Annotated in this window: 99 protein-coding genes, 3 rRNA genes and 4 pseudogenes (2 of these 106 only partly in view); 73 read left to right on the top strand and 33 right to left on the bottom strand. The window is 67.5% G+C overall.

What is annotated here, in order from left to right; translation table 11 throughout:
- The 5 genes from ACQCSZ_RS12325 to ACQCSZ_RS12305 form a co-directional block, all read left to right on the top strand.
- A protein-coding gene (locus ACQCSZ_RS12325) for a ribonuclease J (protein WP_427008225.1) crosses the window boundary here: on the top strand, positions 1-1,087 show its 3' portion. The gene continues 605 nt to the left of window position 1, outside the view; 1,087 of the gene's 1,692 nt are visible here — the last part of the coding sequence; the start codon falls outside the window, past its left edge; it ends in the stop codon at positions 1,085-1,087.
- A 206-nt stretch (positions 1,088-1,293) separates the two neighbouring features.
- Positions 1,294-4,251: a DNA translocase FtsK gene (locus ACQCSZ_RS12320; RefSeq protein ID WP_427008224.1), complete on the top strand. Its 2,958-nt coding sequence runs from the start codon at positions 1,294-1,296 to the stop codon at positions 4,249-4,251.
- A 9-nt stretch (positions 4,252-4,260) separates the two neighbouring features.
- Positions 4,261-4,902, top strand: coding sequence for a CDP-diacylglycerol--glycerol-3-phosphate 3-phosphatidyltransferase (gene pgsA, locus ACQCSZ_RS12315; RefSeq protein ID WP_427008223.1), 642 nt, complete (start codon positions 4,261-4,263; stop codon positions 4,900-4,902).
- Positions 4,899-5,402 carry a CinA family protein gene (locus tag ACQCSZ_RS12310; protein ID WP_427008222.1) on the top strand — a complete coding sequence of 168 codons (504 nt, stop codon included), beginning with the start codon at positions 4,899-4,901 and terminating at the stop codon, positions 5,400-5,402. The genes pgsA and ACQCSZ_RS12310 overlap by 4 nt, the downstream gene beginning before the upstream one ends.
- Positions 5,403-5,553: 151 nt before the next feature.
- The gene (locus ACQCSZ_RS12305; protein WP_211879069.1) at positions 5,554-6,006 is read left to right on the top strand and encodes a helix-turn-helix domain-containing protein; all 453 of its coding nucleotides are present in this window, start codon (positions 5,554-5,556) and stop codon (positions 6,004-6,006) included.
- A gap of 117 nt (positions 6,007-6,123) precedes the next feature.
- Here the strand turns inward: ACQCSZ_RS12305 and ACQCSZ_RS12300 are convergent, their stop codons facing one another.
- A complete protein-coding gene (locus tag ACQCSZ_RS12300; RefSeq protein WP_427008221.1) occupies positions 6,124-6,630 on the bottom strand; it encodes a MarR family winged helix-turn-helix transcriptional regulator in 507 nt (168 codons plus the stop codon).
- Positions 6,631-6,671: 41 nt separating this feature from the next.
- Between ACQCSZ_RS12300 and ACQCSZ_RS12295 the strand changes: the two genes are divergently transcribed.
- The 6 genes from ACQCSZ_RS12295 (at position 6,672) to dapF (ending at position 12,488) form a co-directional block, all read left to right on the top strand.
- Entirely contained in the window at positions 6,672-6,890 is a 219-nt protein-coding gene (locus ACQCSZ_RS12295) for a DUF3046 domain-containing protein (protein WP_211879067.1), read from the top strand.
- Positions 6,891-7,140: 250 nt separating this feature from the next.
- Positions 7,141-8,193, top strand: coding sequence for a recombinase RecA (gene recA, locus ACQCSZ_RS12290; RefSeq protein WP_427008220.1), 1,053 nt, complete (start codon positions 7,141-7,143; stop codon positions 8,191-8,193).
- 193 nt (positions 8,194-8,386) lie between these two features.
- Entirely contained in the window at positions 8,387-8,869 is a 483-nt protein-coding gene (locus ACQCSZ_RS12285; protein WP_427008325.1) for a regulatory protein RecX, read from the top strand.
- 110 nt (positions 8,870-8,979) lie between these two features.
- Positions 8,980-10,536 (top strand): tRNA (N6-isopentenyl adenosine(37)-C2)-methylthiotransferase MiaB, encoded by a 1,557-nt coding sequence (gene miaB / locus ACQCSZ_RS12280; RefSeq protein WP_427008219.1) that lies wholly within the window; start codon positions 8,980-8,982, stop codon positions 10,534-10,536.
- A gap of 85 nt (positions 10,537-10,621) precedes the next feature.
- Positions 10,622-11,566, top strand: a complete 945-nt coding sequence (gene miaA / locus ACQCSZ_RS12275; RefSeq protein WP_427008324.1) for a tRNA (adenosine(37)-N6)-dimethylallyltransferase MiaA — start codon at positions 10,622-10,624, stop codon at positions 11,564-11,566.
- Positions 11,532-12,488 carry a diaminopimelate epimerase gene (gene dapF, locus ACQCSZ_RS12270; RefSeq protein ID WP_427008218.1) on the top strand — a complete coding sequence of 319 codons (957 nt, stop codon included), beginning with the start codon at positions 11,532-11,534 and terminating at the stop codon, positions 12,486-12,488. The genes miaA and dapF overlap by 35 nt, the downstream gene beginning before the upstream one ends.
- On the opposite strand, the gene ACQCSZ_RS12265 is transcribed toward dapF, so the two are convergent.
- On the bottom strand, positions 12,469-13,083 hold the full coding sequence (locus tag ACQCSZ_RS12265) for a class I SAM-dependent methyltransferase (RefSeq protein WP_427008217.1): 615 nt from the start codon (positions 13,081-13,083) through the stop codon (positions 12,469-12,471). The genes dapF and ACQCSZ_RS12265 overlap by 20 nt on opposite strands.
- Before the next feature lie 449 nt (positions 13,084-13,532).
- On the opposite strand from ACQCSZ_RS12265, the gene hflX reads away from it, so the two are divergent.
- Both hflX and ACQCSZ_RS12255 read left to right on the top strand, forming a co-directional pair.
- Positions 13,533-15,119 carry a GTPase HflX gene (gene hflX, locus ACQCSZ_RS12260; protein WP_427008216.1) on the top strand — a complete coding sequence of 529 codons (1,587 nt, stop codon included), beginning with the start codon at positions 13,533-13,535 and terminating at the stop codon, positions 15,117-15,119.
- Entirely contained in the window at positions 15,112-17,241 is a 2,130-nt protein-coding gene (locus tag ACQCSZ_RS12255; protein ID WP_427008215.1) for an ATP-dependent DNA helicase, read from the top strand. Before hflX ends, ACQCSZ_RS12255 begins: the two co-directional genes overlap by 8 nt.
- Before the next feature lie 53 nt (positions 17,242-17,294).
- On the opposite strand, the gene lexA is transcribed toward ACQCSZ_RS12255, so the two are convergent.
- Entirely contained in the window at positions 17,295-18,044 is a 750-nt protein-coding gene (gene lexA / locus ACQCSZ_RS12250) for a transcriptional repressor LexA (protein WP_427008214.1), read from the bottom strand.
- A gap of 178 nt (positions 18,045-18,222) precedes the next feature.
- Positions 18,223-18,432 carry a hypothetical protein gene (locus ACQCSZ_RS12245; RefSeq protein ID WP_427008213.1) on the bottom strand — a complete coding sequence of 70 codons (210 nt, stop codon included), beginning with the start codon at positions 18,430-18,432 and terminating at the stop codon, positions 18,223-18,225.
- Between ACQCSZ_RS12245 and ACQCSZ_RS12240 the strand changes: the two genes are divergently transcribed.
- From ACQCSZ_RS12240 to ACQCSZ_RS12205, 8 genes are all read left to right on the top strand, one after another.
- Positions 18,431-18,859: a LysM peptidoglycan-binding domain-containing protein gene (locus ACQCSZ_RS12240; protein WP_427008212.1), complete on the top strand. Its 429-nt coding sequence runs from the start codon at positions 18,431-18,433 to the stop codon at positions 18,857-18,859. The genes ACQCSZ_RS12245 and ACQCSZ_RS12240 overlap by 2 nt on opposite strands.
- 89 nt (positions 18,860-18,948) lie before the next feature.
- Positions 18,949-20,067 (top strand): histidinol-phosphate transaminase, encoded by a 1,119-nt coding sequence (locus tag ACQCSZ_RS12235; protein WP_427008211.1) that lies wholly within the window; start codon positions 18,949-18,951, stop codon positions 20,065-20,067.
- A 69-nt stretch (positions 20,068-20,136) separates the two neighbouring features.
- Positions 20,137-20,763: an imidazoleglycerol-phosphate dehydratase HisB gene (gene hisB, locus ACQCSZ_RS12230; protein ID WP_211879055.1), complete on the top strand. Its 627-nt coding sequence runs from the start codon at positions 20,137-20,139 to the stop codon at positions 20,761-20,763.
- Positions 20,760-21,578, top strand: coding sequence for an imidazole glycerol phosphate synthase subunit HisH (gene hisH / locus ACQCSZ_RS12225; protein ID WP_427008210.1), 819 nt, complete (start codon positions 20,760-20,762; stop codon positions 21,576-21,578). Before hisB ends, hisH begins: the two co-directional genes overlap by 4 nt.
- The gene (locus ACQCSZ_RS12220; RefSeq protein WP_211879054.1) at positions 21,579-21,737 is read left to right on the top strand and encodes a hypothetical protein; all 159 of its coding nucleotides are present in this window, start codon (positions 21,579-21,581) and stop codon (positions 21,735-21,737) included.
- 54 nt (positions 21,738-21,791) lie between these two features.
- Entirely contained in the window at positions 21,792-22,538 is a 747-nt protein-coding gene (priA, locus tag ACQCSZ_RS12215) for a bifunctional 1-(5-phosphoribosyl)-5-((5-phosphoribosylamino)methylideneamino)imidazole-4-carboxamide isomerase/phosphoribosylanthranilate isomerase PriA (RefSeq protein ID WP_211879053.1), read from the top strand.
- Between the two features lie 13 nt (positions 22,539-22,551).
- Positions 22,552-23,481 carry an SseB family protein gene (locus ACQCSZ_RS12210; RefSeq protein ID WP_427008209.1) on the top strand — a complete coding sequence of 310 codons (930 nt, stop codon included), beginning with the start codon at positions 22,552-22,554 and terminating at the stop codon, positions 23,479-23,481.
- 70 nt (positions 23,482-23,551) lie between these two features.
- Complete coding sequence (locus tag ACQCSZ_RS12205; RefSeq protein ID WP_427008208.1) at positions 23,552-24,862, top strand: MFS transporter; 1,311 nt, start codon at positions 23,552-23,554, stop codon at positions 24,860-24,862.
- A gap of 98 nt (positions 24,863-24,960) precedes the next feature.
- Here the strand turns inward: ACQCSZ_RS12205 and ACQCSZ_RS12200 are convergent, their stop codons facing one another.
- Positions 24,961-25,347 (bottom strand): DUF1844 domain-containing protein, encoded by a 387-nt coding sequence (locus ACQCSZ_RS12200; protein WP_211879047.1) that lies wholly within the window; start codon positions 25,345-25,347, stop codon positions 24,961-24,963.
- A 270-nt stretch (positions 25,348-25,617) separates the two neighbouring features.
- On the opposite strand from ACQCSZ_RS12200, the gene infC reads away from it, so the two are divergent.
- The 4 genes from infC to ACQCSZ_RS12180 all read left to right on the top strand — a co-directional run bounded on the left by infC (position 25,618) and on the right by ACQCSZ_RS12180 (position 28,736).
- A complete protein-coding gene (gene infC / locus ACQCSZ_RS12195; RefSeq protein ID WP_427008207.1) occupies positions 25,618-26,874 on the top strand; it encodes a translation initiation factor IF-3 in 1,257 nt (418 codons plus the stop codon).
- 116 nt (positions 26,875-26,990) lie between these two features.
- Positions 26,991-27,185 carry a 50S ribosomal protein L35 gene (gene rpmI, locus ACQCSZ_RS12190; protein WP_009358635.1) on the top strand — a complete coding sequence of 65 codons (195 nt, stop codon included), beginning with the start codon at positions 26,991-26,993 and terminating at the stop codon, positions 27,183-27,185.
- 119 nt (positions 27,186-27,304) lie between these two features.
- Positions 27,305-27,760 carry a 50S ribosomal protein L20 gene (gene rplT, locus ACQCSZ_RS12185; protein WP_427008206.1) on the top strand — a complete coding sequence of 152 codons (456 nt, stop codon included), beginning with the start codon at positions 27,305-27,307 and terminating at the stop codon, positions 27,758-27,760.
- A 64-nt stretch (positions 27,761-27,824) separates the two neighbouring features.
- On the top strand, positions 27,825-28,736 hold the full coding sequence (locus tag ACQCSZ_RS12180; protein ID WP_427008205.1) for a TrmH family RNA methyltransferase: 912 nt from the start codon (positions 27,825-27,827) through the stop codon (positions 28,734-28,736).
- A 126-nt stretch (positions 28,737-28,862) separates the two neighbouring features.
- On the opposite strand, the gene ACQCSZ_RS12175 is transcribed toward ACQCSZ_RS12180, so the two are convergent.
- A complete protein-coding gene (locus ACQCSZ_RS12175) occupies positions 28,863-29,129 on the bottom strand; it encodes a GlsB/YeaQ/YmgE family stress response membrane protein (protein ID WP_211879039.1) in 267 nt (88 codons plus the stop codon).
- A 238-nt stretch (positions 29,130-29,367) separates the two neighbouring features.
- Between ACQCSZ_RS12175 and ACQCSZ_RS12170 the strand changes: the two genes are divergently transcribed.
- A complete protein-coding gene (locus ACQCSZ_RS12170) occupies positions 29,368-30,288 on the top strand; it encodes a cation diffusion facilitator family transporter (protein ID WP_427008204.1) in 921 nt (306 codons plus the stop codon).
- A gap of 44 nt (positions 30,289-30,332) precedes the next feature.
- Here ACQCSZ_RS12170 and ACQCSZ_RS12165 read toward each other — a convergent pair whose 3' ends face one another.
- Positions 30,333-31,541, bottom strand: coding sequence for an MFS transporter (locus ACQCSZ_RS12165; protein WP_427008203.1), 1,209 nt, complete (start codon positions 31,539-31,541; stop codon positions 30,333-30,335).
- A 168-nt stretch (positions 31,542-31,709) separates the two neighbouring features.
- On the opposite strand from ACQCSZ_RS12165, the gene ACQCSZ_RS12160 reads away from it, so the two are divergent.
- The 5 genes from ACQCSZ_RS12160 to ACQCSZ_RS12140 all read left to right on the top strand — a co-directional run bounded on the left by ACQCSZ_RS12160 (position 31,710) and on the right by ACQCSZ_RS12140 (position 36,945).
- The gene (locus ACQCSZ_RS12160; protein WP_427008202.1) at positions 31,710-32,201 is read left to right on the top strand and encodes a (deoxy)nucleoside triphosphate pyrophosphohydrolase; all 492 of its coding nucleotides are present in this window, start codon (positions 31,710-31,712) and stop codon (positions 32,199-32,201) included.
- 121 nt (positions 32,202-32,322) lie between these two features.
- Positions 32,323-33,885: an HNH endonuclease gene (locus tag ACQCSZ_RS12155; RefSeq protein WP_427008201.1), complete on the top strand. Its 1,563-nt coding sequence runs from the start codon at positions 32,323-32,325 to the stop codon at positions 33,883-33,885.
- A gap of 146 nt (positions 33,886-34,031) precedes the next feature.
- Positions 34,032-35,204: a Re/Si-specific NAD(P)(+) transhydrogenase subunit alpha gene (locus ACQCSZ_RS12150; protein WP_427008200.1), complete on the top strand. Its 1,173-nt coding sequence runs from the start codon at positions 34,032-34,034 to the stop codon at positions 35,202-35,204.
- Positions 35,204-35,575: an NAD(P) transhydrogenase subunit alpha gene (locus ACQCSZ_RS12145; RefSeq protein WP_427008199.1), complete on the top strand. Its 372-nt coding sequence runs from the start codon at positions 35,204-35,206 to the stop codon at positions 35,573-35,575. The genes ACQCSZ_RS12150 and ACQCSZ_RS12145 overlap by 1 nt, the downstream gene beginning before the upstream one ends.
- The gene (locus tag ACQCSZ_RS12140) at positions 35,572-36,945 is read left to right on the top strand and encodes an NAD(P)(+) transhydrogenase (Re/Si-specific) subunit beta (RefSeq protein WP_427008198.1); all 1,374 of its coding nucleotides are present in this window, start codon (positions 35,572-35,574) and stop codon (positions 36,943-36,945) included. The genes ACQCSZ_RS12145 and ACQCSZ_RS12140 overlap by 4 nt, the downstream gene beginning before the upstream one ends.
- Before the next feature lie 74 nt (positions 36,946-37,019).
- Here the strand turns inward: ACQCSZ_RS12140 and ACQCSZ_RS12135 are convergent, their stop codons facing one another.
- The 3 genes and pseudogenes from ACQCSZ_RS12135 to ACQCSZ_RS12125 form a co-directional block, all read right to left on the bottom strand.
- The gene (locus ACQCSZ_RS12135; RefSeq protein WP_427008197.1) at positions 37,020-38,231 is read right to left on the bottom strand and encodes an Rv2578c family radical SAM protein; all 1,212 of its coding nucleotides are present in this window, start codon (positions 38,229-38,231) and stop codon (positions 37,020-37,022) included.
- A 105-nt stretch (positions 38,232-38,336) separates the two neighbouring features.
- Positions 38,337-38,975: an SIMPL domain-containing protein gene (locus ACQCSZ_RS12130; RefSeq protein WP_427008323.1), complete on the bottom strand. Its 639-nt coding sequence runs from the start codon at positions 38,973-38,975 to the stop codon at positions 38,337-38,339.
- Between the two features lie 123 nt (positions 38,976-39,098).
- Positions 39,099-39,491, bottom strand: a pseudogene (locus tag ACQCSZ_RS12125) (hypothetical protein); the annotation flags it as partial.
- A 267-nt stretch (positions 39,492-39,758) separates the two neighbouring features.
- Here ACQCSZ_RS12125 and pheS point away from each other — a divergent pair.
- Genes pheS through ACQCSZ_RS12110 form a run of 3 tightly spaced genes read left to right on the top strand, consistent with a single transcriptional unit; the run spans position 39,759 to position 44,137 of the window.
- Positions 39,759-40,820: a phenylalanine--tRNA ligase subunit alpha gene (pheS, locus tag ACQCSZ_RS12120; RefSeq protein WP_211879022.1), complete on the top strand. Its 1,062-nt coding sequence runs from the start codon at positions 39,759-39,761 to the stop codon at positions 40,818-40,820.
- Positions 40,821-40,822: 2 nt separating this feature from the next.
- The gene (gene pheT, locus ACQCSZ_RS12115; protein ID WP_427008196.1) at positions 40,823-43,366 is read left to right on the top strand and encodes a phenylalanine--tRNA ligase subunit beta; all 2,544 of its coding nucleotides are present in this window, start codon (positions 40,823-40,825) and stop codon (positions 43,364-43,366) included.
- A gap of 27 nt (positions 43,367-43,393) precedes the next feature.
- Positions 43,394-44,137: a 4'-phosphopantetheinyl transferase family protein gene (locus tag ACQCSZ_RS12110; RefSeq protein WP_427008195.1), complete on the top strand. Its 744-nt coding sequence runs from the start codon at positions 43,394-43,396 to the stop codon at positions 44,135-44,137.
- 29 nt (positions 44,138-44,166) lie between these two features.
- Here the strand turns inward: ACQCSZ_RS12110 and ACQCSZ_RS12105 are convergent, their stop codons facing one another.
- From ACQCSZ_RS12105 to ACQCSZ_RS12090, 4 genes are all read right to left on the bottom strand, one after another.
- Positions 44,167-45,531 (bottom strand): M1 family metallopeptidase, encoded by a 1,365-nt coding sequence (locus tag ACQCSZ_RS12105; RefSeq protein WP_427008194.1) that lies wholly within the window; start codon positions 45,529-45,531, stop codon positions 44,167-44,169.
- Positions 45,532-45,550: 19 nt separating this feature from the next.
- Positions 45,551-49,504 carry a Pls/PosA family non-ribosomal peptide synthetase gene (locus ACQCSZ_RS12100; protein ID WP_427008193.1) on the bottom strand — a complete coding sequence of 1,318 codons (3,954 nt, stop codon included), beginning with the start codon at positions 49,502-49,504 and terminating at the stop codon, positions 45,551-45,553.
- 131 nt (positions 49,505-49,635) lie between these two features.
- Positions 49,636-50,601: a quinone oxidoreductase family protein gene (locus tag ACQCSZ_RS12095; RefSeq protein ID WP_427008192.1), complete on the bottom strand. Its 966-nt coding sequence runs from the start codon at positions 50,599-50,601 to the stop codon at positions 49,636-49,638.
- 85 nt (positions 50,602-50,686) lie between these two features.
- Positions 50,687-51,775, bottom strand: coding sequence for a fatty acid desaturase family protein (locus ACQCSZ_RS12090; protein WP_427008191.1), 1,089 nt, complete (start codon positions 51,773-51,775; stop codon positions 50,687-50,689).
- Positions 51,776-51,997: 222 nt separating this feature from the next.
- Here ACQCSZ_RS12090 and argC point away from each other — a divergent pair, with 222 nt between their 5' ends.
- Genes argC through argH form a run of 8 tightly spaced genes read left to right on the top strand, consistent with a single transcriptional unit; the run spans position 51,998 to position 60,678 of the window.
- Positions 51,998-53,041, top strand: a complete 1,044-nt coding sequence (gene argC, locus ACQCSZ_RS12085; protein ID WP_427008190.1) for an N-acetyl-gamma-glutamyl-phosphate reductase — start codon at positions 51,998-52,000, stop codon at positions 53,039-53,041.
- Positions 53,038-54,204 carry a bifunctional glutamate N-acetyltransferase/amino-acid acetyltransferase ArgJ gene (argJ, locus tag ACQCSZ_RS12080; RefSeq protein WP_427008189.1) on the top strand — a complete coding sequence of 389 codons (1,167 nt, stop codon included), beginning with the start codon at positions 53,038-53,040 and terminating at the stop codon, positions 54,202-54,204. Before argC ends, argJ begins: the two co-directional genes overlap by 4 nt.
- A 45-nt stretch (positions 54,205-54,249) precedes the next feature.
- Complete coding sequence (gene argB, locus ACQCSZ_RS12075) at positions 54,250-55,209, top strand: acetylglutamate kinase (protein WP_427008188.1); 960 nt, start codon at positions 54,250-54,252, stop codon at positions 55,207-55,209.
- Positions 55,210-55,214: 5 nt separating this feature from the next.
- Positions 55,215-56,480: an acetylornithine transaminase gene (locus ACQCSZ_RS12070; RefSeq protein ID WP_427008322.1), complete on the top strand. Its 1,266-nt coding sequence runs from the start codon at positions 55,215-55,217 to the stop codon at positions 56,478-56,480.
- The gene (argF, locus tag ACQCSZ_RS12065; protein ID WP_427008187.1) at positions 56,477-57,454 is read left to right on the top strand and encodes an ornithine carbamoyltransferase; all 978 of its coding nucleotides are present in this window, start codon (positions 56,477-56,479) and stop codon (positions 57,452-57,454) included. The genes ACQCSZ_RS12070 and argF overlap by 4 nt, the downstream gene beginning before the upstream one ends.
- Positions 57,454-57,984 (top strand): arginine repressor, encoded by a 531-nt coding sequence (locus tag ACQCSZ_RS12060; protein WP_427008186.1) that lies wholly within the window; start codon positions 57,454-57,456, stop codon positions 57,982-57,984. Before argF ends, ACQCSZ_RS12060 begins: the two co-directional genes overlap by 1 nt.
- 45 nt (positions 57,985-58,029) lie before the next feature.
- Positions 58,030-59,235, top strand: a complete 1,206-nt coding sequence (locus tag ACQCSZ_RS12055) for an argininosuccinate synthase (RefSeq protein WP_427008185.1) — start codon at positions 58,030-58,032, stop codon at positions 59,233-59,235.
- 6 nt (positions 59,236-59,241) lie between these two features.
- Positions 59,242-60,678 carry an argininosuccinate lyase gene (gene argH / locus ACQCSZ_RS12050; protein WP_427008184.1) on the top strand — a complete coding sequence of 479 codons (1,437 nt, stop codon included), beginning with the start codon at positions 59,242-59,244 and terminating at the stop codon, positions 60,676-60,678.
- A 565-nt stretch (positions 60,679-61,243) separates the two neighbouring features.
- Here argH and ACQCSZ_RS12045 read toward each other — a convergent pair.
- From ACQCSZ_RS12045 to ACQCSZ_RS12020, 6 genes are all read right to left on the bottom strand, one after another.
- The gene (locus tag ACQCSZ_RS12045) at positions 61,244-61,807 is read right to left on the bottom strand and encodes a potassium transporter TrkG (RefSeq protein WP_427008183.1); all 564 of its coding nucleotides are present in this window, start codon (positions 61,805-61,807) and stop codon (positions 61,244-61,246) included.
- Complete coding sequence (locus ACQCSZ_RS12040; RefSeq protein ID WP_427008182.1) at positions 61,804-62,673, bottom strand: potassium transporter TrkG; 870 nt, start codon at positions 62,671-62,673, stop codon at positions 61,804-61,806. Before ACQCSZ_RS12040 ends, ACQCSZ_RS12045 begins: the two co-directional genes overlap by 4 nt.
- A complete protein-coding gene (locus ACQCSZ_RS12035; RefSeq protein WP_427008181.1) occupies positions 62,670-63,722 on the bottom strand; it encodes a hypothetical protein in 1,053 nt (350 codons plus the stop codon). Before ACQCSZ_RS12035 ends, ACQCSZ_RS12040 begins: the two co-directional genes overlap by 4 nt.
- Before the next feature lie 397 nt (positions 63,723-64,119).
- Entirely contained in the window at positions 64,120-64,296 is a 177-nt protein-coding gene (locus ACQCSZ_RS12030) for a hypothetical protein (protein WP_427008180.1), read from the bottom strand.
- Positions 64,297-64,321: 25 nt separating this feature from the next.
- Positions 64,322-65,608 carry an ArsB/NhaD family transporter gene (locus ACQCSZ_RS12025; RefSeq protein WP_427008179.1) on the bottom strand — a complete coding sequence of 429 codons (1,287 nt, stop codon included), beginning with the start codon at positions 65,606-65,608 and terminating at the stop codon, positions 64,322-64,324.
- Positions 65,605-66,093 carry a CBS domain-containing protein gene (locus tag ACQCSZ_RS12020; protein WP_427008178.1) on the bottom strand — a complete coding sequence of 163 codons (489 nt, stop codon included), beginning with the start codon at positions 66,091-66,093 and terminating at the stop codon, positions 65,605-65,607. The genes ACQCSZ_RS12025 and ACQCSZ_RS12020 overlap by 4 nt, the downstream gene beginning before the upstream one ends.
- Positions 66,094-66,489: 396 nt before the next feature.
- Here ACQCSZ_RS12020 and ACQCSZ_RS12015 point away from each other — a divergent pair, with 396 nt between their 5' ends.
- A complete protein-coding gene (locus tag ACQCSZ_RS12015; RefSeq protein WP_427008177.1) occupies positions 66,490-67,677 on the top strand; it encodes an FAD-dependent monooxygenase in 1,188 nt (395 codons plus the stop codon).
- 317 nt (positions 67,678-67,994) lie between these two features.
- Here ACQCSZ_RS12015 and ACQCSZ_RS12010 read toward each other — a convergent pair whose 3' ends face one another.
- On the bottom strand, positions 67,995-68,522 hold the full coding sequence (locus ACQCSZ_RS12010; protein ID WP_427008176.1) for a DUF421 domain-containing protein: 528 nt from the start codon (positions 68,520-68,522) through the stop codon (positions 67,995-67,997).
- Positions 68,523-68,764: 242 nt separating this feature from the next.
- Between ACQCSZ_RS12010 and ACQCSZ_RS12005 the strand changes: the two genes are divergently transcribed.
- Positions 68,765-70,120 carry a DUF2254 domain-containing protein gene (locus ACQCSZ_RS12005; RefSeq protein WP_427008175.1) on the top strand — a complete coding sequence of 452 codons (1,356 nt, stop codon included), beginning with the start codon at positions 68,765-68,767 and terminating at the stop codon, positions 70,118-70,120.
- Between the two features lie 345 nt (positions 70,121-70,465).
- Complete coding sequence (locus tag ACQCSZ_RS12000) at positions 70,466-70,612, top strand: hypothetical protein (protein ID WP_427008174.1); 147 nt, start codon at positions 70,466-70,468, stop codon at positions 70,610-70,612.
- A gap of 78 nt (positions 70,613-70,690) precedes the next feature.
- Here the strand turns inward: ACQCSZ_RS12000 and ACQCSZ_RS11995 are convergent, their stop codons facing one another.
- The gene (locus ACQCSZ_RS11995) at positions 70,691-72,298 is read right to left on the bottom strand and encodes a hypothetical protein (RefSeq protein ID WP_427007062.1); all 1,608 of its coding nucleotides are present in this window, start codon (positions 72,296-72,298) and stop codon (positions 70,691-70,693) included.
- A 281-nt stretch (positions 72,299-72,579) separates the two neighbouring features.
- Here ACQCSZ_RS11995 and ACQCSZ_RS11990 point away from each other — a divergent pair, with 281 nt between their 5' ends.
- Together ACQCSZ_RS11990 and ACQCSZ_RS11985 are read left to right on the top strand one after the other, a co-directional pair.
- Entirely contained in the window at positions 72,580-73,968 is a 1,389-nt protein-coding gene (locus ACQCSZ_RS11990; RefSeq protein ID WP_427008300.1) for an IS1182 family transposase, read from the top strand.
- A gap of 762 nt (positions 73,969-74,730) precedes the next feature.
- Positions 74,731-75,125, top strand: a pseudogene (locus ACQCSZ_RS11985) (four-helix bundle copper-binding protein).
- A 509-nt stretch (positions 75,126-75,634) separates the two neighbouring features.
- On the opposite strand, the gene ACQCSZ_RS11980 reads toward ACQCSZ_RS11985, so the two are convergent.
- Positions 75,635-76,321 (bottom strand): haloacid dehalogenase type II, encoded by a 687-nt coding sequence (locus tag ACQCSZ_RS11980; protein ID WP_427008173.1) that lies wholly within the window; start codon positions 76,319-76,321, stop codon positions 75,635-75,637.
- Positions 76,322-76,476: 155 nt separating this feature from the next.
- Here ACQCSZ_RS11980 and ACQCSZ_RS11975 point away from each other — a divergent pair, with 155 nt between their 5' ends.
- Genes ACQCSZ_RS11975 through ACQCSZ_RS11965 form a run of 3 tightly spaced genes read left to right on the top strand, consistent with a single transcriptional unit; the run spans position 76,477 to position 78,216 of the window.
- A complete protein-coding gene (locus ACQCSZ_RS11975) occupies positions 76,477-76,857 on the top strand; it encodes an ArsR/SmtB family transcription factor (RefSeq protein WP_427008172.1) in 381 nt (126 codons plus the stop codon).
- On the top strand, positions 76,844-77,824 hold the full coding sequence (locus tag ACQCSZ_RS11970; RefSeq protein WP_427008171.1) for a TIGR03086 family metal-binding protein: 981 nt from the start codon (positions 76,844-76,846) through the stop codon (positions 77,822-77,824). The genes ACQCSZ_RS11975 and ACQCSZ_RS11970 overlap by 14 nt, the downstream gene beginning before the upstream one ends.
- Positions 77,825-77,877: 53 nt before the next feature.
- Positions 77,878-78,216 (top strand): hypothetical protein, encoded by a 339-nt coding sequence (locus tag ACQCSZ_RS11965; RefSeq protein WP_427008170.1) that lies wholly within the window; start codon positions 77,878-77,880, stop codon positions 78,214-78,216.
- Between the two features lie 224 nt (positions 78,217-78,440).
- Here ACQCSZ_RS11965 and ACQCSZ_RS11960 read toward each other — a convergent pair whose 3' ends face one another.
- A complete protein-coding gene (locus tag ACQCSZ_RS11960; RefSeq protein ID WP_427008169.1) occupies positions 78,441-79,964 on the bottom strand; it encodes a SulP family inorganic anion transporter in 1,524 nt (507 codons plus the stop codon).
- A gap of 181 nt (positions 79,965-80,145) precedes the next feature.
- Between ACQCSZ_RS11960 and ACQCSZ_RS11955 the strand changes: the two genes are divergently transcribed.
- The 3 genes from ACQCSZ_RS11955 to ACQCSZ_RS11945 all read left to right on the top strand — a co-directional run bounded on the left by ACQCSZ_RS11955 (position 80,146) and on the right by ACQCSZ_RS11945 (position 83,217).
- Positions 80,146-80,529: a MerR family transcriptional regulator gene (locus ACQCSZ_RS11955; protein WP_427008168.1), complete on the top strand. Its 384-nt coding sequence runs from the start codon at positions 80,146-80,148 to the stop codon at positions 80,527-80,529.
- Between the two features lie 160 nt (positions 80,530-80,689).
- On the top strand, positions 80,690-81,598 hold the full coding sequence (locus ACQCSZ_RS11950) for an ATP-binding cassette domain-containing protein (RefSeq protein WP_427008167.1): 909 nt from the start codon (positions 80,690-80,692) through the stop codon (positions 81,596-81,598).
- On the top strand, positions 81,598-83,217 hold the full coding sequence (locus tag ACQCSZ_RS11945) for an ABC transporter permease (protein ID WP_427008166.1): 1,620 nt from the start codon (positions 81,598-81,600) through the stop codon (positions 83,215-83,217). The genes ACQCSZ_RS11950 and ACQCSZ_RS11945 overlap by 1 nt, the downstream gene beginning before the upstream one ends.
- A gap of 53 nt (positions 83,218-83,270) precedes the next feature.
- Here ACQCSZ_RS11945 and ACQCSZ_RS11940 read toward each other — a convergent pair.
- Positions 83,271-83,441 (bottom strand): annotated as a pseudogene (locus tag ACQCSZ_RS11940) (ATP-binding protein); the annotation flags it as partial.
- A gap of 396 nt (positions 83,442-83,837) precedes the next feature.
- Here ACQCSZ_RS11940 and ACQCSZ_RS11935 point away from each other — a divergent pair.
- The gene (locus tag ACQCSZ_RS11935) at positions 83,838-84,347 is read left to right on the top strand and encodes a DM13 domain-containing protein (protein WP_427008165.1); all 510 of its coding nucleotides are present in this window, start codon (positions 83,838-83,840) and stop codon (positions 84,345-84,347) included.
- Between the two features lie 90 nt (positions 84,348-84,437).
- Positions 84,438-84,881 (top strand): annotated as a pseudogene (locus ACQCSZ_RS11930) (Na+/H+ antiporter NhaA); the annotation flags it as partial.
- A gap of 635 nt (positions 84,882-85,516) precedes the next feature.
- Here ACQCSZ_RS11930 and ACQCSZ_RS11925 read toward each other — a convergent pair.
- On the bottom strand, positions 85,517-86,956 hold the full coding sequence (locus tag ACQCSZ_RS11925) for a dihydrolipoyl dehydrogenase family protein (RefSeq protein ID WP_427008164.1): 1,440 nt from the start codon (positions 86,954-86,956) through the stop codon (positions 85,517-85,519).
- A 184-nt stretch (positions 86,957-87,140) separates the two neighbouring features.
- Here ACQCSZ_RS11925 and ACQCSZ_RS11920 point away from each other — a divergent pair, with 184 nt between their 5' ends.
- The 4 genes from ACQCSZ_RS11920 to ACQCSZ_RS11905 all read left to right on the top strand — a co-directional run bounded on the left by ACQCSZ_RS11920 (position 87,141) and on the right by ACQCSZ_RS11905 (position 89,400).
- Positions 87,141-87,713 carry a class I SAM-dependent methyltransferase gene (locus tag ACQCSZ_RS11920; protein WP_427008163.1) on the top strand — a complete coding sequence of 191 codons (573 nt, stop codon included), beginning with the start codon at positions 87,141-87,143 and terminating at the stop codon, positions 87,711-87,713.
- 153 nt (positions 87,714-87,866) lie between these two features.
- A complete protein-coding gene (locus tag ACQCSZ_RS11915) occupies positions 87,867-88,319 on the top strand; it encodes a hypothetical protein (RefSeq protein WP_427007765.1) in 453 nt (150 codons plus the stop codon).
- The gene (locus ACQCSZ_RS11910) at positions 88,316-89,104 is read left to right on the top strand and encodes a Crp/Fnr family transcriptional regulator (RefSeq protein WP_427007766.1); all 789 of its coding nucleotides are present in this window, start codon (positions 88,316-88,318) and stop codon (positions 89,102-89,104) included. Before ACQCSZ_RS11915 ends, ACQCSZ_RS11910 begins: the two co-directional genes overlap by 4 nt.
- Positions 89,101-89,400 carry a DUF427 domain-containing protein gene (locus ACQCSZ_RS11905; protein WP_427008162.1) on the top strand — a complete coding sequence of 100 codons (300 nt, stop codon included), beginning with the start codon at positions 89,101-89,103 and terminating at the stop codon, positions 89,398-89,400. The genes ACQCSZ_RS11910 and ACQCSZ_RS11905 overlap by 4 nt, the downstream gene beginning before the upstream one ends.
- Before the next feature lie 740 nt (positions 89,401-90,140).
- Here ACQCSZ_RS11905 and ACQCSZ_RS11900 read toward each other — a convergent pair.
- The gene (locus ACQCSZ_RS11900; protein WP_427008161.1) at positions 90,141-90,608 is read right to left on the bottom strand and encodes a hypothetical protein; all 468 of its coding nucleotides are present in this window, start codon (positions 90,606-90,608) and stop codon (positions 90,141-90,143) included.
- 874 nt (positions 90,609-91,482) lie between these two features.
- Here ACQCSZ_RS11900 and ACQCSZ_RS11895 point away from each other — a divergent pair.
- Together ACQCSZ_RS11895 and ACQCSZ_RS11890 are read left to right on the top strand one after the other, a co-directional pair.
- Positions 91,483-92,181, top strand: a complete 699-nt coding sequence (locus ACQCSZ_RS11895) for a DUF3040 domain-containing protein (RefSeq protein ID WP_427008160.1) — start codon at positions 91,483-91,485, stop codon at positions 92,179-92,181.
- A gap of 11 nt (positions 92,182-92,192) precedes the next feature.
- On the top strand, positions 92,193-92,495 hold the full coding sequence (locus ACQCSZ_RS11890) for a LapA family protein (RefSeq protein WP_427008159.1): 303 nt from the start codon (positions 92,193-92,195) through the stop codon (positions 92,493-92,495).
- A gap of 27 nt (positions 92,496-92,522) precedes the next feature.
- Here the strand turns inward: ACQCSZ_RS11890 and ACQCSZ_RS11885 are convergent, their stop codons facing one another.
- A complete protein-coding gene (locus tag ACQCSZ_RS11885; protein ID WP_427005433.1) occupies positions 92,523-93,674 on the bottom strand; it encodes an IS630 family transposase in 1,152 nt (383 codons plus the stop codon).
- An 81-nt stretch (positions 93,675-93,755) separates the two neighbouring features.
- Here ACQCSZ_RS11885 and ACQCSZ_RS11880 point away from each other — a divergent pair, with 81 nt between their 5' ends.
- Complete coding sequence (locus ACQCSZ_RS11880) at positions 93,756-94,088, top strand: hypothetical protein (protein WP_427004571.1); 333 nt, start codon at positions 93,756-93,758, stop codon at positions 94,086-94,088.
- 216 nt (positions 94,089-94,304) lie between these two features.
- Here the strand turns inward: ACQCSZ_RS11880 and ACQCSZ_RS11875 are convergent, their stop codons facing one another.
- Positions 94,305-94,508 carry a cold-shock protein gene (locus tag ACQCSZ_RS11875; protein ID WP_427005514.1) on the bottom strand — a complete coding sequence of 68 codons (204 nt, stop codon included), beginning with the start codon at positions 94,506-94,508 and terminating at the stop codon, positions 94,305-94,307.
- A 377-nt stretch (positions 94,509-94,885) separates the two neighbouring features.
- On the opposite strand from ACQCSZ_RS11875, the gene ACQCSZ_RS11870 reads away from it, so the two are divergent.
- Positions 94,886-95,314, top strand: coding sequence for a hypothetical protein (locus ACQCSZ_RS11870; protein WP_427008158.1), 429 nt, complete (start codon positions 94,886-94,888; stop codon positions 95,312-95,314).
- A gap of 59 nt (positions 95,315-95,373) precedes the next feature.
- Positions 95,374-95,604, top strand: a complete 231-nt coding sequence (locus ACQCSZ_RS11865; protein WP_427008157.1) for a flavodoxin domain-containing protein — start codon at positions 95,374-95,376, stop codon at positions 95,602-95,604.
- A gap of 10 nt (positions 95,605-95,614) precedes the next feature.
- Here the strand turns inward: ACQCSZ_RS11865 and ACQCSZ_RS11860 are convergent, their stop codons facing one another.
- Positions 95,615-96,127, bottom strand: a complete 513-nt coding sequence (locus tag ACQCSZ_RS11860) for a methylated-DNA--[protein]-cysteine S-methyltransferase (RefSeq protein ID WP_427008156.1) — start codon at positions 96,125-96,127, stop codon at positions 95,615-95,617.
- Positions 96,124-97,620, bottom strand: coding sequence for a DNA-3-methyladenine glycosylase 2 family protein (locus ACQCSZ_RS11855; protein ID WP_427008155.1), 1,497 nt, complete (start codon positions 97,618-97,620; stop codon positions 96,124-96,126). The genes ACQCSZ_RS11860 and ACQCSZ_RS11855 overlap by 4 nt, the downstream gene beginning before the upstream one ends.
- Positions 97,621-97,719: 99 nt before the next feature.
- Between ACQCSZ_RS11855 and ACQCSZ_RS11850 the strand changes: the two genes are divergently transcribed.
- From ACQCSZ_RS11850 to rrf, 7 genes are all read left to right on the top strand, one after another.
- On the top strand, positions 97,720-98,370 hold the full coding sequence (locus ACQCSZ_RS11850; RefSeq protein ID WP_427008154.1) for a DNA-3-methyladenine glycosylase: 651 nt from the start codon (positions 97,720-97,722) through the stop codon (positions 98,368-98,370).
- 54 nt (positions 98,371-98,424) lie between these two features.
- Positions 98,425-99,030, top strand: coding sequence for a hypothetical protein (locus tag ACQCSZ_RS11845; protein ID WP_427008153.1), 606 nt, complete (start codon positions 98,425-98,427; stop codon positions 99,028-99,030).
- Positions 99,031-99,173: 143 nt separating this feature from the next.
- Positions 99,174-101,402, top strand: coding sequence for a HelD family protein (locus ACQCSZ_RS11840; RefSeq protein ID WP_427008152.1), 2,229 nt, complete (start codon positions 99,174-99,176; stop codon positions 101,400-101,402).
- A 42-nt stretch (positions 101,403-101,444) separates the two neighbouring features.
- Positions 101,445-102,758, top strand: coding sequence for a tyrosine--tRNA ligase (gene tyrS / locus ACQCSZ_RS11835; protein WP_427008151.1), 1,314 nt, complete (start codon positions 101,445-101,447; stop codon positions 102,756-102,758).
- A 514-nt stretch (positions 102,759-103,272) separates the two neighbouring features.
- Positions 103,273-104,798: ribosomal RNA gene (locus tag ACQCSZ_RS11830) — 16S ribosomal RNA — on the top strand.
- Positions 104,799-105,345: 547 nt separating this feature from the next.
- Positions 105,346-108,484: ribosomal RNA gene (locus ACQCSZ_RS11825) — 23S ribosomal RNA — on the top strand.
- Positions 108,485-108,711: 227 nt separating this feature from the next.
- Positions 108,712-108,828, top strand: a 5S ribosomal RNA gene (gene rrf / locus ACQCSZ_RS11820).
- The 16S, 23S and 5S rRNA genes sit together here, the layout of an rRNA operon.
- 293 nt (positions 108,829-109,121) lie before the next feature.
- On the opposite strand, the gene ACQCSZ_RS11815 is transcribed toward rrf, so the two are convergent.
- Entirely contained in the window at positions 109,122-110,084 is a 963-nt protein-coding gene (locus ACQCSZ_RS11815; RefSeq protein ID WP_427005016.1) for an IS3 family transposase, read from the bottom strand.
- 2 nt (positions 110,085-110,086) lie between these two features.
- Complete coding sequence (locus ACQCSZ_RS11810; protein WP_427005015.1) at positions 110,087-110,509, bottom strand: hypothetical protein; 423 nt, start codon at positions 110,507-110,509, stop codon at positions 110,087-110,089.
- 535 nt (positions 110,510-111,044) lie between these two features.
- Here ACQCSZ_RS11810 and ACQCSZ_RS11805 point away from each other — a divergent pair.
- Positions 111,045-113,150 (top strand): hypothetical protein, encoded by a 2,106-nt coding sequence (locus ACQCSZ_RS11805; protein ID WP_427008150.1) that lies wholly within the window; start codon positions 111,045-111,047, stop codon positions 113,148-113,150.
- A 4-nt stretch (positions 113,151-113,154) separates the two neighbouring features.
- A protein-coding gene (locus ACQCSZ_RS11800) for an HAD-IIA family hydrolase (RefSeq protein ID WP_427008149.1) crosses the window boundary here: on the top strand, positions 113,155-113,977 show its 5' portion. 167 nt of this gene lie beyond the right edge of the window; the window shows 823 of its 990 coding nt (coding positions 1-823); its start codon is at positions 113,155-113,157; its stop codon lies off the right edge, out of view.

Here is a 113,977-nt window from a genome sequence, read left to right as displayed (position 1 = left end):
GTTCATGTCGGACTCCACCAACGCCGACGTCCCGGGCTTCACCACTGCCGAGAAGGACATCGGGCCCACCCTGGACCGGCTCTTCGGCCAGGCCAGCAAGCGCCTGATCGTGGCCTCGTTCTCCTCGCACGTGCACCGCGTCCAGCAGGTCCTCGACGCCGCCGCCAACCACAACCGCAAGGTGGCCTTCGTCGGCCGCTCCATGGTCCGCAACATGACCATCGCCGAGAAGCTTGGCTACCTGGACGTCCCGGCCGGAATCCTGGTCGACATCAAGAACATCGACAACCTGCCGGACAACCGCGTGGTGCTCATGTCCACCGGTTCCCAGGGAGAGCCGATGGCGGCCCTGTCCCGCATGGCCAACGGCGACCACCGCGTCGTCGTCGGCCAGGGCGACACCGTCATTCTCGCCTCCAGCCTCATCCCGGGCAACGAGAACGCCGTCTTCCGCATCATCAACGGCCTCCTGAAGCTGGGCGCCGACGTCATCCACAAGGGCAACGCCAAGGTCCACGTCTCCGGCCACGCCGCCGCCGGGGAACTGCTGTACTGCTACAACATCCTTGAGCCGCTCAACGCGATGCCGGTGCACGGCGAGACCCGCCACCTGATCGCCAACGGCAAGATCGCGCTCGACTCCGGCGTGCCCGAGGAGAGCATCCTGCTGGCGGACAACGGCACGGTCATTGACCTCCGGGACCACCAGGCCGACGTCGTGGGCCAGGTCGAGGTCGGCTTCGTCTACGTCGACGGCTCCAGCGTCGGCGAAGTCACCGAAGCCGATCTGAAGGACCGCCAGACCCTCGGCGACGAAGGCTTCATCTCCATCATCACGGTCATCCACCGCGCCACCGGCAAGGTCGTTTCCGGGCCGGAGATCCACGCCCGCGGCGTGGCCGAGGATGATTCCGTCTTCGACGAGATCATCCCCAAGATCAACGCCGCCCTGGAGGAAGCCGTGCTGAACCGCACGGACCACACCACGCACCAGCTCCAGCAGGTTGTCCGCCGCGTTGTCGGCACCTGGGTCAACCGCAAGCTGCGCCGCAAGCCCCTGATCATCCCGGTGGTCCTGGAGGCCTAAGCACCCCGCGCCCGCGCGCCCGAGCACAGCACCGGCGCGGCCTTCCCGGCCTGCCGCAGCCACCCGGCTGCCGCAGGAGGGGGAGGCCGCTCCTGCATGGCAAATAGGACGCAGGCGGGAAACCGGTGCCCGTCCAATCCAACATGGCTCCCCGGAAGCCCCGGAAATCCGGGGTTTCCGGCCCGGGATCGGGTACCGTGGCAGGTATGGCGACACGTACTTCCCCCGCGCCTAGAGGAAACTCAAGCGGCAAACCAGGCAGCTCCACGGGCCGGAGCTCCGGCACGGCCGCATCCAAAACCGGCCGGGCGCAGGGAACCGCGCGCACCCGGCAGCTGGCCGCCGTGGAGCCGAAACAGCCCTGGCTGGTGCGGGTGGTGGCCGGAGCCTGGCTCGGCCTGGGCCACGTCGTCGGCGCCGGCATCCGGCGGATCGGCCAGGACGTCAGCGATCTCGCCCCCGGGGAGCGCCGCGATGGCGCCGCCCTGTTCAACCTTGCGCTCGGCGTCTTCATCGCCACCTTCGCCTGGTGGGGTTTCCGGGGCTGGCTCCCGGACCTGGTCTTCGGGATCGTCAACGGCACCTTCGGCGCGATGACCCTGCTGCTGCCGCTCATGCTCTTTGCCTGCGCCTTCAGGCTGTTCCGCCAGCCCGTTGACGGCCGCGGGAACAACCGGATCGGGATCGGCTTCCTGTTCATGACCCTTGCCGGCTCCGGCCTGGCCCATGTCATCGGCGGCCAGCCCGCCCTCGCCGACGGCTTCGACGGGCTGCGCCGGGCCGGCGGCATGCTTGGCTACCTGGCCGCCGCGCCGCTGGCCGCCCTCCCTGTCTGGGTCCCGGTGGCGGTCTACAGCCTGCTCGCCTTCGTCTCCCTGCTCATCATCACGGCCACCCCCTTCGGCGCCATCCCCGGCCGGCTGCGGGACGCCTATGAACTCCTGATGGGGATCGACCTGCAGGACGGCGACGGCGGCCGCCACGACCGCAGCTACCTGTACGAAAACGACGCCGCCGCGGCCCCGCCCAGGAAGAAGCGCCGGCGCCTCTTCGGCAAGGACCACGACGCCGATTCCCGCCTCGAAGGCTACGTCGGCGACGAAGCGTTCGAGCATGCCCTCATCGACGACGACGATGCTGCCGGGGCGGCAAGGGGAGCCGCGGGTTCCAGCTCTGTGGCGCCCGGCGTGCGCCGGCCCACCCTGGCCGAGATCGCCGTCGGGAAGATCAAGGCAGCCCAGGGCCTTGGTGCTGCAGCAGGCAGCACCGCCGCCGGGAGTGTTTCCGGATTGGCGGGGGATAACGCCACCGAGGCCATCCCGCTTGTCACCCCGGGCATGGTGGCCGCGGGATCGCTGAACCCGGCCGCCCCGGCGCCCGGCGCCGCGGCCGTTGCCGCCGCCGCGCAGGTTCCCTCCAGCCCGGCCGTCCCGCCGCCGCTGCCGACGCCGATTCCGCAGCGCACCGAACAGCTCTCCCTGGCCGGCGACGTCACCTACACGCTGCCGGCGTCGGATGTGCTGACCCCGGGCTCCGTCCCCAAGGAGCGCACCGAGGCCAACGACGCGATCGTGGCCTCGCTGACCGAGACCCTCAACCAGTTCAATGTGGAGGCCCAGGTCACCGGCTTCAGCCGCGGCCCCACGGTCACGCGGTACGAGATCGAGCTGTCCCCGGGCACCAAGGTGGAACGCGTCACCGCCCTGTCCAAGAACATCTCCTATGCCGTGGCCAGCTCGGACGTGCGCATCCTGAGCCCCATCCCCGGCCGGTCCGCGATCGGCATCGAGATCCCCAACACGGACCGCGAGACCGTGTCACTGGGCGACGTGCTGCGCAGCCAGAACGCCCGCCGCACGGAACACCCCATGGTGATCGGCGTCGGCAAGGACGTCGAGGGCGGCTACGTGGTCGCAAACCTCGCCAAGATGCCGCACCTCCTGGTGGCCGGCGCCACGGGTGCCGGCAAGTCGGCGTTCGTCAATGCGATGATCACCTCCATCCTGATGCGCGCCACCCCCGATGAGGTCCGCATGGTCATGGTGGACCCCAAGCGCGTGGAACTCACCGCCTACGAAGGCGTCCCGCACCTCATCACGCCCATCATCACCAACCCGAAGAAGGCCGCCGAGGCCCTGCAGTGGGTGGTCCGGGAAATGGATGCCCGGTACGACGACCTCGCCAATTACGGCTTCAAGCACATCGACGACTTCAACAAGGGCGTCCGGGCCGGCAAGGTCATCCCGCCGGAGGGTTCCAAGCGGGTCATCCGGCCCTACCCGTACCTGCTGGTGATCGTGGACGAGCTCGCCGACCTCATGATGGTGGCCCCGCGCGACGTCGAGGATTCCATCGTCCGGATCACCCAGCTGGCCCGCGCGGCCGGCATCCACCTCGTCCTCGCCACCCAGCGCCCGTCCGTGGACGTCGTCACCGGCCTGATCAAGGCCAATGTGCCCTCCCGGATGGCCTTCGCGACATCCTCCGTCACCGACTCCCGCGTGGTCCTGGACCAGCCGGGGGCCGAGAAACTGATCGGCCAGGGCGACGCGCTCTTCCTGCCGATGGGCGCCTCCAAGGCCATGCGCGTGCAGGGCGCCTGGGTCACCGAATCCGAGATCCACAATGTCGTCGAACACGTCAAGGGCCAGCTCAAGGCCGTCTACCGTGACGACGTCGCCCCCGACGCGCCCAAGAAGCAGATCGACGACGACATCGGGGACGACCTCGATGTCCTGCTGCAGGCCACCGAACTTGTGGTCACCACCCAGTTCGGGTCCACGTCGATGCTGCAGCGCAAGCTCCGCGTCGGTTTTGCCAAGGCCGGCCGGCTCATGGACCTGCTCGAGTCGCGGGGAGTGGTGGGCCCCTCCGAGGGGTCCAAGGCCCGCGATGTCCTTGTGAAGCCGGACGATCTCGCCGCCGTGCTGGCCGCGATGAACGGCCTGGAGATGGCCGCCGTCGTCGATTCCCAGACTGCAGCGCTGAGCGATAACGCGAACGCCAACATCGCCCAGGGCGGCTACGCCGAGGACCTCGTCGCCGCCGATCTGGACCAGCGGGCCCAGTCGGTGCACTACTTTGATGGCGCCGACGGCGCCGACGGCGGCTCCGGCGGGGATGAAGACGGCTCCGAGGACGCCTGGTCGCTCACCGGACGGTAGCCTAGGAGGGTGACTAGCTCCGAAGCGAACAGCGCCGGGCCCGCCGCGCGGATCTGGAACCTGCCGAACATCCTGACGATGCTGCGGATTGTGCTGGTGCCCTTCTTCGTCTGGCTGCTCGTGGCCGATGCCCCCGGACTGCACCCGCAGAACGGACTCTGGCGCTGGATTGCCGCCGCGCTGTTCGCCGTGGCCATCTACACCGACAAGCTCGACGGCGACATCGCCCGCAGCCGCGGGCTGGTGACGGACTTCGGCAAGATCGCGGACCCGATCGCGGACAAGCTCCTGATCGGCTCCGCCCTGGTCATGCTCTCCCTGCTCCAGGAGCTTCCCTGGTGGGTCACCATCCTGATCCTGGTGCGGGAATGGGGCATCACGGCCCTGCGTTTCTTCGTCATCCGCTACGGCGTGATCCCGGCCTCGCGCGGCGGAAAGCTCAAAACCGTCGTGCAGACCGTGGCCATTTTCCTCTACGTCATTCCGCTGGCCTCCCTCGCGCCGTGGCTCGGCGGCCTCGCCTTCGCGGTCATGATGGTGGCCCTGGCCATCACCCTCTGGACCGGTGGAGAGTACGTCATCGAGGCGCTCAAGCTGCGTTCCAGCGGCATCAGGGCAAAGAAACAGGACGTCCAGGAGGGCAAGGCATGACCGATCTGCATCCCAATCTTCACCCCAACCTGCACCGCATCGCCGGCCAGGCGGTCGACGGCGCCATCGGCCGCGGGCTGACCGTGGCCACCGGCGAATCCCTCACCGCCGGCATGCTGGCCGCCATGCTGGCCGACACCCCCGGAGCCTCCGGCATGCTGCAGGGCGGCGTCGTGTCCTACCAGAACGCCGTCAAGGTTGACGTGCTGGGGGTGCCGCGCGAGCTGCTGGACGCCGTCGGCTCCGTGGACGGGCAGGTCGCCGCGGCGATGGCCGCCGGGGCGCGGAGGCTCTGCGGCGCCGACATCGGGGTGTCCACCACCGGTGTGGCCGGCCCCGAGCCGCACGACGGAAAGGCCGTCGGCACCGTCTTCATCGGCCTCGCCACTGCGGACGGGTCGACGTCGTACAGCTACGCCTTCGAGGGAAGCCGGCCGGAAATCCGTGCCCTCGCCTGCGCCGCCGCCCTGGAACGCCTGCTCGAAGCCCTATCTTCCTGAAGCTGCCGGGCGTAAAGTTGCCGGGAACAAAAGTTGATTCCTAATAGTTGTTACATTGTGTCGCCTCCGAATATAGGAGGCGCCTAGGATGAAGGCATCAATTGTTCGCTGTGATGGCGAACTCGACTTACGAGGGAGCAAGGCGATACAGATGGTAAAGCAGCCCGTATCCGTAAACGGCGTTGTCCGCTGGAAGGATGTGGGCCTCGCCGATCAGGCAAAGAGCGAACAGAAGGGGCGCAAGATGGTTGTACTTCGTCACGAAATCGGTGATGTGCTTCGCGATGTCCGCCAACGCCAAGGCCGTACCCTCCGCGAAGTCTCGCACAGCGCCCGCGTTTCCCTGGGCTACCTGAGTGAAGTGGAACGCGGCCAGAAGGAAGCCTCCTCGGAGCTGCTGTCCTCGATCTGCTCGGCCCTCGAAGTCCCGCTCTCGCTGATGCTCCGTGAAGTCAGCGACCGCGTCGCCGTCGCCGAGGGCGTCGCAGTTCCTGACACCGTTCCGCAGGAGTTCGCGCAGCGCTATGGCCGCGACCTGGACCGGGAACTCAACTCGGACCTGAACGAGGAACTGGCCAAGGGACTGCTCTCCGGCGCACGCTAAGCCGGGTCCAAACCCGCTACTCCTACGGAAGGCCCCCGGCTACGTGCCGGGGGCCTTCTTTGTCGCGGGCCGTGGCGCCGGCCGTGCCTCCGGCAGGCGGGTGCGCCGGGAAGTGCGCTAGGCCTCGTCCTTGGGGAAGCCGTCCCGTTCGTAGATGGCGTTCAGCTTTGCCATGTAGGTGGCGAGCGTCTGCAGTTCCTCCGGCGGCCACTCCGCCAGCCGTTCCCGGAAGACCTCGCGCCGGGCGTCCTGCACCTGGTGCATTTTCTCCTCGCCCCGGGGGGTGAGCCTGATGGACTGCGCGCGGCCGTCGAGGGGGTCGGCTTCCTTGGATACCAGGCCCAGGCTTTCAAGGAAAGCGATCTGCCGGCTCACGGAGGGCTTGCCGACGCCGATGCTCGAGGCCAGTTCGGTCAGGCGGATGGGACCCTGGCGGCGGATCACGCTGAGGAGGCCATAGGCGGCCGGTTCCATGTCCGGATGGACCTGGCGCGACAGCTGATGGGAGATGGAACGGCCGCGGCGCCAGAGCATGCTGATCTGGTGCTCGACGGCGGTCAGCGCCGCCTCCGTGGGGTCCTCGGCACCGCCGGCGGCACCGGGTCCCTCGATTGGGTTGCTCATGGCAACAATTCTAGGGTCCCGCGCCGTGAGAGACTTTATCGGTGCGAATCAGTGACTTTTGGCGGCTCATGGACGACGAGTTCGGGGCCGGATACTCCCGCGTCGTCGCCAGTTCCCTGGTCCTGGCGGGCGTCGGGGACCGTACGGCCGAGCAGGCCCTGGGCGCCGGTGTTCCGCCGCGGCAGGTCTGGCTCGCCCTGTGCGACGTCCAGGATGTCCCGCCCGAGCGGCGGCTGGGCCGCGACGTTAAACCGCGTTAGACAACGGTAGACAACCTTTCACGACGGCGGCCGGCGGGCCCACGGCGGCCCGGCCGAGGAAGGCCGGCGTTGACACACCCTCCGATTTGTTCGAATATCTGTTCGGATAGGGCTATGCTTTTTTCAGAGCGTTTTCCACATGCGCGACGTCGGCCGGCAATATTGTCGGCGGGTGGCATTAGCGTCAGTGATGACAGAAAAACGGCCGCAACGGCCACTCCACAGCGAGAAAGCATTAGAGGTGTGAACCATGGCCGCAGCCCCGGATCGTGAAAAGGCGCTCGAAGCAGCGCTTGCCCAGATTGACAAGCAGTTCGGCAAAGGCTCCGTCATGCGCCTGGGCGACGAAGTCCGTGCGCCGATCGAGGTCATCCCGACCGGCTCGATTGCACTGGACATAGCCCTGGGAATTGGCGGACTGCCCCGCGGCCGCATCGTGGAAATCTACGGTCCGGAATCCTCCGGTAAGACCACCGTGGCGCTGCACGCGGTGGCCAGCGCCCAGCGCATGGGCGGCATCGCCGCCTTCATCGACGCCGAGCACGCCCTCGATCCCGAATACGCTGCCAGGCTGGGCGTGGACACCGACGCCCTCCTGGTCTCCCAGCCGGACACCGGCGAGCAGGCCCTGGAGATCATGGACATGCTCATCGGCTCCGGCTCCCTCGACGTCATCGTCATCGACTCCGTCGCCGCCCTGGTTCCCCGCGCCGAAATCGAAGGCGACATGGGCGACAGCCACGTCGGCCTCCAGGCACGCCTGATGAGCCAGGCCCTGCGTAAGATCACCGGCCGGCTGAGCCAGACCAAGACCACCGCCATCTTCATCAACCAGTTGCGCGAAAAGATCGGCGTGTTCTTCGGCTCCCCGGAAACCACCACCGGTGGCAAGGCGCTGAAGTTCTATGCGTCCATCCGCATCGACGTCCGCCGGATCCAGACCCTCAAGGAGGGCGCGGACTCCGTCGGTAACCGCACCAAGGCCAAGATCGTCAAGAACAAGATGGCTCCGCCCTTCAAGATCGCCGAATTCGACATCATCTACGGCCAGGGCATTTCCCGCGAAGGCGGCATCATCGACATGGGTGTCGAACACGGCATCATCAAGAAGTCCGGTTCCTGGTTCACCTACGACGGCGACCAGTTGGGCCAGGGCATGGAGAACTCCCGCCGCTTCCTGCGCGACAACCCTGAGCTGGCCGCCGAGCTCGAACGCCTCATCAAGGAGAAGCTCGGCGTCGGCGTGAAGCCGCCGGCCGAGACCGAAGCAGCGCCGAAGCTGAAGGCCGTTGACGGTTTCTAGCGGCAGGGCGCGTCAGCGGTCAGGGTTCCGTTCACGGAATCCTGACCGCGGCCGCGCGGAGGGCGGCTTCGCGGAGAGTGCCGGTCCTGCCGGTGAGGCAGCTGTGCGGGCAATGTCCCGGAAGATGCCGCCGGACACCGACGTACCGCCGGATCCTGAAGCGGCGCCGGACCACGACGCCGATCCGGCCGCCGTGGCCCGTGCCATCGTGCTCCGGCAGCTGACGAATTCACCGAAAAGCCGGTTGCAGCTTTCCCGCAAGCTGGCCGAGCGCAACGTCCCCGAGGACGTCGCCGAGGCTGTGCTGGACCGCTTCGAGGAAGTGCGCCTCATCAACGACGCCGAGTTTGCCGAGATGTGGGTGCGCAGCCGCTCCCAGACCCGCAAGCTCGCCAAGGGTGCGCTGCGGCGTGAGCTGGCCGAAAAGGGCATTGACCCGGATACGGCGGCCGGCGCCCTGGAACAGCTCAGCGACGAGGACGAGGAATCCGCCGCCCGCGGACTCGTGGAGCGCAAGCTCCGGGGGGCCCGCGGCCTGGCGGACCGCGCCGAGCGGGACAAGGCCACCCGCCGGCTGGCCTCCATGCTCGCGCGCAAGGGCTACCAGCCCTCGCAGGCGTTCCGGATTGTCGGCGAGGTCCTCGATGCCGCGGGCCGTACCGAACCGGATCTCTGATTCCGCAGCCGCAGCACGGTAAGCACGGTAAGCACGGCAGGCACGGGCCCCGATGCGGCGCTTGGCAGGACCCCCACGCGGCGCCGGTGCCGAACCGTTACCCTTAACAGGTGAGTTTGACCATTCCTTCCCCAGCAGCCGGCACCACTCCTTCCATCGATTCCGCCTCGTCCCCTGACACGCCGCGGCCCCGCACGTACCAGGTGCGCACCTTCGGGTGCCAGATGAACGTGCACGATTCCGAACGCATGTCCGGGATGCTGGAGGCCGCCGGCTACGTCCCCGCGGCCGGTGAGCAGGCCGACGTCGTCGTCTTCAACACCTGCGCCGTGCGGGAGAACGCCGACAACAAGCTCTATGGCAACCTCGGCATGCTGGCCCCGGTCAAGGCCGCCAACCCCGGCATGCAGATCGCGGTGGGCGGGTGCCTCGCGCAGAAAGACCGCGAGACCATCCTGAAGAAGGCCCCCTGGGTGGACGCCGTGTTCGGGACCCACAATGTCGGCGCCCTGCCGGCACTGCTGGAGCGGGCGCGCCACAACAACGAGGCGCAGCTGGAAATCCTCGAGTCCCTGGACGTCTTCCCGTCCACCCTCCCCACCAAGCGCGATTCGGTCTATGCCGGCTGGGTGTCCATCTCGGTGGGCTGCAACAACACCTGCACCTTCTGCATCGTCCCTGCCCTGCGCGGCAAGGAGAAGGACCGCCGCCCCGGCGACATCCTGGCCGAGATCCAGGCCCTCGTCGACGACGGCGCCATCGAAGTGACGCTGCTGGGGCAGAACGTGAACTCCTACGGCGTGGAATTCGGCGACCGGCAGGCGTTCTCGAAGCTGCTGCGCGCCTGCGGCGACATCCCCGGCCTGGAACGCGTGCGGTTCACCAGCCCGCACCCGGCAGCCTTCACCGACGACGTGATCGACGCCATGGCCGAAACCCCCAACGTCATGCCCCAGCTGCACATGCCGCTGCAGTCGGGCTCGGACAAGGTCCTCAAGGACATGAAGCGGTCCTACCGCTCCACCAAATTCCTAGGCATCCTGGACAAGGTCCGCGAGAAGATGCCGCACGCCGCGATTTCCACCGACATCATCGTCGGCTTCCCCGGCGAGACGGAAGAGGACTTCCAGGCCACCCTCGACGTCGTGGCGAAGTCCCGCTTCGCCACCGCCTTCACGTTCCAGTACTCCAAGCGCCCCGGCACCCCCGCCGCGGACCTGCCGGACCAGCTCCCCAAGGCCGTGGTGCAGGAACGCTTCGAGCGGCTCACCGCCCTGCAGGACCGGATCGCGGCGGAGGAAAACGCCCGCCAGCTGGGCCGCCGCGTGGAGGTGATGGTCACCGCGCAGTCCGGCCGCAAGTCCGAGGAAACCCACCGCCTCTCCGGCCGCGCCCAGGACCAGCGGCTCGTCCACTTCTCGGTGCCGGACGGCGCCGGCGTGCCGCGCCCGGGCGACCTCGTCACGGTGACCATCACGGAGGCCGCCGCCTTCCACCTCGTGGCGGACCCTGCCTTGGCGGCCGACTACAGCCTCCGCCGCTCCCGCGCCGGCGACGCGTGGGACCGCTCCCAGGCCGATTCCTGCGGGGTTCCCGCCCCGGGAGCCGCCGCCGGCAGGACCGGCGTGTCCCTGGGCATGCCGGGCCTCCCGGCCCGCGGCCGCTAGCCTGGTGGCCGTCACGCCGGAAGGCACGACGCCGGAAGACACGACGCCGGATGCCGCGCCGGACGCCGCTCCCGGCGCGCCGCCGGTGATCGCCGTCGTCGGGCCGACCGGCTCCGGCAAGTCCGATCTCGCCGTCTCGCTCGCGCTGGAACTTGGCGGCGAGGTCATCAATGCCGACTCCATGCAGTTCTACCGCGGCATGGATATCGGCACGGCGAAGATCACCGCGGCCGAACGCCGGGGCGTGCCGCACCACCTCCTGGACATCATGGACGTGACCGAGGAAGCCAGTGTCTCCGACTTCCAGCAGCAGGCAGGGGCCCTGGTTGCCGGGATCCACGGCCGCGGGAAACGCGCGATCCTGGCCGGCGGCTCCGGGCTGTACGTCCGTGCGGCCCTCGACGTCCTGGAGTTTCCCGGCACGGACCCGGCCATCCGGCGCCGCCTCGAGGCGGAGCTGGCAGCGGCGGGACCGGCGCCGCTGCGGGCCCGGCTGGAACGTGTCGACCCGGTGTCCGCGGGCAGGCTCGCCGACGCCCGCCGGATCGTCCGCGCCCTGGAGGTGTTCGAACTGACCGGGCGGCCCTTCAGCTCCTTCATGCCCACCCGCGAGTACTTCGCGCCGGCCGTGCAGATCGGGCTGGAGGTGGACCGCCCGCTGCTCCACGAACGGCTCGCCCGCCGTGTCCACCGCATGGTGGACCAGGGCCTGCTCGAAGAAGTGAGGACGCTCGACGCAGCGGGACTCCGGCTGGGGAAGACCGCGCCCCGGGCCCTCGGCTACGCCCAGTTCCTCAAGGTCCTCGACGGCGAATCGGACGTGGATCAGGCCGCGGAGGCAACGATCATCGCCACCCGGCAGTTCGCCCGGCGCCAGCTCACCTGGTTCCGCGCGGATCCGCGCATCACCTGGCTTGACTGGCAGGATCCGGAGCTGGCGGCCAAGGCCGCCGCCCTCTGCCGCGAAGCCTCCACCGGACCGGTAACCTTGGAACATGGACGAATCCCTGGCAGTGGCCGCCGACCGTAACGCTGAGCCCGGCACTGCAGCCCTGAGCGGACTGAAGTTTTCCAAGGGCCACGGCACCGGCAACGACTTCGTGCTGATCGCGGATCCCACCGGCGCCCTCTCCGTCACTCCCGGGCAGGTCGCGGCGCTGTGCGACCGCCACCGGGGGATCGGCGGCGACGGGCTGATCCGCGCCGTACCGTCCCGGCTGCTCCCCGAAGGCCAGGAGCTGCTGGCACGGCACCCGGAGGCCGAGTGGTTCATGGACTACCGCAACGGCGACGGCTCGCTCTCGGAAATGTGCGGCAACGGCGTCCGGGTTTTCGTGCACTTCCTGATCGCGGAGGGCCTGGTCGATCTGCCGGCCGGGAAGTCCTTGACCATCGGCACCCGCGGCGGGGTGAAGACGATCGTCCGCACGGCGGCCGGCTACGCAGTGGACATGGGCCCTTGGGAATTCATTTTCCCGGGCGAGGCTATCGCCCGGGCCATGGATTCGCTGGTCAGCGCCGCGGGGCTGGAAGTGGCCAGGCCCGCGCTCTCGGTCAGCATGGGCAACCCGCATACGGTCGTGGCCCTCGCCGAACCGGCAGAGCTGGAAGCGACCCAGCTGTTCACCGCACCGCACGTTGACCCGGCGCCGCCGCACGGTACGAACGTGGAGTTCGTTGTGCCGTCCGAGCCGCTGGTCCACGACGGCATGGGGACCATCACCATGCGGGTGCACGAGCGGGGAGTGGGGGAGACCCAGTCCTGCGGCACCGGCGCCTGCGCCGCCGCCGTCGCGATCCGCCACTGGGCCGGCCAGGGCGCACCGGACGCCTGGAACGTCCACGTGCCCGGCGGCGTCGTGAGTGTGAAGTTCTTCCTCGGCCCGGAGGGGCACGAGCACGTCGAGCTCAGCGGCCCGGCCGTGATCGTCGCTAGCGGGACGCTTTCCTGACCCGCAGGATCCGGAAGGACTTCGAGGTGCTCTCCCGGGTGACCGTGAAGCTGGAATCCAGCTCGGCCGCCAGCCAGCGCTGAAGCGAATCCGAGCCCAGGTTCTTCTGCACCACCAGCCAGGCAGAGCCGCCGGGGGCGAGCCGGGGCAGCCAGAGCAGCAACAGCGCGTGAAGCTCATCCTTGCCGATCCGGATGGGCGGGTTGGACCAGACCGTGTCGAAGCGAAGCTCCGGGTCCACGGCGTCCGGAGTGCTGGCCGTGACATTTCCCAGCCCCAGCAGGGCGGCGTTCTCGTTCGTCAGCGCCACGCAGCGCTCATTGACATCCACCGCGTACACCTGGGCGTGCGGCGCCCGCAGGGCCATGGTCAGCGCGACCGGCCCCCAGCCGCAGCCGATGTCGAGCAGGTTTCCCTGCGGTGCCGGGGCGGGCGCCTCGGCGAGCAGGACGGCCGTCCCCTTGTCGATGCCGTCCGGGCTGAAGATCGCCGAGGACGTCTGCAGGTGGCGCGTCTCGCCGGCAAGCTCCACGGTCAGTGGCTTGCGGGTGAACGGCCCGGCGGGCTGGGCGCTGAAATAGTGTGCGGACTCCATAACTGGCCAGATTAGTTGGCCCGCGGCCCCGATGGGAAACCGGGGCACGGGCGGATCAGAGCGGTCTGCTAGGCTTAAACACATGATCTTGAACTTCAAGTAGCCGGCACGGGTTTCAACCACACGGCCTGAAACCCGTCCCCGCAGCGACGCAGGTTGATACCTTCCGCTCGGCGCCCCCGCAGGGAACTCACAGCAGTGACGTCACCGGTCCGGCGCGCCTTTCACTTGGAGTCCCGTAATGCTGACCGCATAAATTCTTTCACCCCATCGGCGCCTCGCGCCGCACCACCTTTCCCTTCCGCTCCGCATTGGAGCCCACCCTGCCGGCGCCGCCGCAGGCATTCCAGGAGGCCCGGATGACCTCCAGCCGTCAGCCCAGCGCGAATACCGCGCCACACAGCATCAATCGGCACTATTCTGAAAGTGCCGAACCTTCAAAGGAGACCATGACCAGTCAGCCCAACACCGGACCCGATTCAGCAGCCTCGGACATGAGCCCCGAGGAAATCCAGGCTGTTATCGACCGGATCCTCTCCAAGGACACCCCCGCCCGGACCACAGGCCGCAGTACCGGCCCGGATGACGACGGCGCCGACCCCAGGACCGTGCTCGGCAGGGCCCAAGCGATCTCCGGGCTGGCGGAGGAACACGGCAGCTACGACGGCGACCAGCAGGACCTCGAGGAACGGCACGCCCTGCGCCGTACCGCCGGCCTGTCCACCGAACTCGAAGACGTCACCGAAGTCGAATACCGCCAGCTGCGCCTGGAGCGCGTCGTGCTGGCCGGGCTCTGGACCGAAGGCACCCTCGCCGACGCCGAGAACTCCCTGCGCGAACTCGCAGCCCTGGCCGAGACGGCCGGCTCGGAGGTCCTCGACGGACTCGTCCAGCGCCGCCAGAAGCCCGATCCGGGCACCTTCCTCGGCTCCGGCAAGGCCCAGGAGCTCAAGGACATCGTGATGTCCACCGGCGCGGACACCGTCGTGGTCGACGCCGAACTCGCGCCCTCCCAGCGCCGTGCCCTCGAAGACATTGTCAAGGTCAAGGTCATCGACCGGACGGCCCTGATCCTGGACATCTTCGCGCAGCATGCCAAGAGCCGCGAGGGCAAGGCCCAGGTCGAACTGGCCCAGCTCGAATACCTGCTCCCGCGCCTTCGTGGCTGGGGCGAGTCGATGTCCCGACAGGCCGGTGGCCAGGTGGGCGGCGCCGGCGCCGGCATGGGCTCGCGCGGTCCCGGTGAAACCAAGATCGAACTGGACCGGCGGCGGATCCGTACCCGGATGGCCAAGCTGCGGCGCGAAATCGCCGCGATGAAGCCGGCCCGGGAAACCAAGCGGGCAAACCGCCGTCGTAATGCCGTCCCCTCGGTGGCGATTGCCGGATACACCAACGCGGGCAAGTCCTCCCTGCTGAACCGGCTGACCGACGCCGGCGTCCTGGTGGAGAACGCCCTGTTCGCCACCCTGGACCCGACGGTCCGCAAGGCCGAAACCGCGGACGGCCTGGGCTACACCCTCGCCGACACCGTGGGCTTCGTCCGCTCGCTGCCCACCCAGCTCGTGGAGGCATTCCGCTCCACCCTGGAAGAGGTCGCCGACTCTGATCTGATCCTGCACATCGTGGACGTCTCCCATCCCGATCCGGAGGGCCAGATCGCCGCTGTCCGGGCAGTCTTCAGCGAAGTCGACGCCCGCAAGGTCCCGGAAATCATCGTCCTGAACAAGGCCGACGCCGCCGATCCCTTCGTGATCGAACGCCTCAAGCAGCGCGAACCGCGCCATGTCGTGGTTTCCGCACGCACCGGCGAGGGCATTCCGGAGCTGCTGAAGGCCATCAGCGAGGGTATTCCCCGGCCCAGCGTGAAGCTGGAACTGATGATCCCGTACAACCGCGGTGACCTGCTCAGCAAGCTCCACGAAACCGACGCCGAGATCCTCAGCCTCCAGCACGAGGAAACCGGCACCAGGGCCGTGGTGATGGTGCGCGAAGGCTTCGCCGCTGAACTGGATTCGTTCATCAGCAATGACTGACGCGGTGACCGGGGCTGATGCGCCCGGACCTGATGCGCCCGCACCGGATGCGCCCACACCCGACGCGCCCGCACCCGACGGCGGCCCGGCCGGCGAGCGGTTCGTGATCGAACTGCTCGACCGGGCGGTGTCCGGCATGGGCGGGCAGAGCCGCAGCGGCCAGCACGAAATGGCGCGGCAGGTGGCGAACGCGATCGACACCGGTGACCATCTGCTGGTCCAGGCCGGAACCGGCACGGGAAAGTCCCTGGCGTACCTGATTCCGCTGATCGCCCACTCGCTCGTCAGCGACAAGCCCACCCTGGTTTCCACCGCAACCCTGGCCCTGCAGACCCAGATCGTGGGCCGCGACCTGCCCCGGCTGCTCAAGACCATCACCCCCGCCCTCGAACGTCCCGTCAAGGTCGCGCTCGTCAAGGGCCGCTCCAACTACGTCTGCCGGCACAAGCTCGAGGGCGGGTTCCCGTCCGAGGAGCCCTCCGAAGGCCAGCTGTTCTCCCTCGGCGAGGACACGTCCGTGCCGCACTTCGCGGCGGCCCTGGGCGGCCCGTCCTCCCAGCTGGGAAAGGAAATCGTCCGGCTGCGCGAATGGGCCGAGGACACGGCCACGGGGGACCGGGACGAACTCGTGCCCGGTGTCACGGACCGGGCCTGGCGGCAGGTCTCCGTCACCTCGATGGAATGCCTCGGCGCGCAGAAGTGCCCGCTCGCGGCCGAATGCTTCAGCGAACTGGCCCGGCAGAACGCCGCCGACGCCGACGTCGTCGTCACCAACCATGCCATGCTCGCCGTCAGCGCCTTCGAAGGCCTGGCCGTGCTCCCGGACTACGATGTCGTGGTCGTGGACGAGGCCCACGAGCTCCAGGACCGGGTCACGGGCGCCGTGTCCGGCCAGCTTTCCGTGGCCATGGTGCACGCCGCCGCCTCCGGCGCCCGCAAGCACACCGGCATCACCGTGGACGCGCTGAACAACGCGGCCGCCCACCTCGAACTGGCCATCGAAGGCGCGCCCAGCGGCCTCCTGCCCAACGGGCTCAACAGCGAACAGCTGGACTGCGTCGACCAGTTGCGCGATGCCTGCCGCGCGGCCCTCTCCGATTCCAAGGGGGACAGCGCCAGCACGCCCGACGGCGGCCGCCAGCTCGCGCGCTCGCGCCTCATGGTCATCCTGGAACTCTGCGAGCGGCTCCTGGCCGCCCGCGAAAACCGCGAGGTCGTGTGGTTCTCCCGCAACAGCACCTTCGACCCGGCACAGGGATACTCCCCGCCGGACGAGAGCGCACCGGCGCTGATCAACGTGGCACCGCTCAGCGTGGCCGGGCGGCTGCGGGAAGGGCTGTTCGCGGACCACACCGTCATCCTGACCTCTGCGACGCTGGCGATCGGCTCCGCTTTCGAACCGACTGCCGGAGGCCTCGGACTGGTGGGCCCCGGCGCGCCCAGCTGGACCGGCGTCGACGTCGGTTCCCCCTTCGACTATCCGAAGCAGGGCATCCTCTATGTCGCCAAGCACCTGCCCAAACCCGGCCGCGGGGCTTCGCCGGAAGCCCTCGACGAGCTCGAGCGCCTGATCCGGGCCTCCGGCGGCGGAGCGCTGTGCCTCTTCTCCTCGCGGCGCGCCGCGGAGGACGCGGCCGAGGCAATGCGGCCCCGGCTGGACATGGACATCCTGTGCCAGGGTGATTCGACCATGACCGGGCTCGTGCGGCAGTTCGGCGAGGAGCCGGACACCTGCCTGTTCGGCACGATGTCCCTCTGGCAGGGTGTCGACGTACCCGGCGACTCCTGCCGGCTCGTGGTCATCGACCGGATTCCCTTCCCCCGGCCGGATGATCCGCTGATGACCGCCCGCTCACGGGCCGTTGCCCAATCCGGCGGCAACGGTTTCATGTCCGTGTCGGCCACCCATGCCGCGATCCGGCTCGCCCAGGGGGCCGGCCGGCTGATCCGTTCGACGACGGACAAGGGCGTGGTGGCGGTGCTGGATTCGCGGCTCTCCACCGAACGCTACGGAGCCTTCCTCCGCGCCGCCTTGCCGCCGTTCTGGCCGACGACCGACCCTGCGGTTGCCCTGGCGGCCCTGGAACGGCTGTCGAAGGAGTCCCGGCAGGCTGCCACGTAGGCGCAGGCGGCCGGCGGGCCGGCCGGGAACGGCCGGGAACGTTCGGCGGCGGCCTAGAGGGAGCGCAGGACCGAGACGACTTTGCCCATGATGACGGCGTGGTCGCCGAGGATGGGCTCGTACTGGGTGTTCTGCGGCAGCAGCCAGGTGTGGCCGTCGCGCTGGCGGAAGGTCTTGACCGTTGCCTCGTCATCCAGCAGCGCGGCAACGATTTCGCCGTTGAGGGCGTCACTCTGACGCCGGACAACGACCCAGTCGCCGTCGCAGATGGCGGCGTCGATCATCGAATCGCCGGCCACTTTCAGCATGAAGAGTTCGCCGTGGCCCACCAGTTGGCGCGGCAGCGGCATGACATCCTCCACGACCTGGTCGGCGAGGATGGGGCCGCCGGCGGCGATCCGCCCCACTAACGGCACCATGGCGGTGTCCGTGGCGCTGGCGAGCTCCGAAACGGACAGCCCTCCCACGGTCCGCAGGCCGCTGGATTTCGCCACACCGGAAATCCCGGTGGTCCCCTCGTCGAGGGTCAGCGGCATGAGCACCTCCATGGCGCGCGGACGCTTGGGATCGCGCCGGAGGTAACCGAGCTTCTCCAGCTGTGAGAGCTGGTGCGTGACGCTGGACAGGCTGGCGAGCCCGACGGTGTCGCCGATCTCGCGCATGGACGGCGGATATCCCTTGTCCGTCACGGACCGCTGGATGGTTTCCAGGATCTTCTTCTGCCGGACGGTGAGGCTTTTGGGTGCCCGGGCCGGCTGGGGACCCCGCTGGGTGGCCCTGCCGCCGGTGGCTTGTGCTGCCATGTTCGCCAACGCCTTTCCAATCCGCCCGGCCGCCGTTCCGCGGTGGCCGGGATCTTCCGGTCTGAATTGTCAGACCCTGCTGATCAACTACTGCTGATCAACGGCTGGGTTCAACTATTGGGTTCAACTGCTGCTGATCAAATACTGGGTTCAACTCCGGAAGAGCTTGTTCTGTCACTCAAACGTAGGCCAGCCGGACCGGATTTTCAAACATTTGTTCTAGCGAGTCTCGACAATGTTCGTCAATAAGTGCTAAAACAGAACCAGCAAAGTTCGAATATGTATTCGATTGGCTGAGGCCAAAGCAGAGGTAGACGTTCGGCAACACGTTCGAGGGCAGGCTGCCTGGCGGCAGCGGCACCGTATGGTCCAGGAGGGCTAAGTTCATGTCAGCATCAGGCGCGTTTCACGACACATTCGGCCAGTACGATCCATCCGAACAGGTTCGGTCCTTTGGCAGCCACGCTCCGGCGGCGCCGGCCGCTGCCCCCGGTGCCAGGCAGGCCCCGCTCCGGCTGACCCGCCGGGGCAGGTTCATCTTCTTCGGCCTTCCGCTTATCCTGCTGGCCGCCCTCATTCTCTCGTTCAGCGGGTTCCTCAACGCCCCCGCCAAGGCGGCGGACTCCGCATCCGAGCTGTCGCTGACGCCTACCGTGTCCGTGACGGTCCAGGCCGGGGACTCCCTGTGGGCCATCGCCGGGGCTGTCGCACCGGAGCGCGATCCCCGGGACGTCGTCGCGGACATCGTCCAGCTCAACAACCTTGACGCAGCGCGCGTCATCCCGGGCCAGCAGCTCTTCGTACCGTCCAAGTAGCCCGGCTCCCCAAGCATCGGCAGCCCCAAAAGACGGGGCCGGGGCGTCACAGTTTCAGGGCCCGCCGCGGCCTCACTTAAACTGTTGAGGTGACTGACCAGTTAGAGCGCCTCAACCGACTTCCCCTCCGGACCAATCTGCGCGGCCTGCGCCCGTACGGGGCGCCCCAGCTGGACGTCCCCATCCTGCTCAACGTCAACGAGAACACCCATGGTGTCCCGGCCGACGTCCAGGCGGCCATCTCCGAAGCCGTGACGGCAGCGGCAGTGGGCCTGAACCGGTATCCGGACCGCGAATTCACCGAGCTGCGCGAAGCGTTGGCGGAGTATCTCGGCCACGGACTGGGCGCGGAGAACATCTGGGCGGCCAACGGCTCCAACGAGGTGCTCCAGCAGATCCTCCAGGCCTTCGGCGGCCCGGGCCGCACTGCTCTGGGCTTCCCTCCCACATACTCCATGTACCCGCTGCTGGCCGCCGGCACGGACACGGAATACCTTGTGGGCGTGCGCGCCGGGGACTACGGTCTGAGCGCGGAATCGGCAGCACGCCAGGTGCGCGAACTCCAACCCAACGTCGTCTTCCTGTGCTCCCCGAACAACCCCACCGGCACCGGCCTTGGCGTCGACGTCGTGGAGGCCGTCTACGCCGCCGGTGAGGCCAGCCAGACCATCGTGATCGTTGACGAGGCCTACCACGAATTCGCCCACGACGGAACGCCCAGCGCGCTCACGCTGCTGCCGGGACGGGAGCGGCTCATCGTTTCCCGGACCATGAGCAAGGCCTTCGCCCTCGCCGGCGCGCGGCTGGGGTACATGGCCGCGGCACCCGAAGTGACCGACGCCCTGCGCCTGGTCCGCCTTCCGTACCACCTCTCGGCGATCACCCAGGCCACGGCCCTGGCCGCCCTGCACCACCGGGTGGCGCTCATGGCCGACGTCGAGGACATCAAGCGCCAGCGGGACCGGATCGTCTCCGAACTGCAGCGGATGGGCCTCAAGCCGGCCGCTTCCGATTCCAACTATGTCTTCTTCGGCGGCCTCGAGGACCCGCACGAGACCTGGCAGGGGCTGCTGGACGCGGGGGTGCTCATCCGTGATGTCGGCATTCCCGGCCACCTGCGCGTGACGGCCGGAACTGAGACGGAAACCACAGCGTTCCTCGAGGCCCTCGAACGCATCCTGACCGGCCGCGCAGCGCTGCAGGCCTAGACTTAAGCCTTGGACAGGACCACTGCCAGGCTGCCCAGCACCATGCCTTCTTCCAAAGGAAACACCCACATGAGCAACACCGGATCAACCGCTGCCGAGGGCCGCACCGCACGGATGGAACGGACCACCAGCGAGTCCTCCGTCCTGGTCGAGATCAACCTGGACGGCACCGGCGTTTCGGACATCAGCACCTCGGTGCCCTTCTACGACCACATGCTGACGGCACTGAGCAAGCACTCCCTGATCGATATGACGGTCAAGGCCACCGGCGACACCCACATCGACGTCCACCACACGGTCGAGGACGTCGCCATTACCTTCGGCGAGGTCCTGCGCACCGCCCTGGGCAACAAGGCCGGCATCCGCCGCTTCGGCGAGGCCACGGTGCCGCTGGACGAGGCCCTCGCCCACGCCGTCGTCGACGTCTCGGGCCGCCCCTACCTGGTGCACGCCGGCGAGCCGGCCGGCCAGGAATACCACCTGATCGGCGGCCACTTTACGGGCTCGCTGACCCGCCACGTCTTCGAGGCCATCACCCTGCACGCCGGCATCTGCCTGCACATGAACGTCACCGCCGGCCGGGACCCGCACCACATCGTCGAGGCCCAGTTCAAGGCCTTCGCCCGCGCCCTGCGCTCGGCCGTCGAGCCCGATCCCCGGGTCAAGGGCATCCCGTCCACGAAGGGCGCACTGTGACCGGCCCGGACATCCGGGACGGGGCCGTCATCAATCCCGAGGCCGGCCGGAAACCCGCGTCGCCCGAGGGCAAGCCCACCGTGACGGTGCTGGACTACGGCTCCGGCAACGTCCGCTCGGCCGTCCGCGCCCTGGAACGGGCGGGGGCCGAGGTCATCCTGAGCTCCAAACCGGAGGATGTCCTCAACGCCGACGGCCTCGTCGTCCCCGGCGTCGGCGCCTTCGAAACAGTCATGAACGAACTCAAGGCCGTCGACGCGATCCGGATGATCGGGCGCCGCGTCGCCGGCGGCCGGCCTGTGCTCGCGATCTGCGTGGGACTCCAGGTGCTCTTCGAGGCCGGCGTCGAACATGGCACCGAAGCCGAAGGCATGGGGGAGTGGCCCGGCAAAGTGGAGCTGCTGCCCGCCGACGTCGTCCCGCACATGGGCTGGAACACGGTCGCCGTCCCGGAAGGCTCCAGGCTCTTCGCCGGCGTCCAGAACGAACGCTTCTACTTCGTGCACTCCTACGGCGTCCAGCACTGGGACTTCGACGTGATCCAGCCGCGGATGGCGGCACCGCTCGTGACCTGGTCCGAGCACGGCGGCCCCTTCATCGCAGCCGTCGAAAACGGCCCGCTGTGCGCCACCCAGTTCCACCCGGAGAAGTCCGGCGACGCCGGTGCGCGGCTGCTGCGCAACTGGGTGGACAGCCTGCGCGGCCGCCCCCAGGCCGCCGAGGCCGCCGAGTCCGCTTCCGCCGGGTCCGCCGCCGCCGTGGCCACTTCCGCGGGCACGGGGCCCCACGCCACGCCCCCGGAACAGACCGCCTAGATGTGGTCCTTGGTGCTGATGGGCCTTGCCGGCCTGCTGGTCGGCGGGGCGCTGTCCTTCCGGCAGCAGAAGAGCCCCCTCTGGGTCCAGATCGTGTTCTATGTCCTGGCCGGAATGTCGCTTCTGGCCGCCTACCTCCTGACGCTGCCGGCCGCCTGACGGCCCCGCAGCGTTCCTGACCAACCGCCGCCACACCGAAGCTGAGGATCCACGATGACCACCGAAACCCCGCTGCCCGTACTTGAGCTGCTGCCCGCCGTCGACGTCGTCAACGGCCAGGCCGTCCGCCTCGTCCAGGGCGAAGCCGGCAGCGAGACAAGCTACGGCACCCCGCTGGACGCGGCCCTGAACTGGCAGCAGCAGGGCGCCGAATGGGTCCACCTCGTGGACCTCGACGCCGCCTTCGGCCGGGGCTCCAACGCGGAGCTGCTCCGCGAAGTGGTGGGCCGGCTGGACATCAAGGTGGAGCTCTCCGGCGGCCTGCGCGACGACGAATCGCTCGAGAAGGCCCTGGACCTCGGCGTCGCCCGGGTGAACCTGGGCACCGCGGCGCTGGAGAACCCGGAGTGGACCCGCCGCGCGATCGAGCGCTTCGGCGACCGGATCGCCGTCGGCCTCGACGTCCGCGGAACCACCCTGGCCGGCCGGGGCTGGACCAAGGAAGGCGGCGACCTCTGGGAGGTGCTGGGCCGCCTCGAGGAGGCCGGCTGCGCCCGCTACGTCGTCACCGATGTGACCAAGGACGGCACCCTGCAGGGCCCCAACGTCGAGCTGCTGCGCCGGATGGTCGAGAAGACCGGCAAGCCCGTCGTCGCGTCCGGCGGAATCTCCAGCCTGGCGGACCTCAAGGTGCTGCGTTCCCTCGTCCCGCTCGGCGTCGAAGGCGCGATCATCGGCAAGGCCCTCTACAACGGCAACTTCACCATGCCCGAGGCCCTCGACGTCGCCGGCCGCCGCTAAGCGGTCCGCAACAGTGGAGCATTTCCCGAAGGACGAGCAGGCAGCGCCAGGCGGCGGAGCCGCGCCAGGAAAAGCGGCGCGCCAGCTGCCCGGCCACATCGCGGCCGCGCTTGCCGGTGCGGGCGGCGCCACCGACTCCGCCGGCCAGCCCTGGGCCGGCCGCAGCCTCGCCGGCGACGATGCGGCGATCCACAATTTCGAGGACGACGACGGCGCCGCCGACCCCGGCTACCTTGCGGCCCTTGCGGCCCTGGCGGCAGGCGAAGGCGACGAAGCAGGGGTGGTGGCCTCCCTGGCCGCCGCCCGGGTCTTCGTGCCGATCCTCGCCCGGCTCGCCGAGGAGGGCGAAGGCGCCGTCGGGCTGCACGGTGACACCCTGCAGGCGGACAAGCAGGCCGACATGGCCCTCGTGACCCTCAAGGCCCCCGACGGCCGGACGGCCATGCCCCTCTTCACCTCCGCGGCCTCGCTCACGGCCTGGCACCCGGCGGCCCGGCCCGTCGCGGTGTACGCGGCCCGGGCGGCGCTGTCCGCCGTCGCCGAAGGCGCCGAACTGCTGGTGCTCGATCCGGGCTCGGAGTTCACGTTCGTGGTGCGGCGGCCCGCCGTCTGGGCGCTTGCCCAGCAGCGCCCGTGGACGCCGTCGTACGGTGATCCGGAGCTGGCGCGGTGGCTGGGTTCGGCCGCGGCTGGCTTTCCGGCCGTCCGCCGGGTAGAAATTCATCCAGGCGGCGGAGTTCCCTCGGCCGCCGCCGACGGAACGCTCCTTCCCGGCGGCGGGGCCGGGCCGGAGCTGAAGGTGGTGCTGTACCTTGAGGATGGACTCGACGCCGCCGGCGTCCAGTCGGTTGTGGCCGGCCTCAACAACGCCTGGACCCGGAATGAAATGTTTGCCGAGCGGGTTGACTCGATCGAGGTCAAGTTGCAGCGCGCGGCGCCATAGCTGGCGGTAAGCGGGGGACCCTGCCGGAAGCAGCAGCAGGCTGCCGCGGCAGAACCAAAGGATGTAGTCCGTGAACTTCGCGCTTTACCGGGAATTGCTGGCCGTGGGGCCCATCAGGCGGCTCCTGCTGGTGGGCATTATCGCCCGCATACCGCACGCGGCAGGCGGGGTGCTGCTGACCCTGCACATCGTCCTGACCCTGGGGCAGGGCTACGCCGCCGCCGCCGCCGGCGCCGCGGCCGCCGTCATGACCATCGGCATCGCCGTCGGGGCGCCCTGGCGCGGACGGCGGGTGGACACGGTGGGCCTGCGCAGGGCCCTGGTCCCGTCGGTCATTTCCGAGACCGTGATCTGGTCGATCGTCCCGCACGTGTCCTACGAACTGCTGCTGCCGCTGGTCTTCGTCGGCGGCCTGCTGACGCTGCCCATCTTCAGCGTGGTCCGCCAGTCCCTCGGCGTCCTGGCCACCGGCGAGCAGCGGCGCACCGCCTTCGCCCTCGACGCCATCACCACCGAGATGGTCTTCATGATCGGCCCCGCCGCGGGCGCCATCGTGGCCACCGCCGGATTCTCCGTCCTCGGACTCACCGTGATCGGCGTGGCGACCTCGGTGTCCGGGCTCTTCCTCATGTGGTTCAACCCGCCGACCCGCAGCGCCGTGCCGGCAGCAGGCCCTCTGGAAGGCACAGAGGTGGCCATTGTCGCCGCCGCGCCCGCCCACCTGCGGGAAGTGGCGTCCGGGCCCGCCCCGCTGGCCGCGTCCGCCGGGGAACGGCGGGAGCGCCGGTCCGGCCTGAGGCACAGGGTCCTGCACAGCTTCAGCTGGTTCACCGCCGCCGTGGCCGCCGTCTTCGCCGTTGCTGCCGGGGCCGGCATGATCCTCAGCGGCACCGACGTGGGGATCGTCGCAGCCCTCGAGGGCGGCAGCCACCAGGCCGAAATCGGCCTCGTCTTCCTCTTCTGGTGCGGGGCGTCGGTGGTGGGCGGCATCCTCTACGGCGCCATGCACCGGCCCGTCCCGCCGCTCCTGCTGCTGCTCGGCATGTCCGCCCTCACCATCCCGATGGCGTTCGCGGCGGACACCTGGACCCTCAGCCTGCTCTCGCTCCTGCCCGGGCTGCTGTGCGCGCCGGTGCTCTCGGCAGCCTCGGAGAAAGTGGCCGAACTGGTCGACGAACGCCGCCGGGGCGAGGCAATGGGCTGGTACGGATCCGCCCTCACCGGCGGGATCGCGCTGGGCGCCCCGCTGGCCGGCCTCTTCATCGACGTCGTCTCCCCTCCGGCCGGCTTCGTCGCCGTGGGAGCGGCCGGCGTCGCCCTGTGCCTCGCGGGGCTGATGCTGCAGCACCGTCGCCGGCGGCGGCTGGCCCCCGCGGACTGAGCCAACGACGACGGCGGGCGGACCTGTGTGGTCCGCCCGCCGTCGTCGTTGTTCCTGGAAGTCCGTGCCCGGAAAGGGTCCGTCTCCGGCGTTCGCTGCTAGTTGACGGGGCCGGTGTACTTCTCGCCCGGGCCCTTGCCCGGAGCATCCGGAATGGCGGATTCCTCGCGGAAGGCCAGCTGCAGCGAACGCAGCCCGTCGCGCAAGGGTCCGGCGTGCTGTGAACCGATCTCGGGGGCCGCGGCAGTGACTAAGCCGGCGAGGGCAATGATCAGCTTGCGTGCCTCGTCGAGGTCCTTGAGCTCCTCGGCGTTCTCCTCGGCGGCAAGGCCGAGCTTCACGGCGGCGGCGCTCATCAGGTGCACAGCCGCGGTGGTGATGACCTCGATCGCGGGGACCTCGGAGATGTCGCGGATCTGCTGTGAGACGTCGGCCTGGCCGGTCGAGGGCTCGAAAACGTGTGAATTACTGTCTGAAGTGCTCATGCTGGTAAGCTTGTCACAGACCGACTGGATGTCGTTATTTTACAGAGCTCCATCACACAGTTGTTAATCACACAGTTGTTTATCACAGTCCCTCCGGTTCCTGCCCGATCAGGCAGGTAGCGCCGGACGGGATTCGTTCTGTAGAATCGGTTTTCAGTTTGCAAGCGGAGTTCTCTCCCACCCGCGTCAGCCGCGAATCTTTCTTCGGGAAGTAAGGTTGCCGGGTACCTGGTCGGGCGTTTTCCCCGGGCATCAGCCTGGCGGGAACGCATGCCGCCTCTATGCGAGGCAGGCAGCTCCGATCTTCGAGGCCTTCGATTGCTCCGGCAATTGGGGGCCTTCTCTATTTGCCGGTGGAATGCCACTCACGAACACAGGAGCTTTAACATTAGCGAGCCAAGAATCAATGAGCGTATCCGCGTCCCCGAGGTGCGGCTGGTCGGCCCTGCAGGCGAACAAGTAGGAGTTGTCCGTATTGAGGATGCCCTGCGTTTGGCTGCCGAGTCCGATCTTGATCTCGTTGAAGTTGCACCGCAGGCCAAGCCTCCGGTGTGCAAGCTGATGGACTTCGGCAAGTACAAGTACGAAGCTGCGGTCAAGGCACGCGAGGCCCGGAAGAACCAGACCAACACGGTTCTGAAGGAAATCCGCTTCCGCCTGAAGATCGACACCCACGACTACGAGACCAAGCGCGGCCACGCGCTCCGGTTCCTCGGTGCCGGTGACAAGGTCAAGGCCATGATCCAGTTCCGCGGCCGTGAGCAGCAGCGCCCCGAGATGGGCATCCGCCTGCTGCAGCGCTTTGCCGACGACGTCGCCGAAGTCGGCGTGGTGGAGTCAAGCCCGCGTATCGATGGCCGCAACATGGTCATGGTGGTGGGTCCCCTGAAGAACAAGGCCGAGGCCAAGGCGGAGGCCCGCCGCGCATCGCAGCGTGCGGAAGCCAAGGCAGAGAACGAAGCCAAGGCCTCCGGGGCCCCCGGTCGCGTGGACGTTTCCGGCGACAGCAACGCCCCGCTGACGCAGTCCCTGGCCGACCTCCTTCCGGAGGGATACCAGATCAAGACGGAGGCTCCGGCCACGGAAGCTCCGGCAGCGGAAGCAGCCCCCGCGGTTGCCGAGGCCCCTGCCGCGGACAACGCGGTCGAGGACAAAGCAGTCGAAGGAACCGTAGCCACGGAGGCCCCCGCCGCCGAGGTCAAGGTGCAGGAAGCGCCGGCAGAAAAGGCTCCCGTCCAGGAAGCGCCCAAGCAGGAGGCCCCCAAGGCCGCCAGGCAGGCAGCTCCGAAGCGGGAGGCTCCCAAGGCCGCCGCGAAGCCGCCGGTGGCCCAGACACCTGCCGCTGCGCCGGCCAACGCGACCGAAGCTCCGAAGGCTCCGGAAGCTGCCAAGGCTCCCGCTCCGGCAGTGGCTCCGAAGCCGGTTGCGGCTCCCAAGCCGGTACCGCGGCCTTCGGCACCGAAGCCCGCGGCACGGCCGGCTGCGCCGAAGTCCGCCGCCAAGCCGGGCAGCAAGAAGACCAACTAGTTCACGGCTGCCGGACAGCAATGTCCGGCAGCAGGCAACCAGCACGCCGCCCGCAGGGGCGGCTGCACGAAAGAACTGCAGACCATGTCTGCGGATACGTAAGGAGATCGGTTCCCATGCCGAAGATGAAGACCCACAGCGGTGCTAAGAAGCGCTTCAAGCTGACTGGCAGCGGCAAGCTGCGCCGCCAGCAGGCCAACCGCCGCCACTACCTCGAGCACAAGTCCTCCAGGCTGACCCGCCGCCTCGCCGGCGACAAGATCGTCTTCAAGGGCGACGCCAAGGTCATCCGGAAGATGCTCGGCATCTAAGTTCCAAGTTCTCTGGCTGACTGCCACCTGGCAGCGGTCAACTACCAAAAGGCTTCTCAGGCCAGCCGGTTCGTCCGGCAGTAGACGCTTGGGATCAGAATTTTCGAAGGAGTACGCACGTGGCACGTGTGAAGAGGGCGGTCAACGCCCACAAGAAGCGCCGGGTTATCCTTGAACGCGCAAAGGGCTACCGTGGACAGCGTTCACGCCTGTACCGCAAGGCCAAAGAGCAGCTGCTGCACTCGTTTGTGTACAGCTACGGCGACCGCAAGAAGAAGAAGGGCGACTTCCGCCGCCTGTGGATCCAGCGCATCAACGCTGCCTCCCGCGCCAACGGCCTGACCTACAACCGCCTGATCCAGGGCCTGAAGGCCGCTGAGGTCGAGGTTGACCGCCGTATGCTGGCCGAGCTTGCCGTTTCTGACGCCAACGCCTTCGCCGCGCTGGTGCAGATCGCCAAGGACTCGCTGCCCGCCGACACGTCCGCTCCGGCCGTTACGGCTGAAGCTGCACCGAAGGCCAAGGCTGCCAAGAAGCCCGCCGCCAAGAAGGTTGCCGCCGAGGCTGCCAAGTAGCCGTGCAGTAGTTCACGAACTGCGTCGTTCGAGAACCGGCTGCAACAGCAACTAAGGTTCTTATATGAACGAAACCGGGCGCCCGCAAGACTTTCCACTTTCCAACCCTCGAGCTGATCGGGTGAGGAAGGTGGCACAACTTGCCGGGCGCCCGGCCCGTTTAAAGCGCAGCGAGTTCCTGGTGGAGGGCCCGCAGGCTGTCCGGGAGGCCCTGGCCCTGCACCAGAAAAGGATTGCCGCGGGGGAGCCCGGCATCGTCTATGAGGTCTACGCGAGCGAGGCCTGCCTGGACCGCTATCCCGAGCTGGAGAAGCTGGCGGAGGGCACCACCGCATACCTCGCCACCGACGAGGTGCTCGCCGCGATGGCGGACACGGTCAACCCGCAGGGCATTCTCGCGGTCTGCGGTTTCCTGGACGTGAGCCTTGAGCAGGTACTCGACGCCGGTCCGCAGCTGGTTGCCGTGCTGTGCCAGGTCCGCGACCCGGGCAACGCCGGAACCGTGCTCCGGGCAGCCGACGCGGCCGGCGCGGACGCCGTCATCCTGACCGCATCCAGCGTGGACATCTACAACCCCAAGGCGGTCCGCTCGACGGCGGGATCCCTCTTCCACCTGCCGGTGGTGCTCGGCGCCGAGGTGGGGGAGCTGGTGGCCCGCTGCAAGGAACGCGGGATCGGCGTACTGGCCGCCGACGGCTACGGCCAGCTGAACCTGGAACGGCTGCAGGACGAAAACACGGCCCGTCGCCTGGGGGCGTCCGCCGCCGGATCCGACTACGCGCTGGAAAACCCGACCGCCTGGTTGTTCGGCAACGAGGCCCAGGGCCTTTCCGAGGACGAGCTCGCGCTGGCAGACCACCGGGTGGCGGTGCCGGTCCACGGCGCCGCGGAAAGCCTCAACCTCGCGACCGCCGCGACCCTCTGCCTTTACGCCAGTGCACGGTCACAGCAGGATTCCGGAGCGCACCCTTCCTAGCGCCGCCCGGATCAGGCGGACAACAAAATACGGCGGGGGTCCACCGAAAAGGTGGGCCTCCGCCGTCGTACCTGCATCTGCCTGGCACCGTGGCGCCCGGCCGATGGACAGTGCAATTACTGCAAACTACGTGGTCCGGTTGCGTCCGGTGACAGCGCCGTAGATACCGGCAACTACCAGGCCGCCGACAATGGCGAGGAGCCAGGAACCGAGGTTCCAGAATTCCATCTTGCCGCCACCGAACAGCAGGTCGCCGATCCAGCCGCCGACGATCGCACCGACGACGCCGAGCACGAGGCTGGTAACCCAGCCGCCGCCGACCTTGCCAGGCATGACCGCCTTAACGATTGCACCTACTATGAGTCCGAGAATGATCCAGCCAAGAAAGCCCATGTCTCCTCCTACATAATCGTCGGCCTCCAAATTGTGAATGCCGACTATGGCTTCAAGCTAACATAGGCCCGATTCCTTGTCAGCAGGATCACACCCAATCGTTACCTGGCCGGAGTGTTCCGGCCGCGGTGCGGTCGCCGTGCGGTCGCCGCCCCGGAACGGGTACGGTATTCCTTGCGGGCACGGGCATTGCCGGGCCCGCGACCACCCGGCAAGAATCCCCGAAGGAGAAGCTCACGTGGCTGCAAATGGCGGTACCAAGGCGATTGTCGCGGCGCTGGCCGCCAACCTGACCATCGCCGTCCTGAAGTTCGTCGCCTTCGCGCTGACACTGTCCTCGTCCATGCTGGCGGAAGCCATCCACTCCGTCGCGGACTCGGGTAACCAGCTTCTCCTGCTCCTCGGCGGCAAGCGCGCCCGGAAGGCAGCCAGCCCGGAGCACCCGTTCGGCTACGGACGCGAACGCTACATCTACGCCTTCATCGTCTCGATCGTGCTGTTCAGCGTGGGCGGACTTTTCGCGCTGTATGAAGCGTGGGGAAAAATCCAGCACCCGCATGCCATCGAGGGCGACTTCTGGTGGGTGCCGCTGGCCGTGCTCGTGGGCGCCATCGTCGCCGAGTCCTTCTCCTTCCGGACCGCGATCGTCGAATCGAATCCGCTCCGCGGCAAGCAGAGCTGGGCCAAATTCATCCGCAATGCCAAGCAGCCGGAGCTCCCGGTCGTCCTGCTCGAGGACTTCGGCGCCCTCGTGGGCCTCGTCTTTGCGCTCCTCGGCGTGGGCCTGACGCTCATCACCGGCGACGGCATCTGGGATGCCCTCGGCACCGGCATGATCGGGCTGCTGCTGGTGGCCATCGCGATCGTGCTGGCTGTGGAGACGAAGTCGCTGCTGCTGGGGGAGTCGGCGACCAGTGCGGACGTCGCCCGGATCCGGACCGCCATCGAAGCCGGCGGGACCGGCATCATCCACCTCAAGACCCTGCACCTGGGTCCCGAGGAACTGCTGGTGGCCGCCAAGATCAGCGTCGGCCGCGCCGACTCGGGCCAGGACATCGCCCAGGCGATCGACGACGCCGAGGCCCGGATCCGCGCGGCCGTCCCGATCGCCCGGGTCATCTACCTCGAACCCGACGTCGAGCGGGTCAACGCCTCCTGACGGATTTGGGCAGGGGCCGCTGGGCCGTGGCCGCATTGCGCGGGCTATGGGGCCAGCGGCCTCTTGCGTTCCACGAGGCCGCTGACGGCGGCGACGCCGAGCCCCAGCAGGGCCAGGACGGCGCCCACGAGGGCAGGCGCGACGTAGCCCCAGCCCCAGGCGATGACGAGGCCGCCGAGGAAGGCGCCGAGGGCGTTGGCCACGTTGAGGGCCGCATGGTTCAGCGAGGACGCCAGCGACGGGGCATCGGGTGAGGCATCCAGCAGCCGGGTCTGCAGGGCCGGGACCAGCAGGGATCCGGCGCCGCCCACCACGAAGACCATGACGAAGGCGGACCAGGGCCAGTGCACGGCCACTGCGTAGACCACGAGTGCCACGGCGGTGGCGGGCAGGACCCAGTAGATGGTTCCCATCACGGACTTGTCAGCGATCCGGCCACCGACGATGTTGCCGGCCACCATGCCGAGTCCGTAGAGCGCCACTACCAGCGGCAGCCACGCGGCGGGGATGCCGGCGACGTCGGTCATGGTGTGGGCGATGTAGGTGTAGGTGGCGAAGAAGCCGCCAAAGCCCACGATCCCGATCAGGATGGCCAGCCAGACCTGGAGCCGCTTCAGCGCGCTGAGCTCCCGGCGGAAGCTGGCATCGGCGTGGGGCTTCTGGAACGGCACGAACCGCCACAGCATGACGAGCGTGATGATGCCGATCAGGCCGACCAGCAGGAACAGCAGCCGCCAGCCGTAGCTCTGGCCGAGCCACGTGGCGAACGGGACGCCGATGACATTGGACACGGTCAGGCCGGCCATCACCATCGAGATCGCCCAGCCCCGCCTGGTCGGAGCGACCAGGGAGGCGGCGATGACGGCCGCAACGCCGAAGAAGGCGCCGTGGGGCAGCCCCGCCGCGAACCGTGACACCAGCATCGTGCCGTAGTCCGGGGCAATGAAGGATGTGAGGTTGGCGACGCTGAAGAAGAGCATCAGTCCCAGGGCCAGATATTTCCGCGGCATCCTGGCGCCGACGGCGGCCAGCACGGGCGCGCCGATGACAACGCCGAGGGCGTAGGCCGAGATCAGGTGGCCGGCCTCCTGGGTGCTGATGTTCAGGCCCTGCTCCACTTCCTTGAGCAGGCCCATCATGGTGAATTCGGTGGTTCCGATGCCGAATCCGCCCATGGCAAGGGCAACAATGGCGAGGGCAAGATGGCGGGCGCCGGTTTTTGGCGTGGCCGGGGCTTGTTGGGTGGTTGTCATTCGTCCGCTTTTCGGGGATTTTCCGGGCAGCCGCCAGGAGGATTCGGCATCTTAAATATGATGTGTGCAACTTCGCGGGGGTGCGCTGTATTCCCGGTATTCGCGGGATTTCGGGACCGCGGCACTCTCCATTCTCCCGCACCGCACCGCCGCCCTAGACTTGGGGGCGTGACTGGACTCATTAACGTTGTTGGCGGCGCAGTAGTGGACTCCCTGGCGGAACCGGCCCGGCTGCTCGTTGCACGGCGGACGGCGCCGCCGCAGTTTGCCGGCATGTGGGAGTTTCCCGGCGGCAAGGTGGAGTCCGGCGAGACCCCGGAGCAGGCGCTCCAGCGCGAGCTGCTCGAAGAGCTCGGCGTCACTGTCCGGCTGGGGGCGGAGCTGCCGGCGTCGTCCGCCTCCGGCTGGCCGCTCAACGAGCGGGCCGCGATGCGGGTGTGGTTTGCGGAACTGGCCGACGGCGAGCCGCACCCCCTGCAGGATCACGACGAGCTGCGCTGGATCGACGTGGCGGACCGCGAGGACGTGCTGGGCCTGCCTTGGATCCCGGCAGACTTCCCCATTGTTGAGGCGCTCCTGGACACGCTCCAGGCTTCGCGCTGCGGATCGGGTGCGGTCCATGGTGCGGTTCCGGTCCCCAACGGCACGCCGGCGACATGATCCGCCCGGTTCCGGCCCCTTAAACCTGGCTTAGGCCTGTCGGTCGATTCCCGCGGCCCCTTTTTCTCCGCCACCGTGACATGGGTCTCTTACTGTCGTAGGTGCCTGCTTGACTTGGTTCATGAACGGCAATAGGGAGCCGGAAGCGGCTCCGGCGGTAACGGAAGGCATGGCGGTCAGGAACCTGGCCGGCTCCCTGGCCGCGGTCCGGCCGTGCGGGGACGGGGCCGGGATGATCGCCCAGCTGCGGGAGCTGGAGGATGTGAAGTCCGCCGCGGCCGCGGCGCAGGCCCGGATCGCCGTGGCCTTCGATGCCCTGGAACGCCGGGCCCAGGAGCTTGCGGGGGTGCCGGCGGCGGAGCTCGGGAAAGGCGTCGGGGCGCAGATCGCCCTGTCCCGGCGGGAGTCCCCGTCCCGCGGCGGCCGGCTGCTGGGCCTGGCCAGGGCACTCGTGGCGGAGATGCCGCGGACGCTGGCCGCGCTGGCCGCCGGGGACCTGAACGAATGGCGCGCGACGCTCCTGGTCCGCGAGACGGCGTGCCTGTCGGCCGCGGACCGGGCCGCGGTCGACGGGGAGCTCGCCGCCGACACCGGCACGTTCGCCGGCGCCGGGGACCGGGCCATCACGGCCGCGGCCCGCGCCGCGGCGTACCGGAGGGATCCGCGCCCGGTCGCGGACCGGGCCGCCCATGCCGCCACGGACCGGCACGTCAGCCTCCGCCCGGCGCCGGACACCATGACGTACCTGACCGCGCTGCTCCCGGCCCGGGAGGGCGTCGCGGTCTACACGGCGCTGACCGGGCACGCCGGGGCCCTGCGCTCCGGCGGGGACCCGCGCTCCCGGGGGCAGCTGATGGCCGATGCTCTGGTGGAGCGGGTCACCGGGACCCCCGGCGGGATCACCGGGGTCCAGCTCCAGCTCGTCATGACCGACCGGACGCTGTTCCAGGGCGACAGCGAACCGGCCCGGCTCCCCGGCTACGGCATCGTCCCCGCCGCGTGGGCCCGGACCCTCCTCACCCCCGGCCCGGCCCGCGGCGGCGCGGCCGGGGCCGGCGGCGCAACCGGGGCCGGCGCAACGGATGGCACAACGGATTACGGCGGGGCCGGCGGCGCGTCGGATTCCGGCGCGCGCGACGGCCTCGGCAGCAACGGCACCGTCGGCCTCACCGGGGCTTCGCCGGCGTTCGCCCTCTGGCTGCGGCGGCTCTACACCGCCCCGGGGGCCGGGGACCTGCTGGCCCTGGACTCCCGGGCCAGGCTCTTCCCGGCCGGGCTGCGCCGCTTCCTGACCGCACGGGATGACACCTGCCGCACCCCCTACTGCGACGCCCCGATCCGGCACCTGGACCACATCATCCCCTGGCACGACGGCGGCGCCACCAGCCACGCCAACGGATCCTCGCTCTGCGAAGCCTGCAACCACACCAAGGAAATCCCCGGCTGGGCCGCGCAGCCGAGGCCCGGGCCGAGACACACCCTCGAACTCACCACCCCCACCGGCCATACCTACTCCTCCACCGCGCCCCCGCTCCCCGGCACCCCCATGACCGGCACCACGATGGCCGGCATCCCGCTCCCCGGAACCCTCCACGACCAGACCCGCCGCCGGCGCGAACTCCGGCACCACGCAAAGGTCAAAATCCTAAAACGCACTCCGCTGAGCTCGCCCCTGGTGGCCTGACGCAGGAGGCACTACTACACTCGGGCGCAGTGCTGGCCCGCGTCGGTGGCCCGGGGCTAAGTCCCCTTAGGTCATGTCACCCGCCCTGCCTCTCGCCAAACCGCCCGGCATGTGGCTACGCTGAAGCGGATCGGGAGGAGTGGTCCGTGCAGGTTGGTGTCAGGCGGGAGCAACGTGCGGGGGAGCGCCGGGTCGCGGCCACGCCGGAGACTGTGCGGCAGCTGACCGCCCTCGGCCTGGACGTCGTGGTGGAGTGCGGGGCGGGGATGGAATCCGGCTACCCCGACGCGGCCTTCAAGGAAGCAGGCGCCACAACCATCGCCGAACTCCCGCTCGAATCGTTGGACGTCCTCCTGCACGTCCGGCCGCTGACCCCGGACTTCGCGGCCACGCTGCAGCAGGGCACCATTACCATCGGGTTCGCCTCCCCGGCGTCGGAATTGCCGACCGTCCGGGCACTTGCCGCGGCCCGCATCACCTCGTTCGCGCTTGAACTGGTCCCGCGGATCTCCCGTGCCCAATCCATGGACGCGCTCAGTTCCCAGGCCCTCGTCGCCGGCTACCGCGCAGTGCTGGAGGCAGCCGTACGCTATCCCCGGTTCTTCCCGCTCTATATGACCGCCGCCGGGACGGTCCCGCCCGCCCGGGTGCTGGTCCTGGGGGCCGGCGTCGCCGGGCTGCAGGCGATCGGCACCGCGAAACGCCTCGGTGCCCGGGTATCGGCCAATGACATCCGGGCGGCCTCCGCCGACGAAGTCGCCTCGATGGGCGCCACCTTCATCAACCTGGACCTCGACACCCCGGCGGAGGGTACCGGAGGCTATGCCCGCGAACTCGGCGAGGACCGGGCCGCGCGCCAACGCGGCCTCCTGGCCCCGCATGTCGCGGCCGCGGATGTCCTCATCACCACGGCGGCCATTCCCGGCCGGGCCGCCCCCTTGCTCGTCACGATGGACATGGTGACCGGCATGCGGGCCGGTTCCGTCGTCGTCGACCTCGCCGCCGAATCCGGCGGCAACGTCGAGGGCGTCGTGGCTGGCCGGGACGTCCAGGTGCCCGTCGTGGGCGGCTACGTGACCCTGGTCGGACTGCAGGATGCGGCCTCCGCGATGCCCTCGGACGCTTCGCGGCTGTTCGCCAAGAACGTCAGCAACCTCCTCGCCCTGATGACCGCCGACGGCCAGGTCAGGCCCGATTTCGACGACGAGGTTGTCGCCGGCGCCTGCCTGACCCGCGCCGGCTCCGTGCAGCACGCGGCCACCGCGTCCGCCTTGGCGGCATTGAACTTGGCGGCACCGAAGGAGGAGGGACAGCCCTGATGGATCCGGTCACGCTGCTGACGGTCGTGGTGCTCGCCGTCTTCGTAGGCTTCGAAGTGGTCTCCAAGGTCACCAGCAAGCTGCACACCCCGCTCATGTCCGGCGCCAACGCCATCCACGGCATCATCCTCGTCGGCGCCATCATCGTGGCGGGGCACGCCGGCGATCCCTGGCTGCTGACGATCGCCCTCCTCGCCGTGGTCCTGGCGACGGCGAACCTGGTTGGCGGATTCGTGGTCACCGACCGGATGCTGGAGATGTTCGGCGGCCGGAAGACTGCCCGGACGCCTGGCCGCCCCCGCGCCGGCGACAGGGTCAGCGACGCGGTTAACGACGCTGTCAAGAGTGCTGACCGGGGCGCGGGCAAGTGAGCATCCTCGGGCCCGGATGGACAGCCCTGCTCTACCTCGTGGCTGCAGTTTGCTTCATCCTGGCGTTGAAGGGCCTCAGTTCACCCCGGACGGCACGCCGCGGCAACGCCATCGGGGCCGCGGGCGCACTCGTGGCCGTGGTCACGGTGTTCCTCGCCGCGAAGCTGGACAACATTCCGCTCATCCTGGCCGCCATAGCCGCCGGCTCGGCCGTCGCCGTCCCGGTGGCCCGGCGCGTGCAGATGACCCAGATGCCCCAGCTGGTCGCCCTGTTTAATGGGGTCGGAGGCGGGGCTGCCGCTCTGGTCGCCGTGCTCGAACTGGGCCACAGCGAGGACCCGTGGGTGCGCCTGGCGGTCGTCTTCACGATGCTGGTGGGGGCGGTCTCGTTCGCCGGTTCCGCGGTGACGGTGGGGAAGCTGCAGGAGCTGATCAGCACCCGCCCCCTGCTCTTTCCCGGCATGCCGTGGGTGATGGCGGTGGTGCTGCTCGGAGCCGTCGCATCCGGCATCCTCGTCGTTTTCAGCGGTTCCGCCGGCGGGGCGCTCGCCCTACTGGTGCTGGGGCTCGCGGCCGGCCTGCTGCTGGTGCTGCCGGTCGGGGGAGCAGATGTGCCGATCGTGATTTCGCTGCTCAACGCCTTCACCGGTCTCGCTGTTGCGGCGTCCGGGGTGGTGCTGGGCAACGTGCTGCTGCTCGTCGCCGGGACGCTCGTCGGGGCGAGCGGAACCATCCTCACCAAGGTGATGGCCTCGGCGATGGGACGCGGAGTGGGAGGAATCATGTTCGGGGCGTTCCGCGGCGGCTCGACGGCGGGTTCGACCATCCAGAGCGACCGGCCGGTGCGCTCCTCCTCGCCGGAGGACGTCGCCGTCCAGCTCGGCTACGCCCAGCGGGTGGTGATCGTCCCCGGCTACGGGCTGGCCGTGGCGCAGGGCCAGCACACCGTGGCTGAGCTCGCCACGGCCCTGGCCGCGCGCGGCGTGGAGGTGGTCTTCGCGATCCACCCGGTGGCAGGACGGATGCCGGGCCACATGAACGTGCTGCTCGCTGAGGCGAATGTGCCCTATGAGTCGCTGCGGGAACTGGATGAGGTCAATCCGGAATTCGCCAACACCGACATCGCACTCGTGGTGGGCGCCAACGACGTGGTCAACCCGGCGGCGAAGTCCTCTCCCGGATCGCCCATTTTCGGCATGCCGATCCTGGACGTGGTGCAGGCCCAGCAGGTGGTGTTCCTGAAGCGCTCGATGCGCCCCGGCTTCGCCGGCATCGAGAACGAACTCCTGCACGACCCGAAGACGACGCTGCTGTTCGGGGACGCGAAGGATTCGCTGGCCAAGGTGCTCGGCGCCGTCAAGGCCCTCTGACTGCCGCCACGGGAGCAGGGCGGTTGCCGCGGTCAGGGCAGCATGGTCAGGACAGCGCGGTCAGGACAGCGCGGTCAGAACAGCGTGGGCTGCGCGGCGTAGGCCTGCACGCTTCCGTGCCGGTGTGTTCCGGCGGCCTTGTCCGGGATGCTGCCGGCAGGATACTGGGCCTCCTCCTCCCGTGGATCGTTGTTGAGGTCGCGGTGGCTGAACCCCTGGGAGCCGTAGAAGCCATGGAGTCCCTTGAAGTGCCGGACGCGTCCGGCCAGCCAGGCCCGGTATTCCTTGGAGGCGTAGGATCCGGTGCCATACAGGCTCCGGTACCGGCCGACGAGCTGCGGATATTCCTTGGCGATCCACTGCATGAACCATTCCCGGGTGCCCGGTTTCAGGTAGAGCGCCCCTGCCGTGACGCCGGTGGCCCCGGCAGCCGCCAGGGATCCGAACAGGGCGTCCAGCGCTTCGTCGCTGTCCGAAAGCCAGGGGAGGATGGGCATGGCCATGACGCCGCAGGGCAGTCCTGCCTCCCGGAGCCTGGTGATCAGTTTCAGCCGCGCCCGCGGACCGGGGGTTCCGGGCTCCACGGCTTCGGAGAGCCGTTCGTCGGTCATGGCCAGCGAGATGCCCACCCCCACCGGAACCTGGGCCGCGGCGTGCTTCAGGAGCGGAATGTCCCGGGCCAGGAGCGTGCCCTTGGTCAGGATGGACAGGGGAGTGCCGGAATCGGCGAGGGCACCGATGATGCCCGGCATCAGCCGGTAGCGGCCCTCGGCCCGCTGGTACGGGTCCGTGTTGGTGCCGAGGGCCACATGCTGGCGGCTCCAGGACGGTTTGGCGAGTTCCCGGCGCAGGACCTCCGCGGCGTTGATCTTGACGACGACCTGGCTGTCGAAGTCCAGCCCGGCGTCGAAGTCCAGGTAGGTGTGGCTCTTGCGGGCGAAGCAGTAGACGCAGGCGTGGCTGCAGCCGCGGTACGGGTTGATGGTCCATTCGAACGGCATCCGTGAACCGGCCACCACCTTGTTGAGCACCGATTTGGCGGTGACCTCGTGGAAGGTGATGCCGGCAAACTCCGGGGTGGAGACGGAACGGACCAGCCCCACGAGCGGGAGCAGCGCATCGGCGGCGGGCGCGGCCGGGGATCCCGTGCCGCCACGGCCGCCGCCAGGAACACTCCCGCCACGGCTGTCACCAGGGACGGTATCTCCAGAAGCGATATCCCCAAGGGCGGTATCTCCAGAAGCGGTGTCTCTAGAAGCGGTGAGTGCTTGTGCGTCCCATCTCATTGGTCCATTCGAAGGTATGTTCGAGTTTAAGTCAAGATGGCAACCGGAAAGCAGCGCCCCCGGCACACCCCCCGGCACGCAGCTCCGCACGCCACCGCGGGCAGTTCAGGCGTTCAGTTCCCAGACGACGCTGACCGTCTCGCTGACGCTGGATTCGCCGGCTTCGACCGTGAGCGCGTCCGCCGCGACGGCGCGCTCCATCTTCGCCAGGGGGATGGGCGCCTGGAAGCCGGACTGCCGGGTGATGGAGAGAACCTTCCCGAGCCCGGCCCCGGAAAGGGAAGCGAAGTGCTGCGCCGCCGTGAGGGCGTCCTGCCACGCGGCTTCCCGGGCCCGGGCCGTGACGGCCGACGGATCCGCGAATCCGAGCTCCAGGCCGTTGAGCCGGACGTCGTTGCCGCCGGCCGCCACGGCTGCCGCGATGACTTCCGAGGAACCGGCCAGTTCGCGGATCCGGACACTGAGCATGCTGGAGGCGAGGTACCCGGAGACCGTCTGCCCCCGGCCTTCCTGCCAGTTGACCTCGGCGCGGACGTTCAGGCCCGAGGTGGTGATGTCCGGCCTGCCGACGCCGTGGTCCCGGAGCACCGCGGTGATCGCGGTCGAGACCTTTCCGGCGTCCCCGTAGGCCGTGCCGACATCCTGGCGGCGGCACTCCACGCCGATGGACAGGGTCAGCAGGTCGGGTGCGGCCTCCGCGCTGCCGGATCCGGTGACCGCAATGGTCCTGGGGCTCTCCGTCATGTCATGCCTCATTCCGCTCAGGGGCCGCGCGGCCCGCGTCAGGACTGCCGTCAGGACTGCCGCGCGGCCCGCGTCAGGGCTGCCGCCAAGCTTGCCGCCCGCTTTTCCGCCCACCTTGCCGTCCGGGTAGCCGCCGGCCTGCAGCCCGGCATGGCGCTCGAAGACGTTCCCCGTCCCCGGATTGCCGGTCCGCCAGAGGGACCACCCCGCCGCCAGGAAGTACAGCGGCAGGAACGGCAGCCCGATGCACCAGGCATACTGGGTGCTGTGGCGTTCCTCGTGCCCCAGCAGCGCGGCGTTGGCCAGGGCCTCCGCCGGGCCGGCGCGGAACAGCACCACGTTCCCGACGGTGAATGCCCCGGCGAACGGCGGCCGCCAGCGGTAGCCGGTGGCAATCAGCAGGCCATGGGGTGCGTTGCTGACAGTGGTGCGGGCGGCGGCGGCCAGCAGGAGCCCCAGCAGGGTCGAGCCATTGAGCACATTGGCAAGTTGCCGCAGCCGTTCTCCGGGCGTCATGAGGCCATAGTAGCGGGGTTGGCCCGGACCCGTTCGGGCACGGCGGCGCCGTCTACTAGACTGGGGGAGGGTGCCCGCCGGAGGGATTTCGGCGTGGCCGGCCCTCGGTGACTGCCCTGTGGCCCTGCCCTGTGACCTTGCCCTTGTGACCTTGCCCTTGTGACCTGACAAATGATCCTGCCAGATGTTGACGAAAGAAGCGCTGCCAGCAAACGCCCGCAGCCGCACCGCCGTCGGCATGACCCGACTCGTAGCTAAGAACAGTAGATGACTGACACTTTGCCGGGCGCTGCCATCCCGAATCCTCTGGATGAAGCCGCCATCACCGCCGCCGTAGACCAGGCCGTTGCCGCCATTGCCGCCGCCGCCACGCTCGATGAACTCAAGGCCGTGCGGCTCGCGCACACCGGCGAAAAGTCCGCGCTGAGCCTCGCGAACCGTGGGATCGGCGGGCTGCCCAAGGACCAGAAGGCCGCCGCCGGGAAACTCATGGGCGCCTCCCGCGGACGCGTCAACAAGGCGCTCGCGGACCGCACCGCCGAGCTCGAAGCCGAGAACGACGCCCGGATCCTGGTCGAGGAGACCGTCGACGTCACCGCCGCGCCCCGCCGCCGCAGGGCCGGCGCGCGCCACCCGCTGTCCACCCTGCAGGAACGCGTGGCGGACATCTTCGTCGGCATGGGCTGGGAAATCGCCGAAGGCCCCGAGGTCGAATCGGAGTGGTTCAACTTCGACGCGCTGAACTTCAAGCCGGACCACCCGGCCCGGGAAATGCAGGACACCTTCTTCGTGGAGCCGCCCGAGGCCCACCTGCTGATGCGCACCCACACCTCCCCGGTCCAGGTCCGCTCGATGCTGGAGCGCGAACTGCCCATCTACGTGCTGTGCCCGGGCAAGGTGTTCCGCACCGATGAGCTCGACGCCACGCACACCCCGGTGTTCCACCAGTTCGAAGGCCTGGCCATCGACAGGAAGCTCAGCATGGCGGACCTCCGCGGCACTTTGGAGCACTTTGCGCGCCAGATGTTCGGCGACGAGGCCCAGATCCGGCTGCGCCCCAACTACTTCCCGTTCACCGAGCCGTCCGCGGAGCTGGACATCTGGCACCCGGGGGCCAAGGGCGGACCCGGCTGGATCGAATGGGGCGGCTGCGGCATGGTCAACCCCAACGTCCTCCGCGCCGCCGGCATCGATCCGGACATCTATTCAGGTTTTGCCTTCGGCATGGGCATCGAGCGGACGCTCATGTTCCGCAACGAGGTGGGCGACATGCGCGACATGATCGAAGGCGATGTACGTTTCAGCGAGCACTTCGGGATGGAGATCTAACAGTGCGTATCCCACTTTCCTGGCTGCGTGAATTCGCGCAGGTACCGGCCGGAGCAACGGCCGAAGACGTCATGGCCGAACTGGTCAAGGTTGGCTTTGAAGAAGAAGCAGTCCACCGCCCCACGGACAGCCTCCAGGGCCCCATCGTGGTGGGCCAGGTCCTGAGCATCGTCAAGGAGCCCCAGACCAACGGCAAGACCATCAACTGGTGCCAGGTCCGGGTTGTCCCCGAAGGCCAGCAGCAAGCCCTCACCGGCGAGGGCATCGACCCCTCCGGCGTGCAGGGCGTCATCTGCGGCGCCCACAACTTCGTCGAGGGCGACAAGGTGGTGGTGACCCTGCCGGGCGCCGTGCTGCCCGGGGACTTCCGCATCTCCGCGCGCAAGACCTACGGCCACCTCTCCGCCGGCATGATCGCCTCCGTCCGCGAACTGGGCATCGGCGAGGACCACGACGGCATCCTGGTGCTCTCGCGGATCGGGCTGGATCCCGAAATCGGCACCGACGCGATGGAACTGCTCGGCCTCCATGACCAGGCCGCGGAAATCAACGTCACCCCGGACCGCGGCTACGCGTTCTCGATCCGCGGCGTGGCCCGCGAATACGCCCACGCCACCGGCACCGGCTTCACCGACCCCGCGTCGAAGGTGCAGGCCCCCGCTGAGCTGACCGGCGGCTACGGCGTCAAGATCAACGACGATGCCCCCATCTACGGCAAGCCGGGATGTGACCGCTTCGTGGCCCGGACCGTGCACGGCGTGGACGCCACCCGCCCCACCCCGCCGTGGATGTCCTCACGGCTCCGCCTCGCCGGCATCCGCTCCATCTCACTGCCGGTGGACATCTCCAATTACGTCATGCTCGAGCTCGGCCAGCCGCTGCACTTCTATGACCAGGACAGGCTCTCCGGCGAGATCGTCGTGCGGCGTGCCGTCCCCGGCGAAAAGCTCAAGACGCTGGACGGCAAGGAACGCGCGCTCGACGCCGAGGACCTCCTGATCACGGACGGCTCCGGCCCGATCGGCGTCGCCGGTGTCATGGGCGGCGCCTCCACCGAGGTCAGCGGTTCGACGTCGACGATCCTGATCGAGGCGGCGCACTTCGAGGAAGTCTCGATCGCCCGCTCCCGCCGCCGCCACAAGCTCCCGTCCGAGGCCTCCAAGCGCTTCGAACGCGGCGTGGACTGGCACGTCGCGCACATCGCCGCGCAGCGCGCCGTCGACCTCCTGATGGAACTGGCCGGCGGGACCGCCGCTGCCGGGGGGACCGACGTCGGGACCGCACCGGACGCCGTGACCGTCGCCCTGCCCGCCGCGTTCGCCTCGGACCGGATCGGGATCGACTTCGCGCAGGAGCAGATCGTCACGTCGCTCGAGGACCTCGGAGCCGTCGTGGTGAAGAACGACGGCGGCTGGAGCGTCACGGCCCCGAGCTGGCGCAACGATCTGGAAACCAAGGAAGACCTCTCCGAGGAAATCGCCCGGCTCGTCGGCTACGACAAGATCCCCGCGACGCTTCCGGTGGCGCCCCCCGGCCGCGGCCTGACCCGCGTCCAGCAGCAGCGCCGCCGCCTGGTCCAGTCGCTCGCCGCCGCCGGCCTCACCGAGGTCATGGCCTACCCGTTCGTCGCCAAGGCGGACAACGACACCTTCGGCGTGCCCACGGCAGGGACGGCCCGGAAGGCCCTCAAGCTCGCCAACCCGATCAGCGAGGAGCACGGCTACCTGCGGACCTCCATCCTGCCCGGGCTGCTCGAGGTGGCCAAGCGGAACCACTCCCGCGGCTTCCGGGACCTGGCGCTGTTCGAGGCCGGCCTCGTGTTCCTCCCGGGCGAAACGCCGGGCACCGCCACCATCCCCCCGCTCGGCGTCAAGCCCTCCGATGAGGTCCTCGATGCCCTGTACGACGGCGTCCCGGACCAGCCGCTGCACCTCGCCGCCGTCCTGACCGGCCATGACTCGCCGGCCGCCGCCGGCCACGCGCCCCGGCCGTGGGACTGGGCCGACGCCCTCGACATCGCCCGGCTCGCCGGCGACGTCCTCGGCGTCGAGATCGTGGTCAGCCAGGGCCGGCACCAGGCCTTCCACCCGGGACGGGCCGCGCAGCTTGCGCTCCGCTCCGGCGAGGTGCTGGGCTACGCCGGCGAGCTGCACCCGAAGCTGCTGGCCGCGCATGACATGCCGGCCCGCTCCGTGGCCGTGGAGTTCAACGCCGACGCCCTGTTCGAGGCCGCCGCCGACGTCATCGTGGCCCGGCACATCTCCAGCTACCCCGTGGCCAGCCAGGACGTCGCCCTCGTGGTGGCGCAGGAGGTCCCGGCGGAAGAGGTGCTCGCCGCCCTGCGCGAGGGCGCCGGCGGACTGCTCGAGGACGTGGCGCTCTTCGACGTCTACGCGGGCAAGGGCATCGAGGACGGCAAGAAGTCGCTGGCGTTCAGCCTGCGTTTCCGCGCCGACGACCGCACCCTGACCGCCGAGGAAGCCTCCGAGGCCCGCGCGGCCGCCGTCGCCGTGGCCCACGAACGCTTCGGCGCGGTCCAGCGCTGACCGGCTGACCGCGTCAGGAGCCGGCCGGTGCAGCCACTGCCCGTTGTGCGTTCCTTCCCTCCCGTCCGCCTTTCCGGCCACCCGGAAGGCCACCCGGAAGGCCACCCGGAAGGCCACCCGGAGGGATGGCCGGAAGGTCAGGCGGGAGGGCTGGAACGGGACGCGCTGGCGCTGCTGGATGCCGTCGAGCTGCAGCGCGCCGCCGCCATGATGCCCGGGCCGCGGGCAGCGTTCCTGGCCGGCCGGCTGGCGCAGAGGCGCTTTGCCGCCGAGCTGCTGGGCGTGCCGGCCGCCAGGCTGACCGTGGACTACCGCTGCCCGCGCTGCGGGACCGGCCCCGGCGTCTCCCACGGCCGGCCCGGCTACGCTGTGTCTGGATCCTCTCTGGCGGGTTCCGCTGCGCCGTTGCTGCTCAGCCTGTCCCGGAGCTCGGGATGGATCTTGCTGGCGGCCGTGCCCGATCCCGAACCGGGCCTGCGGCTGGGGATCGACGTGGAGGATCCCGCACGGATGGATTTTGACGGGTTCGACGACGTCGCCCTGGCCCCCGCGGAACGGCAGGAGCTGCTCGGGCTGGCAGGTCCCGCGCTGCTGCGCGGGCGCGCGCGGCTGTGGACCCGGAAGGAAGCCTGGCTCAAAATGGGCGGCGAAGGGCTGCGCACCGCCCCCGAAACCCTTGACGTCCTGCACCGCGCCGGGCTCCGGGACCTGTCCGCGGCGGAAACGGGCCTGCCCGCGGACCTTGTTGCCGCCGTCGGACTGTCCGCCTGAGCGCGCTGTCCGCCTGAGGCGGCATGCACCTACCGCGGCAGGGCCGGGAGGGCCGCTTCGAAGAGCCAGGGGTGCAGCAGGGCCTCCGCATCGATGCCCGTCGCGGCGTTCGCGGCGAGGATGAACCCGGCCGTGGAGACAGTGCCATGGCGGTGGCGGTCGGTCCAGTCATGCAGGAGTGCGAAAAACGCCAGGTCGCCGCAGGCCAGACGCAGCGCGTGCAGCGCGAGGGCCCCGCGCTTGTAGACGCGGTCATCGAACATCAGCGCGGGCCCGGGGTCGCCCACGAGCAGGTCCTGCCTGGCCGCGTTGAGCTTCCGCCAGGCGGTGGCCGCGCGGTCGGCGATGGACATGACGCGTGCCTCTTCGGACCAGATCCATTCCGCGTAACAGGCGAAGCCCTCGTGCAGCCAGATGTCCTGCCAGGAGGCTGCCGTCAGGGAATTCCCGAACCACTGGTGGGACAGTTCGTGCGCGATCAGCCGTTGCGATTCCCAGTGCTGTTCCAGGTGGTTGCGGCCGAAGATGGACAGCGTCTGCGCCTCGAGCGGGATCTCCAGTTCGTCCTCCGTCACCACGACGGTGTAGTCCGCGAACGGGTAGGGGCCGAAGCAGTCGGCGAAGGTGCGCATCATCCCGGGCTGGCGTGCCAGCCCCTCGCGGGCGGTGTCCGCCAGTGAAGCCGGAACGGCGGCATACTGCGGCACCTGCCCGGCCGGCCGGGCCGGGTTGAGCGTCAGGAGCTCGTAGCGGCCGATCTGGACCGTGGCGAGGTAGGTGGACATGGGTTCGGCCTGCTCGTAGACCCAGGTCTCGCGGCTGGACCGGGTGCTGCGCGAGATCAGCACACCGTTGCACACCGCCCGGTAGTTGGCGTCCGTGGTCACCGAGATCCGATAGCTGGCCTTGTCCGCCGGGTGGTCGTTGCAGGGGAACCAGGACGCCGCGCCGTTGGGCTGCCCCGCCACCAGGACGCCGTCCGTGAGTTCCTCCCAGCCCACCTCGCCCCACAGTCCACGGCGCGGGGCCGGGTTGCCCTCGTAGCGGATGTCCAGGCTGAACTCTTCACCCGGCAACAGGGCGGTATCGGGGACCACCACGAGCTGGCCTGCGCGCTGGCTGAACCTGCGCACCTGGCGGCCGCCGAGCCGGACCCTGGTGGCGCGGAGCCCCGTCAGGTCCAGCACAATGGCCGACGTCGGGCGCCGGGTGACCGCGTGCAGGACGGCGTGCCCGTTGAGGCGGTTGCTGCGCAGTTTGTAGTCGATCTCGAGCTCGTACCGGGTGACCCGGTAGGCAGTGCTGCCGTGGCCGGGCAGATAGGGATCCGGTGCGACCGCTTCCGGATCCGAGGGCAGGACGTTGCCGCTGCTGGCTGGTGCGCTGGAACTCATGGACGGACCTTTGGTTGGGCTATCTGGGCTTCGGGGCAGGAACTGACGGCCCGCCCCACGGGCTCACGGGGTTGCCCATCCAGTATGTCGCGGCAGGCACCGTCTCGCCCCGCATGACGAGCGACGCCGGCCCCACCGTGCCGCCCGTGCCGATCCTCGCCTGCGGGAGGATGACCCCGTGGGGTCCCATGGTTGCTCCGTCCTCGAGCGTAACAGTGTCGATGCTCATCACGCGGTCGTGGAACAGATGGGTCTGGACGACGCAGCCGCGGTTGACGGTCGAATTCCTGCCCAGCGTGACGAGGTCGGCTTCGGGCAGCCAGTAGCTCTCACACCAGGTGCCGGCGCCGATCCTGGCGCCGAGGGCCCTGAGCCACCAGACCAGGGCCGGCGTCCCGGTGGCCCCACGCGCGAACCACGGGGCGCTGACCATCTCGATAAACGTATCCACCACCTCGTTCCGCCAGATGAAGGAGCTCCAGAGCGGGTGCTCGCCGGGGCGGATCCGTCCCACCAGGACCCACTTGGCCAGCACCGCGCTGCCTGCGGCCACGGCGCCGGCCAGCACGACCACCACCCCGCCCAGGACTGCGGCAATGCCGTAGTTGAAGGCGCCGGCGATCCAGTCGAACGTGAGCAGGACGGCCGCCGCGATGGCGACTGTCAGCACGACCGGGACAAAGCGGCACAACTCCCACAGCGTGCGGGCAACCTTGAGCCTGAACGGCGGCTCGTACGTCCGCGTGTCATCGGAGGCGATCGCGGTGCGCCGGAGGCGTACGGGCGGACTGCCAAGCCACGACGTCCCGGCTTTTGCCTTGGCGGGGGTGGCCGAGAGCACCGCCACAAGCGAGTTCTTGGGGACGTTGCGTCCGGCGGCGGTCATGCCGGAGTTGCCGAGGAAGGAGCGCTTGCCGATCTTGGCCGGGGCGATCCTCAGCCAGCCGCCGTCGAGTTCGTAGGACGCCACCATCGTGTCGTCGGCCAGGAAGGCGCCCTCGCCCACGGTCGTCATCCGGGGGATCAGCAGCACGGTGGAGGCCTCCACGTTCCTGCCGACCTTCGCGCCGAGCAGCCGCAGCCAGACCGGTGTGAACAGGCTGGCGTAGACCGGGAACAGCAGGTCGCGGGCCAGGTCGAGCACGCGTTCCGTGGCCCAGACCTGCCAGCCGATCCGGCTGCGGACCCGGTAGTAGCCTGCCTTCAGCCCGATGCCGAGGAGCCGGGTGGTGAGCAGGATCAGCAGGAGGTTGGCCAGGAACCAGGCCAGCGCAGCCGGCGGGAGGGACAGCACGAGTTTCGGCAGCGCCGCGGACAGCGATGGGCTGCCCTGGATGAACACGTAGGCCACCAGCGCGGCGGCGGCAGCGGAGACGTAGGGGATCAGAGCCAGCAGCGCCGAGGCCGAGGCGAAGCCTGCGAACCAGAGCCGGCCGATCAGATGATGCTCCGCGGGGATGTCCGGCCGGGAATGCTTGGCCTTGCCCCGGCGCTCCGCCGGGGATCCCGCGACGAGCTGGCCGGCCTTGACCTTGCCCAGCACGGCCGAGCCGGGTTCCACCTGGGCGCCGGCGCCGATGGTCGCCCCCGGCATGAGCGTGCTGCGCGCCCCGACGGTGGCGCCGGCGCCGATGCGGATGGAACCGATGTGGACGACGTCCCCGTCGATCCACCAGCCGGAGAGATCGACCTCGGGCTCGATGTTGCAGCCGCTGCCGAGCGAGAGCAGTCCCGTGACGGGCGGGAGCGAGTGCAGCTGGACGTCGTTGCCGATCGTGGCGCCGAGCGCCTTGGCGTAGTACGGCACCCAGGGGGCGCTGGCCAGGCTGATGGCCCCGGCGAGGTCCTGGATCTGCTCGGCGAGCCAGAGCCGCAGGTGGACCCGGCCGGAGCGGGGATACGTTCCCGGCACCACCTTCCGGAGCAGGATGCGGGCGGCGGCCAGGGAGATCAGCATCCGGCCCGCGGGGCTGACGAAGACGAGCCAGGCGGCGCCGACCCACCACCAGGAGAGCGTGGGGGCGGCGCTGAAGCCGGACAGCGCGGACAGCAGGTTGTTCGCGGCCATCAGGTACGTCAGCCAGCGCATGCCCACGAGGATGTGCAGCGGAATGCCCATCAGGGTCTGGAAGACCCGGGACCTGCGGGCCGTGGGCCGGACAAAACGTTCCGGGGCGGGGCCGGCACCGCCTTCGGGCAGCGACTGGCGGGCCGCGTCGATGAGCGCGCCGATCCGCGGGGTGGCATAGATGTCGGCCACCGTGATGGTGGGGTAGCGGACGCGGAGGGCGGAGACGAGCTGCGCGGCGGCGAGTGAGCCGCCCCCGTAGGCAAAGAAGTCGGCGTCGAGATTCGTGACGGCGCTGCCCAGCACGGCGGTCCACTGCTCGAGGATCCAGCGGGCGTCGTCCGGGAGGTTCAGCGGTGCGTTCCCGGCGTCGGCGGCTCCGGCGCCGCCGAGCGGCCAGGGCAGGGCGTGCCGGTCCACCTTGCCGCTGGTCTTGGTGGGCAGCGCATCCACGAGCGTCAGGAGAGGGATCAGCGGCGCCGGCAGGCTGGCGCCCAGCAGCTCCCGTGCGGCGGCGAGGTCGATCTCCCGGCCGGCCACGGGGGACAGGTAGCCGACGAGGATCTGGTTGCCAGCCGCCGTCGTCTGCACCGCCGCGGCGGCGCCGGCGATGTCCGTCAGCGACTGCAGGGCGGCGTCGATTTCGCCCAGTTCGATCCGCCGGCCGCCGAGTTTGACCTGTTCGTCGGCGCGGCCCTGGAAGACCAGGCCTTCGGCCTCGTAGCGGACCAGGTCACCCGAGCGGTAGGCGCGCTCCCAGCCGAGTGAGGGCATCGGGGCGTATTTTTCGGCGTCCTTGGCCGGGTCCAGGTAGCGGGCCAGCCCGACGCCGCCGATGATCAGCTCGCCCACCTCGCCTTCGGCGACGGGCACCGAGTCGGCTCCGACGACGGCGAGGTCCCAGCCGTCCAGGGGCAGGCCGATCCTGACCGGTCCGGGCCCGCCCAGCGGCGCGGCGCAGGCCACCACCGTTGCCTCGGTGGGGCCGTAGGTGTTCCAGACCTCGCGGCCGTCGACGGCGAGCCGTTCCGCGAGCTCCGGCGGGCAGGCCTCGCCGCCGAAGATCAGCAGCCGGACGCTCTCCAGGGATTCCGCGGGCCAGAGCGCGGCGAGCGTGGGAACGGTGGAGACGACGGTGATGCCGTGGCTGATCAGCCAGGGGCCGAGGTCCATGCCGGTCCGCACCAGTGCCCGGGGTGCGGGCACGAGGCAGGCGCCGTGGCGCCACGCGAGCCACATTTCCTCGCAGGAGGCGTCGAAGGCCACCGACAGGCCGGCCAGGACACGGTCCTGCGGCCCGATCGGCTCGTCCGTCAGGAAGATGCGGGCCTCGGCGTCGACGAAAGCCGCGGAGGAGCGGTGCCGGACCGCGACGCCCTTGGGGGTTCCGGTGGAGCCGGAGGTGAAGATCACCCAGGCGTCGTCGTCGGGGGCCGGCAGCCGGCCGGCAGGGAAAGGCCGGGGCCGCTGGCTGTCAGTGACAATCCCGCCTCCGCCGCGCAGGACGCCGGCGACGTTCGCCTCGCCGAAGACGAGTCTGGCGCGCTCGTCCGGATCGTCCGCGTCCACCGGGACGTATGCTGCCCCCACCAGCAGCACGGCCAGGATCGAGATGTAGAGCTCGTTGGTGCCGGACGGAATCCGGACGCCGATCTTGTCTCCCGCGCCGAGTCCGGCCAGATGCAGCTGCGTCGCGGCCGCCCGGACCTCCGCCAGGAGCTGGGCGTAACTCAGCGAGCGGCTCCCGTCGTCAAGGGCCGAGGCGTCCGGGAAGCGTGCTGCGGTGTCCTGGAGGATGTCGATCAGGGTACGTTCCGGCGGCGCCGCGAGGGCGCCCGGCAGCTGCGCCCCGTGCACGACGGCGCCGGCGGGGCGTTTGCTGTTGGGCGTTGGCTGTTCAGTCACAGGGTGATTGTCGCCGCCTCAGATGAACAAAAGGTGTCGTGTTTGCCGGATGTTGTCCGGGTGTTCTCCCGGTGCTTGCCGGGAAGACATGCAATCTCCGCCTGCTGCACTGCCGGGGCTCAGGGCCCCGCTTACGGGACCAGGAGGACCTTGCCGGTGGTGCGCCGCTGCTCCAGGTCGTCGTGGGCCTTCGCCGCTTCGGCCAGCGGATAGCGGGCGCCGATCCGGACCTTGAGGCTGCCGTCGGCGGCAGCGGCGAAGACCTCGCCGGAGCGCCAGCGCCGCTCTGTGGCGTCGCGCAGGTAGTGGGCCATCGTCGGCCGCGTCAGGTAGAGGGAGCCCCCGGCATTGAGCCGCTGCGGATTGAACGGGGGGACCGGACCGGAGGCGCCGCCGAAGAGCACGAGGGTGCCGCGGATCCGCAGCGATTCGAGGGAGCCGTCGAAGGTGTCTTTCCCGACGCCGTCGTACACCACGTCGGCGCCGGTCCCGTCGGTCAGTTCCCGAACCCGGGCCGGGAAGCCTTCGTAGCGCAGCACGTGGTCGGCGCCGGCTTCGCGGGCCAGCTGTTCCTTCTCCTGGGTGGAGACGGTGGTGATGACCTGCGCGCCCTTGGCCTTGAGCAGCTGGATCAGCAGGAGGCCGACGCCGCCGGCGCCGGCGTGGAGCAGGACGGTGTGGCCGGCCTCGACCTTGAAGGTGGAATTGATCAGGTAGTGCGCGGTCATGCCCTGCAGGGGGAGCGCGGCGGCCGTGAAATCGTCGAGGCCGTCCGGAACGGGGAGCGCCTTGTCCTCGTCGACGAGGGCGTAGCCGGCGTAGCAGTCGATGCCTTCGGCAGTGGCGACCCGGTCGCCCGGGGCGAAGCCGGTGACGCCTTCCCCGACTTCCTCCACCGTTCCGGCGGCCTCCGCTCCGGGGGTGAACGGGTAGTGCACCTTGTAGACGCCGCTGCGCTTGTAGGTGTCAATGAAGTTCACGCCCGCGGCGGCGACCCTGACGAGCAGCTGGCCGGGGCCCGGCGCCGGACGCCCCGTTTCTGCCAGTTCCAGTACCTCGGGGCCGCCCGGCTGCCGGGCAACGATTGCGTGCATCATGAGTCTCCTTTTGCCGGGCGATGTCCTGGCCCGGATCCTGGATCCATCCTAGGGACACCGGCGGAAATGACGAAGTGGCGGCCGCCTAGTAGCGGCGCGTCACGGTTGCCATCGGGCATTCGAAGTGCCGCCCGGCTGCGAGCCCGACGTCGTTGAGGTAGCGGACGATGATGCCGTAGGACTGCAGCAGCGTGGTTTCGGTGTAGGGAACCTGGTGCTTCTGGCAGTACTCGCGGACGATCACGGCTGCCTTGTCGAGCTGCGGGCGGGCCATGTCCGGGAAGAGGTGGTGCTCGGCCTGGCGGTTGAGGCCGCCGAGCAGGATGTCCATGAAGCGTCCGCCGGAGATGTTGCGGGAGGTCAGGACCTGGCGGCTGAAGAAGTCCACGCGGCTGTTGGCCGGCAGGACCGGCATGCCCTTGTGGTTGGGGGCGAAGGAAGCGCCCATGTAGAAGCCGAAGACGGCGAGCTGGACGCCGATGAAGGCGAACGCCATGCCCAGCGGCAGGAAAGTGAAGGCCAGTGCCGGGAGGGCGCTCAACCGTGCCGCGAGGATGGGCAGTTCGGTCCAGCGGTGGGTGACCTTGGCGCGGCGGAAGACGAACCTGATCGAATCGATCTGCAGGCCGAGGCCTACCAGGAACAGCAGCGGGAAGAAGAACCAGCCCTGCTTGCGGGTCAGGAAGGAGAAGCGTCCCTGCCGGGTGGCCGCCGCTTCCTCGTGGAAGGCAATCGCGCCGGTGGCGATGTCCGGGTCCTTGGAGATGACGTTCGGATGGTTGTGGTGCGCGCCGTGCTTCTGCTCCCACCAGGAGTAGCTCATGCCGGCCACGGAGGTGGCCAGCAGCCGGGCGGTCCAGTCGTTGGCGCGGCGGGAGGCGAAGATCTGCCGGTGCCCGGCCTCGTGGGCCAGGAAACTCAGCTGGGTGCACAGGATGCCCACGGCGGCGGCGATGAGGAGCTGGAACCAGCTGTCACCGATCAGGGCGAACCCGAACCACGTGGCGGTCATGAGCAGCACCAGGCAGGAAAACACGGTGACGTAGAAACCGACCCGGCGTTCGAGCAGGCCGGCGGCCTTGACGCTCTTGAGCAGCTCGGAGTAGCTCAGGACGACGGCGTTGGGTTGCCGGACACGCGTTTGGGGGCGCTCCGCAGTGGTGGTGGGGGTCATGGGACGCTGGCCTCGTAACTGTTCCGGGCAACGCTGCAGCCGACATTCGGCCTGCACGGTCTGGATCACCCTCAGTCAAGTGTACGTGCCGGGGCTCCTTGGTCCGGCGCCTGCGCCGGCCCTGCCGGGCGGGGCCGGCCGCCGCCGGACCGGATCCGGGCGCCGGCAGATCCATGCATAAATATCGACTTCTATGCATAGTCTTGCTGTATAGTGGCGGTTATGACTATTTCTGTTGCCGTCTCCGGCGCAAGCGGTTATGCAGGCGGCGAGGTGCTGCGGCTCCTGGCCGGCCACCCCGATGTCACGATCGGCGCCATCACGGCGCACAGCAATGCCGGTTCCAGACTAGGGGAATTGCAGCCCCATCTCCATAGCCTGGCGGACCGCATCCTCGAAGACACGTCCGTGGAGAACCTGTCCGGACACGACGTCGTGTTCCTGGCCCTTCCGCACGGCGCGTCCGCCGGGATCGCGGCGCAGCTGCCGGCCGGGACGGTGGTGATCGACGCCGGCGCCGACCACCGCCTCGAGGACCCGGCCGCCTGGGAGAAGTTCTACGGCTCCGCGCACGCCGGAACCTGGCCCTACGGACTCCCCGAGCTGCCCGGGCAGCGCGAGAAACTCAAGGGCGCCAACCGGATCGCCGTGCCGGGCTGCTACCCGACGTCGGCCCTGCTGGCCCTCACCCCCGGCTTCAGCAACGGCCTGCTGCACCCGGACGACGTCGTCATCGTCGCCGCCTCCGGCACCTCCGGCGCCGGAAAAGCCGCCAAGGTCAACCTGATCGGCTCCGAGGTCATGGGCTCCATGAGCCCCTACGGCGTGGGCGGGGGCCACCGGCACACCCCCGAGATCGAACAGGGACTCTCGCTGGCCGCGGGCGGACCCGTCACCGTCTCCTTCACCCCCACGCTGGCTCCCATGAGCCGGGGCATCCTCACCACGGCCACCGCGAAGGTGCGGCAGGAGCCCGGACGCAGTGTCACCGCCGGGGAGCTGCGCCGCGCCTGGGCCGAGGCCTACGACGACGAGCCGTTCGTCCATCTGCTGCCGGAAGGCCGCTGGCCCACCACCAAATCCGTGCAGGGATCCAACCACGCCGTCATGCAGCTGGCCTTCGATGAGCACACCGGCCGCGTGATCGTCTGCTGCGCCATCGACAACCTGACCAAGGGGACCGCCGGAGGCGCCGTGCAGTCCATGAACATCGCCCTCGGCCTGGCGGAAACCGCCGGCCTCAACCTCCAGGGAGTCGCACCGTGAGCATCACCGCAGCCAAGGGATTCCGTGCCGCCGGAGTCACGGCCGGCCTCAAGGCCTCCGGCAACCCGGACTTCGCGCTCGTTGTCAACGACGGACCCGCCCGGGCCGCCGCTGCCGTGTTCACCTCCAACCGCGTGGCCGCGGCACCCGTGCAGTGGTCCCGCGAGGTGGTCAAGGACGGCAGGGCGGACGCGGTGGTCCTCAACTCCGGCGGAGCGAACGCCTGCACCGGACCCCAGGGCTTCCAGAACACCCACACCACCGCCGAGAAGACCGCCGAAGCGCTGGGCATCTCCGCCACCGACGTGGTGGTCTGCTCGACCGGCCTGATCGGCGAGCAGCTCCCGATGGACAAGATCCTGGCCGGGATCGGCGCCGCGGCCGCCGCGCTCAGTCCCGAGGGCGGGGCCGGCGCGGCCACCGCCATCATGACCACGGACACGGTGTCCAAGCAGGCCGTGTTCACCGGCACGGACGCCGAAGGAAACGAGTACACCATCGGCGGCATGGCCAAGGGCGCCGGCATGCTCGCCCCCGGGCTCGCCACCATGCTGGTGGTCCTCACCACGGACGCCGACGTCCAGCCGGAAATGCTCGACGTCGTGCTCCGCGACGCCACCCGGGTCACCTTTGACCGGGCCGACTCCGACGGCTGCATGTCCACCAACGACACCGTGGTGCTGCTCGCCTCCGGCGCCTCCGGCGTCGTTCCCTCCGCCACCGGATTCGGCGCCGGCCTGACGCAGGTCTGCGCCGAGCTGGCCCGCAAGCTCATCGGCGACGCCGAGGGCGCCAGCCACGACATCGCGATCCGTACCTTCAACGCGGCCACGGAGAGGGACGCCGAGATCGTCAGCCGCGCCGTCGCCCGCTCCAACCTCTTCAAGACCGCAATTTTCGGCAAGGATCCCAACTGGGGCCGCGTGCTCTCCGCCGTCGGCACCACGGACGCGGTTTTCGAGCCGGACCAGCTGAATGTGACCATGAACGGCGTGCAGATCTGCCGGAACGGCAGCATCGGGGCGGACCGCAGCCTCGTGGACCTGGAACCGCGCGAGGTGCTGGTTGAGATCGACCTTCAGGCCGGCGAGGCCGAGGCCACGATCCTCACCAACGACCTCACCCACGACTACGTCGAAGAAAACAGCGCCTACTCAAGCTGAACCCCCTGAAAGGACGAACAGTAGGACGAACAGAAGGACGGCAGCATGAACACCCAGACCCGCGAGACCACGTCCATGGCCGATGCCCAGGACAAGGCCGGCACCCTGATCGAGGCGCTGCCCTGGATCCAACGCTTCGCCGGCACCACCATGGTGATCAAGTACGGCGGCAACGCCATGGTCAACGATGAGCTGCGCCGCGCCTTCGCCGAGGACGTCGTCTTCCTCCACCATGTCGGCATCCACCCGGTGGTGGTGCACGGCGGCGGCCCGCAGATCAATGCCATGCTCAGCCGGCTCGGCATCGAATCCGAGTTCAAGGGCGGCCTGCGCGTCACCACCCCGGAGGCCATGGACGTGGTCCGCATGGTCCTCACCGGCCAGGTGGGCCGCGAGCTCGTGGGCCTGATCAACTCCCACGGCCCCTACGCCGTCGGGATGTCCGGGGAGGACGGCGGCCTGCTGCGCGCGGTCCGCACCGGGACCGTCGTCGACGGCGAAGAGGTGGACCTGGGCCTGGTGGGCGAAGTGGTGGGCGTCAACCCCGCCGGCATCCTGGACATCGTCGCCGCCGGCCGGATCCCGGTGATCTCGACCGTCGCGCCGGAGATCCTTGATGACGGGGCCCGGGGCGCGGACACGCACCAGGCGCAGACCACCGGACAGGTCCTCAACGTCAACGCCGACACGGCCGCGGCCGCCCTCGCCGAAGCGCTCGGCGCCTCCAAGCTCGTGATCCTCACGGACGTCGAGGGCCTCTACGCCAACTGGCCGGACCGCTCCTCGCTGATCTCCTCGCTCACGGCCTCGGAGCTGCGCGGTCTGCTCCCGGGCCTCGAAGCCGGCATGATCCCGAAAATGGAAGCCTGCCTCAAAGCCGTCGAGGGCGGCGTCGAGCGGGCGCACATCGTGGACGGCCGGCTGCCGCACTCGATGCTGCTGGAAACCTTCACGACGGCGGGCATCGGCACGCAGGTCGTCCCCGACGAGGAAGTAAAGGCATGAACCAGATGGAAAAAACCACAATCACAGACCTCTCCCCGGTGGTTGAGCTCGTCGAAACCCGCGGCCACGCCACGGGGGCCGAATGGCTTTCCCGCTATTCCTCCTCCCTGCTGGGCGTCTTCGGCACCCCGCAGCGCGTCCTGGTCCGCGGCTCCGGCTGCCTCGTCTGGGACGCCGACGGCAAGGAGTACCTGGACCTGCTCGGCGGGATCGCCGTCAACGCCCTCGGCCACGCCCACCCGTTCGTCACCTCGGTGATCTCGAGCCAGCTGGCCACCCTCGGGCATGTTTCGAACTTCTTCACCAGCCCCACCCAGATCGCCCTGGCCGAGAAGCTGCTGGAAATCACCCGGGCCCCGGCCGGGTCCAAGGTCTTCTTCGCCAACTCCGGCACGGAAGCCGTCGAGGCCGCGTTCAAGCTGGCGCGCCGGAATGCTGGCTCGGAAGAGAAGCCGCGCACCAAGATCATCGCGCTGGAAGGGGCCTTCCACGGACGCACCATGGGTGCCCTCGCGCTCACCGCGAAAGAGGCCTACCGGGCGCCGTTCGCGCCGCTGCCCGGCGGCGTCGTGCACATCCCGTTCGGTGACATCGACGCGCTCCGCGCCGCCGTCGACGACACCGTTGCCGCCGTCTTCCTCGAGCCGATCCAGGGCGAAGCCGGCGTCCTTCCGCTGCCCGCCGGGTACCTGCAGGCCGCCCGCGAGGCCACCAGCGCCGCCGGCGCCCTGCTGATCCTCGACGAGGTCCAGACCGGCATCGGCCGCACCGGGCAATGGCTCGCCAGCGCCGACGCCGGAATCGTGCCCGACGCCGTGACCCTCGCCAAGGGCCTGGGCGGCGGTTTCCCGATCGGCGCCCTCGTGACGTTCGGCCCGGAAACCTCCGCGCTGCTCACCGCCGGCCAGCACGGCACCACGTTCGGCGGCAACCCGGTGGCCACCGCGGCCGCCCTGGCCACCCTGCACGTCCTCGAAAGCCAGCACGTCCTGGACCACGTCCGGCGGGTGGGGGAGCACCTGCGCTCCGGCCTCGCCGCGATCGACGGCGTCACCGCGGTCCGCGGCGAAGGCCTGCTGATCGGCTTCGACCTCGACGCCGACGTCGCCCCCGGCGTCGTGGACGCCGGCCTGGACGCCGGCTTCATCGTCAACAGCCCCGGCCCGCACACCATCCGGCTCGCGCCGCCCCTGATCCTCACCACCGACCAGGCCGACCGCTTCCTCGCCGCGCTGCCCGCCATCCTCCAGAGAGCAAAGGACGCCCAATGACCGGCACAGTGCCCACCCGCCATTTCCTCAAGGACACGGACCTCAGCCCCGCCGAGCAGGCTGAAGTCCTCGACCTGGCCGTCCGGATGAAGGCCGCCCCGTACAGCGTGCAGCCCTTCGCCGCGGCAGGAAACGGCCGCAAGACCGTGGCCGTGATCTTCGACAAGACCTCCACCCGGACCCGGGTCTCCTTCGCCGCCGGCGTGGCCGACATGGGCGGCAACGCGCTCATCATCAACCCGGGCGAGGCGCAGATCGGCCACAAGGAATCGGTGGAGGACACCGCCAGGGTGCTCGAACGGATGGTGTCCACCATCGTCTGGCGGACCGGCGCGCACGCCGGGCTCGTCGCCATGGCCGCGAACTCGCGCGTCCCGGTCATCAACGCCCTGTGCGACGACTACCACCCGTGCCAGCTCCTCGCGGACCTGCTCACCATCAAGGAGCACAAGGGCCAGCTCAAGGGCCTCACCCTGAGCTACCTCGGGGACGCGGCCAACAACATGGCCAACTCCTACCTGCTCGCCGGCGTCACGGCGGGCATGAACGTCCGCATCGCCGGCCCCGACGGCTACCTGCCGTCCCCGGAGATCATCGCCGCGGCCGAGGACCGTGCCGCCGAGACCGGCGGTTCGGTGCTCGTCACCGTGGACCCGGCCGAAGCGCTCCTGGGCGCCGACGTCGTCGCCACCGACACCTGGGTGTCGATGGGCCAGGAAGACGAGAAGCAGGCGCGGCTGCGGTTGTTCCGCGGCTACGCCGTGGACGAAGCGGCGATGCAGCTGGCGGCGCCGGACGCCGTCGTGCTCCACTGCCTGCCGGCCTACCGGGGCTACGAGATCGCCGCCGGCGTCATCGACGGCCCGCAGTCGGTGGTCTGGGACGAGGCGGAAAACCGGCTCCACGCCCAGAAGGCCCTCATGGCGTGGCTCATGCACCGCTCCGGCCTGGCCGTGGTCGAGGGACTCGGATAATGTCCGTCCAGCCGGCCTCCCCGGGGGCCAGCCCTGCCACCAAGACCGCCCGGCAGGCGCGGATCACCGCGATCCTGACGGGTGAATCCGTCCGCTCGCAGGCGGAGCTGGCCGCACTGCTGGCCGACGACGGCGTCCAGGTCACCCAGGCCACCCTGTCCCGGGACCTCGTGGAACTGGGCGCGGTGCGGGTCCGCGGCAAAGAGGGCGTGCTGGTCTACGCCGTGCCGGGGGAGGGCGGCGAGCGCGGCGCCAGGAGCGGGGTGACCCAGGAAATCCTCGACGCCCGGCTGGCCCGGCTGTGCGGGGAACTGCTGGTCACGGCCGAAGCTTCCGGGAACATCGTGGTGCTGCGGACCCCGCCCGGCGCGGCGAACTTCCTGGCCCTCGCGATCGACCACTCGGTGATGCCGTCCATCCTGGGCAGCATCGCCGGGGACGACACCGTGCTGCTGGTCACCCGCGATCCGCTCGGCGGGGCCGCCGTCGCCGCCCGCTTCCTGCAGCTCGCCGAGGAAGCCGGCCAGTAACCTTGCATGAGACAACCAACAACCAAACAACTAAGGAGCATTTCCGTGACTGAGCGTATTGTGCTGGCCTACTCCGGTGGCCTCGATACTTCCGTAGCCATCGGCTGGATCGGTGAAGCCACCGGCGCCGAGGTCATCGCCGTGGCGGTCGACGTCGGACAGGGCGGCGAGTCCCTGGAGACCATCCGCCAGCGCGCCCTGGGCTGCGGCGCCGTCGAGGCCTACGTGGCCGACGCGAGCGACGAGTTCGCCAACGAATACTGCATGCCCACGCTGAAGGCCAACGCCCTCTACCAGGGCCACTACCCGCTGGTCTCCGCGATCTCCCGCCCGGTGATCGTCAAGCACCTGGTCAAGGCCGCCCGCGAATTCGGCGCCACCACCGTGGCCCACGGCTGCACCGGCAAGGGCAACGACCAGGTCCGCTTCGAGGTCGGCATCCAGACCCTGGGCCCGGACCTGAAGTGCATCGCCCCGGTCCGCGACCTCGCCCTGACCCGCGACAAGGCCATCGCCTTCGCCGAGGAAAAGGGACTGCCGATCGAGACCACCAAGAAGAACCCGTACTCGATCGACCAGAACGTCTGGGGCCGCGCCGTCGAGACCGGCTACCTCGAGGACATCTGGAACGCCCCCACCAAGGACATCTACGACTACACGGCCACCCCGGAGTTCCCGCCGGCCCCCGATGAGGTCACCATTTCCTTCGAAGCCGGCGTGCCGGTAGCGATCGACGGCGTCAGGGTCACCCCGCTGCAGGCCATCAAGGAACTCAACCGCCGCGCCGGCGCCCAGGGCGTCGGCCGGATCGACGTCGTCGAGGACCGCCTCGTTGGCATCAAGTCCCGCGAAATCTACGAGGCCCCGGGCGCGATGGCCCTGATCACCGCGCACAAGCACCTCGAGGACATCACCATCGAGCGCGAGCAGGCCCGCTTCAAGGCGACCGTCGGCCAGCGCTGGGCCGAGCTGGTGTACGACGGCCAGTGGTTCTCCCCGCTCAAGCGCTCCCTGGACGCCTTCATCGAGGACACCCAGCGCTACGTCACCGGCGATATCCGCATGGTGCTGCACGGCGGCCAGGCGATCGTCAACGGGCGCCGCTCCGAAACCTCGCTCTACGACTTCGACCTCGCCACCTACGACACCGGCGACACCTTCGACCAGTCGATGGCGCGCGGCTTCATCGAGCTGTGGGGCATGTCCGCCAAGGTTGCCTCCGGCCGCGATATCCGCGTCGCGGGAAAGTAAAAATCGGTGGTTGAGCCTGTCGAAACCCCGAAATCAGCGACCAACACCGGCGCGCTGTGGGGCGGCCGGTTCGCCGGCGGCCCGGCGGACGCCCTCGCGGCGCTGAGCAAGTCGACGCACTTTGACTGGCGGCTGGCCCGCTACGACATTGCCGGGTCCCAGGCGCACGCCCGCGTGCTGCACAAGGCCGGGCTGCTGGACGACGCCGAACTGGAAGGCATGCTCGCCGCCCTGACACAGCTGGACGGGGACGTCGCCTCCGGCGCGTACACGCCGGCGGAGTCCGACGAGGATGTGCACGGATCGCTGGAACGCGGACTGATCGAACGGGCCGGCACCCAGCTTGGCGGCAAGCTCCGGGCAGGACGGTCCCGCAACGACCAGGTGGCCACCCTCGGCCGGATGTTCCTGCGCGACCACGCCCGGATCATCGCCCGCGGCGTGCTCGCCACCATCGATGCGCTCGTGGAGCAGGCCAAGGCCCACCAGGGCGTGGCCATGCCCGGCCGCACCCACCTCCAGCATGCCCAGCCGGTCCTGCTCAGCCACCACTTGCTGGCCCACGCCTGGGCGCTGCTGCGCGATGTGCAGCGGTTCCAGGACTGGGACAAGCGTGCCGGAATCTCACCCTACGGTTCGGGCGCCCTCGCGGGCTCCTCGCTGGGCCTGGATCCTGAGGCCGTGGCGGCGGAACTGGGCTTCTTCTCGGCCACGCACAACTCGATCGACGGCACCGCCTCCCGCGACGTCTTCGCCGAGTTCGCCTGGATCACGGCCATGATCGGCGTGGACCTGTCCCGGGTCTCGGAGGAGGTCATCCTGTGGGCCACGAAGGAGTTCTCCTTCGTCACCCTGCACGATTCCTACTCCACCGGTTCCTCGATCATGCCGCAGAAGAAGAACCCGGACGTGGCCGAACTGGCGCGCGGCAAGGCCGGCCGGCTGATCGGCAACCTGACCGGGCTCCTGGCGACGCTCAAGGGCCTGCCGCTCGCGTACAACCGCGACCTGCAGGAGGACAAGGAGCCGGTCTTCGACGCCGCCGACACGCTGGAGGTGCTGCTGCCGGCGGTGTCGGGCATGATCGCGACGCTGACGTTCAACACCGCGCGGATGGAGTCGCTCGCCCCGCAGGGCTTCGCGCTGGCCACGGACATCGCCGAATGGCTCGTCCGCCAGGGCGTGCCGTTCCGTGAGGCGCATGAGCTCTCCGGCGCCGCGGTCAAGCAGGCCGAAAGCCGCGGCGTCGAACTCTGGGACCTGACGGATGAGGAATACGCCGCCATCTCGGGGCACCTGACGCCGGAGGTCCGCACGGTCCTGAGCACCGAAGGCTCGCTCAACAGCCGCAACTCGCAGGGCGGCACCGCCCCGGCCGCCGTCGAGCGCCAGCTGCTGGCCCTCGACGCCGAGCTTGCCGCCGTGCGCGCGTACGCCGGCTAACTCCCGCTCCTGCGCAGGCGTGGGTGTGCGGGCGGGTGGGGAGGCACTTCGCGGCAATGTTTTCGAACGCTGCCGCGAGGTGCCTCCCGCTGCGGTTTAAGGTGGGTGGACGTCATCGGACCTATAGTGCCCGGAATCAGACCGGAGTATCGTGGATGAGGGCCGGACAGTCTCATCCGGCCGGGCAGCACATAACCGCCTAACTTCTCGCTCGTTGCCGGCACACTAATCATCGTTTTCGCGTTTGCGGCCGGGTTCGAATATCGCTTGGACTCACTGGAGATCTGGCGGCCTGCACCGGCCGGGATCCTTGAGCATCTATCGCTCCTCGCCGCCTGCGGCTGGCTCATGGCAATGGGAATCCACTGCTCCTGCAACGAACCCGTCGGTGCGGGCACATAGACGCCCCACCTGGTCTGGATTCCCCGTGAGGGTCCTTCGGACGCGTCTGCCGCCCTTCGCGGGCAGTGCAGTGATGCGGTCTCCCGACGACACCGGGTTCCCTGACAGGTGCCGGAAGCCCCGCCACGGGAGCCGGTCCTTCCGGGTCGCGACGCGGGCAGGGTCAGCCGATGATGGGTCTTTCCTCCGGGAGTTGGAAGAGCCGGGGGTGGGAGGACAGCGCGAGGGCGGAGGCGACGGTGATGGTGCCGATGCGTCCGGTGAACATGAGTGCCATGAGTACCCATTGGGCGCTGGGCGGCAGGTCGTAGGTGATTCCGGTGCTGACGCCCACGGTCGCGAACGCGGAAATCGCTTCGAAGAGGACTTTCTCGAGGCTGTAGTCGGTGAACATGAGGAGCAGCAGGGTGCCGCTGATCACGGCGGCGACCCCGAGGAGCGCGACGGAGAGGGCCTGGCGTTGGACGGAGGAGCTGACGGAGCGGTGGGCGATGGTGACATGGTCCCGGCCCCGGATTTCGTTCCAGATCGCGAATCCCAGGACCAGGAATGTGGTGATCTTGATGCCGCCGGCGGTACCTGCGCTTCCGCCGCCGATGAACATCAGGATGTTGGTGATCATGAGGGTTTCGGGTGCGGCGGTGGCGTAGTCGATGGTGTTGAAACCTGCCGTGCGCGGGAAGACGCTGCCGGCCAGGGTTGCCAGGAGTTTCCCGCCCACGGTCATGGGTCCGAGGGTTTGGTCCCGGTTCCATTCGAAGGCGCCGAAGAGCGCACACCCGACGGCGAGGAGCAGCAGGGTGCCGTAACGGTCAGGCGCAGGTGGATGCTCCAGTCTTTCATCCTGACGCCGCCCTTGAGCAGGGCGATGAGTACGGGGAATCCGAGCCCTCCGGCGATGACGGCCAGGCAGATCGGGATGATGATCCAGGGATCGTCGGCGAAGCTGATCAGGTTGTCGCTGTAGAGGGCGAAGCCGGCGTTGTTGAACGCTGAAACAGCGTGAAACGTCCCGTGCCAGAGCGTTGTGCCCGGGTTGTCGTCGTAAGCGAACCAGAAGCGGACGGTCAGGACGGCGGCCGTGGCGGCTTCGAAAACGACCATGATCCGGGCTACGCGGAAAAGGACGGAGCGGACGTCGCCGAAGTTCAGGGTGTGCGTTTCTGATTGTGCGACCAGCTGGCCTCGGAGCCCGATGCTTTTGCGCACGAGCAGCGCCAACAATGTCGCCAGCGTCATGATGCCGAATCCTCCGACCTGGATGAGTCCGAGAATCACGGCCTGCCCGAACGGCGACCAATACGTCGGGGTGTCGACCGTGATGAGACCCGTGACGCACACGGCCGAGACTGCTGTGAAGAGTGCCGGCAGCCCGGGGTCTGACTCTGCTGCCGTGCGCGCGACGGGCAGCATCAGGAGTCCGGAGCCGAGGAGGATCACGGCGAGGAACGCCAGGGGGACCGAACGGACGGGATTCAGCATCCCGAGCCCCAGGCTGTCGCCTCGGGCTCGGATCCAGGACTGCATCCGTCCGCCATTCAGGGGAGCGGCATTGCGGATTTTCAGATCCTTGTGCCCGTCGTCGGCCCTCACTCGGGCATCTCCTCGGCTTCTGCCTCGACGTTGCGTCCCAGCGCCGGAGGAAGGATGCCGCCGGTTTCGCCTTTCGTCGTGGTGTGGCGGGCGAGGGCCTTGAGCAGGCCCGGTCCTGCCGGGAACGAGGAGCTGGCGGCGGAGAGAAGCAGCAGGGCGGTAACGAGCTGGAACGCGGCAAACACCGGGCCGGGAGCCGCCAGGCGGGCCAGTTCAGCGATCTGGGTGCTGTCCCCGGGTGGGATGCCGACCTGCAGATGCGCGGCTTCCAGGGTCAGGCCCAGGGTGATGGTTCCGACGATGGCCAGGGTCAGCCAAAGCGTGACCCTCCCGAAGCGGCTCCGGCCGGCATCATCGAGCTGGCCCAGCTGCGCGATCGCGGACGACGGGGCTTCCACGCCGGTGGCCAGGGCCATGGCCACGGGGAAGGCCAGCACCACGGCGATGACCGGAGGGTGTCCGGGGGCGTCGGTGATCGTCCCCACCGGCTGCGGGGTGGCGCCCAGGCCGTAGAGCAGGACCAGGGCTGAGACGATGATGAATCCCACGGTCATCGCGGCAAAGACCAGCCGGCCCGGATGCCCGAACCACGTCGCGGCGCCGACGAGGACGACGAGCGCCAGCGCGAGCAGCAGCCGCCACGGCGCCAGGGCAGGAAAGTATGCGATTGCCGCTGACGCCCCGGCCGAGACGCTGATGGCGATGGTGAGGACGAAATCGACCACCAGCGCACCGATCGGAATAAAAGACCAGCCATCCCCGAAGGCCTCACCGACGGCGGCTGACGCTCCGCCGCCCTGCGGGTAGCGGATGACCAGTTGCCGGTAATTGACGATTACCAAGGCGATGATCGCCACGACGAGAACTATCGTGGGCACCAGCAAGGCCAGATCGCCGTTCAGCGCCCGGAGGGCTGCTTCAATCGCGTAAGCAACCGAAGAAACGGGGTCGGCCATCACGGCAAAAGCGAATGCCAGCAGCAAGGCCGTCCGGGAACGGAGTGCTGCGGCGAGGCCGCGCCCGGGCGCGACCCTGTCAGGTGCCGGCATCGAATGGTCCTTTCCGCTCGTTAGCCGCCCTGTCTGACCGGGCCGGGCTGCGGGGAACATCACGGAGCCTACCATTGGAGATCCGGTGCCCGGCGGGCTGCGGGGCAGTCTTGACGAATCCTTAATGCCGCAGGTCCCCGGGGCGCGGCAGTTCTAGACATACCACTACCACGGCAAGGACGTGGAGATCGTCGGCCTCAGCGACGCCAGCACACTCATGCGCGAACGCCTCGGCAGCGGCCACTGACGCCGGACGTGAGGCTGGGAACACCTGCGGAGCGGCTGCCTACCCGGCCGGCCATTCCAGCCTGGCCCATTGAACTCCGCTGCCGGGCAGGCTGGCGGCTCGTCACGGCGTGTGCCGGGAAGAAGCATCGTTCATGCCCTGGCCGCACCGTCAGCTAAGCCGGCTGTTCACGCCGCCGGGGCCTCGTTCCGGTGTGCCCAGCGGCGGGCGGCCCTTTTCGGCCTCGACGATGATCAGGACGGTGGAGCCCAGGGCCGCGCACAGGAGCCACTCCCATGCGTTCGGGGGCGTGAGTTTCAGCAGCCCTGCGGTGACCGGCCAGGTCATGAAGGCCCGGTGCAGCTGGTGGCGATCAGACGAAGTAGCGCATCCAAAGATAGAGCACGGCTATTGCGATGGTGACAGGCACGACGACGAGGCCGTACTTGGTGAAGGTCCAGAACGTAATCGGCTCGCCGTGGCGTTTGGCTATTCCGATGACGACGACGTTCGCACTGGCCCCGACTGCGGTGGCGTTGCCTCCCAGATCGGCGCCGAGTGCAAGGGCCCACCAGAGCGGCCGGGCTGCCCCACCGCCTGCGCGGACGAGGTCGTCGGTGATCGGGGCGAGAGTGGCCACGTATGGGATGTTGTCGATGATGCCGGAGGCAACTGCCGAAACGATCGTCAGCCAGGTGGCTGCGAGGCCGTAGTCATCGCCGACGATGGCGGCCGCTGTCTGTCCGACGGTGGCTATGATGCCAAGGTTGACCAACGATCCGACCATGATGAACAATCCTGCGAAGAACACCAGGGTTTCCCATTCGACATCGCCGAAGACTTTCTGCGGCTCGAGGCGCGCAAGCATCACAAGCAGTCCTGCGCCGAGCATCGCCACGATGGCCGGCGCGAGCCCGGTCAGCGGATGGGTGATGAATCCGAACAGCACCAGGCCAAGGACGACGAGGCATTTGACCAGCAGCGATTTATCCGCGATTGCCTCCCTCTCTTTGAGAGCCATTATTCGTGCCGCACGCTCGGGCTGGTAGCGGAAAGCGGAACGGAACAGCAGCCGGCACAGGACGATGAAGACGAGCAGGAGAACGGCTATCAGGGGCGCAAGGTTCACGATGAAGTCGTTGAAGGTCAGCCCGCCGCGGCTGGCGATGATGATGTTTGGCGGGTCACCGATCAACGTCGCGGTCCCGCCAATATTGCTTGCCATCACTTCAGCGATCAGGAACGGGGCCGAGGGAGCGGCGAGCCGTCCGCAGACCAGCAGAGTCACCGGTGCCACCAGCAGTACTGTGGTGACGTTGTCGAGGAACGCGGACAGGACGGCCGTGATAACCACAAACATGACCATGATTGCGTAGGGGCGCCCGCGCGCCTTTTTTGCCGCCCAGATGGCGAGAAATTCGAAGAGGCCAGTTTGCCGGAGGATACCGACGATGATCATCATTCCCAGGAGCAGGAAGATGACGTTCCAATCGATTCCACTGTCCTCGGAAAAGAAGATGCCGTGGTCATCCGTCGCACCGATCAGGACCATGGCTGCCGCGCCGCCCAGGGAGGCCGTGACGCGAGGCACTTTCTCCGTTGCGATCAGGACGTATGCTCCGACAAAGACCGCCAGGGCCAGCACGATCTGTACGCTCACGCCGAACCGCTCTCGTGACCCGTGACGGACCAGTCCTGGAGGATCGCGCTCATGACCGAGGGGAGGGTCACGAACACGGGGGACTCATGTGGCGCCCCCTTCACACGCACAATCTGAGTACGGGCTTCGACCATTCGTGCCGCCACTTCGATCAGTGTGTCGCCAGGGTCGACGGCCAGGATCTTGCGCACGGCCACACGACTATTGTCTACCAACTCGGCAATGGTGCGCCTGTCAAGACTCTCCCACAGCTCCGCTGCGCCTTTCTCATCAAAGACACCGGCAAGTGACGGGTCGTCCAGAACATAGTCCGGAACCATGAGCTGCAGGACGTCCACAGCCGAAAGGATTGCCACCGGGGTTCCAGCGTCATTGGCAATGACCAGACCGACAAGGCCGCCCTCCGCGATGAGCCGCGCGGCCTCCACCGCAGTTGTCTCTCTACGGACAACGGGTAAAGCAATCTGCAAGTCAGCGGCACGCATGGCACTCTCTCTCTGCTCGTATGGCCCCATCATCAGGCTACCCGGGCATGCGTCCGGGGGCGTGTTCGGGTGGGCTGACCGGTCAGGCCGCTCCCTCGGCGACCCACGGATTTCGGGGTCGTTTCAGCAGGGACTCGAGAGCATCCCGCTGCTTGCATGTCACCGGCACTGCGTTCCTGTTCCCGGCCACCGTTGACCGGGCGGGGCACCCAAGCCCTTTTGCTGTCGGTCCCGCCTTCCTCACACCCAAAATCCCAAGCATGATGCCCGCCCCGAAATTCTGCGCTCTGGACAGGCCACCGGGAGAGAGTCAAGGATGAGCCAGCGAGCGTCGGCGGAACTCCTGCGCTCCCGGGGCTCCTTCAGCCCGGCGGATCCGATCGTTCGGGGCAGGACATGAAGGCTGTGGTTGTCGGGGCGGGCATTGCGGGCCTCGTCGCGGCCCGCCAGCTCGGTTTGGCCGGCTGGGACGTCGAGCTCCTGGAAAAGTCGGCCGGTCCGCGCCCCGATGGCTACATGATGGACTTCTTCGGTCCGGGAGTGGAGGCGGCGGAGCGGATCGGCCTCTACCCGCGGCTCGCGGCGGTCGCCTACCATGTCGAGGCAGCCGAGTATGTCGATGCAACAGGACGCCCCACGTCCAGCCTCGACTACGACCAGTTCGCCCGGCTTGCCGGCGGGAAAGTCCTGAGCCTGCTGCGCCCCGACATGGAACGCGCCGCTCTCGCCGCGCTCGGCGACGTGGCCTCCGGCCGGGTGCGGGTCCGCTACGGGGCGCCGGTTTCGCAGGTGTGGAGGGATGACGACGGCGTGCGGGTCGCCGTCGACGGCCCACCGGACGTGACTGTCGCCGCGGACGTCGTCGTCGGCGCCGATGGCATCCATTCCGGAGTGCGGGCCCAGGCGTTCGGCCCCGAAGAGGAGTACCTGCGGCCCCTGGGCATGCGTGCCGCCGCATTCATCGTGACCGAACCGGTCCTGAATGCCCGCTTCCGGAACCGGTTCATCCTCACCGACAGCATCGACCGGATGGCCGGGCTCTACAGCCTCCGCTCGGATGAGGTTGCGGCATTCATGGTGTACCGGGATGCCGCAGGCGCGACAGGCCACCTGCCGTCCGGGAGTCCGCGGGAGCGGCTGCGCCGCGAGTTCGCCGGACTCGGCCACGCGGTCGACCGGCTGCTGGAACTGTGCCCCGAGCATCCGTACGACGATGTCGTCGCACAGATTGTCATGCCGGGCTGGCAGCGGGGGCGGACCGTCCTCGTGGGGGACGCCTGCGGGGCCGTGTCGCTCCTTGCGGGTCAGGGCGGCTCGCTCGCCATCGCCGGCGCCGCGCTGCTGGGGGACATCCTCGGACCCGTGGCCGCGCCCGAGGGGATCAGCCCGGCCCTCGCCGAATTCGAGCGACGCTGGAGACCCGTGGTCGAGGAGGCCCAAGCCGCCGGCAGGCGCGCCGCGTCATCGTTCCTTCCCGCCAACCGGATACAGCGTCTTCTGCGCCGGTGGATCATCCGGGCCACCCATCTGCCGGGAATCGACCGGCTCGTTGCCCGCCAGATCGTGGGCAGGATCGCAAAGTAAGCCCGACAAACCACGGAATGTGCTGACTGTGCGGCAGCAGCCCCGCGGGCCGCCATGGGCAAGTCGGATGCTTGCCCGGCAACAGATCGAGGTTGAGCCTGAACTCGGGAGCACGGGTCCAGACGACGGCAGAAGCCTCCCCTTCCAAACACCCGCCATGACCGGCTCTGTTGCAATGAGCCGGCCGAGTACAACAAGGAAAATGACACCGAGGATCCCCGCGGGCTCATCCAGACGGCGGGCCAGCACTTCCGCTGTGCGAAGTCTGTCGTTCGCTGGAGAAATGCCGCCAGGCTTGGGGCGTTGTCCGGAGTCCGTCATGGGCCCTCTGGCCCGGCGGCGTCCCGGACACCGTTAAGGGCTGAACCGTTGCCGAGTTTGCTGTTGGGGATCACGCTGATGCTCCCGTTGGTTTCAAGCACGACTGCTGCCACGTCGGAAAGGTCGCCGGATCCGGTGGAACGCACCGCCTGCAGCACCTCGGACTCGCTGAGGCGGTTTCTGCGCAGCTGGGCATGTTGGATTTCCCCGGACACAACCAGGGCCACAGGCCGGGCCGTGACAGCGGCCCTGGCCCCAGACACGTGCGCGGACGCCCAGGCGACGATGAACTGTAGCCCCGCGAGCAACGCCAGCGCTGTCAGTCCTTCGAGGAAGGCGACGTCGGAACTGAGCAGGATCGTGGCCAGGGTCGATCCGATGGCGACTGTGACGACGAAGTCGAATGCGTTCAGTTGCCCCAATGTCCTTTTGCCCGAGACCCGCAGGACCACCACCACGGCTGTATATGCAACAGAGCCGATAATCAGGACACGCAGAATCTCCGACCAGGAATCAAACCACATACGCTTCCCGCCCGGTCTCCAGCAGAATCTGAGCCTTGGACAATGTCGTTCTCCTTCGATGTTGGAGGCTTTGGGCCACGGACAGCGAATCGTAATGACAGTACGCTTAGTCTTTCCAGTTCGGCTAGCCTTGAGCCAAACGGGCAGTGATAAGGGGACAGAGTAAGGCCCGTGGGCATCCTGGTCCTCCCATGAGTAGGAACAATGACTGACGCACCTTCGATGCAGGCGGATTGCTGCCGATGAATTCGCGCGGAGCGCACTGGATGGATGCTTTGCGGACACGGCTGTGGCCGCTTCCGGTGTTGGCGGTCGCTCTGGCCGTGGTCCTGGGAACAGCTATGCCCGCCCTGGATGCTGCAGTTGACGGCCAGCTGCCCGAAAGTGTCACTGTTTTTCTCTTCAGTGGAGGACCGGAGGCGGCCAGGTCTGTTTTGCAGGCGATCTCGGGATCCCTCATCACGGTGACGTCCCTGACCTTCTCGCTCACCGTGGTCACGCTGCAGCTGGCCAGCAGCCAGTTCTCCCCGCGGCTGCTGCGGACCTTTACCTCCGACCGGTTCGTCCATGGCACGCTGGCCCTCTTTTTGGCTGCCTTCGCTTTCGCCTTGACCGTCCTTCGAAGCGTTCGCAGCGAAAGCAACGGAACCAGCCCGTTCGTACCCGAAATTTCCGTCACCGTCGCGTTCGTGCTCGCTATAGCAAGTGTTATCGGGTTGGTGCTTTTCCTGGCGCATCTCACCCGGGAGATCCGCGTGGAAACCATGATGCGCAGGGTCAACGTGGAAACCCAGGAATCCATCGACCGGGTCTTTCCCGAGGGGCGGCCTCCCCGTGGACCGGAACCAGTCCCGGTGTCCGAAAGGTTCCTCATCGTCTCCACCAGCTCGGGTTTCCTGACCTCCTTTGACAAGAGCGCACTGATGCGGGCGGCGGAGGAGTCCGGCGCCGTGATACGGATAGACCGGGAACCGGGCAGCTCACTGGTGGAGGGCGTTCCCTTCGCCACCGCCTGGTCCGCCGAACCGGGAGCAGCGTTCACACCAGCAGTCAGGGAAAAGCTGACGGATGAAGCTAACGGCGCTGTGGCCACCGGGTTTGAACGCACGAACGTCCAGGACGTCGGGTTCGGATTCCGCCAGCTGGTGGACGTTGCTGCGCGTGCGCTGTCCCCTGGCATCAACGACCCCACCACGGCAGTGCACGTCATCGGGCACCTCTCCGTTCTCCTGTGCCGGCTGGCGGAGAGAAGCCCCGGCCCCGAACACCTCACCGACGATGTCGGGCGGGTGCGGGTGGTGGTTTCGCTGCCTAAGCTCACGAACCTTCTCGATATGGCGATGAACCAGCCCAGGCAGTATGGAGCGGCAGATCCGGCCGTCGCAGGGCGCCTCCTGGGCCTGCTTCAGGAACTCACCTGGTGCGACCGGAAGGACCAGTACCGGACGGAGATCCTGGACCACCTGGGCCGTATGCGCAACGCCATCGGCGCCGCCGACTATTCAGCGGCCGAACGAAGAAGCCTGCTGGACCACGCGGACTCCTTAGACCTTCTGCAGAGACAGAATCGCCGCCCTGGAAACAAGGAAAACCCATGAGATCCTCGGACCCGCACAGGACAGCCAGTGACCGACCCCGGTCCGCGGCCCTGTGCTCAAGGTTGGTCCGGGCTGCGGACGTGCCGGTCGCAGCCTCTGCCGCGGGCGGGTGCAGCGCTACAGAGAGTCCGCCCGAAAGCGGAACGGAGATCGAAGACGTCCGCCTTGTTGCCATCCGTGAAGTGGTACAGGATGCTGATCTGGAGTACAAGGAGATCACGGTGGCCGGACAAGTAGCGACGATCATTGCCCACTCAGCTTTCCCATCGCTAATCCGGACGATTCCTCGGTCGAAGAACTCCTCATCGTGAACAAATCCGGCACGGGGACATAGAGGCCCGGGTTATGGTCAAGGTCAGCGCCATCGTCTACCGGGGCTTCAACGTAGCGGACGTGAAAAAGGAAACCGGAATCGAACTGGATGAAGCCCTGCACCAGCAGTGGCGTGGTGACTCCTGCATCGGGGCCTCCAAACTCGACGCGCAAAAGTAATACTCGTGTGATCATCTGAACGGGGTCCCGAGGCTAGCGTTCCTTGGGGGTCAGAACTTTGATGTTTGTCTTGAGTTTTCAGGCGGCGTTTACCATTCTTGCATCGTCGATGTAGCCGCGGACGTGCTGATCGATGGTCGACAGGGCGCGGCGCAGCGGTAGCGGTGCGGGCGGTTTGTCGGCGGCCAGCAGCGGACGCAGCAAACGGTTGTGGACCTTGGTGTAGAACAAGGCGACGCGCTGGCCCTCGGCCGTGATGTCGTACGTGTTGCTGTGCGGGCGTCGTTCGATGAGCCCGTTGCGGCGCAGTCTCGCGAGGTCGTAGCTCATTTGGTTGGCGTTGTAGCCGGTGCCCAGCAGATGGTTCACCCGGGCACGCAGGCTCCGGTGGGTGAATCCGAGGGCGGTGAGGCTGACACATAATGCGCCGAGCAGAGCCATGACCCGTGGATCGCCGAACCGCAAGGCCGGGGCCCTCCTGCCATCCTCGGTGAGGGTGGACTGTGCGACCCGCTCAAAGGCTGGGCTCGCAAGGACACAGCCCTGCCCGACACGTTCAGTATCGAGCAGGCGGGCATTGATGTCACGGGCTTTGGATTGCAGCTCGGGCAGATGTTCCAGGCGGCGGTGGCAGGCCAGGTCGTCCGGTGAGTTCACGACGGTCTCGATGCGCAGCGCACGGCCGTCCTTGAGGTACTGCTTGATCCGTGAATGCTTGTAGAAGGCGTTGATGGTGACGTCGGTGTCGCGGGTGACGACCTTGGTCTTGAATACCTCCTGGGTCCGGCGCAGGCGCCCGCGGCGGATCTGCCGGCCGAAGACCATTTCGAGTGTCTCGGGCCGGCCGAGGTCGAGGTTATCCGTCACGAGCGCTTCGAAGAAGGCCCGGGCACGCCGGGGTGCGTCGAAGACCAGGGTGCGGGAGATCTCGATCTGGCGCATGGACAGTTCCCACCAGTACCCGGCGTCCGCGTCGTGATCGGTCAGCGGCAGCGGGAGCACGGCGAGCCAGCGCTGGAAGAAGACCTCGATGGTGCCCGGGCCGAGCCGGTCGCAGATCTCCTGCAGCGCCTGCGGATCCTCGCAGGAGGCGAATCCGTTGGAGAGTTCGGTGAAGGCGATTCCCGCGTGTGTGGCTTGGCGCTTGGCCCACTCGTGCCCGTTGATCCAGACCTTGATCGGATACGGAAAATACGCGCAGACCTTGATGAACGCTGCACCGAAGTCGGTATCCCAGAGATAGAAGTAAAAGCACGTTACCCGCCGGTCTGCCTTATGGAAGCCGAACCACGGGATTCCATTGGTGCCCTGGCGTTCGGCGGAGGCGAAGACATTCTGGTACTCCTGGGCCACCCCGACCGCGACGACTCCGGACCGGCCAACCCTTTCCTGGGCGGCCATATAGCGGCGCATCACATCGATCTTCCGGTCCTCCTTGGCGAAGCGGATCAACGGGACATGGTTGGCCTCGGCGAACGAATTCACCGAGCGCCGGAACGCGGTGCCGATCTTTTCCAGGATCGCAGGCGAAGGGATTCGATAACCCAGATGTCTGGTCATGAACGAAACGACCTGGCCGCCGACCTGCAGGTTCGGAACGTAACCGTTGAGGTAGATCCGGTCCAGGCACTGAATATCCAGTGTCACATGGCCTTCGAGGACCTCGTTGACATTAACCATCACCATCACCGCATTCGTCGGCCGCTTTCCGAATACTTCCAGAATGCACCGCAGCGGACCGGCCGTTATCAGCAACAGCCAGCCAATCACCTCGGCGGTCAGAGGCGAAGCCTCACTGGGTGCGTGGGTCAGTAGTGAGGGTGCCGGTTTTTAAAACGCCGGCAGATTAACCGGGGCCGGTTGGGGGTGGCTGGGAGAATCGGGGTATGGATACCGGTTCTTCCGCGCAGGATGGTTTGTTCGACAAGTCGCTCGTGGAGCGGGTCGGGCAGCCCACCGATGTGCCGATGGATGCCAACGGCGGGGTCAACAAACGCTTCAAGGCCTTCGAGCCCGATGCGGTGATGCTGGTCCCGCCGTCGCTGGATGAATGGTTGCCCCAGGGCCATCTGGCCCGGTTCATCGCCGAACTCGTCGACGGGGAACTGGACCTGACCCGGTTCCACGCCTCCTACGCCAAGGCCAAGGGCCAGCCGCCGTATGATCCGCGGCTGATGCTGCGGATCCTGCTCTACGGGTACTGCGTCGGGGTAAGGTCCTCGCGGGAACTGGAAAAATCCTGCACGGACGTGGTCGCGTTCCGCTGGCTGGCCGCCCAGCAGGCCCCGGATTTCCGGTCCATCGCCCGGTTCCGCGAACGCCACCTCGCGGCGCTGGCCAACGTGTTCCTGCAGGCCCTGGAGCTCTGCCGGGCCGCGGGCATGGTCTCGTTGGGCCATGTCGCACTGGACGGGACGAAGGTGCGTGCCAACGCTTCCCGGCACAAGGCCATGAGCTATGCCCGGCTGACGGAGAAACAGAAGGTCCTGGCCGATGAGATCAGCGACCTGATGGCGGAGGCGAAGACCGTGGACGCGGCCGAGGACGCCCGCTTCGGGCCGGGCAAACGCGGGGATGAACTGCCTGCCGAACTGGCCAACCGGGCCCGGCGCGCCGAGGCGATGAAGACCGCCCGGGCATCCATCGAGGCCGAGGCCGCGGACAGGGCCCGCCGTGAGGCCCAGGAGAAGGCCCGGTCCCGCGGGGACGATGACGACGATGTCTCGGGCAAGGGCGATGCCGCCGCTGCCGCGGCGGTGCCCAAGCCCACCGCCCAGCGCAACTTCACCGACCCCGACGCGAGGATCATGAAGACCGCGGACGGTTCCTACCACTACTGCTACAACGCCCAGGGCGTCGTTGATAAAGATCACCAGGTCATCGTTGCCACCGAACTGACCAACACCGCGGTGGACGTCCAGCAACTGGTCCCGATGGTCAAGAACGCGCAGGACACCCTGGAAGCCATGCCCGGGAAGTGGAGCGCCGACGCCGGGTACTGCTCGGCAGCGAACCTGGAACACGTCAAAGACCTCGAAGCCGGCGCCGGCACCGAGTTCTTCATCTCCACCCGGCGGATGAAACACGGACGCCCGGTCCCGGACTCGCCCAGGGGCAGGATCCCGGCGGACGCGACCCTGGCCGAGCGGATGGCCCGGAAACTGAAAACGAAGAAGGGCAAAGCGGTCTATGCCCGGCGCAAAGCCATCGTCGAACCGGTCTTCGGACAGATCAACACCCGCCAGGGCAAGCATGTCCTGTTGCGCGGGCTGGAGAAGGCATCCGGGGAATGGAAGCTGATGGCCGGCTGCCACAACCTGCTCAAACTCTTCACCTACCGCACCGCCACGGCCTGAACACGGCCGGGACGATGCCCCGGGATCAAACCTGCAGCACCGGACCGCGCCCCGCGGGAGCCTCCCAGGCTTCCTTCCGCGAAAACGCCCGGAGACCGGCCCCCTTCCACGAAAAGGCGGCCGGCCTCTGGACCATCACGACTCAAACCAGCGGAACCGTCAAACCACTACCGACCCACGCACCTAGGCTGATCCGATGGTGTCCACCAGGAAGTGGTGATGGCCGCGCTGAGTTGGTCTTCGTTAGGAATGCTTTGCTGCCCAGTTTCGCTGCGAGGCTTATTGATGTGGCTCCTTCTGACCCTTCTCTTGGCGGGAGCCGCGTCCTACACCCATGGCAGCCGATATGCCATCGTCCCCGGGCATGACCCCTTCCACTCGGTGGGCGAACAAGGCCTTGAGCCAGTGCCCGCTCAGGGGGAACCCGCAGCCAGTTCAGGTGACACTTCAGCGTCGGATTCCCAGATTGTCCGCGTCTTCCACGAGGTTGGCCCGTCCGTTGATCCTGAGGCGCTGCAGAAGGACCGCTGCGAACGGCGGCAGTCCCCCCGCAGCGAACCGGCCCCGCTGAGGACTGGGGCGGTGGACCCGCCGTCCTTGACTCACCGGCAGCAGCCCGGTGACGGGATTTTTCCAGCGTTCTTCCTCCGGCGCCGGATCTGCCGGCGCTCACGGTGGTCCAGCTTTCCATCAGCAGGACGTAGATAGGGCTGGCCGTTCCACTTCATCAAACCTGCCGTATAGACCTGGAAAGAGAAACCAATGACACATGTACAGTCCATGTTGGACCCCTGCCCAAAGGACTTGGGGAGTATCGATAAGAATGTATCCAGGCGTGCTTTGACTGCGCGCACACGTGCACTGCGTGCGCCGACGCATGCCTCAGTGAGGATATGGTCGCCGAGCTCACCAATTGCATCCGCACCAACCTTGACTGTGTCGACATCTGCGCGGCGACCGGGAAGATCCTCTCCCGCCACGGCAGCTACGACGCCGATATCACCCGTGCAGTACTGGAAGCATGCCGCACCGCCTGCAAAGCGTGCGCGGATGAATGCGGCCAGCATGCCTCCATCCACCGCCACTGCGAGGTGTGCGCCGAAGCCTCCCGGCGCTGTGAGCAGTCCTGCGCCGAACTCCTTGCCTCGCTGGGCTGAGCCAAGGGAGTCCCGGTAATGACGCATCCACAGATTTCCCGGCCAGCTCGTCGTGCGCGGCACAAGGAACAGCTAACGGGCGCAGCACGCGGGAGGCCCTCGGACGATCCGCAACTGCGCCGGATGCTGACCTCACACATCCATTGCGGTCAACCCATGCAGCTCGTGACAGTAGACAAGGCACCACCCGAAGAGAGTAGGGACGGCGGCCTGCTCACCTACCGGTGCGCGTGCGGGTTTAGTTTCGATCAACGTCAGGACTGACCAGACCTGTGTTCAGCGGCCAAGGTAGCGGTCCCGGCGGAGGAAAAGCCCCGACCGTTCAGCCCTGGCCGCTGAGCCTTTCGATGAGCTCATCGGCCTGTGCCAGGTTACACGCCATCCTTGCCCGTTCACTGGCGGCCTTTCCAGAAAGCCGGCTAAAGCCAAGCCACCGTCACGGTCGCCACCGTCATCGTCGTGGTCGCCACTGCGAACCCCGAGCTTGGGGTCGCCCGGGCAGTGTGCACTTAAGCCGGAGCTGCCGGGCCCAGGGCGGCGGCCAGGTCCGCGAGGCCGTCGATGACGAGGTCCGGCTGGGTGAAGTATGAGGGGTATGTTTCCTGTGTGCGGTTGAGCCAGACGGTGCCCAGGCCGGCGCGGGATGCGCCGTGGATGTCCCACGGGTGCACCGCGACCAGGAGCATCCTCCCCGGTTCCACTCCACAGGCCGCGGAGGCGTAGGCGTACGATGCGGCGGCGGGTTTCCAGGCGTCTGCGTCCTCGACGGTCAGCAGGCGCTCGAAGCTGCCTTTGATTCCCGCGTCCGTGAAGAGTCTCTCCGCAAGCATGGAGGACCCGTTGCTCAGCGTCACCAGCCGGTATCCGCCCGCCTCCAGCCCAAGAATGCCCTGGCGGACATCCGGATGCAGGGCCAGCGAACTCAGGCCGTCCATGACGTGCCCCACCGCCTGGCCCGGGTCCATGAGCAGTGACACGCGCCCGAGCAGCCTGTGCAGGATGTCAGCGCCGATCTGCCCGAAGCGGGCGTTGTCCCCTGCGGCGGCGAGGGCAAACCCATCCCGCAGCAAGGTGGCGAACCAGAGCGGGGCCATCGCCTCCGGCGCGCCGACTTCCGCGAACCGGGTGGCCATCGGGGACATGTCCGAGAGGGTTTCGTTGACGTCAAAAACAATGACGGACGGGGAACTCATCATGATTCTCCTTCGGTGCACCAGCGAGGTCTGCGGCTGCCAAGCTGTACGGGTGCCTACCGCACGGTACTCCTGGTTTCAGGGTTTCGACGAAGGGCCGGCCACTCTTCGATAGCGGGCACTTGCGCAATACGTTAGCGTCCACTAACGTATTATCTGTGTTGGATGCCTTGGAGATCGCTGCGGAGCCGAACCGGCGCCGGCTCCTGCATCTTCTGGCACGCAGCGAACAGTCGGTGGGGGAGCTGGCTGTCCATTTCGCGGTGAGTCGCTCCGCTGTTTCCCAGCACCTGCTGTTGCTGGAGCGGGCGGGCCTGGTGGCTGCCCGCAGGGAAGGGCGGAACAGGTACTACAGGCTCGACCCAGGGGGCATGGGCCGGCTCCGGGATCTCGTCGAGCAGTTCTGGACCGACGAACTCGAGCTGCTTTCCTCCGATGCCGCAGCACTGGCCCGCCAGCGTCCCGGACCCCCGCAACATCACCCCACCCAGCCGAAAACTGCGCTTCAAGATAAGGACTCTTCACATGAGCTTCGATAAGACCATCCACCTGCCCGTCGACGCCGACGAGGCTTTTGCCCTCATCACCGACCCGGAACGCCTGCGCCGCTGGCAAACGGTAGCGGCCCGGGTCGACCTTCGCGTCGGCGGGGAGTACCGCTGGACCGTCACGCCCGGCCACCACGCCGCCGGCACGTTCCAGGAGATCGAGCCGGGCAAGCGCATCGTCTTCACCTGGGGCTGGGAATCCGGGATGGACCTGGCGCCCGGCGCGTCCACCGTGACAATCACCCTTGAGCCCGACGCCGAGGGGACCTCGCTGCGTCTGGTCCACGACGGACTCACCACCGATCAGGCCGCGGCACACGCCGAAGGCTGGAACCACTACCTGGCCCGCCTGATCGCCGAAACCTCCTCCGGCGCCGGTGCCGGCCCGGACGACTGGTCCGCGGCCCCGGACCCGATCGATCACCTCAGCTCGGCCGACGCATCACTGGCCGTTCTGCTGGGCGTGCTGCGCAAGCTCACCCCGGCAGACCGGGAGAATGCCACTCCGTGCGAGGCATTTACCGCCCATGAATTGCTTGAGCACCTCGCCGGCTCCCTGAAGCAGATCGGCGGCGCCCTCGGCGCGGACGTGACAGACGCCGCCGATGCTGCGCCGGAGGTACGTATCGCAGGACTGGCCCAGCCAGCACTGGAGGCCTTCACCCGCCGCGGGCTCGAGGGCACCATCGACATGGGATTCGCCGAACTCCCTGCGACCATGGTGGCGGGGATCCTCAACCTTGAGCTGCTCGTGCACGCCTGGGACTTCGCGAAAGCCGCCGGCCAGGAACTTGTCGTCTCCGACGTCGTCACAGATTACGTCGAGGGCCTGGCCCGCGCGACCATCTCCGACCAGGTCCGCGCCAGCGGCAGCTTCGCAGCCGCGTCCCCGGCCGCCGAGACCGCCGGCGGCCTGGAGCGCCTGATCGCCTTCACCGGCCGCACAATCGCCGCCTAAAGCTTTTCACCCTCAACGACCCCATCAAAAACACCCAGGAAAGAAGGAACGACATGTCCAAGTTCGTCTTCATCTACCACGCGCCGATGACCCCCGCCGAGGCCGCACCGCCGGCGCCGGAAGAGATGGCCGCCGTCATGGAACAGTGGAACGCCTGGGCCGCCAAGGTCGGCAACGGCCTGGTCGACTTCGGAACCCCGCTGGCCAACGGCATCCGCGTTTCCCCCGGCGGAACCACGGCACCGAGCCGGCGCGAAGTCGCAGGATACAGCATCATCGAAGCCGAAAACCTCGAGGCAGCCGTCGAACTCGCCAAGCAGCACCCGCACCTGAACATGCCGGGCGGCTGCGAAATCGAGGTCCACGAGGCCCAGCAGATCCCCGGAATGTAGCGGGCAGGGTAACCCCGATCCGCCGGTGTGTGCGCCGCTGCTCCGCGGCCGCGGCGGGCACACCGCGATTTCACAGAATCCGGAACCACGCCGTCCGGCAAACCCGGGCACCGCCCACGATGACCACGCCAGGGTTGGGATCCCCGCCGCGTCGCTGCTGGCCGCCCTCCTGGCCTCCGTCGTCCTGGGCACCCGGAACCGTCAGTACCGTGGCGGCCGCGGGGTCAGTGGCCGGCGCCGAGTTTCCCGCCGAGGCGTTCGCGCATCACGGCGCTGGCATCGTTCAGACCGATGATTTTCACGTCCGTGCCGTGCCGGCGGTACTTCTCGATGATGGCGTCCAGCGCCGCGATTGTTGAGGCATCCCAGAGGTGGGAAGCGTGCATGTCGATGGTCACGTGCTCAGGGTCCAGTGCGTATTCGAACTGGGTGTAGAGGTCATTGGAGGAGGCGAAGAACAGCTCCCCGTCCACAACATAGGTCGCAGTTTCGTGCCCATCAACGGTCCTCACGATCCGTTCAACGGTGACGAAGTGCGCCACGCGGCGGGCGAACAGCACCATCGCCACCAGCACACCCACACCTACCCCGATGGCGAGGTTGTGCGTGGCGACGACCACGATGACCGTGGCGACCATGACCAGCGTTTCACTCTTGGGCATCATCGTCAGGGTGCGGGGGTGGATGCTGTGCCAGTCGAACGTGGCCCAGGAAACGAAGATCATTACCGCGACCAGGGCGGCCATCGGGATCACTGAGACGAGATCCCCGAGGCCCACGACAAGGATGAGCAGGAAAACGCCGGCGAGGAAGGTGGAGATCCGGGTGCGGGCTCCGGAGGCTTTGACATTGATCATGGTCTGGCCGATCATCGCGCAGCCGCCCATGCCGCCGGTGAAACCAGTGACGATGTTCGCCACGCCTTGGCCCCAGGCTTCCCGGGTCTTGGGCGAGCGGGTATCGGTGACATCGTCCACGAGCTTGGCGGTCATCAGGGATTCAAGCAGACCGACGAAGGCCATGGCCAGGGCGAACGGGAAGATGACCTGCAGCGTCTCAAGGCTGAACGGGACATTCGGGATGAACAGGGTCGGCAAGGATTCAGGCAGGTCGCCCTTGTCGCCCACGGTCGGGACCGTCACGGAGGCAACGACCGTGATGAGTGTCAGCACGATGATGGCGACCAGCGGGGCAGGCACTGCCCTGGTCAGCTTCGGCAGACCGAACACGATCACCAGTCCCAAGGCAGCGAGAGGGTAGACCAGCCACGGAACATTGATCAGTTCGGGAACCTGGGACATGAAAATCAGAATGGCCAGGGCGTTGACGAAGCCCACCATCACCGAGCGGGGAATGAACCGCATCAGCTTCGCGACCCCGGAAACACCCAGGATGATCTGGAAGACCCCGGCCAGAATGACGGCGGCGACGAAATAGTCCAGGCCATGGGACTTCACCAGCGGCGCAATCACCAGCGCGATCGCACCGGTCGCCGCCGAGATCATCGCCGGGCGTCCGCCGACGAAGGCGATGGTGACGGCCATGGTGAAGGAGGCGAACAGCCCGAGCCGCGGATCCACGCCGGCGATGATCGAGAAGGCGATCGCTTCCGGGATCAGCGCCAGGGCGACGACCAGGCCGGCGAGGACCTCGGTCTTGAGCCGGCGCGGGGACTTGAGTGTTTCCCGGACAGACGGCGGCTGTCCAGGGGTATAGGAGGGGGTATCCCCGGCGGATTTCACGGCCATTGCTGGCTCCGTTCATGGTCAGGAAGACGCAGGGCATGCGGCTTCGCTTTCTCGAAGAATGAGGGAGGCGCCGCACTGCGCCGGGAAGAGCGGGAACTACCCTTGAAGGTCTCACCACTCAACAGAAACCCTACCCTAACGTGATGGTAGAGTTTGAATTGGAACAGGCCGGAGGCCCCTGATGACAGCAAGAACCACCAGCTCCACCATGCACATCGGTGAACTGGCAGAACGGACGGGTCTGTCCCTGAGGACCATCCGACACTACGACGACGTCGGGCTCCTGCCAGCAACGTCCAGGACAGACGGCGGCTTCCGGGTGTATACGGAGGATGATTTCGACCGTCTCATGGTCATCAAACAGATGAAACCCCTCGGGTTCTCGCTGGAAGAAATGGCCGAAATCCTCGGCATCCTGGCCTCAAGCGAGGCCACGGGCACCGACGAGGAAGCACACGCCCGACTTTCCGTGTTCCTGGCGAAAGCGGTCCATCAACGGGCCAAGATGGCCCGTAACCTGTCCCAGGCGGACGAGTTCATCCGGAGGCTCAACGAACAGCCCTGACGGGCCGGTGGCCGGTGGCTCTTCCCTGGCGGGTTGGACCGGACGTAGGCTGTGGATCGGAGAGCCGGGAAGCCTGGTCGGCCCGCGGGGTAACGTGCCTGCGGAACGCCGTGGCAGCCGCCTCGGTCGTTGTCGCTGGACCGAGGGAACGGGACCCATCATGACTTCAGCATCAGATCCCGTCATTGACGCTACACGGCTCGTGAAGACGTTCGGCAGGACCCGTGCCTTGGACGGCCTTGACCTGCGCGTCGGTCCGGGTGAGGTCCACGGATTCCTTGGCCCCAACGGGGCCGGCAAATCAACAACCTTGTGGGTGCTCCTCGGGCTCATCCGCCCGAGTTCGGGAACGGCGCGGGTGTTCGGGCTCGATCCCTTGCGGGACCCGGTCCGCGCCCACCGGGACATCGCCTATGTTCCCGGGGATGTGAGCTTATGGCCGAACCTGTCCGGCGGGGAAGTCATTGACCTGCTCACCGGACTGCGGGGCGGCTCCGAGGAGCGGCTGCGCCGGGAACTGATCGATGAGTTTGAGTTTGATCCGCGGCGCAAGGCCCGGACGTATTCGAAAGGCAACCGGCAGAAGGTGGCACTCATCGCGGCGTTCGCCCGCCCGGCCCGGCTCTATCTGCTCGATGAGCCCAGTGCCGGCCTGGACCCGGTGATGGATTCGGTGTTCCGCCGGCAGGTCCAGCGCGTCAGTGCCGAGGGTGCCACGGTTCTGCTCTCCAGCCATATCCTCAGCGAAGTCGAGCAGCTCTGCGGCCGGGTGACGATCATCCGTTCCGGAAAGGCCGTGGAATCGGGGACCCTGGCTGAGCTGAGGCATCTGAAGCTCACCCATTTCCGTATCGAGGGCGCTGATGCCGGCCTGCTAGCAGCCCTGCCCTGGGTGCAGGGCGTCCTGACCGACGGGGACGTTGTCGAGTTTGACGTGGACGCAGCCGACCTAGCACCGGTGTTGGAAGCGGTCGCGGCGGCCGGGATCAGCGGTCTGAACGTTTCCCCGCCGTCGCTGGAGTCCCTGTTCCTGAGCCATTACAGCGACTCCACCGGCCAGGTGCTCTGATGTCCGGCATCATGGCCCTGGTGCTGGCCCAGGCACGCAGGGACCGGATAGTCCTGCCCGTCTGGATTCTGGGCATCGCCTTTCTGGGATTCGCCGTGGCAGGTGCGGTGGCCACGGAATTCGCGGACGAGGCCGACCGGGCGGCGATCATCGGTGTGGCGGCGGTGAGCCCGGCGTTCCTGTTCGTCCGCGGCCTGCCCGACGGGGCTGGTGTCGGAGCGGTGGTGTTCTTCCAGGGCTATGCCTTCACCGCCGTGCTCGCAGGTCTGATGAGCACGTTTCTGGTCATCCGGCATACCCGTACCGATGAAGAGCTCGGACGCGCGGAGCTCATCGGCTCCGTGCCGATCCCGCGGGCCGCGTCACTGACGGCAACCCTGATGCTGGGGGCAGCCGCGAATCTGGTGCTGGCTCTGTGCGTGGCCGCCGGTTTCGCCGCCGCCGGGCTGCCAGGACCCGGGGCAGTCACGGCCGGGGCCGCTGTCGGTGCGGTCGGGGCCTTTTTCGTGGCCGCCTCCGCGGCCATCGCCCAGGTCATGCCCTCGGGTCGGGCCGCCAACGGAGCGGCAGCGGGTCTGGTCGGTGCGGCATATTTCCTGCGCGGTATCGGCGATGCGTTCGGCACCCCGAGCGCCGATCTGACCCGGGTCACCAGCGGATGGGTTTCGCTGCTCTCGCCCATCGGGTGGGGCCAACGCTCCCGGCCCTTCTCGGCCGCCGATCCCGTGCCGCTGCTGGTCCTGACGACGGCGGCCGCCACCTTGGCCCTCGCTGTAGTAGCGGTCAGAAGGGGCAGGGATCTGGGCGCCAGCCTGCTGCCTGAACGTGCCGGCAGGGAGCGTGCCGGCACCGGGGGTGGCTCGTTCCTGGGCCTGGCCTGGGGCCAGCAGCGGCCCACCATGATCGGCTGGTGCCTTTTCGCAGCCCTGCTGGGAGGGATCGCCGGGGGGCTCGGGCCCGTGGTCAGTGACGTGATTGGCGGCAATGAATCGCTCCGGGAGCTGATCCTCCGGCTCGTCCCTGGCAGCCGGGCGGAGATCATCGATGTGTTCACCGCTGCCCTGCTGGGCATCGCCGGTGTCCTGGCCGCGGCCGCCGGTATCCAGGCGATACTGCGGCTCCGCGCAGAGGAAGCCGAGGGCCGGGCCGAACTTCTCCTGGCCACGCCCCGCTCCCGGGCACGGTGGCTTGGCGCGAACCTGGTGCTGGCCGCGACCTCGGTAACGGTCGTGGCCGCCGTCGCCGGGACCGCAGCGACCATCGGCCTTACCCTCTCCGGCGTGGTGAACGGCCCGCCGGGCCTGCTGATCGGTGCTGCGCTGGCCCACGTCCCGGCCGCCGCCGTGTTCGTCGCGGCAACGGCGGTCCTCTTCGCAGCGGTGCCAAGGGTGAGTATTCCGTTGGGGTGGGGCATGTTGGCCGGCGGCCTGGTCCTGGGCCAGTTCGGTGAACTGCTGCGCCTGCCTGCCTGGCTGCAGGATGTGAGCCCGTTCCGGCACTCCGCGGCGATGCCAGTGGAGCCGTTCGACCCCGCAGCTGCCCTGACCATGACCGCTATTGCCCTTGCCGGGGCAGGGATCTCCGCCTACCTGCTCCGGCGCCGCGACCTCACGGCGTGATGCCGACCGCTCGGACAAGTGGTGCCCGCTGTGTGGCTGGTGGCCGCACCGGACAGGTCCACGCGACCATAGCGGGCGTACACGAGCCGGGCCGCGACGGTGTATTTGACCCAGTAGCCCCTCTCCGCCGCGGCGGTACCGAGCCCGATGAGCAGATAGGATTTACCGGTCCCGGAGTCGCCGATCAGGCACAGGGGTGCGCCCTTGCGGATCCATTCCCTTGTGCGTCGCCAGGCTTCGATGCAGGCTGCCTTTCCGATGAGGGCGGTGCCGGCGGTCCCGACGAAGGTGTGATCGTTGGACATGAGTCCTGCAAGGTCTCCTGCGTTGATGCGTTCGCTGAAAAGAATGGCCAAAGCTGCAGCGTCATCTATGCCCGAACGCTACCGGATGACCTGCGGGCGCCGATCCAAGCCCCGGCCGGTATGCGCGCATGGTGTGGGATCGGCGGCCCCGGGGTCCGTTTCGTCCTGGCCTGCCATGAGATCTTCGAACGGGTCCGTTGGGATCCGAACTCCGGAGGGGTCTGAGATCAGCTGCTGCATCCGGTGGCTGCTGTCCCGAACCGTGACCCGGAACTTCGCTTTCGATCCGGTCGTTGGCATGGCATGAACAGACGCGTGAGCATCCCGGCTGTCGTCCTCCTCACCGCCATCGCGGTCGCCGTCGGGCTGTATCTGTTCCAGCCGTGGCGGATCTTCACCAGTAGCACGGTGACCGAGGCCGTTCCGCCCGCTGCGTCGCCGACCAGCCCGCCGGCGGGGCCCTCAGCGGCCGCTCCGCGGGAACTGGTGAAGGGCGAACTTATCAGCCATGAGCATGCCAGCTCCGGAACCGTGAGAATCCTCGAACTCTCCGACGGGACCCGGATTCTCCGCTTCGAAGGTCTCGATACCTCCGATGGCCCGGACCTTCGGGTATGGCTCAGCGACGCCCCGGTGATCGAAGGAACGGCCGGCTGGCATGTCTTCGACGACGGCGCCTACCTCGATCTGGGCGCGCTCAAAGCCAACAAAGGGGACCAGAACTACGAGATCCCGCCCCGAGCGACGCTGGCCGACTACAGCTCGGTCAGTATCTGGTGCGCACGTTTCGCTGTCTCCTTCGCCGCCGCGGAACTGAACAGCTAACCGGCGGTCAGGTGTCCTGCACAGCAGCTACATGGCTGAACGCCGGCGGGCTCAGACCCGTTGCCGGGAACCCGGGGACCGCACTTGCTCATGAGCCAAACGCCTCCGTCCCTTCCGCCGCGCTTCACGGTCTTTGGGCGCGGCAGTTACGCCGAAGCGCTGCGGATCGGGGCGATCCTCCGCAAGGAAACGGTGGGCGGCGCCCTGCTGGTAGCTGCTGCCCTCATCGCACTCATCTGGGCCAGCTCCCCGGTCTCCGAGAGCTATTTCGCGCTCCGGGACTTCAGGATGGGTTACGAGCCCTGGCACCTTGAACTCAGCCTGGGCTGCTGGCGATCTTCTTCTTCCTGGTCGGCCTTGAGCTTAAACGGGAGTTTGTGGCGGGGGATCCTCGGCAGCTGAACAAGTCAATTGTTCCCGTTACCGCTGCGGCAGGCGGCGTGGCCGTTCCGGCCCTCATCCACGCCGCGGTCAACTTCGCCAGCCCCGAGACATTGCGGGGATGGGCGATCCCCACCGCGACGGACATTGGAAGCCTGCACGATGACCACGCCAAGGTGGGCATCCTGGCCGCATCCCTGCTTGCCGCGCTGCTGGCAACGGTGGTGCTGCGGATCAGGAACCGCCAATACCGGCAGGCCGAGGAAGCAGAGAAGGTCGACTCCGACCACGACGGAATCCCAGATGTCTACGAGAACAGCCCCTGAACCCCGCCGAGTCAACCGGCGAGGTCAGGCCGCCGGGTCGAACGGTTCAACAGGCATCGCCGCGGAGTGGCGGAACGGGCTCACATCCTGAATACACTCAGGCGGGAGCTGCGACTCGCCGAACTGGCCCATTGCCAGGCCGCCGGCCAGCATAACCCAGCCCATGGGGACGCTGAGCCGCGGCGGCGCCGCGAAGACGATTGCCGCTGCCGAGGAGAAGACAGCGTCCTGTTTGCCTGCTGCATCAACGGCACGGCTTTCCTGGCTTTCTCCTCCATCGCCGAAAAACCGGCCGCCGGCTCCGGGCCGGCCGGTCGTTGTCGTTCCTGGGCGGGCTGAGGGAAGGTGCCGGGACCGTGGCCGTGCACAGCCTCTGGCTGATCTTCCCGGTCTTCCCGGTCGCCGCGTGGGACATCGCGTCCGTATGGGCGCTGCTGGTCACGGCCAGCGGCGTCCAGCGGATTATTGCCGGCTACCGGTCCCGCGGTGAGACCCTGGCCCGTCCAGCCAGCGGCGCCGGAACCAGACCAGACCCGCCATGGCCTGGCGCACCACCGGAGAGGCCAGACGCTCCCTGACATCGGCGACGGCGGCATTCCACACACCGTCCGAATAGGTGGGGTAGGGGTGCGTCGTTGCGGCGATGTCGGATGTTGTCAGGCTTTTCTGGACCGCCAGGGCCAGTTCAGCCAGGGATTCCCCTGCCCGCGGGCCGACGATGGTGCCGCCCAGAATTTTTCCCCGCCGGTCCACGATCAGCCTCGTGAAACCGCCCGTGGTGTCCTCCGTCACGGCCCGGTCCACATGGGTGTGCCGGACCGTCCGGGCCCGGTGCTGCAGACCGCCGTCGGCGGTCGTGAGCCCGACGACGGCCACCTCAGGGGACGTGAACGTCACCCGGGGCACGATGCCACTGACCTGGCGTTTGAGCCCGAGCACCGCGTTCGACACTGCCACCGACGCATGCACGCCGGCCAGATGGGTGAACCGGGGGTTCGCGGTCACGTCTCCCGCGGCCCAGATGAGCGGATTTGAGGTCATCATCCGCGAATCCGTGATGACATGGCCGTCCTCGTCCAGCTTGACCCCGACCCGTTCCAGGCCGAGACCCTCGGTGCGTGGTGCGCGTCCGGTGGCCAGGAGAACGACGTCGGCGTCAACGGCAGCGCCGTCGCGAAGCAGGAGCCGGGATCCGGCATCCGTGGTGACGGCGTTCTCGACCGTGGAGTTCTCGAGGATGCGGACACCGTCGGCTACCAGGCTGTCCCGGAGGAGGCCGGCTGCGTCGGGATCTTCCTTGGGGAGGATCCCGGAGCGGACGATCATGGTGACCTCGGATCCGAGGCGGGCGAAGGCCTGCCCGAGTTCGCAGGCGACCGGGCCGCCTCCCACAATGGCCAGCCGCGCCGGAAGGGCGTCGAGTTCCCAGATCGTGTCCGAGGTGACAGTCGCCGCGGGGTCCAGGCCCGGGATGCCGGTGCTGACCGGCGCTGCGCCGGTAGCGATCAGTGCCTGCCGGAAGCGGATCGTTCTGCCGTCAACCTCGGCCACCCCGGGGGTGCGGAACGTCAGGGTGCCCGTGATGACCTGCACGCCGGCGGCTTCGAGTGCCGCAGGGGAGTCGACCGGTTCGATCGTGCTGATTGCGGCGAAGATGCGCTGGCGCACCGCGGCGAATTTCGGAGGTTGCCCGGTCAGCGCGCGCCCGGTCCTGGCGTGTGCGGCTGCCGACAGGAGGGTCTTGGACGGGACGCATCCGGTCCACAGGCAGTCCCCGCCGGTGCGGGCCTGCTCGACCAGAAGGGTTCGTGCGCCGAACCCGGCCGCCGTGGTGGCACCTATGATTCCGGCCGTCCCGCCTCCGACCACCAGGAGGTCTACGATCGGGTTCTCGACTGCCATGATGGACTCCTGGTGGTGTTGTTGAATGCCGGACAGTGCGCCTGCCGCTGTGCTTTTGTCCGCCAACCGCGTCGCTGCGCCGGAACAAACCTGAAGGAGCCCCTCCATCCGCGACAAATACACGCTGTTTGCCCCGTTCTACGACCTGTTGTCGGGCGAATACCCTGTCTATCATGCCGGGCGGGTGCTCGGCATCGATGCCCTGGCCCCCACAGCGGGCCAGCAGGTGCTGGACATCGGATGCGGAACAGGACTGAATTTTCCGCTGCTGCAGGAGCGCATCGGTGCCGCCGGGACCATCGTCGGCATCGACCGCAGCGCCGGAATGCTCCGCCAGGCGCTGCGCCGCGCCGAGGCCCGCGGCTGGCAGAACGTGATCCTGATCCAGGCGGACATGGTGCTGCTGGACCCCCGGTCAACCGCCGCCCGCATCCAAGCGAGCGGGGGCTCGGCCGTCTCCGATGCCGCCCTTGCGACCTACTCGTTGTCCCTCATGGGGGACTGGCAGCAGGCCTGGACGAACACGACCGGACTGCTCGCCACGCATGCGCGGGTCGGGGTGGTGGATATGCAGGACCCGGAGGGATGGGCGCGGTGGCTGACTCCGCTGGCACGGCTGGCCTGCGCACTGGGAGGATCCGACATCACCGCCGCCCCCTGGCGAGCCGTCGAGGAACGGTGCGTCGACGTCGTGCGTGCCTCGGCCCGGGGCGGGCACCTCCAGATCCGGGCCGGAAAGATGATGCATGACGGGTGAGCCCCCGCCCGGTTCACCTCCTTGGCCTCACCGTGGCGCCGGGCGCAGCTCCCGATGTTTATTTGCTGTGTAGCGCAGATTACTGAACGGCATCATGGGCCGGCCATACGTTGAAGACGTCAGCGAGAAACTCTTCGATGGAAGGTTGCCGTCATGGCTTCTGCATCAGCTCTTTCACGTCCCACGTCCGGCACCGGCATCGGCAGGCGCGTTCTCGCCGGGGCCGCCGGGGGCATCGCCGGCGGTGTCGTGTTCGGGATTCTCATGGCGATGATGGGCATGCTGCCGGTCATCGCGTCCATGGTCGGCTCCGATTCGGCGGTGGTCGGGTTCGGCGTCCATCTGATGATTTCGGTGCTGATCGGCCTTGGCCTGACGGTGTTGTTCGGCACCCGGTTCCTGACCGGGTATGGCCGCGGCGCCCTGGTCGGGCTCGGTTACGGGGCCATCTGGTGGGTCCTTGGGCCGTTGATGATCATGCCGGTCATGATGGGCATGCCCCTGTTCGCCCTGAACCTGGCCGCTCTGATGAGCCTCATGGGCCACATGATCTATGGCGTTATTCTGGGACTGGTGGCGGTCCGCGTCCTGACGAGCCGGGCATGACCGATACCTGCCGGGTCGATGTGGCGGCCACCGTCTCCGGGGACCTGCGCCCGTGGGCCCCGCGGCAACGAGAGGCAGACCCGCTGATGTCAGGACCCGCTGACCCGTTCAGCTGTTTGAATGAAGTTGATCTGTTCGCTGACCTGAGCGCACAGGAGATCGAGGCCATGGATCTCATGGCCCCGGCCCGGCTGTTCCGCCGCGGGGAACTGCTGTTCAGCCAGAGCCAGCGTGTCAAGGCGCTGTTCATCCTCAAATCCGGCCGGGTGCGTATTTTCCGGGTCGCCGAGGACGGCAAGGCCCTGACGATGGCCATCCTGGAACCGGGCGCGGTATTCGGGGAGATGATGCTCGTGGGGCAGCGGATGTATGACAACTACGCCGAGGCCATCGAAGACTCCGCGATCTGCCAGCTCAGCGTGGATGAAGTCGAACGGTTCCTGCTCTCGGATCCCCGCATCGCCATCCGCATCTCGCGGCTCCTGGGCGAACAGGTCGCCCGCCTCGAACAGCGCCTGACCGACCTTGCGCTGCGGCCGCTGGCCGCCCAGGTGGCGTCCACCCTGCTCAAACTCGGTGACGCCGCGGGGCCGACGCGCTTCGGGCAGGCCCGGACCATCCACCTCACCCACGAACAGCTCGCGGGCCTCCTGGGCGCCTCCCGGGAGGCCACCAGCAAGATCATGGGTGACCTCACGGCCAGGAAGGCCATCCGCCAGGGCCGCGGGCGCATCGTCATCCAGGACCGCGACATCCTGCAAAAACTGGCACGGAGTACCTCATGATTACCGCCACGTTCCATGGACAGGTGATCGCCCGCTCGGAGCAGACCGTGTACCTGGAAGGCAACCACTACTTCCCCGCGGAATCCATAGTGCCCGGCGCGCTGGAGGCCAGCTGGGTGCGGACGCTGTGCTTTTGGAAGGGGATGGCCCGCTACCACCACGTCCGCGCAGGAGGCCACCGGTCACCGAACGCCGCGTGGTCCTACCCGCGGCCCACACCCCTGGCCCGGATGATCAAAGGCCACGTTGCCTTCGCCCCCGGCACTGGGGTGATCGTCAGCGGCCAACGCCCCTGACCGTCGGCTTCACCGCCTTCCGGGCGCGGGACGGTAACATAGGGTCGGGGTCAGATCCTGGGTTATCAGGGAGCGAGTTTTTGGAGAAAGGCCCGAAAGCTCTCCGGTAGCACGAACCCCTTTGCTTGGTCCTGGGTTCCGGCCCAGTCCGTGCCGGTTACCAGTCCTCCGGCCGCCACAACCTCAGATACCAACTCCGCCGGAACCGGTCCTGTCGGATCTGCCAGGAGCCTTGCCCGGGTTCGCCCGGACAACTTTTCCCACCACGACTGCTCTACCTCAAATTCGGTCATGGACAGAGCCTAAACCGTCGGAGCAAGGGCGGCCATGGTGCGGAACGCCGTCGACCGGAGCCGCCCGTCCAGCCCCGTAAAGACAGTGCTTTTGCCGCTGGGCTCAGATCCGGGCATCCGACTGGGTACTGCACGCACGGTGGCGCGGGCATCCGCTGAACACGGCGGCCCGGCTCATCCGGTGTGCATGCGCCGACCGCTACGCACGGAACCCACGATTGAGTCCTCCAAACACGGGGTTCCCAGGCTCGAAACAGCGGTCAAATTTTCTTTATGATTGCCATCTTCACCCGGGCTGCGGAGGGGCCGTGGTCGGCGAACAGGTTCACCCCGTGCAGGCAGCTGAACGGGTCCGGGAACAGGTCGGCCTCCCTCTCATGCGGCGACCAGGTCTGTCTGTTACCCCCTGCTATCAAGGCAAGGTCGCGGCCCCGTGATCCTCAACGTTCATGCACGCCCCTTGAGCACTCGCACTGCCGTCAGACCCAGGACAGCCCCGTACATCAAGTGACCCACCAGGGTCATCGCAGCCATGAATTCCAGAGTGAACACGGACACGCCCAGCATTAGGGGCGTGATTAGCAACCCACCCACGCCCCACCAAACGACCCACCACAGGACCCCGTATACCAGGCCTGTGACGGCGCCTTTGCCGTAACTGGTGAGGAACTTGCCCGCGAAGAGGACCGTCAGTCCCAGACCGACCGCGACCGAGATCGTCAAATGGATGATAAGCCCGGCTCCGGCGGAGTCGGAGCCAACCATGGACGCGATCATGGGGAACATGCCCATCTGCGCCATCAGGAAGCCGAACACGATCCCGCCGGCGAGGCCGCCGATCACTCCGGCCAGGATCCGGCGGCCCAGCGTGGACCAGGGGTGGGGATGATGCGCGGGAACGTGTGAAGAGGACACAGTAGCCTGCCTTTCATCGCTGGAAGAGCAAGCGTCGAGCGGGAACTCGGTCACGTGCCTGTCCGTGACTACTTTCTCTTCCTTACGGCGTGGACCCTGAAAAGGTGTTCGCTGCCCTGCCGACGGAGCGCCTCGCCGCTTCCGGAAAACCCAGGACAGCTTTCAGCAGTCCTGGCCGCCCTTGGCCGTCGACGTATCATTCACTCGTCTGTTCCCTTTCTGCGAGGTCGAGCTTTCGCCGGGCTCCGATGACGTGGAGAACCATGAGGTCGTTCGGGGGCGTGATGACGGCGGTGACTTTAGGGATGGTGCTCCGGTCCCTCCGGGGCCGATAAGCGGGTCCGGCGGATGCTCGAATCCACACGCGGTTCATTGAATTGCCGGACATGGTGGACCTGATTATGGATCGCATTGAACGTCCTCACGGTCGATGCCGGGCTTGTGTGTGCTCTCTACCCGCCACGCCTTCGGCGGTGAGGCCGGCGACCGCGGTGGCCTTGTCGGGGAATGATCTGGCGAGTGCCATCACGGTCCCGTCGGGGCCCTCAGCGGGAACCTGAAACGCATGTCCTCATCGGTGAAGAGCTCGAATGTACCTGTCATCGTTATCCTCCTGGACGCGGAATGAGCCGGGCGCCGGTCTTTCTCTTCGAGCCCGGGGACGCTACGTTCCGGCCTCTGGGCAGGGGAGGGATTCAGTCCTGGCTTCTGTGACACGTGCCATACATACAGGCTTTATCCTACGCGGACAGCAATCATGATGGCGAGTACCCGGGGACTCCGGTGAAGTGTTCTTCGCGCCTGGAGCCTTTTCGGGACCCCAGCCGCCTCCCAGTGGGAGCGCCTGTGGATAGTGTCCGGTAACGGGCAGATAATGAACGCAAGGCACGTCGTGTGCCGGGCGGGCCTCTGCCTCTGGGCTCCGGCCCGTTTTTCTGGGGAGGAGGTTCCCATGCCGCTGTCGGATGAAGAGCGTCGTCGCCTTGAAAAGCTCGAACAGGATCTGGCCGCGACGGACCCGGACCTGGACCTCGAATTGAAGTCCGGATTACCCCGCGGCATGGCTGCCAACACTGTCTACGGTCTTCTGGCCGCGTTGGCCGGCTTCGCGCTGGTCATCGGGGGGATCATCACGCAGCTCACGATCATGGGCGCCATCGGATTCCTCGTGATGGTTGCAGGCGCTCACTGGTTCCTCAACGGCTTTCGTTCCCGCCATGAGTCCGGTAGCAGCCTGGACCTGGCGGCGCGACTTTGTAGCATCCGGCCCTGTGGATCTGGTGTTCCGGACGGGCAGCGAGTCATGGCAGTCACAGTCCCGCACCGGGGGTGCCGCTGGGCGGGACCAGGCAGGGGACGCAGGCTTGCTGGAGGAGTACTCTGTGATGTATCCGTCCGGCACGGACGGATTGCTCCGGAATTAGGGGATGAAAGAACGTGGCTGCTGATCCAACGCCGAGGCCATCAGCGGGGCCGCCCCCGGCCCCGCGTCGGGAAAACGAACCTACGCCCTCGAAGCCGGAACGCCCTCCCCGGAAACCGTCCCCGGGCCAACCCGGGGCCGCGGAAGTGACGCGGGCCGGGATGATCTGGGTTGCCGTCAGCGCCGGGCTGATCATTCTGGTGTTGCTCATCATCTTCATCCTGCAGAACCAGGATCGCGTCACCGTGCACTATCTTGGGGCCGCCGGCGAGCTGTCCCTGGGCATGGCGCTGTTCATCGCAGCCGTGGCTGGCGGGATCCTGGTCGCGATCGCCGGGGCAGCGCGGATCCTTCAGCTGAGAAGCCAACGCCGCCACCCGCCCGGCCAGCCGTCGGCCCCGCCGGGACCCGCCACAACCAGCCGAACCGAACCCACACCCCGACCGGGGGGTCCACCGAACTAGTGGGCATTTTCGTTAGTTCGTCGGGGGTCAGGCGGCCAGTTCGTGGTCGTGTTTGTTCAGGCGGTGCAAGTAGTCGTTGAGGTCGGCGCGGGTGTATTTCCAATCGAACGGTTCCGCGGTCGCGTTGTAGCGGTTCTGGAAGGCGAGCACGCGCTTGGCGAGCTGGTCGAGGTCTTTGAAATCGCCTCCGGTGATGGCCTTGCGCTGCAGGATGGAGAAGTAGATCTCGACCTGGTTCAACCATGAGGCATGCACGGGCAGGTGGACCAGCGTGGCGGTAGGCCACGCGGCGTCCATCCGCTCGATGGAGCGGGCCCCGTTATGCGAGGATCCGTTATCGACCACCCAGAACACCCGCTTGGCCGAGGCGTAGGGCTCGGTGGTCATGACCTTCTCCACCAGTTCGGCGAAGGGTGCGATCCCGGTCTTTTCGGCGATCGTGCCGATCACTTCCGCGCGGTGGACGTCGTAGGCGGCAAAGTAGGCCAGGGTGCCGCCGCGGCGGTATTCGAACTCGATCCTGCGGGTCCGCCCCGGGCCCGGGGCCAGGCCTGGATGGCGCCGGCGCAGGGCCTGCAGCTGGGATTTCTCGTCGGCGCTGATCACGTACTCGTCCGGCCCGAGCGGTTCGCCGTCCCGGATGCGGGCGTAGAGATCCAGCACCCGCGCCGCCTTGGTCTCGAAGGCCGGGTCGCGGGGGAAGATCCAGGACCGGTGCTGCCACGGTTTGATCGCGTCCTTGGCCAGCCAGCGGGCGACAGTGGCCTGGCTGATCGATGCGACCAGCCCCTCGGCGACAGCCTCGTGCGCCAGTTCCGCACCGGACCAGCGTCCCAGCGGCACGTCCTTCTCCGCCGGCGGGGTGCAGGCCAGGGCCTTGATCCCGGCGACCTGCACCGGGGTGAACGTGTGCGGCCGCCCGGTCCGGGCCAGGTCCTTGAGCCCGTCCAGCCCGCCGGCGGCGTAGCGTTTACGCCACTTGCGCACGGTATCGACATGGATCCGCAGGCCCGTGGCGATGACCGCGTTGGGTTCTCCCCGCGCGGCGGCGAGCACGATCCGCGCCCGCAGGACATCACGGTACGGGGCCCGTGCGGAACCGGCGCGTGCGGCCAGCACGGCCTCGGCGGCAGTGGACAGGTTGATCGTGAACGGGGAAGAGATCACCATGGGATCCATTTATCCTCCGCCGGCCGCGCCCCGCCGCGGTGCCACGCCGCACGGCCACCCCGCCGCGGCAGGTAGGGCAGAATGAAGGCCATGGCCAGGATTCCCGAATCGACGAAGACCTCCCTGCACCAGCGCCTGACCGCCCGCGCCAGGGAACGCTGGCCGCAGATCGAAAGGATCAACACCCGCTTCCGGGCCGGTTTCGCCTACGTCGACGCCGTCCTTCCCGGCGGGGAAGTACAGCAGCTGTGCCGGCTGCGCTATGCCGGCTACGCCAACCAGTGGGGCTTCGCGATCTACCGCGCCAGCCACGACGACTACGAGGACAACTACCTGCCCACCGGGCTGGCCGGCGGCACTGCCGAAGACGCCCTCGACACCGCCTGCGGCCTCTACCTCGCCGACCCCACCGCCTGGACCTAGACCCCCGACGAACTAACGAAAATGACCACTAGTCGCGGCGACGCTACAGGGTCCCGGCCCGGATCCGGAGGTGCCCGCCACGGGCAGACCGGCTGACGACTGCGGCAACGTCTTCCTCCACAAGGCGGCGCCCGGTCCCTCTACGATCCGGGAAGCGGTGGACGCGGGGCCATCAGCCGTGCGGCCGGCTGGCCGACCGCACCCACAAGTTAAGTCTTAGAGCGGGCGAATGTTCTCCGCCTGCGGTCCCTTCGGGCCCTGGGCCAGATCAAACTGGACTTTCTGGTTCTCTTCCAATGAACGGTAGCCGCTGCTGGCGATCGCCGAATAATGGGCGAACACATCGGCCGAGCCATCATCATTGGCGATGAACCCGAAGCCTTTTTCAGAGTTGAACCATTTCACTGTTCCAGTTGCCATATCTGTCGTCCCGATATTCTCTGTAATCCCGGCCCTCACTGGCCGCGGAGACCCTTCTCCGCTACCCCCAACGTAAGGTGCCGGATCGGCAGGTGCAAGCGTCCCGCCAGGGAAGCCCTGGACCGGAAGCCCTGGACCGCGCATGACCGGCCCGCTCCACCGGCTCAACCGTCCTGCGGACGGCAGCGCAGCGGATGCCTTGTGTCTGCGCTTCGCTTGTTTCCTCACACAATCCATTAACAGCTTGCCCTTCGGGTTGCGCCGGCTCCGTCGGGCACAGCTACGCGAAGCTCCGCCAGCAGGCATAAACATGGTGGGGGAGAATGAAACCGGTACTCCAGGCACCCGCCCCGCCCCAGCGGATGGAGCATCAGCTCATGAGCACCCAAACATTGACCCACACGATCACGACCGACACCTTAGAACCGGTCACCGCGCCGGTACTTCCCGCCGACGACCGGGCAGGAGACGGGTACGACTGGATGGACACCCTCGAGGGCACCGCCTGGTCGGTGCTGCCCAACTGGGGCAGCGAAGGCCGGGACGCCGGATCCTGGCCCTACATCATCGTCGCCGTGGCCCGCACCCGCGACCGGAACGGGGAACCGTTCGGCTACGGCATCTGCGTCGAAGGCGACACCGCCACCCACTGGTTCCGGTCCCAGGACGCCTGCTTTGAAGCGGTCAGCGCCGAAGTGTTCTACCACTGGATCTCCGGGCAGTCCGACGGCCCGGACAGCCTCCCCGCCACAGCCGCGGTCCTGCCCGAGCAGGACCGCAAGCCCTACCCCGGCTGGACGAGCTAGAAACCTCTGGTGCCCCGGCCACAACCGGCCGGGGCACCAGAGCGGCACGCCAACACCCGTTGACAACATCATTGAGAGATTCCGGGCAGCCGCCGGACAACGCCCGGAAATTCATGACGTGGACCGAAGGCCTGCAGCCGGGCACCCGCGCCGGGGTGCGGTACACGGTCTTCGGCAACGGCAACAAGGACTGGGCGCGGACCTACCAGGAGGTGCCCAAGGCCATCGACGTCGGGCTCGAGGCCGCCGGCGGCGTGCGGATCTATTACATGGCCGACATCTTCACCTGACCTCCGTCCCCTACTTCAGGGCGAGGGCCAGTGCGTGTTCCCGGTCCAGCAGGCTCTCCTTGATGGCGAGCCCCCAGCGGAAGCCCCCCAGCGTGCCGTCCGTGCGGATCACGCGGTGGCACGGGACAAACAGGGCGGCGGCGTTGAAGGCGCAGGCACTCGCCGCAGCACGGACCGCCTTCGGGTGCCCGGAGAGCGCCGCGTATTCCGTGTATGTCACCGGGCTCCCCGGTGCCACCGACCGGAGCATGTCCCAGGCATGGCTGCGGAAGGGGCCCGACTTCTGCAGCACCGGCACCGCCATGGCCGGGGCCGGATTTCCGGCGTAGAACTCCTCCACGGCGGCGGAGATGGACCCCATGTCCATGACGGGCTCATAATCCCCGGGAAGCAGCTCGGCGTGGATCTGGCCGGTGAGCTCGCCGGGAACCGCTGTCCAGCCGGAGGCCAGCACGGCGCCGTCCCTGGCAATGATGGTGAACGGGCCGTCCGGGGTGGACATGGTCAACAGCTGGGCTTTCATTTCTTCGCTTCCTTCGTGGGAGTCTGGGCGCGGGTGGTGGAACGCGCGGCCTGCGCTGCGGCGCGCCAGAGGTGCATGGTGGCGTAGGAGCGCCAGGGGCTGAGTTCACGGAAATCAGGGCTCAGGGTGGCGCCGTCGATAGCGGGGGCGAGCGAGCGGATGCCGTTGCGCACGGCGGCGTCGTTGGCGAGGAAGACGTCCGGGGCCCCGATGACCCGCATCGCGACGTACCCCACCGTCCACGGCCCGACGCCGGCCAGGGGCAGGAGCTTTGCCCCCAGCCCGGGCAGGTCGTCGCCGTAGCCGAAGTCGAGGTCCCCCGACGCCATCGCCTCCGCGGCCGCGCGGACCGAGTCGATGCGGCGCTGCGGGCCCCGGAGCAGTCCGAAACCGGTCTGCGCAATCTGTGCCGCGGTGGGGAACAGCCGGTGCAGCCCGTCAGCCGGAACGGCGCTCGCGGTCCCGGCCGCGGACAGCCGGACCAGGGCCGTGCGGGCGGCTGCCACGGTGACCTGCTGCCCGATCATCGCCCGGATCAGCAGTTCCTGCGGGTCCACCGCGCCCGGCATCCGCATCCCGGGGGTGTGTGCCACGCTGGCCGCCAGCCGGGGATCGGCCGTGAGGGCGCCGTCGATCGCGACGGGGTCGGCGTCGAGGTCCAGCAGCCGGCGGACCCGGCTGAGCAGAGGGGCCAGGTCCCGCAGGTCCACGGCGCCGCTGGTCAGCACCAGGGGGCGGCCGGGCGCGGCGGCGTCGTACTCCACCCGGAAGCGGGCGTCGCCGTGGGCCAGCCGCAGGGTCCGCGCATAGGACGTGGAGGTCCCGGCCTCGATGCCCGGGACGGCGCGGACCGCGAGGAAATCGAACACCCCGGGATCGAACGGCTCACGGTACGGCAGGTTCAGGGTCAGCGCCGTGGAGGACGCGGGAGCCCGGTGGTGTGCCGTGGCCCGCAGCGCCGTGGGCGTCATGGCGAAGACCTCGCCAATGGTCTCGTTGAACTGGCGCACGCTGCTGAACCCGGCGGCGAACGCGATGTCGGCCGCCTTCATCGACGTGGAGACCAGCAACGTCCGTGCGGTCTGGGCGCGGCTCGCCCGGGCCAGGGACAGCGGACCGGCGCCGAGTTCATGGCTGAGGATCCGGTTGAGCTGGCGTGCGGAATAGCCCAGCCTGGACGCCAGCCCTTCCACGCCGTCGCGGTTGATCACCCCGTCGTTGATCAGCCGCATGGCCCGGCCGGCGAGGTCGGAGCGGAGGTTCCACGCCGGGGTGCCGGGCACGGCTTCGGGCAGGCAGCGCTTGCACGCCCGGTAGCCGGCGTCATGGGCGGCGGCGGAGGTCTCGTAGAACGTGACGTTGCCCGCCTTCGGGGTGCGGGCGGGGCAGGAGGGCCGGCAGTAGATGCCCGTGGTGCGGACAGCGGTGTAGAACTGCCCGTCGAACCGGGGGTCCCGGGCATCGATTGCCCGGTAGCGCTGCCAGAAGTCCATGGCTTCATCCTCCCAGCTGCCTTAGGTCCTTGCTAGCGGAAATCGGACACGGCCGTGGGGGATGGTGCCCCGTCACGGCGGGTTTGTTAAAGTCGGAGCATGACTTTGCACCCGGGGCAGGACGGCAGCGCACCGCTGCGGGAGCTCCTGTCCGGGGATCCCCGGCAGGTGGCACCCCTGCTGCTCGGCGCGGTGCTGACCCACGAGGGACGGGATGGCCCTGTGTCGGTACGGATCACCGAGGTCGAGGCCTATCTGGGGCCGCGTGACTCGCTGCACCCCGATCCCGGCTCCCATACCTTCCGTGGCCCGACGGCCCGCAATGCGCCGATGTTCGGCCCCGCAGGCCACCTGTACGTGTACTTCACCTACGGGATGCACCATTGCGCCAACATCGTGTGCGGCCCGGACGGCATGGCATCGGCCCTGCTGGTGCGGGCTGGCGAGGTCATCGCCGGGCAGGACCTGGCACTGGCCCGGCGGCCGACGTCGAAATCCCCCAAGGACCTGGCGAGCGGGCCCGCACGGCTCGCCACGGCGCTCGGACTCACGACGGCGGACAGCGGGCGGGACGCGCTCGGGCCGCCGTTCCGGCTGGAGCTGGCGCAGGCACCGGCGTCCGGCATCAGCTCCGGGCCGCGGGTCGGCGTCGCCGGCGACGGCGGCACGGACGACTATCCCTGGCGATTCTGGCTGACCGGCGATCCCACCGTGTCCCGCTACAAGCCGGCGAAGGTGCGCACGGCGTAGCTGACGCTGCAACCGGATTCCTTAGCACCCGCGGCGGGGGGATGATGAAGTCTTATGGGCGAGGGTAGACGCGGGAAACCGACAAGCGAGCTGGAAAGGCTCCGGATTTTTGAGACGCTGGCCGCCGAGTACTTCCGCATGGTTGAGCTGTTCACGCCCGATGGAGGCCCGGTGCCGCCCAACGCCGTCGAGGGGGAGCGGCGGCACTGGCTGGAGCTCTTCCGCGCCGCCCTGCTGCGAAAATTCATTGTGCGCGATGAACACGTGTCGATGAAGCTGGTCGTTCGGGCCCTCCGCCTCTGCAACTATTCGGCGGACCGCAAGGTGGCGGAGGGGACGGAAGCCGTGGCTGGCCTGTTCACCGCCGAGATGGTCCAGGGGCGTCAACCTGTGGCGGCGGGACCGGCTCCGGAGGGGCACGACCTTTTCGAGGACGTCCTCTATGGACGGCTCCTGCATGGCGACGCTGACAGGTTCCACCGTTCCGAATGGGCGGACGACTACTCCCGGCTGAGTACCGCGGCGGCCAGCCGGTTCGACGCGGAGCGCGCGCTCCGGAAAGCGCTCGACGTCGTCCGGTACGGGCTCGCGAATGGACTTCTGCGGTCGCCAGGCATGCCGCCCGACGACGATGGGCCCCCTACGGCCGCGAGGCTTTGAGCGGACACCGCGTCCACTCCCTGCTGCACGATTGACTGGACCATTCCGGCCGTATCGGTACAATGCCTGACATGTTTCACAAGCGTCCGCCGAAATGGTTGTAGAATGGACGGTCGGTCTTTTATTCGATAGGGGAACTTTCGATGCACGACGCTGATTTGGCGCATGAACGCGACTATGTGGCCGGACTCTATGCCCGGCTGGATGAGTTGCGGGCGGAAAAGCGCGCCCAGCTGGCCCAGGTGCGGCGTGCCGGCGCGGTCGGCACCATGCAGAATGTGTCCGAACGCGACGCCTTCGCGGCGCTCTATGAGGACCGCCTGGCGCAGCTCGACGCCGTCGACGACCGCCTCGTGTTCGGCCGGCTGGACCTTGACTCCGGGGAAGCCCAGTACATTGGCCGCATCGGTCTGACCACCGAGGACCTCCAGCGGCTCATGATCGACTGGCGGGCGCCGGAAGCCGGCCACTTCTACCAGGCCACCGCGTTCGACCGGCAGGGCGTGCGCCGCCGCCGGCACCTGATCCTGCAGGGCCGCGAGGTCAAGGCCATCGAGGATGACGTGCTCGACGCCGACATGCTCGCCGACAAGGACTCGCTCCAGGGCGAAGGGGCGCTGCTGGCCGCGCTGAACTCCAAGCGCACCGGGCGCATGTCCGACATCGTCGGCACCATCCAGTCCGAGCAGGACCGCATCATCCGCTCCTCCATTTCCGGTGCCCTCGTGGTCCAGGGCGGCCCCGGCACGGGCAAGACCGCCGTCGCGCTGCACCGCGCCGCGTACCTGCTCTACACCCACCGGGACCGCCTCAAGACCGCCGGCGTGCTGCTGGTCGGCCCGACGTCGTCGTTCATGAATTACATCGAACGCGTCTTGCCCTCCCTCGGCGAGACCGGTGTGGTGATGGCCAGCCTGGGCCGCCTGATGCCCGGCATCCATGCGGTCGCGGAACCGGAATCGTCCGTCGCCGCGATCAAGGGCCGGCTGGACATGGCGGGCGTCGTGGCCAACGCCGTCGCCCAGCGCCAGCGCATCCCCGCCGGAAACCGGATCCTGGAAGTGGACGGGCGCAAGCTCGTGCTGACGCCGCGGCAGGTCCGCCGGGCCCGGGACAAGGCACGCGCCAGCGGAAAACCGCACAACGAGGCCCGGGTTTCGTTCGTCAAGATCCTGCTCCGCGAACTCACCGAGCAAATGACCGAGCTGGTCGAAGCCGGCAGCATCGGCAACAACGCCGACCGCTCCTACCTGGCCGAGGACGTCCGGTCCGCCCGGGACGTCCGCATTGCCCTGAACCTGTGCTGGATGCCGATGACGCCGGAAAAGCTCGTGGCGGAACTCCTGAGCAAGCCCGCCATCCTGGCAGCCTGCACGCCCAACCTCACCCCGGCCGAGCGCGCCCTGCTGCTCCGGCCGGCCGATTCGCCGTGGACCGAGTCCGACGTGCCGCTGCTCGACGAGGCCGCGGAACTGCTCGGCGAACTCGACCCCGCGGCCGGGCGGGGCCTGGCCCAGCAGGAAAACGACCGTGCCCGCGATCTCGCCAACGCCAAGCAGACCCTGGTCAACATGGAAACTGCCGGCGTGGATGTCCTCATCTCCGCCGAGGACCTGGTGGACCAGAACCAGGAGCGCGTGTCCCGGCTGACCGCCGCCGAACGTGCCACGACCGACCGCAGCTGGGCCTTCGGGCACATCGTGGTGGATGAGGCCCAGGAACTCTCGCCGATGCAGTGGCGCCTCCTGGTCCGCCGCTGCCCGCTGAAGTCCTTCACCATCGTGGGGGACATCGCGCAGACGAGTTCCGTGGCCGGGGCCAATTCCTGGCAGGGCGCCCTGGCCCCGATGTTCGGCGACCGCTGGCAGCTGGAGGAACTCACGGTCAACTACCGCACGCCGTCGCAGATCGCCGAGGCTGCCGCGCGGATGGCCAACGCGGCCGGACTCGTTGTCTCGGCGCCCAAGGCCGTCCGTGAAGGCCAGTGGTCCCCGTTTATCGACCGTGTGGAGACCGGCCAGATCGTCAACAAGCTCGTAGAGGTCCTGCCGGCCGAGCTGGAGGCGATCGAGGGCGGACTCCTGGCCGTGATCGCCGACGGCGCGCTGCTCCCGGAGGCGACGGCCGCGCTGCGCGCCGTCTACGGACGCCGCGTCGGCACCGGCGCCGGCAGCTATGCGCAGGACATCGTGGTGATCAGCCCCCGCGAGGCCAAGGGCCTGGAGTTCGACGGCGTCGTGGTGCTGGAGCCGACGGCGATGCTCAACCACGAACACGGCCGCGTCGGTGACCTGTACGTGGCAATGACCCGGCCCACCCAGCGGCTGCGGCTCATTGCCGCCGCGGGTGTGCCGGCAGGGATCGAAGACTGAGCCGCGCGCCTGCGGTGGCCCGATCCTGCTAACTTAGATTCCGTGTCCCAGCTAAATAATCTCCAGTCCCAGCAGAATGACCCAAGCTTCGCCAACGTCTGGCAGGAGCTGAAATGGCGCGGCCTCGTCCACGTCTCCACGGACGAGGCGGAGCTGGAAAAGCTGCTTGCCGGTGATCCCGCCACATACTACTGCGGCTTCGACCCCACCGCGCCGAGCCTGCACCTGGGCAACCTCGTCCAGCTGCTGCTGATGCGCCGGATCCAGCTGGCCGGCCACAAGCCGCTCGGGCTCGTGGGCGGGTCCACCGGGCTGATCGGGGACCCGCGCCCGACGGCGGAGCGCACCCTGAACACCAAGGACACGGTTAACGAGTGGGTGGGGTACCTGCAAGCCCAGGTCCGTCGCTTCCTGAGCTTCGAGGGCGACAACGCCGCACGGATGGTCAACAACCTGGACTGGACGGCGCCGCTGAGCGCCATCGACTTCCTGCGGGAGATCGGAAAGCACTTCCGTGTCGGCACCATGCTGCGCAAGGATGCCGTCGCGTCCCGCCTTGGCTCCGACGAGGGCATCAGCTACACGGAGTTCAGCTACCAGATCCTGCAGGGCATGGACTACCTCCAGCTCTTCCGCGACTACGGCTGCGTCCTGCAGACCGGCGGCTCGGACCAGTGGGGCAACCTGACCAGCGGCACCGAACTCATCCGCAAGGTCGAGGGCAAGCACGTCCATGCCCTGGGCACGCCCCTGATCACCAACTCCGACGGCACCAAGTTCGGCAAGAGCGAAGGCAACGCGATCTGGCTGGATCCGGAGATGTGCAGCCCCTACGCCTTCTACCAGTTCTGGCTCAACACGGCGGACGACGACGTCGCGGCCCGCCTGAAGATCTTCACCTTCCTGAGCCGGGCGGAGATCGAGGCCCTGGAGGTTGCCATCGCCGAGCGTCCCTTCGCCCGCGAGGGCCAGCGGAAGCTCGCCTACGAAGTGACTTCCCTCGTCCACGGCGTGGACGCCACGGAAAAGGTCATCGCGGCGTCGGCCGCGTTGTTCGGGAACGGCGACCTCACGGTGCTGGATGAGGCAACCCTCAAGGCCGCGACATCGGAACTGCCCTCAGCGAGCGTCGGCGCCGGCGCGCTGGGAATCATTGAACTGCTGGTGGCCTCCGGCCTGTCGGAGAGCAAGTCCGCGGCCCGGCGCACCGTGGGGGAGGGCGGCGCCTATGTGAACAACGCCAAGGTGTCCGATCCCGAGACCGTTATCGCGCCGGCCCAACTGCTGCACGGACGGTATCTGCTGCTGCGCCGGGGCAAGAAGAACCTGGCGACCGTGGAAGTGTCCCAGCCCTGATCCGAGCCCTGGACCTTCCTCCACGCTCCTTTCCCGCCCGATTTGCCGGGCGGGGGAGGGGCGTGTATTGTTTTCTGAGTCGCCACCGAAGAGTGGCGGCCAACCCCACCAAAAATACAGAAGCGGTTCTTCGGGCGCCTGGCGCAGAAACAAGAATTTGCTTCTTGTTTTGCTGGGCGGATTCACTCCACCGGGTGAATTCCGGGAGAATTTCCCGGATTTGCAAAGTGGAATTGAATGAAATAAGCTGTAAACATCGCAGCGAAGGAAAGCGGAACAAAAGAATTCATTGTAAATGAATTGTTCCGGCAAGTAATTCGAATGTGTCTGTTGTTTGAGAACTCAATAGTGTGCCAAGTTTGTTGATACCAATTTATTGTATGATGGATTGGTTGTTTTGCCGGGTCATGCCACCCCGTGGTGTGGTCTGGTTTTTACAGCCGGTTTCAAATTTTGTGCAGCCCGGGTCCGCGTTTTCCCGCGGGCCTGTGGTTGTGTCTGTTTTTGTTTTACTTCAACGGAGAGTTTGATCCTGGCTCAGGATGAACGCTGGCGGCGTGCTTAACACATGCAAGTCGAACGATGATCCGGTGCTTGCACCGGTGATTAGTGGCGAACGGGTGAGTAACACGTGAGTAACCTGCCCTTAACTCTGGGATAAGCCTGGGAAACCGGGTCTAATACCGGATATGACCTCTCACCGCATGGTGGGGGGTGGAAAGCTTTATTGTGGTTTTGGATGGACTCGCGGCCTATCAGCTTGTTGGTGAGGTAATGGCTCACCAAGGCGACGACGGGTAGCCGGCCTGAGAGGGTGACCGGCCACACTGGGACTGAGACACGGCCCAGACTCCTACGGGAGGCAGCAGTGGGGAATATTGCACAATGGGCGCAAGCCTGATGCAGCGACGCCGCGTGAGGGATGACGGCCTTCGGGTTGTAAACCTCTTTCAGTAGGGAAGAAGCGAAAGTGACGGTACCTGCAGAAGAAGCGCCGGCTAACTACGTGCCAGCAGCCGCGGTAATACGTAGGGCGCAAGCGTTATCCGGAATTATTGGGCGTAAAGAGCTCGTAGGCGGTTTGTCGCGTCTGCCGTGAAAGTCCGGGGCTCAACCCCGGATCTGCGGTGGGTACGGGCAGACTAGAGTGATGTAGGGGAGACTGGAATTCCTGGTGTAGCGGTGAAATGCGCAGATATCAGGAGGAACACCGATGGCGAAGGCAGGTCTCTGGGCATTAACTGACGCTGAGGAGCGAAAGCATGGGGAGCGAACAGGATTAGATACCCTGGTAGTCCATGCCGTAAACGTTGGGCACTAGGTGTGGGGGACATTCCACGTTCTCCGTACCGTAGCTAACGCATTAAGTGCCCCGCCTGGGGAGTACGGCCGCAAGGCTAAAACTCAAAGGAATTGACGGGGGCCCGCACAAGCGGCGGAGCATGCGGATTAATTCGATGCAACGCGAAGAACCTTACCAAGGCTTGACATGGACCGGAAACACCTGGAGACAGGTGCCCCGCTTGCGGCCGGTTCACAGGTGGTGCATGGTTGTCGTCAGCTCGTGTCGTGAGATGTTGGGTTAAGTCCCGCAACGAGCGCAACCCTCGTTCCATGTTGCCAGCGCGTAATGGCGGGGACTCATGGGAGACTGCCGGGGTCAACTCGGAGGAAGGTGGGGACGACGTCAAATCATCATGCCCCTTATGTCTTGGGCTTCACGCATGCTACAATGGCCGGTACAAAGGGTTGCGATACTGTGAGGTGGAGCTAATCCCAAAAAGCCGGTCTCAGTTCGGATTGGGGTCTGCAACTCGACCCCATGAAGTCGGAGTCGCTAGTAATCGCAGATCAGCAACGCTGCGGTGAATACGTTCCCGGGCCTTGTACACACCGCCCGTCAAGTCACGAAAGTTGGTAACACCCGAAGCCGGTGGCCTAACCCCTTGTGGGAGGGAGCTGTCGAAGGTGGGACCGGCGATTGGGACTAAGTCGTAACAAGGTAGCCGTACCGGAAGGTGCGGCTGGATCACCTCCTTTCTAAGGAGCACCTGCAAGCCACGCCCCGTGTATGCGGGATGCGGACGTTTGCCAGGAGTATATGCCCGCTGCGCAGACGCTAGTTCTGCGGCGGGTGCTCACGGGTGGAATATCAACGAACAGCGGCCGCCGGTTTTCCCGGCACCCAGTACGGTGTTTCAGGGTTCTCCTTCGGGGGTCCCTGGTCATCTGGAACGGTGCGGGGAGGGTACGGGCGGTTTAGTGTTTGGCACACTGTTGGGTCCTGAGACAACAGGACCATGGCGCGGCTGCGTTTCCTTTCGGGGGGGCGGGGTTGTGGTGTGGGACTTGTGTTTCTGGTTTCCTGGCTGCACCGATCACACATGATCAGCCCTGACGGGTTGGCCCCTTTGCGGGGTTGTGTGTGGGGTGTGTGGTATGGGGTTGTTGTTTGAGAACTACATAGTGGACGCGAGCATCTTTTATAAGAAGCAATTTCCAAGAATATGAACCTGGATCTGGCTGCACTTTCGGGTGTGGTTGGTTTTCGTGGTTCTCTCGTGAAGTAGTTTTTTTGATCTTTTGTGGTCAAGTTTTTAAGAGCACACGGTGGATGCCTTGGCATTAGGAGCCGAAGAAGGACGTAGGAATCTGCGATAAGCCTGGGGGAGTCGATAACCGGACTGTGATCCCAGGGTGTCCGAATGGGGAAACCCCGCCAGGGGCGCGAGCTGCCTGGTGACCCGCATCTGAACACATAGGGTGTGTGGGGGGAACGCGGGGAAGTGAAACATCTCAGTACCCGCAGGAAGAGAAAACAATAGTGATTCCGTCAGTAGTGGCGAGCGAACGCGGATCAGGCTAAACCGTTCCATGTGTGATAGCCGGCGGGCGTTGCATGGTCGGGGTTGTGGGACTTTCCATACCAGTTCTGCCGGACTGGTGAGGTGCGAAGTGTGGGCATAGGTGAACGGTCTTGAAAGGCCGGCCAGAGAGGGTGGGAGCCCCGTAACCGAAATGTTGTCATACCGCCTGGGAAGTATCCCAAGTAGCACGGGGCCCGAGAAATCCCGTGTGAATCTGTCAGGACCACCTGATAAGCCTAAATACTCCCTAATGACCGATAGCGGACCAGTACCGTGAGGGAAAGGTGAAAAGTACCCCGGGAGGGGAGTGAAACAGTACCTGAAACCGTGTGCTTACAATCCGTCGGAGCCAGTCTGATTCTGGTGACGGCGTGCCTTTTGAAGAATGAGCCTGCGAGTTAGTGTTACGTCGCGAGGTTAACCCGTGTGGGGAAGCCGTAGCGAAAGCGAGTCTGAACAGGGCGTTGCAGTGGCGTGATCTAGACCCGAAGCGAAGTGATCTACCCATGGCCAGGTTGAAGCGACGGTAAGACGTCGTGGAGGACCGAACCCACTTCAGTTGAAAATGGAGGGGATGAGCTGTGGGTAGGGGTGAAAGGCCAATCAAACTTCGTGATAGCTGGTTCTCCCCGAAATGCATTTAGGTGCAGCGTTGCGTGTTTCTTGCCGGAGGTAGAGCTACTGGATGGCTAATGGGCCCTACAAGGTTACTGACGTCAGCCAAACTCCGAATGCCGGCAAGTGAGAGCGCAGCAGTGAGACTGTGGGGGATAAGCTTCATAGTCGAGAGGGAAACAGCCCAGACCACCAACTAAGGCCCCTAAGCGTGTGCTAAGTGGGAAAGGATGTGGAGTTGCGAAGACAACCAGGAGGTTGGCTTAGAAGCAGCCATCCTTAAAAGAGTGCGTAATAGCTCACTGGTCAAGTGATTCCGCGCCGACAATGTAGCGGGGCTCAAGTACACCGCCGAAGTTGTGGATTTCAGGCAATAACCCAGCCGCCCCCTTTGCGGGGTTGGTTCAGGTGTCTGGAGTGGTAGGGGAGCGTCGTGTGGGCAGTGAAGTCGCGGTGTAAACCAGCGGTGGAGCCCACACGAGTGAGAATGCAGGCATGAGTAGCGAAAGACGGGTGAGAAACCCGTCCGCCGAATGATCAAGGGTTCCAGGGTCAAGCTAATCTGCCCTGGGTAAGTCGGGACCTAAGGCGAGGCCGACAGGCGTAGTCGATGGACAACGGGTTGATATTCCCGTACCGGCGAAGAACCGCCCATGCTGAACAGGGGACACTAACCGCCCGAGACCTGCCCGACACCCCTTGTGGGTGAAGGGTTTTGGTGGAGCGCGGGACCTGATCCTGGGAGGCAAGCGTATTAACAGGTGTGACGCAGGAAGGTAGCCGGGCCGGGCGATGGTTGCCCCGGTCTAAGGATGTAGGGCGAACGGTAGGCAAATCCGCCGTTCATGATGCCTGAGACCCGATGGGACCCCCGTGAGGGGGGATCCGGTGATCCTATGCTGCCGAGAAAAGCATCGACGCGAGGTTCCAGCCGCCCGTACCCCAAACCGACACAGGTGATCAGGTAGAGAATACTAAGGCGATCGAGAGAATTATGGTTAAGGAACTCGGCAAAATGCCCCCGTAACTTCGGGAGAAGGGGGGCCCCCAGCGTGATGGACACGAGCTGTCCGGAGCGTGCAGGGGCCGCAGAGACCAGGGGGAAGCGACTGTTTACTAAAAACACAGGTCCGTGCGAAGTCGCAAGACGATGTATACGGACTGACTCCTGCCCGGTGCTGGAAGGTTAAGAGGACCGGTTAGCCGCAAGGCGAAGCTGAGAATTCAAGCCCCAGTAAACGGCGGTGGTAACTATAACCATCCTAAGGTAGCGAAATTCCTTGTCGGGTAAGTTCCGACCTGCACGAATGGAGTAACGACTTCCCCGCTGTCTCAACCATAAACTCGGCGAAATTGCAGTACGAGTAAGATGCTCGTTACGCGCAGCAGGACGGAAAGACCCCGAGACCTTTACTATAGTTTGGTATTGGTGTTCGGAGTGGCTTGTGTAGGATAGGTGGGAGACGTTGAAGCCGTGACGCCAGTCATGGTGGAGTCATCGTTGAAATACCACTCTGGTCACTTTGGACATCTAACTTCGGCCCGTAATCCGGGTCAGGGACAGTGCCTGATGGGTAGTTTAACTGGGGCGGTTGCCTCCTAAAAAGTAACGGAGGCGCCCAAAGGTTCCCTCAGCCTGGTTGGCAATCAGGTGTCGAGTGTAAGTGCACAAGGGAGCTTGACTGTGAGAGAGACATCTCGAGCAGGGACGAAAGTCGGGACTAGTGATCCGGCGGTACATTGTGGAATGGCCGTCGCTCAACGGATAAAAGGTACCTCGGGGATAACAGGCTGATCTTGCCCAAGAGTCCATATCGACGGCATGGTTTGGCACCTCGATGTCGGCTCGTCGCATCCTGGGGCTGGAGTAGGTCCCAAGGGTTGGGCTGTTCGCCCATTAAAGCGGTACGCGAGCTGGGTTTAGAACGTCGTGAGACAGTTCGGTCCCTATCCGCTGCGCGCGCAGGAAATTTGAGAAGGGCTGTCCTTAGTACGAGAGGACCGGGACGGACGAACCTCTGGTGTGTCAGTTGTACTGCCAAGTGCACCGCTGATTAGCTACGTTCGGATGGGATAACCGCTGAAAGCATCTAAGCGGGAAGCCCGCTTCGAGATGAGATTTCCATACACCCCCGGGTGTGAGAGGCCCCCAGCCAGACCACTGGGTTGATAGGCCGGACGTGGAAGACAGGACTAAAGACTGTTGAAGCTGACCGGTACTAATAGGCCGATAACTTACACCACACACTCTCCCCGTAAACCCATTCAAAAGGGGTTTACACCCAGGGGAGGGTACAAAGAAACAAGACTGCTTGCGTCCACTATGTGGTTCCCAGACAACAAACCCGTCCCGGACGGCACGTTGCAGGGAACCGACAACTGAATAACAACACCACAGCTGCATCCGCAGCGTCCCTGTTGTAACACCAGATTTCCCACCCCCGGCGGAAGCCAGGGTGCGGAGCAAGGGTTACGGCGGTCATAGCGTGGGGGAAACGCCCGGTCCCATTCCGAACCCGGAAGCTAAGACCCACAGCGCCGATGGTACTGCACCCGGGAGGGTGTGGGAGAGTAGGTCACCGCCGGACAACCATTAAACACGGTCGAGAGCCCCAACCACACGGTCGGGGCTCTCCCGCATTTAACCCCAAACCACAAAAACCCTCCCCCCGCGCCGGATCCAGGTGTCATGTCCCAGGACTTCGTGGACGGTTTGTCGTGTGGTTCGTCTGCCGGCGGAGGGGTGGCGCAGGTTTTTCGCCGGCAGCGGGTCTGTTTTTTGCGGGCCGGTGCGGCTGATGACGCGCAACCCGCCCCGCGAGGCGCAGATCCCCTGTCGCTACCGGAATCCGGAATTTGTCAACCTGGTTGAGACAGTTCGTTAGTTGGCTGCTTGTCGTTTTTGGGGGTTGTTGATCCAGCTTTCGGTGTGGACCGTGTGTGCCCGGGGGCGTTGGTGGTGCCGGTGCGGGTGGGCTGCCCAGGCGGCGTCCAGGGCTGCCTGGCGGCGTTTTTGGAACACGGGCCAGGTGCCGTCGTGGACGGATTCCGGGGTGTAGTAGCCGATCCCGGAATGGCGGTGCTCGGTGTTGTAGGCGTTGATGAAGCCGGTGGTCCACTCCCGGGCGTGCTCTATGTCGGTGAACTGCCGCGGGTAGTCAAGGTCGTACTTCATGGTCTTGAATTGCGCTTCCGAGAACGGGTTGTCGTTGGAGACCCGGGGCCTGGAATGGGATTGGATGATCCCGAGTCCGGCCAGGTACTCACTCATGCCGGTGCTGGTCATGACCGAGCCCCGGTCCGCGTGCAGGACCTCCGGTTTCGCCTGCTCCCGGGCCAGGGCACCGGTGATCATGTCGATGGCTTCCAGCGTCCCCTCGCCGGGCTCCAGCCGCCATCCCACGACGTAGCGGCTGAAGACGTCCAGGATGACGTACAGGCGGAAGTTGCGGCCGCGGTCCACGGACCGCAGGACGGTGATGTCCCAGGACCACACCTGGTTCGGGCGGGACGCGCACAGCTCCGGGATCACCGCTGGTTTGTGGGTGGCCATGACCCGGCGGTCGCCATTGAGTTTCCTCGCCCTCGCCACCCGGTGCCAGGACGATTCGGAGGCAATATAGACGCCCTGGTCCAAGGCCCGGTAGAACACCTGGGAAACGCTCAGATCCGCGTATTGCTCATCGGTCAGGAACGCCTCGATACGGGCACGTTCCTGACCGGTGAGAGTCGCCGGCTGCGCGCGTTCTTTCTGCGGGACCGGCGCCGCCTTGCCCGCCGGCGGGGTGCGGCGACGGTACCAGGTAGGCCGGGAAACACCCATCAGCCGGCACGCGGCCGACACGGTCAATCCGTCGGCGACGAGGCCTGCGACTGCTTCTTCCCGGATAGCGTCTGCAGCGGGGCCGGCTCCGCGCTCTCGGCAAGTTTCTCCAAGAGCGCGTGCGCTTTTCCCGCGGACTCCAACGCCGCCTTCAGGATCTCCTGATCCGCCTGCGCCTTCGCCAGTTCCCGGCGCAACCGCACGATCTCGGCGCTCTGCCGCTTCGGTGTCATCCCGCCATCACGCGAAGACCGCTTACCCGTCGGAGTCGCAGCAAACCCATCATGATCCCGGGCGTAAGCCCAGGTCCCGACTGCATGCGCCGAAACCCGATACTCACGCAACACCGCACCCTTTTGACCATGCGGGGCAGCCTCGTACTTCTCAAGGATCGAAAGCTTCTCCTCCAGGGTCCGGAACGGAACTTTCCCAGTCGATTTCGTCATATCCAACCTATCTATCTATCGCCAAGACAATTTGTCTCACAACAGGCTGACAGAGAGGGAATCCCGGCAGCGACAGGAAATCCGCGCATCGCCAGGCACGAGGCGCCGCGCCGGAGGCCCGGACCCGGCGGCCACGGCATCACGGACCCTGACAACCGGGTCGGGAATGCTCCCGCGCAGCAGCAAACACCGCCCCCAGTGTCCACGACGTCCTGAGACGGAAGTGTCCATTACGTCAGGAGACTCCACAGCACCGGATCCAGCCCTCCCGCGGCTCCCGGCCTCGGCCACACGGAAACTGAGGAAGCGTTGCCCCGGATGCTGCAGAATCTGAGGGAGCGTCCGTGCTTGTGAGACTTGCCACCGCGAAGGCCGAAAGCGCCACTACCGTTAGCCGGTGACAGGGGACTCGCCTAGAATTGGATGAGATGTACGGACTTCGAAGCGCTTGTTTTCGGGTTGCGTAGGAAACGAAACACGGAACAGAGCGGCTGCAAGTGCGCCAGTGGTCAGCTCATAACAGGAGGAATCCAGCATGGCTGAGCACAACGACGGCAATCGCGGCGGAAAAGACCGCGGCAACTTCGGCGGGGGACGCAACGCGGGTGGCGGAGGATTCCGCGGAACTAACAATTCCGGCGGCGACCCCCGCGGCTTCCGTGCCAGGGAGGACCGAGGCTCTGAGGGGGCGCGCCCGGCCTCCAACGATCGTGACCGGAAGCCCTTTGGGGACCGTCCCGCGCGTGAGGGTGACCGTAAGCCGCCTTATAGCGGTGGCGGTGACCGTGACCGCAAGCCGTTTGGTGACCGTGTCCCGCGTGAAGGTGGAGAGCGTCGCAGCTTCGGTGCCGGTGACCGTAAGCCGCCTTATAGCGGCGGCGGTGGCGGTGATCGCGACCGGAAGCCGCCTTACAGCGGTGGCGGCGACCGTGACCGTAAGCCGTTTGGTGACCGTGCCCCGCGTGAGGGCGGGGGGCGTCCCAGCTTCGGTGCCGGTGCCGGTGACCGTAAGCCGCCCTACAGCGGTGGAGGTGACCGGGACCGTAAGCCGTTTGGTGACCGTGCCCCGCGCGAAGGCGGCGGGGAGCGTCGCAGCTTCGGTGCCGGCGACCGCGACCGCAAGCCGCCCTACAGCGGTGGCGGCGACCGTGACCGCAAGCCGTTTGGTGACCGTGCCCCGCGTGAGGGCGGGGGGCGTCCCAGCTTTGGCGGCAGTGACCGCAAGCCGCCTTACAGCGGTGCCGGCGACCGTGACCGCAAGCCGTTTGGTGACCGTGCCCCGCGTGAGGGCGGGGGGGAGCGTCGCAGCTTCGGTGCCGGCGACCGCGACCGCAAGCCGTACAGCGGTGGCGACAACCGGAAGCCGTTCGGCAGCCGCGAGGACCGTCCGGCGCGTAGCTTTGACCGCGACGATCGTCCGGCCAGGAGCTTTGACCGTAGCGACTCCGGCCCGCGCCAGTTTGGCCGCGACCGCGCAGAAGACCGCCCGGTGCGCGTACCGAATGCCCGCGATCTCCGCAGCGCCAACCGCCCCGACCGGGAACGTTCACCCCAGATCGATGAGGACGTCACCGGCAAGGAGCTGGACCGCGCCACGCAGCACCAGATCAAGACCCTCGAAGAGAACAGCGCCGAGTGGGTTGCACGCCACCTCGTCATGGCCGGACGCCTCATTGACGAAGAACCCGAGCTTGCCTTCCAGCATGCCCTCGCAGCCAGCCGCCGCGGCGGACGCCTCGCGGCTGTCCGTGAAGCCGTCGGCCTGACGGCCTACGCGGCCGGACACTACGGCGAGGCGCTGCGCGAATTCCGCACCTACCGGCGGATCAGCGGCTCCAACATGCACCTGCCCGTCATGGCCGACTGCGAACGCGGCCTCGGCCGCGCCGACCGCGCCCTGGACATGGCGCGCTCCGAAGAAGCCAAGGATCTGGACGCCCCCGGCAAGGTTGAACTGGCCATCGTGGCCGCCGGCGCGCGCACCGACCTGGGCCAGCTCGACGCCGCGGTCGTGGAGCTGGAGATCCCGCAGCTGGACATCAACCGGGCCTTCTCCTACAGCCCCCGCCTCTTCCGGGCCTACGCCGATGCCCTGACGGCAGCCGGCCGCGCCGCGGAAGCCGGAAAGTGGGAGCGCCAGGCCGCCGTCGCCGAAGACGCCCTCGGCCTGGACGTCTCCGACGAGCCGGACATCATCGACCTCGGCTGGGACGAGGAAGAGGAAGCCCGCGAAGAAGAGCAGCGGCGCCGGCTCCTCACTGAGCAGACTGCCCAGCAGTCCGCCGAAGCGGCAGCCGAGCAGCAGGCACCCCGTGCCGCCGGCGCCGGGGCCGTAGTCGGCCTCCCGGAATCCTCCGCAACGGAGGCCGGAGCCGCCTCGCTCGACGAAGGCGCCGACGACGCCGAATCGGACTTCTGGGAATCAGACGACGCCGAATCCGATGAAGACTCGGTCGAAAAGGACGCCCTGGACCGCTCTGAGGTACTCACCGGAGACGACGCCGCACCCGCCGGTTCGGACGACGCCGGTTCGGACGACGCCGGTTCGGACGACGCCGGTTCGGACGACGCCGGTTCGGACGACGCCGGCGACGCCGCCTTCGGCGAAAACCCGGGCCACCCGGACCGAATCGAGGACTAGTCGCATGGCAGGAGCTGACCTGATCTCCGCGTTCGATGCGCTGCTGGCCGATCTGGACGGCGTCGTCTACGCAGGCCCCCATGCCATCCCGGGGGCTGTGGAGTCGCTGCGGAGGCTGGCCGGCGTCGGTGTCGGGCTGGGCTATGTCACGAACAACGCGTCCCGTTCGCCCGCGCAGGTGGCACAGCACCTGCGTGATCTCGGAGCTCCTGCCGAAGACCAGCAGGTGGTCAGCTCCTCGCAGGCCGCCGCCGAACTGCTGGCCTCGCTGCTGCCTGCCGGAGCCCGCGTGCTCATCACCGGCAGCGCCGCCCTCGCCCGTGAGATTGAACTCGTCGGCCTCGTTCCGGTCCGCAGCGCGGCGGAGGCGCCGGTCGCCGTCGTGCAGGGCTTCAGCCCGGAGACCGGCTGGACGGACCTCGCGGAAGCGTCGTACGTCGTCGCCGGTGGCGCACTCTGGGTTGCCACCAATACGGACATGTCCATTCCCCAGGCGAGGGGCATCGCCCCCGGCAACGGGACGCTCGTGGCGGCCGTTGCGGCGGCAACAGGCAAGACGCCGCTCGTCGCGGGCAAGCCCCAGGCGCCGCTGTTCCACGCGGCCGCCAAACGGCTGGCGGCGGACCGGCCGCTCGTCGTCGGCGACCGGCTGGACACCGACATCCTCGGCGGCAACAACGCCGGCTTCGCCACGGTGGCCGTGCTGACGGGCGTCGACACGCGGGAATCGATCATCGCTGCCCGGACCCTGGAGCGCCCGGCCTTCATCATCCGGGACCTGACGGAGCTCTACCGGCCCTACCCCGCGGTGGAGCACGACGACGGGC

It is taken from the genome of Pseudarthrobacter sp. H2, from assembly GCF_050157045.1.
GTDB lineage: Bacteria > Actinomycetota > Actinomycetes > Actinomycetales > Micrococcaceae > Arthrobacter.
This window is presented reverse-complemented; position numbering and strand designations above follow the sequence as displayed.

Bases quoted from the DNA above. Each gene is read 5' to 3' on its own strand.
- ACQCSZ_RS12010 (WP_427008176.1), bottom strand. From the start codon at position 68,522: ATGTGGTTTGATTCCTGGTCGGAGATTCTGCGTGTCCTGATTATCGGC.
- ACQCSZ_RS11965 (WP_427008170.1), top strand. From the start codon at position 77,878: ATGTCCAAGTTCGTCTTCATCTACCACGCGCCGATGACCCCCGCCGAG.
- ACQCSZ_RS12310 (WP_427008222.1), top strand. From the start codon at position 4,899: ATGACCGATCTGCATCCCAATCTTCACCCCAACCTGCACCGCATCGCC.
- ACQCSZ_RS12300 (WP_427008221.1), bottom strand. From the start codon at position 6,630: ATGAGCAACCCAATCGAGGGACCCGGTGCCGCCGGCGGTGCCGAGGAC.
- ACQCSZ_RS11845 (WP_427008153.1), top strand. From the start codon at position 98,425: ATGGGCGAGGGTAGACGCGGGAAACCGACAAGCGAGCTGGAAAGGCTC.
- argF (WP_427008187.1), top strand. From the start codon at position 56,477: ATGACCGGCACAGTGCCCACCCGCCATTTCCTCAAGGACACGGACCTC.
- ACQCSZ_RS11995 (WP_427007062.1), bottom strand. From the start codon at position 72,298: ATGGTGATGGTTAATGTCAACGAGGTCCTCGAAGGCCATGTGACACTG.
- ACQCSZ_RS11960 (WP_427008169.1), bottom strand. From the start codon at position 79,964: ATGGCCGTGAAATCCGCCGGGGATACCCCCTCCTATACCCCTGGACAG.
- lexA (WP_427008214.1), bottom strand. From the start codon at position 18,044: ATGGCAGCACAAGCCACCGGCGGCAGGGCCACCCAGCGGGGTCCCCAG.
- ACQCSZ_RS11905 (WP_427008162.1), top strand. From the start codon at position 89,101: ATGATTACCGCCACGTTCCATGGACAGGTGATCGCCCGCTCGGAGCAG.
- ACQCSZ_RS11970 (WP_427008171.1), top strand. From the start codon at position 76,844: ATGAGCTTCGATAAGACCATCCACCTGCCCGTCGACGCCGACGAGGCT.
- ACQCSZ_RS12060 (WP_427008186.1), top strand. From the start codon at position 57,454: ATGTCCGTCCAGCCGGCCTCCCCGGGGGCCAGCCCTGCCACCAAGACC.
- ACQCSZ_RS12155 (WP_427008201.1), top strand. From the start codon at position 32,323: ATGAACGGCAATAGGGAGCCGGAAGCGGCTCCGGCGGTAACGGAAGGC.
- ACQCSZ_RS11925 (WP_427008164.1), bottom strand. From the start codon at position 86,956: ATGGCAGTCGAGAACCCGATCGTAGACCTCCTGGTGGTCGGAGGCGGG.
- ACQCSZ_RS11880 (WP_427004571.1), top strand. From the start codon at position 93,756: ATGGCCAGGATTCCCGAATCGACGAAGACCTCCCTGCACCAGCGCCTG.
- ACQCSZ_RS12090 (WP_427008191.1), bottom strand. From the start codon at position 51,775: ATGACCCCCACCACCACTGCGGAGCGCCCCCAAACGCGTGTCCGGCAA.
- recA (WP_427008220.1), top strand. From the start codon at position 7,141: ATGGCCGCAGCCCCGGATCGTGAAAAGGCGCTCGAAGCAGCGCTTGCC.
- ACQCSZ_RS12255 (WP_427008215.1), top strand. From the start codon at position 15,112: ATGACTGACGCGGTGACCGGGGCTGATGCGCCCGGACCTGATGCGCCC.
- ACQCSZ_RS12030 (WP_427008180.1), bottom strand. From the start codon at position 64,296: ATGACCTGGCCGGTCACCGCAGGGCTGCTGAAACTCACGCCCCCGAAC.
- hisB (WP_211879055.1), top strand. From the start codon at position 20,137: ATGAGCAACACCGGATCAACCGCTGCCGAGGGCCGCACCGCACGGATG.
- ACQCSZ_RS12070 (WP_427008322.1), top strand. From the start codon at position 55,215: ATGGAAAAAACCACAATCACAGACCTCTCCCCGGTGGTTGAGCTCGTC.
- ACQCSZ_RS12145 (WP_427008199.1), top strand. From the start codon at position 35,204: ATGGATCCGGTCACGCTGCTGACGGTCGTGGTGCTCGCCGTCTTCGTA.
- ACQCSZ_RS11950 (WP_427008167.1), top strand. From the start codon at position 80,690: ATGACTTCAGCATCAGATCCCGTCATTGACGCTACACGGCTCGTGAAG.
- dapF (WP_427008218.1), top strand. From the start codon at position 11,532: ATGGACGAATCCCTGGCAGTGGCCGCCGACCGTAACGCTGAGCCCGGC.
- ACQCSZ_RS12175 (WP_211879039.1), bottom strand. From the start codon at position 29,129: ATGGGCTTTCTTGGCTGGATCATTCTCGGACTCATAGTAGGTGCAATC.
- ACQCSZ_RS11890 (WP_427008159.1), top strand. From the start codon at position 92,193: ATGATCTGGGTTGCCGTCAGCGCCGGGCTGATCATTCTGGTGTTGCTC.
- ACQCSZ_RS11990 (WP_427008300.1), top strand. From the start codon at position 72,580: ATGGATGCCAACGGCGGGGTCAACAAACGCTTCAAGGCCTTCGAGCCC.
- pheS (WP_211879022.1), top strand. From the start codon at position 39,759: ATGACTGACACTTTGCCGGGCGCTGCCATCCCGAATCCTCTGGATGAA.
- ACQCSZ_RS12245 (WP_427008213.1), bottom strand. From the start codon at position 18,432: ATGAACTTAGCCCTCCTGGACCATACGGTGCCGCTGCCGCCAGGCAGC.
- rpmI (WP_009358635.1), top strand. From the start codon at position 26,991: ATGCCGAAGATGAAGACCCACAGCGGTGCTAAGAAGCGCTTCAAGCTG.
- ACQCSZ_RS11955 (WP_427008168.1), top strand. From the start codon at position 80,146: ATGACAGCAAGAACCACCAGCTCCACCATGCACATCGGTGAACTGGCA.
- ACQCSZ_RS12105 (WP_427008194.1), bottom strand. From the start codon at position 45,531: ATGAGTTCCAGCGCACCAGCCAGCAGCGGCAACGTCCTGCCCTCGGAT.
- ACQCSZ_RS12320 (WP_427008224.1), top strand. From the start codon at position 1,294: ATGGCGACACGTACTTCCCCCGCGCCTAGAGGAAACTCAAGCGGCAAA.
- infC (WP_427008207.1), top strand. From the start codon at position 25,618: ATGCCGCCTCTATGCGAGGCAGGCAGCTCCGATCTTCGAGGCCTTCGA.
- ACQCSZ_RS12240 (WP_427008212.1), top strand. From the start codon at position 18,431: ATGTCAGCATCAGGCGCGTTTCACGACACATTCGGCCAGTACGATCCA.
- ACQCSZ_RS12035 (WP_427008181.1), bottom strand. From the start codon at position 63,722: ATGCCGGCACCTGACAGGGTCGCGCCCGGGCGCGGCCTCGCCGCAGCA.
- argB (WP_427008188.1), top strand. From the start codon at position 54,250: ATGAACACCCAGACCCGCGAGACCACGTCCATGGCCGATGCCCAGGAC.
- ACQCSZ_RS11855 (WP_427008155.1), bottom strand. From the start codon at position 97,620: ATGGACTTCTGGCAGCGCTACCGGGCAATCGATGCCCGGGACCCCCGG.
- hflX (WP_427008216.1), top strand. From the start codon at position 13,533: ATGACCAGTCAGCCCAACACCGGACCCGATTCAGCAGCCTCGGACATG.
- ACQCSZ_RS12305 (WP_211879069.1), top strand. From the start codon at position 5,554: ATGGTAAAGCAGCCCGTATCCGTAAACGGCGTTGTCCGCTGGAAGGAT.
- ACQCSZ_RS11840 (WP_427008152.1), top strand. From the start codon at position 99,174: ATGCACGACGCTGATTTGGCGCATGAACGCGACTATGTGGCCGGACTC.
- ACQCSZ_RS12045 (WP_427008183.1), bottom strand. From the start codon at position 61,807: ATGACCGTGGGCGGGAAACTCCTGGCAACCCTGGCCGGCAGCGTCTTC.
- ACQCSZ_RS12135 (WP_427008197.1), bottom strand. From the start codon at position 38,231: ATGAGATGGGACGCACAAGCACTCACCGCTTCTAGAGACACCGCTTCT.
- ACQCSZ_RS12005 (WP_427008175.1), top strand. From the start codon at position 68,765: ATGAATTCGCGCGGAGCGCACTGGATGGATGCTTTGCGGACACGGCTG.
- ACQCSZ_RS11915 (WP_427007765.1), top strand. From the start codon at position 87,867: ATGGCTTCTGCATCAGCTCTTTCACGTCCCACGTCCGGCACCGGCATC.
- ACQCSZ_RS12165 (WP_427008203.1), bottom strand. From the start codon at position 31,541: ATGACAACCACCCAACAAGCCCCGGCCACGCCAAAAACCGGCGCCCGC.
- ACQCSZ_RS11810 (WP_427005015.1), bottom strand. From the start codon at position 110,509: ATGACGAAATCGACTGGGAAAGTTCCGTTCCGGACCCTGGAGGAGAAG.
- ACQCSZ_RS11895 (WP_427008160.1), top strand. From the start codon at position 91,483: ATGAACGCAAGGCACGTCGTGTGCCGGGCGGGCCTCTGCCTCTGGGCT.
- ACQCSZ_RS12020 (WP_427008178.1), bottom strand. From the start codon at position 66,093: ATGCGTGCCGCTGACTTGCAGATTGCTTTACCCGTTGTCCGTAGAGAG.
- argC (WP_427008190.1), top strand. From the start codon at position 51,998: ATGACTATTTCTGTTGCCGTCTCCGGCGCAAGCGGTTATGCAGGCGGC.
- ACQCSZ_RS11885 (WP_427005433.1), bottom strand. From the start codon at position 93,674: ATGGATCCCATGGTGATCTCTTCCCCGTTCACGATCAACCTGTCCACT.
- ACQCSZ_RS11910 (WP_427007766.1), top strand. From the start codon at position 88,316: ATGACCGATACCTGCCGGGTCGATGTGGCGGCCACCGTCTCCGGGGAC.
- ACQCSZ_RS12220 (WP_211879054.1), top strand. From the start codon at position 21,579: ATGTGGTCCTTGGTGCTGATGGGCCTTGCCGGCCTGCTGGTCGGCGGG.
- ACQCSZ_RS12200 (WP_211879047.1), bottom strand. From the start codon at position 25,347: ATGAGCACTTCAGACAGTAATTCACACGTTTTCGAGCCCTCGACCGGC.
- ACQCSZ_RS12130 (WP_427008323.1), bottom strand. From the start codon at position 38,975: ATGACGGAGAGCCCCAGGACCATTGCGGTCACCGGATCCGGCAGCGCG.
- ACQCSZ_RS11805 (WP_427008150.1), top strand. From the start codon at position 111,045: ATGGCTGAGCACAACGACGGCAATCGCGGCGGAAAAGACCGCGGCAAC.
- ACQCSZ_RS12015 (WP_427008177.1), top strand. From the start codon at position 66,490: ATGAAGGCTGTGGTTGTCGGGGCGGGCATTGCGGGCCTCGTCGCGGCC.
- ACQCSZ_RS11945 (WP_427008166.1), top strand. From the start codon at position 81,598: ATGTCCGGCATCATGGCCCTGGTGCTGGCCCAGGCACGCAGGGACCGG.
- ACQCSZ_RS12265 (WP_427008217.1), bottom strand. From the start codon at position 13,083: ATGGAGTCCGCACACTATTTCAGCGCCCAGCCCGCCGGGCCGTTCACC.
- priA (WP_211879053.1), top strand. From the start codon at position 21,792: ATGACCACCGAAACCCCGCTGCCCGTACTTGAGCTGCTGCCCGCCGTC.
- ACQCSZ_RS11870 (WP_427008158.1), top strand. From the start codon at position 94,886: ATGAGCACCCAAACATTGACCCACACGATCACGACCGACACCTTAGAA.
- ACQCSZ_RS11860 (WP_427008156.1), bottom strand. From the start codon at position 96,127: ATGAAAGCCCAGCTGTTGACCATGTCCACCCCGGACGGCCCGTTCACC.
- ACQCSZ_RS11850 (WP_427008154.1), top strand. From the start codon at position 97,720: ATGACTTTGCACCCGGGGCAGGACGGCAGCGCACCGCTGCGGGAGCTC.
- ACQCSZ_RS12180 (WP_427008205.1), top strand. From the start codon at position 27,825: ATGAACGAAACCGGGCGCCCGCAAGACTTTCCACTTTCCAACCCTCGA.
- ACQCSZ_RS11980 (WP_427008173.1), bottom strand. From the start codon at position 76,321: ATGATGAGTTCCCCGTCCGTCATTGTTTTTGACGTCAACGAAACCCTC.
- ACQCSZ_RS11875 (WP_427005514.1), bottom strand. From the start codon at position 94,508: ATGGCAACTGGAACAGTGAAATGGTTCAACTCTGAAAAAGGCTTCGGG.
- ACQCSZ_RS12000 (WP_427008174.1), top strand. From the start codon at position 70,466: ATGGTCAAGGTCAGCGCCATCGTCTACCGGGGCTTCAACGTAGCGGAC.
- ACQCSZ_RS12095 (WP_427008192.1), bottom strand. From the start codon at position 50,601: ATGATGCACGCAATCGTTGCCCGGCAGCCGGGCGGCCCCGAGGTACTG.